Below are 115343 nucleotides of genomic sequence, written 5' to 3'. Positions count from 1 at the left end.
CATCTGGCAGTCGAGACAGTAATGACATTCGTTGGCATTGATCCGGCCATCGGGATGAATCGCCTGGATCTCGCATTCGTTGGCACAGAGCTGACAGGGGTTGCCGCACTCCTTGCGACGTTTGAGCCAGTCGAACAGCCGCAATCGGGTCGGCATAGCCAGGGCGGCGCCCAGCGGGCAGACGTAGCGGCAGTACACTTTGCGGGTGAACAGGTTGATCAACAGCAAGCCTGCCGCATACGCCACGAACCACCATTGGCGATCGAACCGCAGGGTGATGGCGGTCTTGAACGGTTCGACTTCGGCCAGGCGTTCGGCGGTGGCCATCGACTCCAGCGAGACGCCGAACAGCACCAGCAAGATGATGTACTTGATCGCCCACAGCCGTTCGTGGACGGCGAAGGGCAGCTCGTATTGAGGCACCTTGAGCTTGCGCGCCAATTCGTTGATCAGTTCCTGCAGGGCACCGAACGGGCACAGCCAGCCGCAGAACACCCCGCGGCCCCAGAGCAGGATACTGGCGGCGGTGAACACCCAGAGAATGAAAATCAGCGGATCAGTGAGGAACAGCTCCCAGCGAAAGCCTTCGAACAAGGAGTGGACGAAGGTGAGCACATTGACCACCGACAGCTGGGCCAGGGCGAAGCCTCCGAGAAACACCACCGTAAACACCAGGTAACCGCGCCGGACCCAATGCAACAGCGTCGGCCGACGGGCCAGTGCGTCCTGGAAGAACAGGATGGTGGTGAGCACTAGAAGGGCCAGTCCCAGTACAACGATTTCGAAGCCTTTCTGATACCAGAGTGTCAGCCCCAGGGGCCGACTGGCTTCTTCGGCCGCCGCCAGTTGCTCGGCCGTAGGCAGCGGACGCTCAAGGTAGGGTTCGGGCAACTGATAAGGCAGTTCGAAGCTGCTGAAGATGCCGCTGACCGGACCGGTTTGACGGCGTACCAGCAGTTCCAGGCTCCAGGGCGAACCGGGGTCGAAGCGGTGTGAAGCGCGGACGATGAAAATCGCCATTTCATCAAACGCCGGCATGTCGGCGGCGGCCACGTCATCCAGGCGCTGGAAGTCCAGGTCGCGGAAGCTGATGGTGTCGCCGAACTGGCGCAACGACACCCGATCGAAAATACCGCCGCGCACATAGCCCGAGCCCTTGAAGGAGTAGCGTCCGCTGCCCATCACGGCGATGGCCTGCTCGCCAGGCTTGAGCTCGGCCATCAGCGTGCGGTACTGCGCATCGCCCAGCAGGTTGCGGCCGATGGTAGGCGGGTTCAGGTGAGTGACGTACAGATCGATGAAGGTATCGTCAGCCTGTCCGACACCGGCGGCCTCGACCTGCTCGGCCTCGGTCCCCTTGAAGGAAGCGTCTACCTGGGCACGGGTCAAATGCAGCCGGCGCACTGCGCCATTGCCGGCCAGGGTGCTCCAGTCTGCCGGCTCGTAGAGGTTGTCACGGACGCGGGCCGGCGCCACGGCCAAACCGGCGTCACCTTTGACCAGGCCCAGGGAAACCGCGACATCATGGGCGGCGCGCATGATGATCTCGTTGACCACCATTGCCGTCACGGTGGCGCCGGCAATCGCGTCAACCGTTACCGCATTCGGATCGTTGGAACGCCCTACCACTACACGCTGATTGACCTTGACGCCGCTGTAACGCGCACTGAAAGCGTGGAGTTTTGCCTCGGCAATTCCGATCAGCAGGATCGGCTCATGGTGCTCCAGTACATAGGCATCGAGAATCACACCCGCAGGATCGAGGATCACCTGGACGTTGATCGGCTTGCCCGAGTAAGCCGGGATGTCCACCACATCCAGGCTCTGGAACACGTAGCCCAGGACCTTGTTCGCAGCGGACAGCGTACGCACCTTGAAAGGACCTTCAGGCTCGGAAATCGAGTCGGTCCGATCCAGTACATGGTGGATGCGCTGCAGCTGGATATCACCGTAATCCCTGGCCTGGGCGATACCCATGGTCATGCAGAGGAAAAGCAGGAGGAATGTTCCAGGGAGCCAGACGCGGCGAGGGTACAGCCTGACAAAAAGGGGGGTCATGGACGCCAAGGCTCGAAGGCAGGATCTTGGCGACGATGGTAAGGGCCTGTCCTATCCTCGGCCCTTGATTGAAATCAACTTGGCCCGCTGGGACAGACCTGAGCTGGAAAACATCCACAAACCCATGGCGAAAGAACCTGCTCCTTCGCCACAAGTGCGGTGTTCAGGCCTCAACGCAAACCATAGGAATAAATGCCCTCATCTCTACTGTCATACCAATTGCCTTTGGCCCAGATCACGCGATCCTCGGTCGGTTGGAAACCAAGGATACCCAGATAACCGTCGATGGCGAGGCGTTGCCAGGAACGTCCCCAATCCTTGGAATAAAACACCCCATCCGCGGAAATGCTCGCGTCGGACCACCAGTAGAGCCAACGCGGTGGCCGGTGTTCGCTGCTGGTGTTGATCAGCAGACTGTTCTGCCCCAGATGGAAATGCCCCTCTCGCAGCCGGGTATCCGATGCCAGCGGTCCGAATACGCTGGGAAGATCACCCAAGGGATGCCAGGTCAGTGCACTGGTATCCAGTTCGGCGACTGCATCCTGCCCATGGTCGCTCTGGTCGATAAGACCCACCACCCGCCCCGAGCTGTTGTGCGCCAGCGCATCGATGAACAGGTTGTCGTCACGCTGCACATCCACGACTTGCCAGCGTCCCGCCTTGCGTAGCAACTGGGCCCGGGTCGTGACGTTGAACGCAATATTGTCGCCTTCACCGTCGGGATCGCTTCCCCAGAAACGTTGGGACACCCAGATGTACGCCCGCTGCGCATCCATTTGGATGACATGGGTGCGCGTCTCGCCATAAGTGCCGTCGCCAGTGCGCCATTGCGTAACGTCGGGGCGCTTGACCTGCACGTACTCGGCGCTCACCAGCAACGACTCCGCCGCGACGATCGGCGTGCTGCTCATACCCCGGTCTGCAGAATAGAAAACTCCGGTGGAAATAGCCCCGGGGGTATCTTCGCCGCTCTCGTTGTCGATGCCGCTCGGCTTGCCCCAGGCCCAGACTTCATCGGCGCCATGGAAATAGGGCTCAAGATTCCAGGCCAGTTGATCGGCCCCGGGAAACCAGCCGTTGACCAGCCAGGTCCAGCGTTTGCCCTGATCATCACTGCGAAAAACCACCGTCTGGCCCACGCCATCGGGGGCAGCGGTTTCCGGCCGGTCGAGCCCGGTGAGCAGGAACACGCTGGCCCCGTCCGGACTGGCGACCAGGCAGGCCGCGGCGCTGACATGGGCCACGAGCTGGAACCGCCCCTGGGCATCAAGTCGCGAGATGAATGACGTCTCCTTCCCTCCGCCGGAAAGAAGGCTGGCGAAGGCACCGGAATCTTCCGGCTCCAGGTCTTCATCCCGCTTGCCATAGGCCACTGTATCCAGGTTTACGCTATCGGCAGAGCCTTCGAGTTGCCCGGCCTCCCCTTCCATGCGTGCCACCAGCCAAGTCCCTTGCGGAGTCACGACCACTCCCGTGCAATACTGGGTTGCTGCCCGTTGCCGGGTGTCCTGCACGGTACCTATCTGCTGTTGATCGGGACTGGCACCGCCCCACTCCAGCTTGGCACGGGCAATCATCCACATGTACCACAGACCGGCGCCGACTATCAGCGCGACAAACAGCGTAGAGAGAAGCTTTGATCGAGGCATGAAAGATCCATATCCATGGGAAAACTGAGAAGCTTTTCTCATTTCTTTCAGCGCTAGTAAATTTTTATTGCACCAAAACGGCTGAATCAGGTCGCATGATTTTTATTGCTGTGAATCAAGTGGCATTCTTTCGAGCGCACCCTCAAAAGTCAGGGTGCGCACTGAACCACAAGGGATTGAACACCTGATGCCCCCACGCACCAGCCTGGCTAACTCTGCCCCGCGACTCGAGAACAGTGGTTTCGTCCGGGTGCGTGGTGCCCGCGAACACAACCTCAAGAACGTTGACGTCGACATTCCGCGCGATGCCCTGGTGGTGTTTACCGGTGTGTCGGGGTCTGGAAAATCGTCGCTGGCCTTCTCGACACTCTACGCCGAGGCCCAGCGTCGCTACTTCGAATCGGTCGCGCCGTATGCGCGGCGCCTGATCGATCAGGTCGGCGTGCCGGACGTGGGCAGCATCGAAGGGCTGCCGCCGGCGGTGGCTTTGCAGCAGCAACGCGGTACGCCCAGCGCGCGATCCTCGGTGGGCAGCGTCACCACCTTGTCGAGTCTGATCCGCATGCTGTACTCCCGCGCCGGCAGCTACCCGGCGGACCAGCCGATGCTCTATGCCGAGGACTTCTCGCCCAATACGCCACAAGGCGCGTGTACGCAGTGCCATGGCCTGGGGCGGGTCTACGAAGTGACCGAGGACTCCATGGTGCCGGACCCTTCGCTGACCATCCGCGAGCGCGCCGTCGCGGCCTGGCCGATGGCCTGGCAGGGCCAGAACCTGCGGGATATCCTGGTGACGCTGGGCTATGACGTTGATATCCCGTGGCGCGACCTGCCGAAACAGCAGCGCGACTGGATCCTCTTCACCGACGAAACCCCCACCGTCCCTGTGTACGCCGGGCTCACGCCGGCCCAGACCCGCGCCGCCCTCAAGCGCAAACTCGAACCCAGTTACCAGGGCACCTTCAGTGGCGCCCGGCGCTACCTGCTGCATACCTTCATGCATTCGCAAAGCGCGCAGATGCGCAAACGCGTGGCGCAGTACATGCGCGCCAGCGCCTGCCCCGAATGCGCAGGCAAACGCCTCAAGCGCCAGGCGCTGACCGTGACGTTTGCCGGTCTGGACATCGCCGAGCTGTCGCACCTTACCTTGCTGGAACTGGCCGATGTGCTCAAGGACGTCACAGCTGCGGATTATCTGAAGCAACCCGAAGAATCGACCGAAGTCCTCACCCACCGGCAAACCAGAGAGGCCCGCGAGCAACGTGCCGCCAGGGGCGACAATCCCCACGCGGGCGGGCCGGATGCGCGCCATACGCCCAACCTGTCCCTGGAAAAGCGCTTGGCCGCGCAGCGCATTGCCGCCGAGTTGCTGGAGCGGATCGTCACCCTGATCGACCTCGGCCTGGGTTACCTGGCCCTGGAGCGCAGCACGCCGACGCTGTCCTCTGGCGAGTTGCAACGCTTGCGCCTGGCAACCCAGCTCAACTCCCAGCTGTTCGGGGTGATCTATGTGCTGGACGAGCCCTCCGCCGGCCTGCACCCTGCCGACAGCGAAGCCCTGTTCGACGCCCTGCAACGCCTCAAGGCCGCAGGCAATTCGGTGTTCGTGGTCGAGCACGACCTGGACACCATGCGCCGCGCCGACTGGCTGATCGACGTAGGCCCGGAGGCCGGTGAACAGGGTGGCCAGATTCTCTACAGCGGCCCGCCTGGCGGTCTGGCCCAGGTGCCGGAATCGCGAACGCGCACTTATCTCTTTGCCGAACAGACCCTTGCCCCGCGCAGTCCGCGAACGCCAACCGGCTGGCTGCGCCTGGAAGGCATCACCCGCAACAATCTCGACAATCTGAGCGCGGCCTTTCCCCTCGGTTGCTTCACAGCCGTGACCGGCATCTCCGGCTCCGGTAAATCCAGCCTGGTCAGCCAAGCCCTGCTGGACCTGGTGGGCACCCACCTGGGCCTGGCCAGCCACGACATCGAACCGGATGAGACAAGCCTGGAAGACGAACCCGAGCAAACCAGCGGCGGACGTGTCACCGCCGGGCTCGACGCCATCAAGCGCCTGGTCCGGGTGGACCAGAAACCCATCGGTCGCACGCCGCGCTCCAACCTCGCCACCTACACCGGATTGTTCGACCACGTGCGCAAGTTGTTTGCCGCCACGGAACAGGCCCGTGAACTGGGATTCGATGCCGGGAGGTTCTCTTTCAACGTCGCCAAGGGCCGCTGCGAAACCTGTGAAGGCGAAGGCTTCGTCAGTGTCGAGTTGTTGTTCATGCCCAGCGTGTATGCCCCCTGCCCGACCTGCCACGGCGCTCGCTACAACCCGCAGACGCTGACCGTGAACTGGCAGGGATTGAACATCGCGCAGGTGTTGCAATTGACTGTCAACCAGGCACTCGAAGCATTTGCCGGGCAAGCCGCGCCAAGGCGCGCGCTACAGGTGCTGCAGGATATCGGCCTCGGCTATCTGCGCCTGGGTCAACCCGCCACGGAGCTATCCGGCGGTGAGGCACAACGCATCAAGCTGGCAACGGAACTGCAGCGTAAAGCCAGAGGAGCCACGTTGTACGTACTGGATGAACCGACCAATGGCTTGCACCCCCAGGATGTGGATCGACTGCTCGTGCAATTGAATCGCCTGGTGGATGACGGTCACACGGTAGTTGTGGTGGAGCACGATATGCGGGTAGCGGCGCAGAGCGACTGGGTCATCGATATCGGCCCGGGAGCGGGCTCCCAGGGGGGAAAAGTGGTGGTTTGCGGAACGCCAGGCCACGTGGCCGACTGTGCGCAGAGTCGAACTGCAGGGTTCCTGAAAAGCGCGTTTCAGCCTCAATGGTAAAGCTTTCTCAATGTCACTGGCCGGATCGGAAAAGTTGTCTATACTGCCTTCCAGTTAATCGTTTCAGTACGTGTAGTTTAACTAGCGGTCTCGCAGCTCATGTTGTGAGGCCGTATCTGCCAGGAGGCACAATGACATTAATCCGCGGTTCAAAACAGCAACATCCCGGGGTGCCGGAACAGCATGATCACCCCTTGGCAATCCCTCTGATGAGCGCGGAGATCCTTCTCGCCCCGAGCGCCTTCATAGCGCCGAACACCCTCCAAAGCCAGCTCACTTCCATTTGGCGACTCTAAAGGTATAGCGCCTGACCAAGTCAAAGTCTTACATTCAAATTGTCGAGCTCGCTCATTATGCTCAAGCCCATTTCAAGCCATCTGTTCAATTTGATCCAAGAGGTGGAAAACAATATCTCAGGCGTGAGCGAAGAGGAGTACACCGAGATACTCGGCTGGATATTCTCCAGACTGGGAATCGAAAAATTCGCCTACGTCCATCTTGAGCCCACACCGTTCAACAACTCGAAGATTTCCATCTACAGCAACTACCCATCCGAATGGGTGGACACCTACCGCAAGAACTCACTCTACAAATCAGACCCGGTCATGGCCAACACCGCCATCACCGCGACTCCTTTTTTCTGGAATGAAATACCGGCGGAAATCGACAACAATCCCGAGATATTCGACCAGTCAGCCTCCTATGGCATCAAACAGGGTTACACCGTCCCCATCCATGAGCCCGGTCGAGCATTCGGTTCCCTTCACCTGTCTTCAGAAGAGAATGACCCCGACTTTCCCATCATCGTCCGCTCGAATCTGTTCATCATCAAAACCCTCAGCGTCATCGCCAATCAATATCGCCCCATGGAAACCACCATTGAAAGCAACTTGAAACTATCCCCCAGAGAAATAGAATTCCTGCGCTGGCTCGCGTTGGGAAAAAACTATAAGGAGATAGGCTTGATCATGAATATTACCGAACGAACGGTAAAGTTTCACGCCAAGCAGATGACCGAAAAGATGGACTGCACCAATGTCAAGCAAGCAATGATCAAGGCAGTACAGTTAAACTTCGTTTGACCCCTTCCCTTCATCTACTCGCGATTGCAGGCGACGGTCCTATGGGGACCCGACGCCATGCCCGACGTTACCGCAAATGCCCGCATTCAGGCGAATACAACCTGCGAGGCGATGTTGAAAAGCATGCCGCATGCGAATAAGCCAATCACCAACGAAATGGCCCGACTCAAAAACCGGCCGGAAACAATAGTGTGGAGTTTACGTCCACAGAATGCCCCGATGGCGATCCAGGCCAGCCCGACCGGAAATATTACAGCTGTGAACAGCATCATGAATGGCAGGTAGTTGCTCAGCGATAAAAACGTTCCGGGTGGCGCAACAAAGGAAACGAAGAACAATCCTTTCGGATTGGTCAGCGTCGCCACAAACAGGTCAGGCACACTGATACCCGCCGAGTTACCAGGGAGATGGTCTTTTACCGAGAACCATAGCTTCAGGGAAATATAAAATAAAAAGCACACGGCAAAAAACTTGGTCACAATGACTACCCAGGAATGTTCAGTCATCAGAAGATCAATGGATACTCCCCACATCGTCATCTGAATGACATAAGCCAGCCACTCTGCCACGACATACCTCATGGAGCGAGCATTCAGCCCTCTCTTTATTCCGGTTTGCAGCAGCAGTGAGTTTGTCGGTCCCGGAACCAGCAGCACAGTCATCAGTGAAAGCGCAATATAAGACATAAGGTCATCCATGCCAGGAGCCACGATGGCTCATCTTTTCAGGTTCGGACTGGTCTGCTCGTACAACATCAACTTTTTAGTTGTATGACATCAGACCAACTCTTCCACAGTTAGAGCAGTTACACTAAAGCCACGACGACACTCTCGGTGCTTTTCGCCCCCGGCTCATACAGTCGTTTAAACTTCCACGCCTGGGCTCACCCCTGCTTTTCTAAAAAACTTCCACACCTTTATTACAGCCAGGTTACTTACCTCGACCCAGGTGTCAATTTTTCGACCCACCCATTATCAGGACGTTATCGCCGCTTAAGCCGGCCGTCAAAAAACACGCAGTCGTCGACTATCAGAAACCGCCATACTTTTACCTGTAAGCGCCATCTACCGCCGACTTCAAGTCGGTACTTTTTTGGACTCCAGACGATACTAAAACACCCTCCTGGCGCACTCTCCACGAATACGATTCAGCGCACTGATCGGGCAACTAATTAGACTATACACTCTACTAAACCCCACCCTGTACTTTAGGACAGTTGAAATGATTTAGTGCAAAGTTAACAGTAGCCTCATCCACAACCAAGAAACGTCATTCATGAACTACTCCTCCTGTATTCATCACTTTTTCGGCGTATCTACCTGCATTGCATCTTACTCGAAAATCCCAACCCAAACGTTGCAACAGATACTTGCAATTCGGAAAACAGCCTTCATCGATAGAAAGAAATGGGACATTGCAAGTTATCAAGGCAGCGATTACGAACGGGATGAATATGACGATCCTGATGCAGTTTACATTTATGCTCAGACCCAAGGGCGGGTCTCCGGTTGTGTGCGTTTACGCGCCTCCAACAAACCAACCCTCATGAGCGGCGCTTTAAGTTTCATCCTTCCCGCCGACAACATCAGGCCTCACTCTCACACTTGTTGGGAAGCTACCAGATTTGCACTTTCGGCAGATAAGACCTTAGCCGGAGAAGTCACCCAGGCCAACATAGACGCTCGCACGGCGGCACTTTTCCTGTCAATGATAAAGTTTGCCCAACTGCAAAATATAGACACCTATGAAATCGTCGTTGACACCATGATGGAGAAAATCCTCAAACGATCCGGGTGGACAGTCGACAGACACAACACCGCGCTGGGTTCAAAGGGAGAAACCATCATCTACGGCACACTCCCATGCACGCCTGACACTTACAACGAAGTGCTCAACAAGAATGCCGTCCAGACCATCACCGCCTACGAACAATTCTTTATGACCAACCGTTCGTCAGACATATCCCATCAACCCTTTGATATCGACCAAACACACATCGACCGAAATATTCCAGCAAGAAAACAGATGCACACTGAGTTGCATCTATAACACCAAGACTCTGGCATGAAATTGGAGAAAGGATGAACCTACAACGACTATTCCCACATGTTGGCAAAGTGATTGCCAGTACTGGAAGCCGCAACTTTCCTCGTTTGTTGCACGACCTGATACTTACCGAAATACCTGTCGATGCAACGCATATTACCGAGCAAAGAATAGGATCGAGCCAACTCTCTGAACCCAGCACTTCCAGCATCGGTGGTGTTGGTATGGACAGTGCCTGCATCGACGCTGTCATGGATGCGCATACCGCAAAGCCTTTTTTCCTCGCCGAGGATATTTTTTTCGAGGATTCGACCCCACAAAAGGTCCCCAATTTTTCCCGCTGCCTGCTCAATCGCGAACAATCGGAAAGCCCCTCCAGTCACAACACCACCACTCAATTGCACCTGGCCACACGTAAAAACGGCATTCGTTATGTCCTTTCCGTATACCGCTCACCTTTTTCCAGCGGATTCACGGCACAGGAACATGCCCTGCTGAAAGATTTTTCCTGCCTTCTTTTACCCATGGTCGAAGAGCATGTTGCCGCCATGGTGCCAGCGGAGGTCAGCCGACAGGACGCTTGCCTGCCGTTGGAAGGCTCGGAAAACGGCGGGATGGAGGCATTGCGCCAGAGATTTGCCGACCGGCTGGCTTTATCCGGGTTGAGCTTGTCCTCCCGTGAAACCGAAGTGTGTGTAGGCTTGCTGGCCGGACGCACGGCCCCGGAACTGGCCGAGCAACTCAACCTGAAAGTCAACACCGTCGAAAGTTATCTGAAGCGTGCTGCCATAAAAATGGGCATTGGTGGACGCCGCTCGCTCATCCGCTGGATGCACTCGATGGATGCCACACCATCGGCCATCGAGTGGAATGGTATTTCCGCAATTCGCCAAGCCGTATAGAACGTTCCCCCCAACCTTTGCTCGGTCATCTCAATCGAGCGGGTGTTGGGGGATGATTCATGCCCGGGTATTCTGACCCTCCATTCTTTCCCCGGTCGATCTGCGCGTGCGCAGCTTCAGCCACTCCAATACATCGTCGACATACGTAAAAATCACCGGCACCACCAACAGACTCAGCAGGGTTGAAGTCAGCAAGCCTCCCATGACCACCACGGCCATCGGCTGCCTGAAGCTGGGGTCTTCACCCATGCCCAAGGCAGTGGGCAACATGCCTGCACCCATTGCGATGGTGGTCATCAGAATGGGGCGGGCACGCTTGTGACAGGCATCCACCAACGCGTCATATCGACCCAGGCCATAATCGCGGCGAGCCATGATGGCGTACTCCACCAACAGGATGGAGTTCTTGGTCACGATGCCCATCAACATCAGCAAACCGATGACCGATGGCAGGGAAAAGCTGAAATTGCACACCAACAACGCCACCAGCGCTCCGCCCAAGGAAAGCGGGAGCGCCGAAAGAATCGTGGCCGGCTGCAGGAAATCGTGGAACAGCAACACCAGGACCGAGTAGATACAGAACACACCGATGGCCATGGCCAGGCTGAAGCTGCCGAACAATTCAGTCATCAGCTGCAACTCGCCTTGCTCCACCCTTTTTACCTCAGGTGGAAGATTGCGCATTGCCGGTAGCTGGCTGGCCTCGGCCATGACTTCACCCAGGTTGCGTCCGTTGAGTTCAATGGACAGGGTGATATTGCGCAAGCGATCGAGCCGACTGATCTGCGCCGGCCCGCTGCCCATGCTGATGTCTCCCAACGAGGACAAGGTGACCTGACCATCGCGGCCGGTCACCCGTAGCTGGTTGATGCTCTGCAGATCATCGCGCAGCAGCGAATCCATCCGCACCCGCACATCGACCTGGCGCTGCGACAAATTGATTTTCCCCAGCTGCGAGGAATATTCGCCGTAGGTCGCCATGCGCAACGTATCGGCGATCTCCTGGCTGGTGATCCCCAGCTCCGCCGCGCGGGCGAAGTCCGGGCGCATCTGGATTTCCGGGCGTTGCAGGGCGCTGCTGGAGGTGACGTTGCCGATCCCGTGCAGCTCGCGCAGTTGCGGTTCCAGCGCACTTGCCGTGCGCTCCAACAGGTCGCCGTCGTCGCTGGCCAGGACGATATTGAGTTTCTCGCCGCTCCCGTCGCCCCCGACATTGATACGCACCCCGGGCAGTGTACGCAGCGCCTCGCGCATCTGGGCTTCGACTTGCACCAGTTTGAGGTCGCGCTGGTTCCGATCCACCAGATCCACGGTCAGGATGGCATCGCCGGCGCCGGTTATATCGGCCGGCCCGGCCCCCGAGCTGCTGGCCGTCCCCACCGAAATGAACACATGCTTGACCTGGGGCATCTCGCTCAGCCTTTCGCTGGCCTGCAATGCCATCCCGGTGGTCTGCTCCAGCGTCGTGCCGGGAGGCAATTCCAGGGTTATCCGGCTGCGACCGACGTCCTGGGCCGGCAGGAAACTCGTGGGCAACAAAGGCACCAGTGCGAGGGCTCCGATGAAAAACAGGCTGGCCAGGACCATCGTGGTTTTGCGGCGGGACAGGCTGGCATGGATCCAGCCCAGGTAGCGAGTCATCAACGGGCCGTCGTGTGCGGTATCGGTCTTGGCCTTGAGGAAATAGGCCGCCATCATCGGGGTCAGTACCCGGGCCACCAGCAACGAAAACAGCAACGCCACCGAAGCAGTCACGCCGAACTGGCGAAACAGTTTTCCAGCCACGCCGCCCATGAACGCCGTGGGCAGAAAGACCGCGACCAGGGTGGCCGTCGTGGCGAGCACCGCCAGGCCGATCTCATCCGCTGCTTCGGTAGCCGCCTGAAGCGGCGTCTTGCCCATGCGCAAGTGCCGGGCAATGTTCTCGATTTCGACGATGGCATCGTCCACCAACACACCGATGACCAACGCCAGGGCCAGCAGGGAAACGGCGTTGAGCGTGAACCCGGCCAGGTACATCACGCCAAAGGTGGGGATGATCGACAACGGCAGCGCCGTGGCGACGATCAGCGTGGCGCGCCAGTCCCGCAGGAACCACCAGACCACCAGCACCGCCAGCAGCATGCCTTCGTACAGCAGGTTCATCGAGTCGTGGTAATTGGCAAGCACGGCCTTGACCGTATCGCTGGCCTCGTCGATACGCACATTGGGATGCTGCTGCACAAACTCGGTCATGCGCTTGCGCACGTCGTTGGCCACACCGATATCGGAGAACCCCAGTGACCGGGTGATCTGGAAGCCGATCACCGGCTTGCCATCGCGAAAAGCCCGGCTGCTGCGCTCGGCGTGGGTGTCGCGAATGTCCGCCAGTTGGTTCAATGCCAGCAGGCGCCCATCGCCACTGGGAATATCGATGGTGCCAAGGACAGCCGGATCATCGATGGCTCCCAGGGTGCGCACGGCCTGCTGGCCGCTACCCAGATTGCCCTGACCGCCGGAATTGTCTTTCTGCATTGCCCGCAGTTGCGCAGCGACATCCGCGACACGGATGCCCAACCCGGCCATCAAGGCCGGATCGAGATTGACCTGGACCTCCCGATCAACCCCGCCGATACGTGAGATCAGCGCCACGCCGGGCACCGACAGCAACTGTTTGCTCAGCTCGTTATCGACAAACCACGACAGTGCTTCCTCATCCAGGGCATCAGAAGCGATGACATAGGTCAGCAGCGGCGATGCACTGGTGGTCAACCGCGACACCGAGGGCGTATCCAGGCTGGCCGGCAGTTGCGGCATGGCGCTGTCGACCGCATTGCGCACTTCGTTAAGCGCCTCGTTGCCGTCCTTGTCGATGTCGAAACTGACACTGATGCTGACGGCGCCGTCGGTGATCACCGTCGTCACATGCTTGAGCAAGCGCAGGGACGTGAGCTTGTCCTCGATCTTGCGCGCCACCTCGGTTTCCAGCTGTTCGGGAGCGGCACCCTCCAGTGACGCGCTGATCACCACCACCGGCAGGTCCATGTCCGGGAAATCCTGGATGGCAAGCTTGCCGAAACCCAGCAGGCCGAAGAGCGTGAGCAGAATGAACAGCATCACCGCCGGGACCGGATAACGAATCGACAACGCCGAAATATTCATGGCTGGGCGACCTGGGATTGTACGAGGGTCACACTCGCACCGTCATTGAGGAAGGCGCCACCGGCGCGCACGATACGGGCCCCCTGATCATCCAGGCCGCTGAGGATCTCCACCGCCTCATGCATCCGCCGGCCCACCAGCACCGGTCGCTGGACCACGTGCATGTCGTCGTTGAGGGTAAACACATAAGAGCGGCCATCACGCAGGATCACCGCCGTGTCCGGTACCGTGAGCGCTTCGCGGGGCGCCAGTTCGATCTGGCCACTGGCATACATGCCGGCCTGGGCGGGGCTGCCGGTAGGCAGGGAGATATACACCAGGGCCCGGCTGGTCTTGGTATTCAATGTGGGCGACACCAGCCGCACCCGCCCTTCCAGGCTCTGCCCGCCAGGCAACGTCAGTCGGGCAACCTGGCCGACCTGGACCTGGGCCAGCTGACGGGCGTCCAGCTCGGCCTGCCATTCGATGCGACCGTCGCGCACCAGGCGAAACAGCTCGTCGCCGGCGGACAGCACTTTGCCGAGCAGCGCCGTGCGCGCGGAGATGATGCCGTCATCCACCGCCACGATTCGGGTCTGCCGAAGCCTGATCCGGGTGCTCTGCAATTCCGCCCGGGCTCCGGCCAGGTCGGCCTCGGCCAACGCGACCTTGATGCGATAGTCTTCGCGCTGCTGCTCCGACAAGGCGCCGCCCTGGCCGACAACCCGGGCACGACGGTCGTTGGAACGGGCCTGTTCCAGGTTGGCCACCGCTTGGGCGACCAGAGCCTTTTGCTTGCTTTCCTCGGCGAGCACCGTGTCAGAGGCCAGCGTCGCCAGCAGTTGCCCCTTCTTTACCCGACTGCCCACGTCGACTTCCAGGCTGGCAATGCGCAGGCCGCTGGTTTCGGCATTGATGACCGCTTCCTGCCAGGGTGCAAGTGCACCGTTGGCGAACAACAGTTGCGGCCAGAGCTGGGGCCGGGCCTGGACAACCTCCACGCTCAGGCTGCTGATACTGGAAGCAGCCGCGACCGGCTCAGCGCCACGACGAAACGTCATCAGGATCGCCACGACCGCGACCACCGCGATGGTCAGCAGGATTTTTCGCAACGTCGGCCTCACACGCCCTCTCCATTCGATGTCGGGTGCCGAGCCAGCGGCTGGCCGGTTTGCCATCCGCCGCCCAATGCCTTGTACAGGGCGATCCAGTAGCGAACCTGATCCTGTTGCAAGGTGATCAATTCGATTTCCGCCGTCAGCGCCTGGCGGCGGGCGGTTTCCCGGTCCAGCAGACTGACGCTGCCAGCCTGCCAATTGCGGTCGATGGCCTCGAACGACTCACGAAAGCCAGCGGTGGAACGCTCGACATCGGACTCCCGTCGCCGTGCCGCATCAAGGCGCACCAAGGCCTGTTCGACCTCCATGACACTGGTGCGCAGCGTCTGGCGATAAACCGCGAGGGCCGCATCGTAGGAAGCCTTGGCACCGTCCACCGCCGCGCGACGTTTGCCGCCGTCAAACAGCGGGACCGACAACACCGGGCCCAGTGACCAAGAGCGATTGTGCTGCCCTACCGTATTGCCTACCGAAAATGTGCCGGACAGGCTCAGACTCGGCAGCCGGTCGGCCTGGGCCACGCCGATCTCGGCATTCGCCGCCGCCAGCTCCCGTTCGCTGGAGGCTACATCCGGGCGCTGGCGCAGCATGTCGGCAGGAATCTGCTGCACGTTGAGTCCGGCAGGCTCCGGCAGTTGCGCCGGGGTCTTGCCGAGCACGCCGATCAATCGCTCTTCGTCGCCCCCGGTCAACGCCACCAGACTCTTGAGCAGGACCTCGCATTCACTTTGCTGCTGGACCAGAGCTGCCGCGCTGCTGGCGGCGCTGGCATCGGCCAGGGCGGCGTCGGCGGACGATGTGAAGCCGGCACCGAACGACTGGCGCGTGATACGCGCCGTGTCCTGCTGCGATTGGGCCTGATCCCGGTAAGCCAGCACCAGTTTCTGGCAGCCACGGTACTGCACGTAGTAGTCGCCCACCTGTGCCGCCAGGGAAACTCGCGCGTCATGCCAGTCATCCACTCGCGCCTCGACCCGTGAACGGGCCGCTTCGTTATTGCGACGCAGCTTGCCGAACAGGTCGATCTCCCACGCCGCGTCCAGCGCAGCGGAAGAACCTGAGCCGCCCAGGCGCTGGCTCCCTGTCTGTTGGCCGCCACGCCCCTTGGATAACTGGCCGTCGATCCTGGGCATGGCATCGGCTGCATCGCTGTCTGCAGTTGCCCGTGCCAATGCGATATTGGCCCACGCCTGATCCATCGACGGACTGTCGGCTTCGGCCAGGCGCAGCAGCTCGGCCAACGCCGGGTCGTCGAACTGCTGCCACCAGTCGGCCAAGGCGGCCACCGACGCACCATGGGGCAAGGGAGCCTGCCACTTGGCCGCTACCGGGACGGCCGGTACCCGATAGTCCGGCCCCAACACGCAACCGCTCAGGACCGCACACAGTGTCGCCAGCAGTAGGTTTGCCCGGGGCTTGAAGACATGCATAGGTTTTTTTGGAGGCCTGGCAAAGGTGAACGAACCGTTCGGAGACGCGGCAGATTTGATTCGGTTATTTAACCTCGGAGCCGGTTTTGTGTCTGGCGTGGGAAACGGGGACAGGTGCCGGCAAGAAAGTTCGCGATAAGTGCGGAGGCCTGCTGAAATGGCCCGGACTTGCGAATACCACCCCCTGTGGGAGCGAGCCTGCTCGCGATAGCGGCGGTACATGCACCCTCGATGCGACTGCCCTACCGCTATCGCGAGCAGGCTCGCTCCCACAGGGTCTTGCGCAGAACCTACGGGTGTCCTGCGCCCCTCCCTTTCCATAGCCAACGGATGATCGAACATGGAAGCACTCAGTTATCTCGAAAATGTCGAGTCGAATGCGCGAACCTATGCGCAGACTTTCCAGCGGCTATTTGTCAGCGGCAAGGGGATGCGGATCAAGGACGCCAGCGGCCAGGAGTTTCTCGATTGCCTGTCTAACGCCGGGACCCTGGCCCTGGGACACAATCCGCCGGAAGTCCGGGATGCGGTGATGACGTTTCTCGCTGGCGATCATCTGCAGCAGGCCCTCGACCTGGCGACACCGGCCAAGCATGCCTTCGTCCAGGAGCTGTTCTCCACGCTGCCGGCGAACATGCGCGAGACCAGCAAGGTCCTGTTCTGCGGGCCCAGCGGCTCGGATGCGGTCGAGGCCGCCATCAAGCTGGCGCGCCACTACACCCGGCGCTCGCCGCTGATGGCTTTTCACGGTGGCTATCACGGAATGACCGCCGGGGCGCTGTCGGCGATGGGTAAGCTATCGCCGAAGACCGGTGACGGTCTTATCGCCCAGGGCACGCACTTCCTGCCGTTCCCCTATCGCTTCCGTTGCCCCTTCGGCACCGATGGCGAACACACCGATCAGTTGTCCATCGACTATATCCGTACCGTGCTGTCGGACCCTGAGGGAGGCGTTGCCAAACCGGCGGCGGTGATCGTCGAGGTGGTGCAAGGCGAAGGCGGTTGCATCCCGGCCTCGGCCAACTGGCTGCGGGCACTGCGGGAAATCACCCTGGAGCAGGAGATCCTGTTGATCGTCGACGAAGTCCAGACCGGCCTGGGTCGCACCGGCAGTACCTTTGCCATCGAACACGCGGGTATCGTGCCGGACATCCTGGTGCTGTCAAAAGCCATCGGCGGCGGCTATCCCCTGGCGGTCGTTGTCTATGCCGAACACCTGGACACCTGGGGGCCGGGGATGCATGCAGGGACTTTCCGCGGCAACCAGGTGGCGATGGTCGCCGGGGCTGCGACCATGCGTCAGATCAGGAAAGACAACCTGGTTGCCAACGCCGCCCGGATGGGCGAACGACTGGAAAACGGCCTGCAGGATATCGCGCAGCGGTTTTCTTTCATCGGCGATATCCGCGGACGCGGCTTGATGATCGGGGTGGAAATCACCCAACCGACCACCACCCAACGCGCTGGCCAGGCCGACGGCGCCCTGGCGCACGCCATCAAGCTCAAGTGCTTCGACAATGGCCTGATGATGGAGACCGGCGGACGCCACGGCGCGGTACTCAGGTTCCTGCCGCCCCTGACCATCACCGAGGGTGAAGTCGACATGGTCCTTGACCGGTTTGAACAGTCACTCGGAAAAATCGTCGAAACATGCCCCTATGCGGCACGCGAAACAGTCTGAAAAACCACCCTTTGCAGCACGCTAGCACCCGCCCCCCTTTGTGGGAGCGGGCTTGCTCGCGAAGGCGTCGGCATATCCAACATCAGTGCACGCTGACCCACCGCTATCGCGAGCAGGCTCGCTCCCACACTTGATCTGTGTCGACCGCCATATCCGCAACACCCCATTCCCCTCTGTGGGAGCGAGCCTGCTCGCGATGGCGTCAGGTCAGTCAGCATCGAAGTTGGATGCACCACCGCTATCGCGAGCAGGCTCGCTCCCACAGAGGACAGTGATGCTGGCCCCGAATACCTCAATCACGCGCCAAGGCATTGATCGGATCAAGCCGTGCCGCATTGCGTGCAGGTACGAAACCGAACACGATGCCTATGAGTGTCGAACAGACGACCGCGGTGATGATCGATCCCATCGAGAACACCATTTGCCATTCCTTGACGAAGATCGAAAAGACATAGCCGATGCTGAACGACAATCCGATGCCAATCGTGCCCCCCAGCAGGCAGACCATCACCGCCTCCACGAGAAACTGCTGGCGTATATCGGACTGACGCGCGCCCACTGCCATGCGGATGCCGATTTCACGGGTTCGTTCGGTCACCGAAACCAGCATGATATTCATCACGCCGATCCCCCCGACTACCAGTGAGATGACCGCGATGAGCGAGAGCAGCAGTGCCAGCGACTGACTGGTCTTCTGCACCGTCTGCATCACGCTGTCGAGGTTGTAGGTGAAGAAGTCCTTGATGCCATGACGCTGCGTCAGCAGCTTGACCACGTTGTCCTCCACCAGTTTGCTCGGTTGCCCGTCCTTTATCCGCACTGTGATGCTGTCCAGGAAACGCTGGCCCAGCAAGCGTCCCGCCGCCGTTTCATAGGGCATCCAGATGTTCAGGTTCTTGCTGGCATTGAACACGCTCTTGCGGTCCTCGGTCACGCCGATGACAGTGCAAGGCAGGTTGTCGACAAGAATCACCTTGCCCAGCGGGTCCGTGTGCGAACCGAACAGTCGCTGGCTGGTGTTATGGTCGATCACCACCACTTGCGACTGCCGCCGGGAGTCGTCCTTGTTGAACGCTACGCCCGAGCCGATCTTGATCCCGCGAACCTGGAAGTAACTCTCGCTCACACCATTGACGGTCGCATTGACGTCGATGTTCTGGTAACGCAACAGCAGGTTGCGCCCCAGGTTCGGGGTGGCACTGTCGATGTAGTACAGGTCGCTCAGGGCCGTGACGTCGGAGAGCACCAACGTTTCGATTGCCGTCGAGCGGCTGTCGCCCCAGTCGGCCCCGGGCATGATCTCGATGGTATTGCTGCCGATCGCTTCGATGTCTTTCAAGACATATTGCTTGACCCCTTCACCGATGGCGACGATCGATACCACCGAAGTGATGCCGATAATGATGCCCAGCATCGTCAGCAGCGTTCGCATCCGGTGCGAGATCAGCGCGACCCAGGCCATGTTGAACGCTTCGCTGAACAGCCCGAAACTGGCGAGCAGTCGGTTCGACGGCTTGACCTTGGCCGGTGGAGTGCCCTGTGGCGGCTGATCTTCCATTGATCGCCGTGGATTGGCCCTGTCGCTGACAATCTCGCCGTCGCGGATCTCGATGATGCGTTGGGCGTAGGCCGCCACTTTCTCATCGTGGGTCACGATGATCACCGTGTGCCCCGCCGCGTTGAGCTCCAGCAGGATCTTCATCACCTCTTTGCCGCTGGCGGTGTCCAGCGCACCGGTGGGTTCGTCGGCGAGGATGATCTCGCCTCCGTTCATCAAGGCCCGGGCAATACTCACCCGCTGTTGCTGCCCGCCGGAGAGCTGGCTGGGTCGATTGGCCAGGTGCCCGGTCAGCCCCAGGCGACCCAGCAACTCCCCGGCACGGTTGTGCCGTTGCGACTCGGCGGCGCCGGCATAGATAGCCGGCATCTCGACGTTGTGCAAGGCACTCAAGTGGGGCAACAGGTGATAGCGCTGAAAAATGAAACCAAAGTGATCGCGACGCAGCTCCGCCAACTCATGGTCGTCCATCGAGCCGGTTTCGCGCCCATCCACTTTGTAGCTGCCGGAACTCGGATGATCGAGGCAACCGAGCACATTCATCAGGGTGGATTTGCCGGAGCCGGACGCTCCCGTGATCGCCACGATTTCCCCGGCATTGATCGTCAGGTTGATGTCCTTGAGCGCGATGAACGCCTTTTCGCCCGCTTGAAAACTACGGGTGATCCCTTCGAGTTCCAACAGTGGTCGCGTCATGGTCAGGCTCCTGCCACGGCTGGGGTCGGCTCACCGATGACGACCTTGTCACCTTCTGCCAGGCCATCCTTGATTTCAGCCCTGACGTTGTTGTTGATACCCGTCTGGACGTTGCGCGGCTGGGCCTTGCCTTCCGCGTCCAGTACACGGACCACGTAGCTGCCATCCTGGTTCTTCGCACCCAGGGCCGCGACCGGAACGGTCAGCACCGCTTTGGCCTTGTCCAGGACGATACGGACCTGGGCCGTCATCGAGATACGCAGGCGATGATCGGGGTTCGGCACGTCGAACAGGCTGTTGTAGAACACCGCGGTGTTCTGCTTGGGCGTCCCGGCGTTCTGCGTCTCCAGGAAGTTCTGCGGTGCCGGCTCAGTGCCGCGCAGCGTGGCGTAGTAGCGCTTTTCCGCCTCACCGAGGATGGTGAAATACACTTCTTGCCCGGGCACGATGTGAATCACGTCGGCCTCGGATACCTGGGCCTTGACGGTCATGGTGTCCAGGTCGGCCAGTTTCAGCAGCACCGGCGCCAGTTGTTCGGCGATCACGGTCTGGCCTTCCTGGGTCACGATCCCCACCACATAGCCGTCGATAGGCGCGACGATGTGGGTATAGGCCAGGTTGACCCGGGCCGTTTCCACCTGGATCTGCGCGTCCTTGATCTGTGCATCGAGGGACAGCAGGTTGGCAGCCTCCACCTTGTAGTTCGATTCGGCGGTCTCGAATTCCTGCTTGGAAATCGCGTCGTCCGGTTGCAGCACCTTGTAGCGATCGTAGGTGGCTTTCGCGTCCTTGAGTTGTGCCGCGGTGGCTTGCCGCTTTGCCTTCAGGTTTTCTTCGTTGACCAGGGCCTGGCGCAAGGCGTTCTGCGCCAGCAGCGGGTCGATTTCCGCCAGCCACTGGCCCTTCTTCACCTTGTCGCCCAACTTGACCTTGAGCGACTTCAATTGCCCGGACACCTGGGCACCGACATCAACCTGCTTGACGCCCTGGAGCGTCCCGGTGGCCAGCACCGCGTTTTCGATGTCTGTGCGCTCGACCGTAGCGGTCAGGTACTCCGGCGGTTTCCCCGGCGACTGAGCGCTGTAGAAAACCAGGCCGGTCACTACGACCAGGACAAGCACGATAGCGATTTTGCGAAACTTAGACTTTTCCATAAATAACCATGAGTGCGTTGAGTTCAGGCCCGGCCAACGTAGCGCCGGGTTCCATGGGTGTGCCCAAAGGCAGGGCGGCTAGACGTAGTCACTGGCCTCCTCCTCATCGAGCATGGGAAGGCCGTCCTGCCACCAGGCAGCCAGGTTATGTACGTGAGGCGCCTTGAGAATCGTGAAGTGGTTGCCCGGGCCGTACCAAATGCTCAGGTCCGGTACATGCTTGCGCCACCCTTCGATCATTTCCTGTTGCTCGCGCTTGTTGCCGGCGGTATCCAGGGTTGGATCATTCGCCAGCACCAGCCGCACCGGCCCGGTGTATTGATGTTGCGGTTGATAAACCGTACGCAGGGCCGTACCAAAGGCCCGCGCCGGACCACGCATCGAATCCACCGCCGAACGCTGTGGCAACATGCCGGCGCGGACCATGCCGGCATGCAGCAGGCGCATCTGCGCCGAATCGTCCTGGGCGCCGAACACCGTGGCATCGATCCCCAGGGATTTACCCGAGGCCAGTTGCATCGCCTCGATCAACCGGTTCAACACTCCAGTCCCGGTATAAGGCCTGCCCACCACGCCGTTGCCGCCGGGCGATTCGCTGTCGATCAGCGTCAACGAGGCTACTTTGCGACCACGGGCGTGCAGACGTGCCGCCATTTCGAAGACAATCCAGCCACCGAAGGAATGCCCCAGCAGATGCACCGGCCCCTCCGGTTGCACCTTGTCGATGGCTTCGAGGTACGCCTGGGCGGCGGTTTCCACCAGGCTGAAAGGCTCTGTGCTGCCGTCCAGCCCCCGATGTTGCAACCCATGGATAGGCCAGTCCGGGCCGAAGGCGTCGGTCAGGCCGATGAAACCGGTGACGCTGTCGCCGGCACCCGGTACGCAGAAGATCGGCGCCCGGTCGGCCCGTCCGCCCTGGATCGTCAGCAGCGGCTGGTAACCGCTCTTCGGTAAGGGTGCCGGACGCGATGCGGCGGTGTGAAGCTCGGTGCTGAGGGCCTGGCCCAACGCCTGGACATGGGGCGCCTGCATCATGCTCTGGTGGTTACCCGGTACCTTGACGCAATGCAGCTGCGACGTGGGCAGGACAGCGTCCCAGCCCAGATAACCGGAGTGCTCGGGAGCGTCGTCCTGGCGTTCTTCGGCCACCAGCAGATGCACGGGTACGGAAATCGGATACACCATGTAATGGGCCAACGCATGACCGTGGGCCACTTCGCGATCGAGGTACTGCCAGAGCTGCTCCGCACTGTAGACGGCCAGCTCGGCCGGCAGCACCGCCTCGTCGCGGCAATGCTGCACCAGGCCTTCGAAATCGAATCGATCCAGTTGCCCCTGCAGATCGGCCAGTTGCGCCAGGATCGCTGCTAGTACCTCTTCGCCAGGCAACGCAGCCCTCCAGAACACATCGCAACGGTCCAGCAGATGCAGCTTGTGGGCTTCGTCCAACGCCCAGCGCGACCGCCCCTGATCCACCAGCCGAGGCAGATAGCTGTCGATGAGGCCGACGAACTCGACCTCCTCGTCCAGGCCGATCAGCTGGATCGCGGTCTCGTAGGCCAGCACACCACCGAACGACCAGCCGGCCAGGCGATAAGGCCCTTGGGGTTGTACCGAACGAATGATCCCCACCAGCCGCGAGGCCATGCATTCCATTGTCTGCAACTGCGGCTCGCCCCACTCGACGGCAGGCAGGCCATACACCGGGATATCCGGGTCGATGTGCTTGCCCAGCGTCGGGAAGTACAGGTCCAGGCCACTGAACTCGTGCACCAGGAACAGCGGATTCTGCTGGCCGGTGGTGCGCACAGGTACGATGGCCTCCTTGACCTGGGCATCCTCGGTACGGGTCTGCAGCATCGATGCCATCGACGCGACACTTTCGTGCTGGAACAGCTCGGCCAGCGAGACGGTCAGGTTGGCCTGTGCCAACAATCCGACCAGCCGGATCGCCAGCAATGAATGACCGCCCAGTTCAAAGAAGTTGTCGTGACGACCGACCTGCTCCAGCTTCAGGACGTCGGCCCACAAGCCTGCCAGCATGACTTCCAGGTCGCCTTGCGGCGCCTCGTAGCCCTGGCTCCCATAAGCGTGCAGTTCCGGTACCGGCAGCGCCCCGGTGTTGACCTTGCCGTTCAGCGTCAGCGGCAACGCCGTCAATTTCACATAGGCGGCCGGGATCATGTATTCCGGCAGCACGGAGCGCAGTTGGGCGCGCAGGACATCCGCATCGAGGCCTCCAGCGTTCTCGTGCTCGGTGTAGTACGCGATCAGGCGCTTGTCGCCCGGACTGTCTTCACGCGCGACCACCAGGGCTTCGCGTACCCCGTGGCACTCGTGCAAACGGGCCTCGATCTCACCGAGCTCAATACGGAAACCACGTATTTTGACCTGCCCGTCGTTGCGATCCAGATATTCGATGGTGCCGTCGGGCAGCCAGCGGCCAAGATCGCCACTGCGGTACAGACGCGCGGTGCCCGAATCGCTGAACGGATCGGCAATGAAGCGTTCCTCGGTCAGGTCCGGCCGGTTCAGGTAACCGAGGGCCACCCCGACACCACCGATATGGATTTCCCCCGCGACACCCACAGGTACCGGTTGGCGCGCAGCATCGAGGATATATACCCGGGTGTTGGCGATAGGACGGCCGATCGGAACACTCGTTGCGCCATGCGGCACGGCAGTGACCACATGGGTCGTCGCAAAGGTGGTGGTCTCGGTGGGACCATAGCAATGCACCAGCCGCAGCGAAGGAGCATGGGCCAACAGCCGCCGGAAGGATGCCGGATCACCGCGCTCGCCACCGCACAACAGGATCCGCAGGCCTGCCAGGGCATCCGGGATCAGTACCAGGTATTGATTGAACATGGCGGTGGTGACGAACAGTACCGAGACCTCGGCATCTGTCAGCGCCTGGGCGAATTGCGTCGGGCTGAGCAAGGTTTCGTGATCAATGATCACAACGCGCCCGCCATTGAGCAATGCCCCCCACACCTCCATCGTACTGGCGTCGAACGCCGGGTTCGAGGCGAAAGCCACGTGATCCTGTACACCGAAATCCGCGTAGCCGTTATTGATCGCCAATCGGCCTATGGCCAGGTGCGGCACGATCACCCCTTTCGGGTGGCCCGTGGAGCCGGAGGTGTACATGATGTACGCCGGTGTATCGCTGGTTTGACCGGGGAATACCGCCGGCCTTGCAGCCTGGATCACCTGCAGCGTGTCCAGGTCCAATCGCGGCATGTCTTCCGGCAAGCCCCTGTCACTGGTCGTCAGCACCAGCACTGCGGCACTGTCTTGCAACATGAAGCGCTGCCGCTCCTCGGGCGCATGGTGATCCAGCGGTACGTAGACGGCGGCGCACTTGAGGATCGCCAGTTCGCTGATGACGAGCTCGAACGAACGGTTCAGCATGATCGCGACCCGCGACCCTGGCTGGACGCCCCGTTCAAGCAAGCAATGCGCCAGGTGATTGGCCCGCTCGTGCAGCTCCCGGTAGGTGAGTTGCTGCGCCCCATGCTGGAGTGCAATCCCTTCAGGCCGGGCTTTGACCTGGGCTTCGAACAAGCCGTGGACCGTCTCTTCGCGGGGATAGACCGTGTCGGTTGCATTGAAGTCGACCAGCAGTTGCCGACGTTCCGCCGCCGGCAATATCGCCAGCTCGCGCAAGGGTACCTCGGGCGTGTGCTCAAGCGCATCGACCAGGCTCTCCAGCGCCGTGTGCATGTAGCCGCAGATGCGTTCCGCCCCGATGCGCGACTCCGCCAGGGCGGTCAGCACGAAGGCCTCACCGAGATCGTCGACGTTCAGCGACAGTGGATAGTTGCTCCACTCCTCACCGCCGAGCCCCTCGATCCCGTTCCAGGCCGACTGCGCCTCCTGGGTGACCTGCGTTGCAGTGTGCCGGTAATTCAGCAGTGCACTGAACAATGGCGTCGGCGTGGCGACACCGCTGCAACGCTGTGCCAGCGCCAGCGACGCATGTTCGTGTCCCAGCAGCTCGGTGAGACGCGCATGCGTCGTCTTGACGCCTGCCCGGGCCCCGTCGACGCCGACGTCAACCCGCAGCGGCAAGGTGTTGATGAACAACCCCAGCGCCCGGTCGGCCCCCTCACCGCCCTGCATCCGGCCCATCAGCACGGTACCGAACACCACGTCTTCGCGCCCGGACACAGCGCCTACCACCCGCGCCCAGGCCAAGTGATGCAGGCTCGCGGCGCTGACGCCAAGCAGTCGCGATTGTGTCCGCAGACGACGATTCAAACTGTCGTCCACACCCAACCGGGCCTGTTCGATGACATGGCTGTCGCCCTGCACGTCCTGCAGGCCGAATGGCAGGGTCGGCTCCTGGATATCCTGGAGCATGTCCCTGAAGAACGCCTCGTGGGCGCTTTGCGTCACGCCAAGCCGCGCCTGGGCCACGTAGTTGCGATACGGCACGGCATCGCCCAACTGGGCCTGCTGCCCGAGCAAGTACGCTTGCATATCGTGCTGAATCACCTCCAGCGCGGTGTGATCGAGTGCAATGTGATGGAACAGCAGTAGCGCAACCCAACGCTGGTGTTCGTCGTCATAGGCACAGGCAAGCCGCATCATGGGTGCCTGGCGCACATCGAGCCGATAGTGCCGAGGGTCGAAACGCTCACGAAGCTGCGCGCCCACGTCCTGGCCCGGCTCGACCATACAGGTCTGCACCGCCAATGGTGCTTGGCGCAGCACCACCTGCACCGGCTCGCGCAAGCCCTCCCAAAGCACAGCCGTGCGCAGGATATCGTGGCGGTCGATCACGCCTTGCAGGGCATTGACGAAGTCATCCAGCCGGGCACGATCCTTGAAGTTGAACATGGCCTGCTGCACATAGAGATCGCCCTGCTGCGAAGCCAGGTGGTGATACAGAATCCCTTCCTGCAACGGCGCCAGGGCGTAGATGTCCTGGACATTGCTCACGCCGCCGGGCACGCCGGCGACGACGGCGTCGATTTCCCGCTGGCTCAGATCGGCGAGCGGCAACATCTGCGGGGTGATCTGCTCACAGTCCGGCACGATGCCGTTGTCCGGCACCACGATTTCCGTCGCGCCGCCCACGGCCGCCGCCAACGCGGCCAGGGTCGGTTGGCCGAACAGCACCCGCACATCGGCGCTCAAACCGGACTGGCGCATGCGTTCGATCAGCGTGACCGCCAACAACGAGTGCCCACCCAACTCGAAGAAGTGGTCATGACGCCCTACCCTCTCAACCTTGAGCAGCTCGGCCCACAGTTGTGCCAGCGTCGTTTCCACCGCGCCCTGTGGCGCTTCGTATTCACGGGTAATTACCGAGGCCTGGTCCGGCGCCGGCAGTGCCTTGCGATTCAGCTTGCCATTCGGCGTCAGCGGCAATGCATCAAGCCGCACATAGGCCGCCGGCACCATGTATTCCGGCAGTTGGGCTTGCAACTGGGCACGCAGGCTTTCGATCTCGATGTTGAACTCGTCACCGTGCACGGTGAAGTACGCCACCAGACGCTTGGCCCCCGGCACGTCTTCGCGAGCCAGCACCACGGCTTCCTTGATCGCCTCGTGCCGGGCAAGCTTGGCCTCGATCTCGCCCAGCTCGATACGGAACCCGCGGATCTTCACCTGATCGTCGTTACGGCCCAGGTAGTCGATATTGCCATCCGCCAGGTAACGACCCAGGTCGCCGGTGCGGTACATCCGGGCATTCGGCCGCTCACTGAACGGGTCGTCGAGGAAACGCTCCGCCGTCAGTTCCGCGCGGTGCAGGTACCCCCGCGCCACCTGGACGCCACCAATGTAGATCTCCCCGGCCACGCCCATGGGCACCGGTTGCTGGTGGGCGTCGAGCAGGTAGATCCGAGTATTGGCGATCGGTTTGCCGATCGGCGTGCTGTCCGGTGTCTCGGCGCCGGAGCAGTCCCACGCCGTCACGTCGACGGCCGCTTCGGTCGGGCCATACAGGTTGTGCAAAGACGTTCGTGGCAATTGCGCCTTGAAGCGCCGCACCAGATGGCCCGGCAAGGCTTCGCCGCTGCACATCACCTGACGCAACCCCTCGCACTCGCCAGCCTCGCCATGGGCCAGGAACACATCCAGCATCGACGGCACGAAGTGCAGCGTGGTGATACCTTGGGTCTGGATCACTTCGCACAGGTACGCCGGATCGCGATGCCCGCCCGGACGCGCCATCACCAGCCGGGCGCCGGTGAACAGCGGCCAGAAGAACTCCCACACAGAGACGTCGAAGCTGAACGGGGTCTTCTGCAGCACCGCGTCCGTGGCGCTCAGTGTGTAGGCGTCCTGCATCCACAGCAGGCGGTTGACCACCGCGCCATGCTCGTTCATCACGCCCTTGGGCAGGCCGGTCGAACCGGAGGTGTAGATGACGTAGGCCAAATGGCTGGCGTGCAGGCCCGAGGCCTGCGGATTGCCGGTCGGCTGCGTGGCGAAGTCTTCGTCTTCAAGCACCATCACCCTGGCGTCGGTCGCGGGCAGGCTCGCCTGCAAGGCGCGTTGGATCAGCACCACGGCCGGGGCGCTGTTTTCCAGCATGTAGGCCAAACGGTCAGCCGGATAATCCGGGTCGAGCGGCACGTAGGCAGCGCCCGCTTTCAGGATTCCCAGCAGCGCCGCGACCATTTCCACGCTGCGGTCCATGCAGATCGCCACGCGGTCATCCGGGCGAATGCCCAGGGCGAGCAACCGGTGGGCGATCTGGTTGGCTCGCTGGTTCAGTTGGGCGTAGCTCAGTTGTTGCGCTTCGAACACCACGGCGACGGCATCCGGACAGGTCGTGACCCGTGCCTCGAACAGGCCATGCAGGGTCAGGCCTTGCGGATAGTCGACGGCTGTTGCATTGAACGCTTCCAGCAGATGCCGGCGCTCAGCGTCTTCCAACAGCGGGATCTGCGCCACCAGGGCCTGCTCATCGGCAACCATGGCGCGCAAGATGCATTCGAGATAACCGAGGTAGCGCTCCATCGTGGCCTGGTCGAACAGCGCCGTGGCGTACTCCAGCGAACCGAACAGGCGACCATCGATCAGGGCCATGTCCAGCAACACATCGAACTTGGCGGTACGGCTGCTGACCCCCAGCCCTTGCAGTGACAGCTCGGACAATTCCATCCCGCCGGTTTCGCTGTTCTGCCATGACAACATGGCCTGGAACACCGGGCTGTGGGACAGGCTGCGCAATGGCCGGACCACTTCCACCACCTGTTCGAACGGCAAGTCCTGATGCGCCTGGGCGCCCAGGGTCTGGGCCTTGACCCGTTGCAGCAAGGCCTCGACGGTCAGCTCGGTCGAAACCTCGACGCGTACCGCCAGGGTGTTGACGAACAAGCCGATCAGGTCTTCGACTTCCGCATGCATGCGGTTCGCCGTCGGCGTGCCGACGACGATATCGTCCTGCCCGGACATCCGGCTCAGCAGCGCGGCCCATGCGGCCATCACCGTCATGAACAACGTGGCGCCATGGCGCTGGCTCAAGGCCTTGAGGCCTTCGGTCAGTGCTTCATCGAAGGCGATCCCTACCGCATGACCGGAATGATCCTGCTGGGCCGGCCGTGGCCGGTCCGTCGGCAAGGTCAGCAATGCCGGTGCACCGGCCAGGGTGTCCTGCCAGTAGCGTTCCTGGCGGCTCAACACCTCGCCGGAGAGCCAGCGCCGCTGCCAGACGGCGTAATCGGCGTATTGCACCGGCAAGGCCGGCAGCGGGTCGTCCTGCCCTTGGCTGAATGCCGCGTACAGCACGCCCAGCTCACGAGTCAGAACATCGGCGGACCAGCCGTCCGAGACGATGTGGTGCAGGGTCACCAGCAACACATGGTCGGCATCGCCCATGCGCACCAGGCGACCACGGGCCAGCGGGCCACGGCTCAGATCAAACACCTGCCGCGCTTCCTCCCCGGCCATGTGCGACAGCTCGGCTTCGGCATCCGGGTGGGCGGACAGGTCATGCCGTTGCAAGGCGAAACCGATGTCGGCCGGGGCAATGCGTTGCTCCACCTCCTGGCCCTGGACAAAGGTCGTGCGCAAGGCTTCGTGACGGGCGACGATGCGATCCAGGGCACGGCCCAGGGCGGCGGTGTCCAACGCACCACGCAGACGCAAGCCGGTGGGGATGTGATACGCCGCGCTGGCATTGTCCAACTGCGCGAGGAACCACAGGCGTTGTTGGGCAAACGACAACGGCAGTGCCTGCTCACGGGACACCGGCATGATATCCGGCCGGGTGCTGCGGGCCGCTCGGGACAGCACCTTGGCCAACGCGCTCAGCTCGGGTTGGGCGAACACCTCGTTCAGGCTCAGTTCCACCCCCAATTGCTCGCGCACCTGGGCAATCAAGCGCATCACCAGCAACGAATGCCCACCCAGTTCAAAGAAGTGGTCGTGACGCCCCACCGCTTCGACGTTGAGCATGCTTTGCCAGATCTGCGCCAGGGCGACCTCCGTGGCGCCTTGCGGCGCTACGTGCATACGGCTGGCGAAGGCCTCGGCATCCGGCTCCGGCAGCGCCTGGCGGTCGAGTTTGCGGTTCGGTGTCAGCGGCAGCGCGGCCAGGCTGACGAATGCACTCGGGACCATATACTCGGCCAGCAGGGTCGACAGTTCCGAGCGCAAGGCGGCTGCGCTCAGAGTGAGGCCGGCCTGCGGCACGACGTAGGCCACCAGACGCTTGTCTCCAGGCGTGTCCTCGCGCACGATCACCGCCGCTTCCTTGACCCCGGTGCAGTGGCTGAGCCTGGTTTCGATTTCACCCAGCTCGATACGGAATCCCCGCACCTTGACCTGGAAGTCATTGCGCCCCAGGTACTCGATGCGTCCGTCCGGACGATAACGGGCCAGATCGCCGGTCTTGTACATGCGGGCATCGGACAGGTCGCTGAATGGATCGACGAGGAAGCGCTCGGCATTGATCGCGTCGAGGTTCAGATAACCCCGGGCGACGCCATCGCCACCGATGTAGATCTCCCCCGCCACGCCGAATGGCACCGGCTGGCGGTGCCCGTCGAGCAGGTAGATACGGGTGTTGGCCATCGGCGTGCCGATGGTGGCGTTGCCGCCCGCGCCGTCGGCGTCGTAGCGCATGTAGGCGGCGGTGCACGACACGGTCGCCTCGGTCGGGCCATAGGTATTGATCAGTCGGGTATGGGCCGGGCGTACCGCGTCCCACATCTGCAGCTTTTGCATCGACAGGGCATCGCCGGTGACGTTGACCAGGCGCACATCACGCAGATGATCGCGGGCCTGCGCCGGCGTGTTGTGCCATTCGGCCGCCAGGGTGTGCCAATGCGCCGCGGTCAAGTGCAGGAAGGTCGGCCGGATCTCAACGTCCTGCTGCAACTCGATGCTGCCAAACAGCGCGCGGGTCGGCGCCAGAGTGGCACCGGCGACCAGCGCCGGGAAAATTTCTTCCACCGACAGGTCGAAGTTCAACGTGTTTTGCTGCAGCACCGTGTCGGCCGGCGTCAGTTCGAACAGGCGCACGGCATCCACGCAGTAGTTGACCAGGCCCCGGTGTTCGATCATCACGCCCTTGGGCGCGCCGGTCGAACCCGAGGTGTAGATCACGTAGGCCAGGTGACGCACGCCGAGGCTCGCCACCACCGGGTTGTCTTCGCGGCCTGTGGCAATGCCGCTGCGCACCCGTTCGACGTAGTCGAGCAGCACCACCGGCGTAGCCAGTGGCGGCAAGCGGTCTTGCAGTGCGCGTTGGGTCAGCAGCGCTACCGGGGCACTGTCGGCAATCATGTAAGCCAATCGTTCGGCGGGATATGCCGGATCCAACGGCACGTAACCGCCGCCGGCCTTGAGTACCGCCAACAGGCCCACCAGCATCTCGGCGCTGCGCTCGACACAGATCGCTACGCGGTCGTCCGGACGGATGCCCAGCCCGATCAGGTGATGGGCCAATTGGTTGGCCTGGCGATTCAGTTCGGCGTAGCTCAGGCGCTCACCTTCGAACACCACGGCAATGGCCTGCGGCCGGGCCGCGACCTGGGCCTCGAAGAGTTGATGGATGGTCTGTTCACGGGGGTACGGTGCCTGGTTCGCGTTGAGCCCGACCAGCAGACGCTGGCGTTCGGCGTCATCCACCAGCGCGATCTGTTCGATCAACGTCTGGTCACTTGCCACCATGGCACGCACCACCCGTTCGAAATAACCGAGGTAACGCTGCACCGTGGCCTCGTCGAACAACGCCGTGGCGTACTCCAGAGCACCGAAGATCTGCCCCTGGGCCTCGCCCAGTTCCAGGGACAGGTCGAACTTGGCGACATTGTTCGCCACACCGAGGCCTTCGAGCGTCAGGTCGCCAAGCACCAGTTCGCTGTTGTCGAGGGTCTGCCAGGACAACATGGCCTGGAACAGCGGGCTGTGGGACAGGCTGCGTACCGGATTGAGCACTTCCACCACCTGCTCGAACGGCAGGTCCTGATGCGCCTGGGCGCCTAGGGTCTGGCTCCTGACGCGTGCCAGCAAGTCCTCGACCGTCGGTGCGCCGGAGACATCGATGCGCACGGCCAGGGTGTTGACGAAGAAACCGATGAGTCCTTCGACTTCCGACCGTGTGCGGTTGGCCACCGGCGAACCGATCACCACATCGTCCTGACCACAAAGACGACTCAACAATGCCGCCCAGGCCGCCATCAACGTCATATACAGAGTGACGCCGTGACGCTGGCTCAAGGTTTTGAGATTGGCCGTCAGCTCAGCGTCGAACGCCAGCGGCAGGGCCGCCCCGCTGTAGTCCTGCTGCGCCGGGCGCGCACGGTCCGTCGGCAACATCAACAGCGCCGGCGCATCGACCAGGGTTTGCCGCCAGTAGCTGCTCTGGGCTTGCAAGACTTCGCCGCTCAACCAGCGGCGTTGCCACAGGGCATAGTCGCCGTATTGCACGGCCAGCGCCGGCAGCGGATCGTCCAGGTCATGCCGGAACGCTTCGTAGAGCGCTGCCAGCTCCTTGACCAACACCCCCATGGACCAGGCATCCGAAACGATGTGGTGCATGGTCACCAGCAGCACATGCTCCTCGTCACTCAGGCGGATCAATCGGCCACGGACCAGCGGGCCGTGTTCCAGGTCGAAGGCGTCGACGGCTTCCCGCGCCGCCAAGGCGTGTACTTCGGTTTCGCCATCGATCCGCTCGGAAAAGTCATGCTGCAGCAAGGCGAAACCGCTATCGGCCGCGGCGATACACTGCCAAGGCTCCTCGCCCTGGGCCTGTACGAAAGTCGTGCGCAACGCCTCATGGCGGGCAACGATGCGATCCAGTGCCCGCTGCAGGGCGACGTGGTCCAGCGTGCCGCGCAGACGCAGGCCGGCCGGCATATGGTAGGCCGAGCTGGCCCCTTCCATCTGCGCCAGGAACCACAAGCGCTGTTGAGCGAATGACAGCGGCAAGGGTTCGTCGCGGGAGGCCCTGATGATCTCTGGCAATGTGCTGCGCCCGGCCTGAGACACGGCCTGCGCCAGCTCCATGAGTCCGGGATGAGCGAACAGAGCGGTGAGGCTCAGCTCCACGCCCAGGCGCAAACGGACCTGGGAGATCAGTTGCATTGCCAGCAATGAATGGCCACCCAATTCGAAGAATTGGTCGCGACGGCCGACCTGTTGCAGGCCCAGCAGGTCCTGCCAGATCTGCGCCAGGGTCGTTTCGATTTCGCCTCGGGGGGCTTCGTAGCCGCGGGTGATGACCGAATCCAGGTCTGGGGCCGGCAAGGCCTTGCGGTCGAGCTTGCCGTTGGGGGTCAGCGGCAGTGTGGCGAGAAGTACGTAGGCCACGGGAACCATGTATTCCGGTAGCTGCCCTTGCAGATGAATGCGCAGAGCCTCGATGTCCACCACTTCCGACTGAGTGAAATAGGCAACCAGGCGCTTGTCGCCGGGCACGTCCTCGCGGGCCAGCACCACCGCCTCCTTCACGGCCTCGTGCTGAGCGAGCTTGGCTTCGATCTCGCCCAGTTCGATGCGGAAACCACGGATCTTCACCTGGTCGTCGTTACGACCCAGGTATTCGATGTTGCCGTCCGGGAGATAACGGCCGAGGTCGCCGGTCTTGTACATCCGGGCGTTCGGTTCGCTGCTGAACGGATCCCTGAGGAAACGCTCGGCCGTCAGGTCATCACGATTGAGATAACCCCGCGCAACACCGGCACCACCGATGTAGATTTCACCCGGCACGCCCAGCGGCACCGGTTGCTTGTGTTCATCCAACAAGTAGAACTGGGTATTCGCGACCGGTTTGCCGATGTGGGCAGCAAAGCCGTCTTCACGGGCCATCGACACCCAACTCGAATAGGTCGTGGTTTCCGAAGGCCCGTAGAGGTTGCACAGGCGCTTGACGGAAGTCTGCTCGAACAGTGTTTCCACCAGACTACGCTTGAGCGCTTCGCCGGCCACGTTGACCGTATCGACGCCATCGCTCAAACCACCGGATTCCAACAGCGCCTTGAGCGCCGACGGCACGGTGTTGATCAGGGTGATGTCGTGCTCGCCCTGTTGCAGTTCCAGCACATTAGTGACCACCTCGATGCTGCCGCCGCTAGTCAACGGCGCGAAGCACTCGTAGACCGCCAGGTCGAAGTTCAGCGAGGTCGAGAACAGGGTTTTTGACAGGGTTTGGGCATCGAACGACCGATGGGCCCAGGTCAGGAAGTTCACCGTGTTGCGGTGTTCGATCATCACGCCTTTCGGCAAACCGGTCGAACCGGAGGTGTAGATCACATAGGCCAGATGCGACGAGGTCAGCCCTGCAATCTCTGGATTCGAGACGGATTCGTCCTGCCAGCGCCCGCTACCGAGATCGATCACCGGCATCGTTGCATCGGCCAGCAACCCAAGGGTCGCCGTCTGAGCCAGCACCACCGCCGGCGCGCTGTCTTCCAGCATGTAGGCAATCCGATCCGCCGGGTAAGCCGGATCCAGCGGTACATAACCACCGCCCGCCTTGAGGATCGCCAGCAACCCGATCACCATGTCGAGGCCACGCTCGACGCAGATCGCCACCCGCGAATCCGGCCGCACACCCTGCCCGCGCAGATAATGCGCCAACTGGTTGGCCCGCTCGTTCAACTCGGCATAGCTCAGGCGTTGCTCGCCATGCAGCACCGCCAGCGCATCCGGCGTGCGCTGCACCTGTTCCTCGAACAATCCGTGAACGGTCTGTTCCAGAGGGAAATGGGCTGCGGTGTTGTTGAATTCCTGCAATACCTGCCTGCGCTCGTTTTCCGACAGGATCTCCAGATCGTTGATCGCGGATTCAGGCGCACACTCCAGTGCCTCCACCAGGCTCGCCAGGGCCGTCTGCATGTAGGCACCGACCTGACGCGCATCAACCCCACCGGCCGTCTGCACGCTCAGCAGGAAGCCTTCGCCCTGATCGTCCACCGACAACATGCACGGATAGTTGGTCCGCTCCATGACCTCCAACACCTGCGTACCCGCCCAGCGGTCGACACTGTCGCCGTCCTGGAGCGGGCTGTGCCGATAGTTCAGCAACGCACTGAACAGCGGTAGCGAAGCCGGCACGCCACTGCAACGCTGGGCCAAGGCCAGCGAGGCGTGTTCGTGGCCCAACAGGGCCGTCAGGCGGGCGTGGGTCGCCTTGACCCCGGCACGCACGTCCTGCCCGCCCACGTTGACCCGCAACGGCAGGGTATTGATGAACATGCCCAGGGCGCGATCCGCACCCTCGCCGCTCTGCATGCGCCCCAGCAACACGGTGCCGAAGACCACGTCCTCGCGACCGGACACACGCCCCAGTACCCTTGCCCACGCCAGGTGATGCAAGGCTGCCGCGCTCACGCCGAGTTGGCGCGCCTGCTGCCGCAGACGCCGGCAAAGATCCGGGTCGAGATTCAGCTTGACCTCTTCTACGCCCCGGCCGTCCCCCTGGACTTCCCGCAGGCCGAACGGCAGCGTCGGCTCCTCGACATCAGCGAGCATGTCGCGAAAGAAGCGCTCATGCTGCTCACGCGGCACGCCCAACAGCGTTTGCGCCACGTAATTACGGTAAGGCATGGCCGCTTCCAGGCGGTCGCCCTCGCCATTGAGGAACGCCAGCATTTCCTCCTGCATCACGTCCAGGGCGGTATGGTCCAGGGCGATATGGTGGAACAGCAGAACCGCGACCCAGCGCTGGTGCACACTGTCCCAGGCGCAGGCCAGACGCATCAGTGGCGCCTTGCCGAGGTCCAGCCGGCAATGGCGAGGATCGAACAACCCTTGCAACTGCGCCGCGATATCGCCCCTGGCCGGATCGAGGGCCTGCTCATCGAGCGTCAACCGGCACTGGCGCAGAACCACCTGTAACGGCGCCTCCAGGCCTTCGCGCAGCAGCGCGGTCCGGAGGATATCGTGCCGGTCGATCACGGCCTGCAAGGCCGCGACGAAGCCGTCGAGTTGAGCGCGGCTGTCCATCGCGAAGGTGGCTTGCAGCAGGTAGGGGTCGCCTTCTTCGGCGGCAATATGGTGATAGAGAATGCCCTCCTGCAACGGCGCCAGGGGGTAGATGTCCTGGACGTTGCCGACGCCGCCCGGCACAGCGGCGACGATCCGATCGAGGGTTGCCTGGTCCAGCGTCACCAGCGGCAGCATCGACGGAGTGATCCGCTCGCACCCCGCAGCAATACCGTTGGCCGGCACGCTCACCTCGGTACGACCGCCCACTGCCGCCGCCAGGGCAGCCAAGGTAGGTTGACCGAACAGCACCCGCACATCGGCGCTCAGCCCAGCCTTGCGCATCAGTTCGATCAGTTTTACAGCCAGCAGCGAATGGCCGCCCAGCTCGAAGAAATGATCGTGTCGCCCCACCTGCCCGACACCGAGCACATCAGCCCACAACCCTGCCAGCGTGGTTTCCACCTCGCCCAGTGGCGCTTCATAGGCACGGCTGGCGAAGGCGTCCGCTTCCGGGGCCGGCAGCGCGCGGCGGTCGAGTTTGCCGTTGGGCGACAAGGGCAGCGTATCCAGGCGCACGTAGGCCGCAGGAACCATGTAGTCCGGCAGCAGCGCCTGCAAGTGCGCGCGCAGTGCATCGGCCTCCGGCGCCGCATCCGCCACCTGGGCGGTGATGTAGGCCACCAGGCGTTTCTCGCCGGGTTGGTCTTCACGGGCGACGACAACCGCCTCCTTTACTTCGCCGTGTTGGCAGAGCCGGGACTCGATCTCACCCAGCTCGACACGGAAGCCTCGGATCTTGATCTGATCGTCGTTGCGTCCCAGGTACTCGATATGACCATCGGGCAAGTAGCGGCCCAGGTCACCGGTCTTGTACAGGCGCGCCTGCCCGTCGGTGGCAAACGGGTCACGGATGAACCGTTGTGCAGTCAGGTCTTCGCGGTTCAGATAACCATGGGCGACGCAAACGCCACCGATGTGGATCTCGCCGGCCACGCCGACCGGCACCGGTTGCTGCTGTTCGTCCAACAGGTAGATACGGGTATTGGCTACCGGCTGTCCGATGGCAGGCAGCGTCGGCCACGCCGCGACATCGTCCGGTAGCGTCAACGCGGTGGTGACGTGGGATTCGGTCGGCCCGTAGTGGTTGTGCAGGCGACAACCGTCCAGGCGCTCGAACAAGGCACGGATCTGTGGCGTGATGCGTAACTGTTCGCCAGCGGTAATGACGTCTTTCAAGTCGCAGGTCAGCGGCGTGCCGTCACGCTCGTCGGCGACCGCTTCGGCCAGGGCCTGCAGGGCGATGCACGGCAGATACAGGCGTTCGATGCGCTGCTGGCAGATGTGTTCGAACAGGCGGTGGAAATTCAGGCGGATGTCGGCATGGATCAGCGACAGCTCGCCGCCGGCACACAAGGTGCTGAAGACTTCCTGGAACGCCACGTCGAAGCCGAGTGCGGCAAACTGCAAGGTGCGCGCAGCGGCCCGCCCCTGCTGCGCCGCTTGCGCGATCTGCCACTGCATCAGGTTGACCAGGGCACGGTGCGGCATCGCCACACCCTTGGGCTGGCCGGTGGAGCCCGAGGTGTAGATGACATACGCCAGGCTGTCGGGGGTAAGGCCGCTCACCTGTGCGTCCGGGTTGCTGGACGGTTGCCGGTCGATGCCCGCGGCAGCGCGGTCCTCACCGTCGAGCAGCAAGGCCGGCACGCCCGCCGCTGGGAAGCGTTCCTGCAGGCTGCGCTGGGTCAGCAGCACCTTCGGTGCGCTGTCCTCCAGCATGTAGACCAAGCGCTCGGCCGGGTAAGCCGGATCCAGCGGCACATAGCCGGCCCCGGCCTTGAGGATCCCCACCAGCCCCGCAACCATTTCCAGGCCGCGCTCCATGCAGATCGCCACTCGGTCGTCGGCACGGACACCCCACTCGATCAAGTGATGGGCGATCTGGTTGGACAGCCGATTCAGTTCGCCGTAGCTCAGGCTCTGCCCCTGATACGTCAGCGCAACGGCCTCAGGCTGAGCTTCAGCATGGGCCTCGAACAGTTGATGGATCAGCAGTCCCGACGGGTACACCGCATCGAACGCATTGAAGTCGTGCAACAACTGCTGACGTTCACTGGCGGGAACAAAGGCCAGTGTGTGCAACGGGGTATCCCCATCCCGGTCGAGGACATCGACCATAGCTTCAAGCACGGTGTGCACGTAGCCGCATACCCGTTGTGCACCAATCCCGGCAACGGCTTGCACGGTCAGTCCAAACGAATCACCGAGATCATCCACCGATAGCGACAGTGGGTAGTTGGTCCGTTCCTCGCCGCCGAGAATTTCCGCACCGGCCCAGATTCTTGCCTGGCCCGCATCCTCGCTTGCCTGTGCCGCCACGGCGGTTTGCCGGTAATTCATCAACGCACTAAACAACGGCGTCGGCGCCGCAACACCACTACACCGCTGTGCCAGCGACAACGGCGCGTGTTCATGGCCCAGCAGCGTCGCCAGGCGGCCATGGGTCGCCTGCAACGCGGCCAGCACCCCCTGGTCTCCCGCCTCGACCCGCAATGGCAGGGTGTTGACGAACATGCCCAGGGCGTGTCCGGCCTCCTGTCCACTGTGCAACCGGCCCATCAACACGGTGCCGAACACCACGTCCTGACGACCGGACAAGCGCCCCACCACCTGACCCCAGGCCAAATGATGCAGACTGGCGGTGCTCACCCCCAGGCGCCGGGCCTGGGCACGCAGACGCCGGGCCAGCCCGACCTCCAGCGACAGCGTCGCCTCTTCGATACCGCTGCCGTCGCCCTGCACATCCTGCAGGCCGAGCGGCAACGTCGGCTCGTCGACGTCGCCGAGCATCTCGCTGAAGAACGCCTCATGTTGCTCGGGATGACTGTCCAGGCGGACCTGGGCCACGTAGTTGCGATAAGGCACCGACACCGGCAGCTCCGCCGAACGACCTTGCAGGTGCGCATCGATTTCCTTGCCGAGCATGCCGAGGGAGGTCGCGTCATCGATCAGGTGATGGAACAGCAATACCGCCACCCAACTGCCATTGACGGTATCCTCGGCAAAGTGAATACGCATCATCGGTGCCTGGCGCAGATCGAAGCGGGTATGGCGCGGATCGAAACGGGCCTGCAACTGGTCAGCGATGTCGCCTTCGATCGGGTCCAGGGCCAGTTCTTCGACCCTCAGGCGCGCCTCGCGCCAGACCACCTGCACCGGCTCGCCCAGCCCTTCCCACGCCACCGAGGTGCGCAGGATGTCGTGCCGGGCGATGACCGCCTGCAAGGCGTGCCCGAATGCTTCCAACTGTTCCCGAGTGCCGAAGCGCAACAGGGCCTGCAGCAGGTACGGATCACCTTCGCTGGTAGCCAGATGGTGATAGAGAATGCCTTCCTGCAACGGCACCAGGCCGTAGATATCCTGCACATTGTCCACACCGCCCGGCACGGTTGCGACAATACGATCGATTTCGTCCTGGGTCAGGGTCGCCAGGGGCAACATGTCCGGGGTGATGCGCTCGACGTCCCGGGGAATCCGATTCTCCGGCACCCGCACGCCGCGGCTGCTGCTGGTCGCGGCAGCCAGGGTCTGCAGCGTCGGTTGGCCGAACAGCACCCCGACGTCGGCGTTCAGGTCGAACTGGCGCATGCGCTCGATCAGCTTGACCGCCAACAGCGAGTGGCCGCCCAGTTCGAAGAAACGGTCGTGGCGGCTCACCTGCTCGACGCCAAGCAGCTCGGCCCACAGCGCAGCCAGGGTGATTTCCACCTGGCCCATCGGCGCTTCATAGCTGCGCCGGGCAAGGGCCTGCGAGTCGGGAGCCGGCAGTGCCTTGCGGTCGAGCTTGCCGTTGGTGGTCAGCGGAAACGCTTCGAGCATCACAAAGGCACTCGGTACCATGTAGTCCGCCAACGAGCCCAGCAGCTCGCTGCGCAACTCGCCCGCAGACACGCAGGCGCCATCTTCGGCAAGCACATAGGCCACCAGCCGCTTGTCGCCCGGCTCGTCTTCCCGGGCGACCACCACCGCTTCGCGCACTTTTGCGCAAGCCGTCAGCTTCGCCTCGATTTCACCCAGTTCGATACGAAAACCGCGGATCTTCACCTGTTCATCGTTGCGACCCAGGTACTGCAGCTCGCCGTTGTGCAGCCAGCGACCGAGGTCGCCGGTACGATACATCCGCGCGTTCGCATCGGCATCGAACGGATCGGGCAGGAACCGCGTTTCGTTGAGCTCCGGCCGGTTCAGGTAGCCTCGCGCCACACCGGCGCCACCGACGTACAGCTCGCCCTCCACGCCCTTGGGCACCGGCTTGCCGTACTTGTCCAGCAGGTATAGGCGCAAATCGGGAATCCGCTTGCCGATCGGGCTGACACCGATCAACTGGGCATCGGCCGCTTGCAGCGCACGATAGGTCACGTGCACCGTGGTTTCGGTGATGCCGTACATGTTCACCAGTTGCGTGCCGGCATTGATTGCCCGGGCGTACCATGGCTTGAGGATGCCGGTTTCCAAGGCCTCGCCACCGAAGATCACCTGGCGCAGGCTGTGGCTCAGGTCGCTCTCACCCTGGGCCGCAATCAACTGGCGGAACGCCGTCGGCGTCTGGTTCAGCACCGTGACGCCGGCCTCGCACAACAGCGCGTAGCAGTCCTGCGGCGAACGGCTGACCAGTTGCGGCACCACCAGCAGGCGGCCGCCGTGGGTCAATGCGCCCCAGATTTCCCAGACCGAGAAATCGAACGCGAAAGAATGGAACAGCGCCCAGACGTCTTGCGGACCGAAGTCGAACCACGGCTGCGTGGCCGAGAACAGCCGCGCGACGTTGCGGTGCTCGACCATCACGCCCTTGGGCAAGCCGGTCGAGCCCGAGGTATAGATCACGTAGGCCAGGTGATGGGGCGCCAGTGTGCCGATATTCGGATCATGCTGTGGCTGCCCGACGAACCCCGCGGCTTCAGGCTGATCGAGCAGCAACACCGGGACAGCCGGCGCAGGCACTCGGTCTAGCAACGCAGCTTGGGTGAGCAACGCCACCGGCGAGCTGTCCTCGAGCATGAAGGTCAGGCGGTCCAGGGGGTAGGCCGGATCCAGCGGTACATAGCCAGCGCCGGACTTCAGGATACCCAACAGGCCAACGATCATGTCCAGGCCACGCTCGACGCAGATTGCCACCCGATCATCCGGGAACACCCCCAAGGCCAGCAGGCGATGGGCGACCTGGTTCGCCCGGATATTCAGCTCGCCGTAGGTCAGGCTCTGGCCTTCATGGACCACCGCCACTGCTCTCGGCTGCGCGGCAGCCCGCGCTTCGAACAGACTGTGAATGGTGCGGTCGTGCTCATACCGCTGCGCATCGCTCGTGTTCCAGGCCTGGAGCAGACGGGCTTCAGCCGGTGTCGGCAGGACAAAGTCACGGATCGGCAACGTATCGTCACTCAGTCCTTGCTCCAGAACGTGGACGAAGCGCTCGGCCATTGCCTCGATTTCATCGGCCTGCAAGAACGCCTGGTTGTAGATCCAGTGCACCCAGGCATTTTTCTCGTTGGGGTTGGTCCGGAAATGAATCGCCAGGGGCATCTGCTCCTGACCGTTGGAACTCTTCACCGAATAGGCCGTGGCGTCGCCGAACCGGTACAGGTAGTTCTCTTCCTCATAGGAGAACGACACATCGAACAGCTGGGCACGATTGTCACGTCGCAGCTCCAAGGAGCGGTGAATGTCGCTTAACGGAAACCGCTGGTAGCGATAGTCCTGCTTGAGCGCGCGCGCCACCTCTTGGATCAGCTCGCCGAACGACAGGTCATCGGCGAATCTCAAGCGCATGGCACTGACCTGGGTGAACAATCCCACGGTTTGCTTGAAGGTCGGATTGGAGCGATTGAGGATCGGCAGGCCCACCACCAGCTCGTCGCGCTGGGTCGTACGGACAAAGTACACGTACAACGTCGCCAGCAGCACCGGGAAACGCGAGACCTGATGGGTCAGCGCCAGGGCGTCGATCCGCTCGTTCAGCGTCTGAGGGAAAGACGTCATGGCATGAGCGCTGGGCACCACGGGCTCGACAAAGCGATCACGGTAACGGGCAGTGAACAATGGATCCGGCACATCCCGGTATTTATCGAGCCAGTAGGCCTGGTCCCGCTGGAAACGGTCCGATTCGTGGTAACGGGCGTCATCCTCGATGAATCCGGCATAGGACGGTGCCGACAGGTCAGGCTCGCGGTTCTCCCCAAGCGCGTTGTACAGGTCACTGAGGGACGCGAGCATCAGGTTGATGCCCCAGCCGTCCTGGATAATGTGGTGCAGGTTGACGACGAAATAGAACGAAGCCTCATCGAGCTTGACCAGGTAGAAGCGGAACAGTGGTCCCTTATCGAGAGCAAATGCCACTTCCAGCCCCTGTTGTACCCAGGTCTGGGCCGCGGTCTGCGGTTCGGGACGATTGGAAAAATCGATCAGCGGGACCCGCACCTCCAACGACTCGACCAGGGTCTGCATGGGCACGCCGTCGCCGCCGACGTCGCAGTGCAGGACCGTGCGCAAGGCATCGTGCTTGCGGACCAGCAGTTCGACCGCTTGCTCCATGCGGTCAGGGTCGACAGCACCCTGGATATGGAGGTAACCACCCATGGTGTACAAGGGAGAATCGCCCTTGGTCATCTGGTCCAGCCAGATGTCCCGCTGGGACGCCGTCAGCGGATAAGTTGCCGCAAGCTCCAGAGACTGGTTCATACGCTGCCCCCGGTCACTCGCACACCGGCAGGTTCTGGATGACGGTCGGCCAAGAGGCCCACTGCGATAACAACGCCCACAGCAAAGAAAAATGTCATACGTTCCTTCTCAGATATTTGTCAGTGCTGCCCGGGGCAAACGCAACAGGGCACGCCTGGAGTTGATGATGCAGATCCGCGCGGACAGCCGGCGCCACCCGGCAGGAGTTCCACTGCTGTCGGGCGGGTTGGATGTCAGGCGTCTTTCACGGGTTGGCGGGGATGTTGTCGCGACAACATCGCCAGCCGGACGGTGCAGTCAGAACAGCCATTCAGGCGCGCTTGTCGCGAATGGCACAGTTGATATCGGAGACGATGTGCCCGTCGGCCAGCTTGATGATCCGGTCGGCCAGCTGGAAGTACTGGTCGTCATGGGTAATGATCAGCACCGTCTTGCCGCGCCGCTTGAGGTCGGGCAGCAGTTCTTCGTAGAAGAACTTCTTGAACGGCGGGTCCTGGTCGGCTGCCCACTCATCAAGCACGTACACCGGCCGGTCTTCCATGTAGGCGCATACCAGGGCCAGGCGCTTCTGCTGTCCGTAGGACAACGCCTTGAGGGTCGAATAACCCAGCCCTTCGATCTTGATCTTGTCGGCCAACCCGAGGGTTTCCAGGTATTTGCTCGCCAGCTCCGGGTTGCCATCCTCTTCGTCGGGACCGATGAGGCGATTGAACAGATGGAAGTCCGAGAACACCGCGGAAAACAGATCGCGGTATTCACTGCGGCTCTCGTCAGAGATCGCCACGCCGTCGAGCAGCACCTCGCCGCCCTGAGGGATGTAGAGCCCGCACAGCACCTTGGCCAGAGTGCTTTTGCCGCAACCGTTGCCACCAACGATGTAGATCAGTTCACCCGCCTGTACCGTCAGGTCGATGGGTCCCAGGGAGAAACCACTTCCGGCATGCGGGTCCTGGTAATGCATCCGCACGCCCTTCAACTCGATGCTGCCCCAGGTCTTTTTGTGCTCGAGCAGATGCACTTTCGGTGCTTCGACCGCAACGGGTTCGGGGTGCGGATCGTTGATCGCGAAACCGAACTCTGCGAGCCGCGTACAGGCAACCCTGCCCGCCGCCAGCACCGGCATTGCCCCCACCAACAGCGACAGCGGCCCCATGATGTAGAGCACCGCCAGCACACTGGCGGTCATCACTTTGGGATCGACCGTGCTGACCAGCGGCGCGGCGAACAGCAGGCAACCGATCAGCAACGACAGGGTGAACTGGCCCACGTTGTCGGCAGCGGTGTACCACAGGCGCTCGACGAAGTTGTAGCGCGCCACCCGGGTCGAGGACGCCTCGATGGCGGAGCGGCCGAACCAGCGACGGCGAATGCCGTTGAGCTTCAATTCCTTGAGACCGAACACCAGGGCATGGGTGTATTCGTTGAACGCGGTGAACTCGTCCCGAACCCGATTGGTGGACCTCACGCCGCTGGCGAAGAAGAACAGGTACAAACCCACACCCAGGACCATCAGCGAAACCGTCAAGGCCAGGACTACCCACGACAGGTACGCCAGGTAGGCAATACCGAACAGAAAGACCGTCGCCTCCACCAGCACAGTGGGCATGACGATCAGTGTCGTGTTCAGTTGCGGGATGTCGTTGGTCAGCATGGTCAGCACGTTGGGCGGGCCGCGCCGGTCCACCTCTTCCAGCGGCGTGGCAAGGATCTTGCGGCACAGTGCGATGCGCAACCGGGTCATGATCCGCATGCTGGCGTAGGCCGGGAACAGCGCAGCACCGTTGCGCAGGATCAGCGCTATGGCACTGAGCCCGGCAAACCAGTACAGCGCCTGCATGCGATCACCGTCATTGTGGATCGCCTGATTGATCACACTCACCACCGCGATGGATGCGACCCCGCTGATGACACCACAAATCAAGGTGAAAAACGTCAGCCAGGGGTGGTTGCGCCACAGCAGGTGCATGACCGACCCCGGCTTGGGTTTCTTCTCTTTCTGGTTTTTCATGGGTTGCTATCCTCGAATGAACTCGCGATATGGCTCAGGCCGGCTGCCAGACGTCGCCCCGGGCGGTCATCTCGCCCATCGCCACGACAATGAGGCGCGGCTCCTCGTAAGGATCACGGGCATGGGCGGCCAGCATGTTGTCGAGCATGACCACATCGCCCTTGCGCCAGTCGAACCTGACGGCGCAGGCCTCATAGGCGTCGCCCACCAGGGCCATGACCTCATCTTCAATCGGTGTTCCATCGCCGTAGCTGACCATGCGCGGCAAACGGTCGGCGCCGAACATGTCGAGCAGGTCTTCACGCATTTCCTCGCCAAGGCAGAATGGATGGTGCAACTGCACCTGGTTGAAGAACGCCGCCTCGCCGGTCTGCGGATGACGGATCACCGCCGGGCAGAGGGTGCGTACTTGCAGGGTGTCGCCGTCGAGCCATTCGAAATCGGTGCCCTGCTCCCGACAACGCCGTTCGACTTCACCCCGGTCAGTGGTGCCGAAGAACGATTCCCAGCCCGGCTCGACCCCGGCGGTGAAGGTGCGGCTGTACATCAGCCCCTTTTGTTCGAAGCGTGCCACTACCTCAGCGGGCAGTTGCCGTAGCACTTGCCGGATGTCCGCCAGCGGTGTCGCACCGCCGACCCGTGAAGGCTGCTCGCAATAGAACCACTGCTTGCGCGGCCAGCTTTCCAGGTGGGAGCTCTCGTTGTGGTAGAGGATCATTTCCCGTTCGGGATAAGGCGTTGAGCGATAGACGTTCCGTCCGCCCTCCTTCTTCGGCAGGTCACCGTAACTGCCATGCAACCCGGGGGACAAGGCTTCGGCAAACGCTTCGAAGGCCGGCACCGAGGCGAGCTCGAAACCGCGAAACAGCACCGCGCCGTGGCGGCACAGCAACGCCTCAACGGCCTGGCGATGGGTGCCGGCCCACGCCGACGGGTCCAAACCTGGTGCGATCGCTTCGATCACCACGGGCAAGTTCAGGCCATCGGCGAGCAGCGACAATCGGACCTGCCCATCGACTGGCTGACCTGGCCAGGAAAGCGAATCCGCCATCCCGTCATCGCTCAACACGGGCGAAGCGTTAGTTTGAAGATTCATGCATCACTCCTGAACCACGGACCCTCGGATCCACGTCGTACGGGGCAAAACCAATGCGCCCCACTGTCGGGCAAGGATAAAAACACTGATCCACGGTGATGTCTGGCACCGCAAACCGGGACAGACCCGACACACCCGGTTACACCGTCGCTGCCGACGTTCATCCCAAAGCGGCTTGTCCCCATTTCCCGCGACAGACGCCGGCACGAAGTCGGTGCTGAAATGCGACAGCTGCGAATCGCACAGGCGCATTAAACGATCCCGTGGGCCGCAGTGACGTCTCGAGTGCAACGGTTTTCGCAAACGCGCAAATACGCTGCACCTGGCAACCAACAGGAGCGTTAGTCATGCCGATTAAGAACACTGGCGGATCGGTCAACCCCGCGCCAGCCCCTCTCACGCCCGGTGCATTCCTGCATGAAATCTTCACTGCCCGGGCCCGTGAATTTCCCGAGCGAACGGCCGTCTCCGACGCCACTCGCGCGTTGAGTTACGCGCAGCTCGATGCGGCCTCTTCGCAACTGGCAGCCCGTCTTCGCCAGGAAGGCGTCAAGGACGGCATGCTGGTCGGGATGTGCCTGACGCGCAGCGTCGACCTGGTCATCAGCCTGCTGGGCATCCTCAAGGCCGGCGGCGCCTACGTCCCGGTCGACCCGCAGTACCCCGGCAAGCGCGTGGAACACATCGTGCGCGACAGCGGCCTGAACCTGATGATCGGCGAGCCCGCCAATCTGGCGCAGAGCCCGTCCGTGCGCGTCCTGCCCCTGGCCGATCTGCTGGCCGGCCCGGCACTGGAGCCGATTGGCGATGTCGACCGCCGCGCCCCCGACCAGGCACCGGCCTACGTCATCTACACCTCCGGCTCCACCGGCGAACCCAAGGGTGTGCTGGTGGCCCACGCCAACGTCAGTCGCCTATTGGAAAGCACCCAGCGCGAGTACGCTTTCAACGAACATGACGTCTGGTCGATGTTCCACTCCATCGGCTTCGACTTTTCGGTCTGGGAGATCTGGGGCGCACTGGCCCATGGCGGCCACGTCGCCGTGGTGCCTTACGATGTGTCACGTTCGCCAACCGCAACCCGTCAATGGCTGCTCGACCAGGGCGTGACCGTCCTCAGCCAGACCCCGTCGGCCTTCCGCGGCCTCGACGAGGCAGACCGCCAGGCCAAGACGCCGCTGGCGCTGCGCTACGTGGTATTCGGCGGCGAGGCTCTGCCAGCCACGGTGCTGCGCCCCTGGGTCGAACGCCATGGTGACCAGAAGCCTGCGCTGATCAACATGTACGGCATCACCGAAGCCACAGTGCACACCACCTTCAAGCGCGTGCTGGGCCAGGACCTGGAAAGCGCCGCCATGGTATCGATTGGTGCCCCGCTGGATGGCTGGCGCCTGAATCTGCTCGATGCCGATCAACAACCCGTGCCCCAGGGCACCGCCGGTGAGCTGTACATCGAAGGCGCCGGCGTAGCGCTGGGTTACCTGAACCGCCCGGCGCTGAACAGCGAGCGCTTCGTGCAACTGCCAGGAACTTCAACTCGCGCCTATCGCACTGGCGATCTGGTGGTGCTGGGCGATGACGGCGAGTACCGCTACGCCGGTCGTTGCGACGAGCAACTGAAAATCCGCGGTTTCCGCATCGAGCCCGGCGAAGTCGAAGCCTGCCTGCAGAGCAGTCCCGCCGTGGCCGCGGCCCATGTGACCGGTCACGATTACGGCGACGGCGACTGGCGACTGCTCACCTACGTGGTACCGGCCCAGGGCGTGAATGCCTGGACCGAACAGGTCCGCAGCGAAGTCGCCGCGCTGGTGGCCGCCAACCTGCCGGACTACATGCGCCCTTCAGCCTACATCGCCCTGGCACAACTGCCGGTTACCGACCACGGCAAGATCGACAAGAAGCGCCTGCCCTCGCCCGACTCCATCGAAGCCACCGTCCACCACACGGCCGACAACCTCACCGAGCAAGAGCAGTTCGTGCTCAAGGTCTGGTCCCAGGACATCGGCCTGAAGAACATCGGTCTGAACGATGACTTCTTCGACTTTGGCGGCACCTCCCTGGCACTGATCCGCTCCCTGAGCACTTTCAAGGCCCATTACCAGGTCAACCTGGACCCCGGCGTACTGGCCAACGGTGCAACCGCCAAGGTATTGGCCGACTGCATCCAGCGCTCCCTTGTCCAAGCCCATTGACCGAAAAGGAACAGCCCATGAGCAAGAAATTCGCCTTGACCCCGGAAGAACGCGCGTCCTTTGAGAAGAATGGCTTCATCGGTCCTTTCGACGCCTATACCCCGGAAGAAATGAAAGAAACCTGGAAACGCACCCGCCTGCGCCTGCTCGACCGCAGCGCCGCGGCGTACCAGGACCTGGATGCGATTTCCGCCGGCACCAACATCGCCAACTATGATCGCCACCTGGACGACGAATTCCTCGCCAGCCACATCTGCCGTCCACAGATCTGCGACCGCGTCGAAAGCATCCTCGGTCCGGACGTACTGTGCTGGCGTACCGAGTTCTTCCCCAAATATCCGGGCGACGAAGGCACCGACTGGCACCAGGCCGACACCTTCGCCAACGCCTCGGGCAAGCCGCAGATCCTGTGGCCGGAGAACGAAGACTTCGGTGGCACCATCACCGTCTGGACCGCGTTCACCGACGCCAACATCGCCAATGGTTGCCTGCAATTCATTCCCGGCACCCAGAACAGCATGAACTACGACGAAACCAAGCGCATGGCCTACGATCCGGATGCCAACAACAGCTCGGTGGTCAAGGATGGCGTGCGCCGCGGTTTCTTCGGCTACGACTATCGCCAGCTGCAGATCGACGAGAACTTCAAGCCTGACGAATCCTCCGCCGTGCCCATGCAGATGAAGGCCGGCCAGTTCATCATTTTCTGGTCGACCCTGATGCACGCCTCCTACCCTCATAGCGGCGAGTCCCAGGACATGCGCATGGGCTTCGCCTCACGCTATGTTCCGTCCTTCGTAAAAATCTACCCGGACTCCGAGCACATCGAGGAGTACGGCGGTCGCATCAGCCTTGAGAAATACGGCGCGGTCCAGGTGATCGGGGACAGGACCCCGGAATACAACCGCCTTGTCACCCATACCACCCGAGGCAAGAAATTCGAAGCGGTCTGATTTTTCAGTGCCATAAGACAGTGGCATGCGCAACGTGCCTGACAGGAGTCCCCCAATCCATGACTATTTCCACCGACGCAGCAACGCGCCTGTGCGAGACCGTGAGGATGCTTAGGCACCTTGCCATCCATCTGCCCGATCCCATTTGCCTGAGCTTTCTCGCCCAGGCAAATGAGCCGCCACCCGACCAGGCTTCTCCGAGCGTGAGAGCGACGGAACGGGCGGTCAGTGCTACCTTCGCACGCATCGGCGTCAAAGCCGTGCAGTATGTGCACGATGGTGAGGCGCAGCTGTCGTCCTTCGAAATGTTTATCAGCAAGAAAATCTGCCAGGCGCTGGATTTTTCCTATGACCACTTCGACGAGTTCGAAAGTGTCAGGGAGTTCGGGCGCCTGGTCAGACACTTCGATTTCAGTGGTTCGGTGCCCGAGGTTGAAACGGTGCACCTGATCACCCGCGACAACGTCGCGTTGTCAGTGCATGCCAGCACGGATCAGAACCGCCCGGCGATCGTCCTGGCACTGCCCTGCGGCATGCCGTTCGACCTGTGTCGCGACTGGTTCAATGCCCTGAGCGAGCGATTCTTCGTGGTCACCTGGGAGACCCGGGGGCTGTTCGGTTCCTGTACCTCATTCGACCAGCTCTCCGTGGACACCGATGCCCAGGTCGGCGACCTGATCAACGTGATGAACCATTACGAGCTGCCCAGCGCGCACTTGATGGGCATCTGCGGTGGTGCGGTGATCGCGTTGAGCGCCGCCGCCATCCACCCCGAGCGGGTGAACTCCCTGAGCCTGTGGCACGGCGACTACAATCTGGGCGACAACAGCCTGCGCACCGCCCATCAGCAGAACTTCGAATGGCTAATGGAGTCGGCCGCCGTCGACCGCAACGAAGCCAGCGACTTGCAGGCGTTGTTCCTGGACCAGGCGACACTGGCGACCATCCCGGACTCGATCGCCCATGCGGCGCTCTACCCCTATGTCAACGAAGAGTTGTTCTACCGCTATGCGCGGCTCAACGATGCGCTGAACAAGACTGAGCTGCAATCGCGGTTGGGGCAGATCAGCGTGCCGACGCTGGTGGTTGCCGGCGACGCCGACGAAACCACCCACATCGGCGGCTCACAGCGTATTGCCGAGTCCATCAGCGACGCACTGCTGCACGTGGAGAGCAACGGCAGTCACCTGGCGTTCTTCGAATCGACCCACCACTCTAAACAGACGGCCTTCCGCTTCCTTGAATCGACCCTGGAATCGGTCGCCGTCTGAGCTGCAAGACGGAGGCCTGTCCTGATGCCAGTCAGTTAAGCCACAAACCTGTGGGAGCAAAGCTTGCTCGCGACTACGGTACGTCAGTCAGCAACCATGTTGAATGGTCTGCCGCTATCGCGAGCAAGCGTTGCTCCCACAGGTTTTGCGCCGCTAGCTGGCATCAGGCTCTGCCCGCCTCTGGACTCATGACCTGAGCACCGTGCCAACCATTGAGGTCGGCACCCTGTGGTTGAACAGGCGCATCCTGTTCAAGGCGGGCTGATGCCAGTGAGTAAGCCACAAACCTGTGGGAGCAAAGCTTGCTCGCGACTACGGTACGTCAGTCAGCAACCATGTTGAATGGTCTGCCGCTATCGCGAGCAAGCTTTGCTCCCACAGGTTTTGCGCCGCTAGCTGGCATCAGGCTCTGCCCGCCTCTGGACTCATGACCTGAGCACCGTGCCAACCATTGAGGTCGGCACCCTGTGGTTGAACAGGCGCATCCTGTTCAAGGCGGGCTGATGCCAGTGAGTAAGCCACAAACCTGTGGGAGCAAAGCTTGCTCGCGACTACGGTACGTCAGTCAGCAACAATGTGGGTAGTCTCCATTGTCAGTGAGTTCACCGTCTCATCGTAATGGATTACCGACCGCGATACGTCGGGGGTAAACCCGAAGATCCTGCTGGCAACAAAAAGCCCCGATACCGCATGGTACCGAGGCCAGATCTGCATCGGCAGGCTCTATTTTTTCAGCGAGTCGTACGCTTCCAACGTGCGCAACGAATAGATGTAAGCTGCGCCGGCGTTGAGCGAAATGGCGGTTGCCAATGTGGCCGCCACTTCTTCGCGGCTGGCTCCAGCCTTGATCGCCGCGTCCGCGTGGACGGCAATACATCCGTCACAACGGGTGGTGACAGCGACGGCAATTGAAATCAACTCTCGGGTTTTCCCATCCAGTACATCGTTTTCGGCGGAAGCTTCGCCAAGGGCCATGTAAGCCTTGACCATTTTCGGGTTGCTCTTTCCGAGCGAGCCGAAAGCCTTCTGAATGGTGGGTAGCAGTTCGGACCAGTTGTTGAACATCGCATGACTCCTGAGCAAGTTGGTGTACTGTTTCGACAGGCTCAGTCTCCCCCCAGGGCGAGATTCGAGTTTGTCCGATCCGCTCAAATTTTTATGCGAAGCGCTCAAATGAATTCGATCGATAAACTCATCAGCTTGGCCAACGTGCGAGGCAGTGTGGATCTACGGTGTCAGTTTCAAGGAGATTGGGCACTCGATCACGCGCAGGAAGCCTTGGGAAAAGCGCCCTATCACATTGTGTTGGCGGGAGAGTGCCGCGTCGAACTTCCGGACGGACAGCGCCTGCCAATGCGTGCAGGAGACATTCTGCTTCTGCCTCGCGGGGCACCGCACCTCCTGCATGGCATCGGGAAAACGGCTGAGCCGCGAACCCCGAAGCTGGTGTCCGGTGGCACACTGCCGCTTTACCGCATTGGCCGCGGGAGCACTGACCTGGACATGCTTTGCGGAAATTTTCACTACAATCGTGCCTCCCTGTTGTTCTCTGCCCTCCCTGAACATCTCGTGATTCCCAGTGCAGCCCTCCCTGCAAGTGCCCCCTTGCCGGCCCTGGTCGACATGTTGCGAGGTGAAGCCGATAGCGATCAGGTCGGCGCGCACTTCTTACTCGATGCCTTGTCCCAAGCATTGTTCACCCTGATCCTGCGCGCTCACCTCGCGAGCCACGGCCAACACACTGGCACCCTGGCCTTGTTGTCCGAAAAGCAGCTGGGCCGCGCCTGGCAATCGATGCTGGCGGACCCGGGCTACGAATGGACAGTGGATGCGCTTGCCGAGATTGCGAGCATGTCCCGTGCAACGTTCATGCGAGCTTTCGTACGGGTCGCCGGCGTTTCGCCGTGGGTCTTGTTGACGCAGGTTCGAATGGAACTGGCCTTCAGCCTGCTGAGCCATTCGCACTTGGGACTGACTGACATCGCATCCCAGGTGGGCTATCAATCCCAGGCGGCTTTCAGTAAGAAATTCAAGGAGATATATGGTGAGACGCCGGGGCGGGTGCGGCGTGGATTGAATGGATCAGGTGTCTTGTAGGCCGCGCCCGCCCGCTCACATATGCAAGGAAATGAAATCCACGAAACAGCGCAGCTTGGGCGTGATGAAGCGATTCGGCGGCCACAGCACGCTAAAGTGGATGGTGCGGGTTACTTCTTGGGTCAGCACGGCCTTCAACGCTCCGGACTCAAGGGCCTCCTTGACGGCGAATTCCGGCAGACAGGCGATGCCCCGCCCCTCGATCGCGGCGTTGAAAAGCATATCGATGTTGTTGCAGACCAGCACGGCCCGCAGATCCTGCGCGCCGTTATGAGCTTTATCCGGTAGCGGCCAGCGCTCAAGCTTGCCGGTGGAAGGCACCCGATATAACAAGCAGTCATGGTTGCTCAAGTCGCTGGCATTCAAGGGGGTGCCCTGGACCTGGAAATAGCCCGGAGCCCCCACCAGCAAGAAACGAAAAGCACCCAATCGCCGCGCCACCAAGCGAGAGTCGTTCAACTCACCGGTTCTGACCACCGCATCAAAGCCCTCCTCCACGACATCCACCAGACGATCGCTGAAGTCCAGTTCCAGATGGATATCCGGGTATCGCTTGGCAAAGCTGGACAACAACGTGAACAGGAACTGCCCGGCCAAGGGCAGGCTCACGCGCAGCTTGCCCCGAGGTTCGCTGCTGGTGCTCGACAGCTCAAGTTCCGCCGCTTCCAGTTCATTGAGCACACGCTGGCAGCGGTTCAGGAAAAGCAGGCCCTCCGCTGTCAGGTTGATGCTTCGGGTGCTGCGATGAAACAGCCTGACGCCCAGGCGCTGCTCCAGGCGCGCGACGCTTTTGCCAATCGCCGATGAGGACACGCCCAGTTGCCGTCCGGCCGCGACAAAACTGCGAGTTTCGGCAACTTGAACGAAAACCGAGATTCCGCTGAGGTTGTCCACGCTCTCTCCTTGAGTTTTGCGTCTTGGATTGCGGAACGAAACGTCCGATGTGTCCGGAATTCTAGCCTCTGTTTCCCCTGCCGTCTGCGACCTAGCATGGCGACGTCCATTACAGCAGGGAATCGTAATCATGACCGCCAAAGAATCCATCCAATTAGCCAGCGCTTTCGCCACTGACCCCATGCAGGCGAAAATCGACGCGGCCCTGAACAGCGCTATCGAAGAAAAGCGCCTGGTGGGAGCCGTGGTACTGGTTGCCCGTCGCGGCGAAATCACTTATCGCAACGCGGTGGGCCTGGCCGACCGGGAGGCTGGCCTGCCGATGCGCACCGATGCCTTGTTCCGGCTCTCTTCGGTTACCAAGCCAATCACCTCGACTGCGGCCCTGGCCTTGGTAGCCCAGGGCCGCATTGGCCTGGATGACCCTATCGCTCGCTGGCTACCGGAGTTCCAGCCAACCCTGGCGGACGGCACCCGCGTGTCCATCAGCGTACGCCAATTGCTCAGCCATACCGCCGGCCTGAATTACGGTTTTCTCGAAGCCAAGGGCGGCGGCGCTTATGCGCAGGCTGGTGTGTGTGACGGGCTGGAAAGCGCGCCGCTGACTCTGGAGGAAAACATCCGGCGGCTGGCTACCGCGCCGCTACTGTATCGCCCTGGCACCCATTGGGGGTATTCGATCGCGACCGACGTGTTGGGCGCGCTGATCGCAAGGGTGTGTGAAACCAGTCTGTCCGACGCGATCGAGCAACTGGTGTGCAAGCCTCTCGGCCTGTCCGATACCCGTTTCAACGTCGTCGACACTTCCCGTCTGACGGCCGCCTATCTCAATGCCGATCCCGCACCACGCCGCATGAACGGCGTCGAAGTGATCGAGGTTTTCGAGGACACCGCAGGCATCCGCATGGATGCGGATCGTGCCCTCGACAGCACTGCCTACCATTCGGGAGGTTCCGGGATGATCGGCTCCGCCGAAGAGTTCCTGATCCTGCTCGAGACCTTGCGCCAGGGCGGCGGCGCGCTCATGCCAGCGAGCCTTTCGAAGGAGATGGGAACGGTCCAGACCGGCGATCTTGAACTTGCCAACTGGCCTGGTCGTGGGTTCGGCCTGGGCTTCACCGTGCTGACTGACCCACAAGCGGCACAGGTGCCGGAGTCTGTCGGTACCTGGCGCCTGGGCGGGGCTTTTGGTCATTCCTGGTTTGTCGATCCGGCCCAGCAGATCTCCGTGGTGGCATTCACCAACACCGCCTTCGAAGGGATGTTCGGGCAGTTCACTGTCGATCTGTGCAACGCCGTATACGGCGCTTAAAAGACGCCTGCCTTGCGTTGCGATAAGGAGTCCATCATGAAAAGACCGGCTTGAGAGCCGGCCTTCATGCGAATGCAATTTGAGTTGCCCAGCTTTGTTTTGGCTACCTGCCCCACGGAATCGACCAGGCACCTGGGCCTCCGCCAGTGCCGCGGATCTTTATTGAGAGGTATCGACTCATGACGCATTCACGCCTGTACCACAACCATGCCAACGTGCGACTGGACTCCCTGACGGGGTTTCGATTTGTCGCGGCAGCCTTGGTGTTCTTCTTTCACGCCTCACTGACGAAAATCATCGGATTCAATCCGTTTACAGACCAGCATATCGTCTCCGGCTTCCAGCGCTTGTTCAGTGTGGGTGGCTGGATTGGGGTCTCGTTTTTTTTCGTGCTCAGTGGTTTCGTCATTACCTGGTCCGCCCGCAGGAACGATACGCTCGGGGCGTTCTGGCGCCGACGCCTGGTAAAAATCTACCCCAACCACCTGATCACCTTCATCCTGGCGATGATCTTGTTCGCCGTACCACTGACCGCCCTCAGCGCCTGGTTGCCCAACTTGCTATTGGTTCACGCCTGGGTGCCGGATATGTCGGTGTTCCTGAGTGTCAACGGACCGTCCTGGTCACTGTGTTGCGAATTGGTTTTCTACCTGGCGTTCCCGTTTCTGTTGCGCGCATTGTGGAAGGTCCCTGAGGACCGACTCTGGCTGACCGTCGGCGTGACAGTCTGCGCCATGGCCGCAACTCACTGGCTCATTGCCGAAGTTGTCAACGATGAACCGCAGATCGCCGAATACCCGATCTCCCTGAATCAGTGGTGGTTGGCTTACTTCTTTCCGCCACTACGGCTGTTCGAGTTCGTTCTCGGCATGCTGATGGCGAGGATTCTGATGACGGGGCGCTGGATTGCCATCCCGCTGGCACCGGCCCTGGCATTGGCGGCGATGGCTTACTTCCTCGCAGGAGAAGTGCCCTTTATCTACAGCCTGTCACTCACCACCGTTATCCCGATTGCCTTACTGATCACTAGCCTGGCTGCCGCCGATGTGGCGCAACGCAAGTCTTGGTTTCGATATCCGTTGATGGTCTGGCTGGGGGAGATCTCGTTCGGCTTCTACATGATCCATCTGCTGATCATGACGTGTGTGACCTCGCTATTGGACGGCCAACGTTTTGCCGCTGTACCGGCGTCTCTCATTCTTGCCACCACGTTCTGTCTGTCGCTCCTGGGTGGCTGGCTGCTATTCACCTTCGTTGAGCGGCCCGCCATGCGGCGCTGGGGAAAGGCCAAGCCGATCGAGCGGCCACTGAGTGTCCCGCAAATCTGATTTTCTCCATTTAGAAAGGATGCTTGCCATGTCATCGTTTACTCGCAGGTTGAGCGGCGTGCCCGCCTGGGCACTGGGCGCACTGGTGCTGGCGGCGCTTGCCGGCTTCGCAATCAGCATGAAGTCGCCGGTTGCCCAGGCTAACCCCGCCCCCGCACCGCTGCCCCAGGTGCAAGTGATGGCCGCCGTCACGCGTGATGTCGTCGACTGGCAGAGCTATACCGGTCGCCTGGTCGCCACCGACACCGTGGTTATCAAGCCTCTAGTCGCCGGCACGCTCATCAGCGTGCACTTCAAGGACGGCGCGATGCTGCGCAAAGGTGACCTGATGTTCGAGATCGATCCACGGCCTTATGCCGCGGCGCTGCAACAAGCTCAAGCTGCGCTTGTGGCTGCCAGGTCGATGAGTGTGTTTGCCCAGAAAGAACTGCAGCGCTACGAGCATCTGATTTCCAGCAACGCCATCGCAAAAACCGACCTGGACAAGCGCATACAGAGCGCCAACGAAGCCCAGGCCAGGGTCAATGAAGCCCAGGCCAGGGTCGAGCTGGCAAGGCTTGATCTTGAGCACACCCGCATTCTCGCACCGTTCGACGGTCGAGCTTCACGAGTAGAAGTGACACCGGGCAATATCGTCGACGTGGGCGAACGCTCCACGGCCTTGACAAACCTGGTGTCGATCTCGCCGATCTACGCAGACTTCGACGTGGATGAAAAGACCTTCCTGCGCTACTTGGGCAACCGCCCGACAGCCGATCCGGTACCGGTCATGCTCGGGTTAGCCAATGAAGAGGGTTATCCCCGAAAAGGCAAGCTGAGCTCCCTGGACAATCGGCTGGATACCCGGTCGGCCACTATCCGGGTCAGGGCCAGTTTCGACAACAGCAACGGGGAACTGCGCCCGGGCCTGTTTGCCAGGGTGCTGCTGCCAGGCAGTGCCAGTCGCCCCGCGACCCTGGTTGACGACAGCGCCATCGGCACCGACCAGGACAAAAAGTATGTGCTGGTAGTCGATGCCGAAGGCCGCGTCCAGTACCGGCAGGTCAAGCCAGGGATCCGCCAGGGCGCCCTTCGTGTCATTGACCAGGGTATCGAACCCGAGGAACAGGTTGTCGTGAGTTCCTTGCATCTGGCGACGCCGGGCACCCAGGTTGCTCCGGTACGCGCACCGTCACAGCCACAGGCGCAACAGTGATGAATATTTCCGGATTCTTCATCGACCGTCCGATTTTTTCCGGTGTCCTCAGCGCCCTTGTGTTGTTGGCCGGCCTCCTCTCATTGGCGCGACTGCCGGTGTCGGAGTACCCCGATGTCGTTCCGCCGCTGATCGTCGTGAACGCCCAATACCCAGGCGCCAACCCCAAGGTGGTGGCTGAAAGCGTTGCCGCGCCCCTTGAAGAGCGCATCAACGGCGTGGAAGGCATGCTGTATATGCAATCCCAGGCCAACAGCGATGGAACGTTGGCGATCAACGTGACATTCGCCTTGGGTACCGATCCCGACAAGGCCCAGCAGCTGGTGCAGAACCGCGTCTCAGAAGCCCTGCCGCGTCTCCCGGCCGACGTGTTGAACCTGGGCGTCACCACCAGCAAATCGTCATCGACCCAGACCCTGGCGATCCATCTGGTGTCGCCCAACAATGAATACGACGCCAACTACCTGCGCAACTACGGCATCCTGAACATCAAGAGCCAGCTTGAGCGCATACCTGGCGTCGGCGAAGTGCGCATCTGGGGCGGCGGCGATTACGCCATGCGCATCTGGATCGACCCCGACAGCGTGGTGCAGCGAGGCCTCACCGCCGGCGAGGTAGTCCAGGCCATCCGCGAGCAGAACATTCAGGTCGCGGCCGGCGTCATAGGCGCTTCGCCTATGCGCGCCGGCGTCCAGCTGCAGCTCTCGGTCAATGCCCAGGGGCGCCTGAAAACCGAAGAGGAATTCGGCAACATCGTCATCAAGACGGTGCCGGATGGGGGCGTGACATATTTACGCGATGTGGCCCGGATCGAGCTGGCGGCTTCTACCTACGCGCTTCGCTCGCTGGTGGACGGGCAGCCGGCGGTGGGCTTCGGGGTTTTCCAGATGGCGGGCGGCAACGCCCTGGATATCTCTGCCCGTGCCCGGGAAATCATGGCTGAAGCCAAGGCCGATATGCCGGCGGGCGTCGATTACAAAATCGTCTTCGACCCGACCCAATTCGTTCGTTCCAGCATCGATGCGGTCATCAGCACCCTGTTCGAAGCCATCGTGCTGGTCGTGCTGGTCGTCATCGTGTTCCTGCAGACCTGGCGTGCATCAGTCATCCCACTGCTGGCCGTGCCGATATCCATCGTCGGCACGCTGGCGTTCCTGCTGGCGTTCGGGTTCTCCATCAATGCCCTGTCGCTGTTTGGCCTGGTATTGGCGATCGGCATCGTTGTCGACGACGCAATCGTGGTAGTGGAAAACGTCGAACGCAATATCGCACAAGGATTGGCGCCTCACCCAGCAACTCACAAAGCCATGGCAGAAGTCAGCAAACCGATCATAGCCATCACCCTGACGCTGGTTTGCGTGTTCATTCCGTTGGCGTTCATGCCCGGTCTTTCCGGCGGCTTCTACCGCCAGTTCGCCTTGACCATTGCGATCTCCACGGTGATCTCGGCGTTCAATTCGCTGACACTTTCCCCAGCCCTCTGCGCCCTGCTGCTCAAGCCCCACGGCGCACCTAAGGATCCACTGGAGCGTGGGATCGACAAAGTCATGGGGCGGTTCTTCAAGGGTTTCAATCGTCTATTCAAGCAAGCCGAGGACCGCTATGGCGCCGGCGTGCGCGGAGTCCTGGCACACAAAGGCAGGACGTTCGCATTATTCGGCGTTCTGCTGTGTGCCTGCGCATGGCTCAGCCACACGCTGCCGACGGGGTTCGTTCCGGCCCAGGACAAGGAATTTCTGGTGGGTTTCGCCCAATTGCCCGCCGGCGCCTCGCTGGATCGCACCGAGCAGGTCATCCAGCAAATGAATGACATCGCGCTCAAGCATCCTGGCGTTGCCCATACCCTCGAGTTTCCCGGCATGTCCGTCAACGGCCTGATGAACTCGTCAAGCTCCGGGATCATTTTCGTGATCCTCAAGCCATTTGCCGAACGCTCCGGCGAGTCGCTGGGGGCGAACCGGATAGCGGCAGACCTCAATGGCGAATTCAAGAGGATCACGCAGTCCTTCACGGCAGTCTTCCCCCCGCCCCCCGTCCTGGGCCTGGGAACGCTTGGCGGATTCAAATTGCAGATCGAGGACCGGGCGAGCCTGGGGTATGTCGCCCTCGACAGCGCGGTCAAAGCGTTCATGACCGAGGCTGCCAAAGCACCGGAGCTGGGACCACTGTTCTCCAGTTACCAGATAAACGTGCCTCAACTGGATGTCGATCTCGACCGGGTCAAAGCCAAGCAGCTCGGCGTCTCGGTGACAGACGTATTCGAGACCCTGCAAATTTACCTGGGTTCTCTGTACGTCAACGATTTCAACCTTTTCGGGCGTGTCTACCAGGTTCGGGCGCAGGCAGATGCGCCCTTCAGGGCCAATCCCGAAGACATCACGCGTTTGAAGGTACGCAATGCATACGGCGACATGGTGCCCCTATCGACGTTGTTGTCGGTCAAGCCCGATTACGGGCCGGAAATGGTCGTGCATTACAACGCTTTTACAGCGGCGGACGTCAATGGCGCGCCTGCCCCTGGCTACTCCTCGGGCCAGGCGGAAGCGGCCATCGAGCGCATCGCCCGGCAAACACTGCCCCAGGGCATACGCATGGAATGGACCGACCTGACCTACCAGCAGCGGTTGGCCGGTGACGCAACCGGCTGGGTGCTTGCGGTCAGCACGCTACTGGTTTTCATGGTACTGGCGGCACTGTACGAAAGCCTTTTGTTGCCGCTGGCGGTGATCCTGATCGTGCCAATGGGCGTGTTCTCGGCCCTCGCGGGCGTCTGGCTGACAGGAGGAGATAACAATATCTTCACCCAGATCGGCCTGATGGTGCTGGTGGGCCTGGCGTCCAAGAACGCCATCCTGATCGTTGAATTTGCAAGGGATCTGGAACGCCAGGGGCGTACCCCTCTGAGCGCCGCCTGGGAAGCCAGCAAGCTGAGGCTTCGACCGATCCTGATGACTTCGATTGCCTTCGTGATGGGCGTCGTTCCCCTGGTGATTTCTACCGGTGCCGGTTCGGAAATGCGCCAGGCCATGGGCGTCGCGGTGTTCTTCGGCATGCTGGGCGTGACCGCTTTCGGCCTGCTCTTCACCCCGCTCTTCTACGTGCTGGTTCGCAGCGTCGGCCGCCGGCTACCTCAGCGCCAATCGATTTCCATTACGGACACATACATCCGTTAACACCGGAACTCCAGCGCGTTTTTCTGCATTGGACACGCCCCTAGACTGAAAACGTTCCTAACCCTTGCGAGAAATACCATGACACGTGTCGTTCGATTTTATGAGTACGGTGATCCAGAGGTCCTGCGGATAGAGGACCTACCGGTCACCCAGCCCGGCCCCGATGAGGTCAGCATCCGCGTCAGGGCCATCGGTCTCAACCGCGCCGAGTCGATGTTCAGGCGCGGCCAGTACCTGGAACAAGCTGAGTTCCCCAGCCGACTGGGATACGAAGCCGCAGGTTTTGTCGAAGCCGTGGGCGACGCCGTACGCGACTTTGAAATAGGTGATCCGGTCAGCCTGGTTCCCCCTTCGAGCATCGCTCAATGGGGAACCTATGCCGAGCGAGCGGTCGTCCCGGCGGCGATGCTGGTCCGGCATCCCGACTCGCTCAGCATGGAGCAGGCCGCTGGAGTCTGGATGCAATATCTCACGGCCTGGGGCGCCTTGTTACCCGTGGCAAAGCTGGATGCGGGAGATTTCGTGCTGATAACCGCGGCGTCGAGCAGCGTAGGCCTGGCCGCCATCCAGATTGCGAACCGGGTTGGGGCGATTCCTATCGCAGTAACCCGTGGTGAGGAGAAGGTGCGCAAACTGCTGGCGGCCGGTGCCGTCCATGTGATCGTCAGCGACGTGGAAGACCTGGCAGCACGTGTCGAGCACATCACCGCCGGTAATGGCGTGCGGGTTGTCTTCGATCCTGTGGGCGGTCCGGCTATCGAGCAACTGGCGGACGCCACCCGTCGCGGCGGCATCATCATCGAATACGGCGCCCTGAGCAGCGAACCTTCGCCCTTTCCGCTGTTCACCGTGCTGGGAAAAAGCCTGACGTTGCGGGGATACCTGCTGCATGAAGTCGTCAACGATCCCGTCCTGTTTGCCCAAGGCAAGAGGTTCGTATCCAGCGGCCTGGTCGATGGCAGCCTGTCCCCGGTGATCGCCAAGACCTTTGCCTTCGAAGAAATCGTCGAAGCCCATCGATATCTGGAAGCCGGAGAGCAGTTCGGTAAAGTCATCGTGACCCTGGAGGACCGGCCATGAAAATGTTCAACCCGTTGTTCTTCATTGCCCTGGGTTTGTTCGGGGTCTACACCATCGAGTTCGGCGTGGTCGGCATTTTGCCCGTGATCATCGAACGCTACAGCGTAAGCGCCTCCGAGGCAGGTTATCTGGTAGGCCTGTTCGCCCTGATCATCGCGGTGTTCGGTCCCTTCATGGTGCTTTTGCTCTCGCGTTACAACCGCAAGCGGGTCCTGACCTTGTCACTGTTCATTTTCGCCGGCTCCAGCGCCTTGTCGGCTTATGCGCCCAATTACGGATCACTGGCGGTCCTGCGGATCATTCCGGCGTTCTTCCATCCGGTGTATTTCTCACTGGCGTTCGTCGCGGTGGCCTCTCTCTATCCCAAGGAACAGGCTACACAGGCGACGGCAAAGGCATTTGTCGGCACCAGCATGGGCATGGTTCTGGGCGTGCCTATCACCACCTGGATCGCCGCACGCTTCTCCTACGAAGCGGCCTTTCTGTTCTGCACCTTGGTCAATGTGATTGCCGGGCTGGGCATCATCGCCCGGTTACCCGATACCTTTGCCGGACAGCGCACGCCTTACGGGGAACAGTTGGCTATCCTGCGCAAACCGACGTTGTGGCTCAATATCCTGGCCTCCACCCTGATCTTCGGTGCGATGTTTTCAGTGTATTCCTATAGCGCCGAGTACCTGTCTCGTGAAGCCGGCATGAGCGGTGAGGTGATCAGCGCCCTGTTGATCCTGTTCGGCGTGGGCGGTGTGGCCGGTAATCTGCTGGCGGGCCGCTTGCTGTCCAGGAACAAAGTGGGTACTACCCTGATGCACCCGATCATGCTGGGCGCGTCGTACCTGATTCTTCATTTCTTTGCCAGTCCAGCGATTTTGCCGATGGTCTTGATTGTCGTGCTTTGGGGGGCCACCCATACCAGTGGCCTGATCGTGACCCAGGTATGGCTGACCTCCGAAGCCCCGGAGGCTCCTGAATTTGTTACCGGCCTGTATATCTCGTTCATCAACCTTGGCGTGACGCTCGGCGCAACTGCCGGTGGCTGGTTCCTGGCACGCATGGGCATGGAAGGAACCATCATCAGCGGCCTTGTTTTCTGCGCGCTGGCAGCCGCGACAATCGCGACCAAGGTGCTTGTGTACGGGGCGCGACAGCCTGGTCTTGCGCCGGAAACCCAAGCGGTTTTGCACTAAAGTCATTCATTGAAGACCGTGGCAAGCCACGGTCTTTTTCGAACTCAGCGGAGTTTCTATCGGTCAGAACCACTCGGACGGAGTCACGATATGGATGTTAGCAGCACCCCACTCACAGCCACGCAAACCGTCGATTTCCCTGTGGACAGCACCCAGTTCGACTGGGAAAACCTTCGATACTTCATTGCCTTTGCGAGGATACGGTCCCTGGCGGCTGCGGCACGATCGTTGAACGTCGAGCACGCCACCGTCTCACGACGGATAGCCGCCCTCGAAACGGCCCTGAAGATACGCTTGGTGGACCGACGCAGCCACCGATACGAGTTGACCGAAAACGGCGAACGAATCGCCCAATTGGGTAACCGCATGCAGGAAACGGCTTGTGCCTTGAGTCGCGCGGTCTGCGCGATTCGCACCGATAAAGTCGCGGACATTACCCTTAGCGCGCCTCCCCACCTGACGACACACTTCATTGCGCCCCATCTCGGTCGGTTAAGGGAACAATGTCCTGACGTCAACGTGCGGATCCTGTCCAACCCGCGCATGGCTTCCATGGCCAGACGCGAAGCGGATATCGCAATCAGCGTCGGACGCCCGACCGAGACGGATCTGGTCGTGCGCAAGATCGGCACCCTGGACTTCGGCTTCTTCGCTGCACCTTCCTATCTTCAGGACCGAGCGGCCTCAGCCTATGAATTCATTGCCCATGACGATGAGCAGGAGCCTTCTCCTCAGCGCATCTGGCTGGAGAATGCCGCAGGCCAACGGCCTGTGGTGCTAAGGGTAAAATCCTTCGATGTACAGGCCGAAGCGGCCAGGGCGGGGGCTGGTATCGCGTTGCTGCCTGTGTTCATGGCCGATGCCCCAGGCGGTTTGCAAAGAGTCCCAGTCGAAGAACAGCCGTTACATGCTGAACTATGGCTGGTGGTCCATCGCGACATGCGAACTGCTCCCGGAATACGGGCAATGATGGACTTCGTCATTCATTGTTTTGCCCAGCAACATCGCTAATAAATGGTTCGATTCGATTGGGAAATTTTTAACAGCGGCTGTTAAAAACAACCTGTTTACAACTCATGGGATATTGTCCAGTATCGAACCAGGTCAGGCAAATGAGCTGCCGCTTGAAGCATGACCTTGGATAAAGCTGTATCGCTGTACTCCTACAATAATAAATCCCCCTGCCCGTACGATGAATAACGCTGCCGCTGCCGGCAGAACGTTATACGTATTCGGCTGCGCAAGACATTGTTACTCCTGGTTGCCTCTGTTTATTCGAAGTAAAAACGGCACACTTGCGTGCCTTCGAAACATGATAAAGGGACTGTATTCATGAGCCAGATAAAGATTATCGATGTCACGCTGCGAGATGGTGGGTACCGTAATGATTTCAACTTTACTGTTGATTACGCCCAAACCGCAATTTCTCAAATGATCGGAGCCGGCATTCCTTATTGCGAAATCGGTTACCGCAACGGTTCGTTCGTACGCAAGCACGAGCATGGGCTCACCAGTGCTGTCGATGCGCGGTACCTGAGCGCGGTCCATGCCGCCGCGGCGGGCAGGATCGACTTGTGCGTCATGGTGCATCCGCACAACGTTGATGCCAGCGACTTTCAGTTGCTTCAGGAGCATGGCGTGTCAATGATCAGGGTTTGCCTGCGCCGCGACCGTCTGGAAGATGGGTTGGCCACTGTGCGGTTAGCCAAGTCCTACGGTTTTCAGGTAAGCGCGAATATCACTCACGTCACGACGCTGGGGCCAGCGGAAATTTCCGACATGAGCCTGCGCGCGGAAAACGCCGGGGCAGACCTGCTGGTGTTTGCGGACTCCAACGGCAACATGATTCCGGCCGATGTCGACCGGCTGATCACGCGAATATCCAGCCGAGTCCTGATTCCCCTGGGCTTTCATGCCCACAACAATCTCTCCCTGGCGCTTTCCAACTCAATCGCCGCCATGGATGCCGGGGCCGAATACATCGATGCATCCATTTGCGGCATGGGCAAAGGAGCCGGCAACCTGCACCTGGGTGTATTTGTCGCGTACCTGCAGCGTGCCGGGATTCGCAATGACTATGATCTGGTAAGTGCCCTGCACTTATCCCAGCTCACCGCCGACACTGTACCGGCCAGCAGCCTTCCGTTGTCGTTGACGGATGTCATGATGGGCACTTACAACATGCCCTTCGATGTTCAGTATCGCCTGGATGAGGTAGTAAAGACGCATCGCCCCGCTTCAACTTTCCACGCCTTGCAAATATTGCACGAACAAGGCAATCGCAAATCGGAAAAGCCTATAAAGCCGTTGACGACAACTCTGTCGCCTTCGCTTGCAAGTGGAGGTATTCGCTAATGAGCCAGCGCCAACAAGTATGTGTATTGGCAGGCGACGGCATTGGCGTCGAAGTTACCGAAGCGGTACTGCCGTTATTTGAAGCGCTTGAGTTGCCCATCGACCTGAAGTTTGGAGATATCGGTTGGAGCTGCTGGCAGAAAGAGGGAAATTGCATTCCGGATAGAACCTGGAATCTGATCAACGAAAGTAATGCAACGCTGTTGGGCGCCATCACCAGCAAGCCTCTTCGAGAGGCAGAAGCAGAACTTTCATCAGCGCTCAGGGGGACCGGACGGGTTTATGTTTCGCCCGTAATCCAGCTTCGCCAAAAACTCGGGTTGTTTGCCAACGTACGGCCTGTTACCGATGTGCTGGGCAATAACCGCTATCGTTTTTCGGTGATTCGAGAGAACACCGAAGGCCTGTACGCCGGGCTGGATTTTGCCAGCATTCCGCAAGCCTTCGAGCCGATACTGGCTGAGCGCGAACGCAACGGAGCGCCGTGGACGCGCGAGAGCTGCAGCGACGCCACGATGACGGTGCGCCTGCAAACCCGCGCAGGGCTTTTGCGCCTGTTCCGCTTTGCGTTCGAACACGCGCGCCAGCAAGGCTATGACCGCGTCACGCTGGCGGATAAACCCAACGTTCTGCGATACAGCGGCGCGTTCGCCCGAGAGATCCTGGAATCGGTTGCCGCGGACTTCCCCGACATCCAATGCAGTATCGACAACGTCGACGCCGTTGCGTTGTGGATGGTCCGACGGCCAGAACGCTTCGGGGTGATCGTGGCGGAAAACATGTTCGGAGACATTCTTTCCGACCTCGGGGCCGGCGTCATGGGTGGCCTGGGCCTGGCTCCCAGCGCCAATATCGGGGCCCAGGGCGCCTACTTCGAACCCGTGCACGGCAGCGCGCCCGCCTATGCAGGCCAGCACCGGGCCAACCCGAGCGCAATGTTCCTGTCAGTCGCGCTGATGCTTGAACACCTTGGACATGCCCACGCCGCCCAAGCGACTCGAAACGCGGTTGCCCAGGTGGCACGCAGTGATTGCCGCACCTACGACCTGGGCGGAACGGCCAGCACCTTCGAAGTCGCGACGGCCATCGTCAAGCAAACCCTCGAAGGGGCGGCACTGCTTGACGGGGTGACATCCCGGCAGTCCAGAAACCAGGACAAGCACGACCTGAAAAAAGGAGCCCACGCATGAACGCGATCATTTCTCCCGTCGTGAAAGACAACGATGCGCTGCTCAAAGCCTGCGAGGCACTCGACACCGCCAGCCTGTCGGATGCACTCGACAGCCTGGGACTGGCCGGGGGCCTGGCAGGTCTCAATCAGCAGGTGCCGGGAACCCGCTGCGTGGGCTTCGCCTACACGGTGTTGTATGAGCCCGTGCATCAACGAAGCGGCTTCAGGACCGCTGCCAACTACATCGATGAGGTGCCGTCCGACGCAGTCATTGTGTCCAGCAACCCTGGGCGCACCGACTGCACGACATGGGGCGACATCCTGACCCACGTCGCGAAAAGCCGGGGCATTCGCGGCACGCTGATCGACGGGGCCGCGCGGGATATCGATACGGTCCAACGCCTGAACTACCCACTGTTCAGTCGCGCCCGCTTCATGCAATCGGCGAAGAACCGAGTGCAGCTCAAGGCGACCCAGGTTCCCGTGCAGATATCCGGCGTCACGGTCAATCCGGGCGACCTGGTGATCTGCGACAGCAGCGGCTGCCTCGCCATACCTGCCGACAAGGCCGAACAGGTCATCCAACGCGCCCAGGCCGTCGAGCAGACCGAGAAAGACATCATCCAGAGCGTGAGCGATGGCTCCACCCTGGAACAAGCCCGCGCCCTGCACCGCTACGACCAGCCCTGGCTGTCACCCAAGGAAAAGCAAGCCAACGTTTGAGTTACGACTTATTCCATTCATTTGAAAGAGTACTCACGACATGACCACTGCAAACGTTTCCATTCGCAAGCCGAACCCGGTGCGCGACAGCCAGAACAAAATCAAACTCGGCGTGTTCGGCTTCAACATTGAAGGCGGCTGCACGCTGACCACCGCTCCGGAGCGCCACCGCGCGGCTGACTGGCAAAGCAACCTGGCAATCGCCACCCTGGCCGATCGAGCAGGCCTTGAGCTTTTGCTGCCCGTGGGTCGTTGGCGCGGCTGGGAAGGCGCCAGCAATCCGATGGGCGTCTCCTACGAAACCTACACCTGGGCCGCCGGCCTCGCATCGGTCACCGAGCAGATCGCACTGTTCACCACGTCGCACTTGTCCACGGTCCACCCATTGTTTGCCGCCAAACAGGCGGCGACCATCGACCACATCAGTGGCGGCCGCTTCGGGTTGAACATGATCTGCGGTTGGTTCGGCCAGGAAATGGGCATGTTCAATGGTCACCAGCGTGACCACGACAAACGCTACGACCATGCCGATGAATGGATAGAGATCGCCAGAAAAGCATGGGAGGCCAACGGGTACTTTGACTACGAGGGCGCATTCTTCAACGTCAAGCAAGGCTATGCCGAACCCAAGCCGATCAACCGACCGTTCCTGATGAACGCAGGCGGCTCTCCAAGGGGTCGCCAATTCTGTGCCAAGCACTGCGACGCAGCGTTCCTGATCCTCAAGCACGAAGATGACGACGACACCATCCGCGAGCAGATCAAGGCCTACCGCGATCTGGCTCGCCTGGAACATGGCCGGGAACTGCAAATCTGGGTGTATGCCTACGTCGTTCACGAAGACACTCTGGACCAGGCGCACCAGAAGCTCGACTACTACGTGACTCAGCATGGAGACGATGCCGCGCTGGATAACGTGACCCGCGAGATCGGTGTGCAAAGCGGCATGTTCAAGGATGCCGCCGATGCCGAGCGTTTCCGTTTCCATTTCAAGGCGGGTTTCGCTGGCGTGCCGTTGGTGGGTACCTCGCAGATGATCGTCGACCAGATGCAGCGCTGGTCCGACCTGGGCGTGGACGGCATCAACCTGACCTGGCTGGACTACCAGAGCGGGCTTGAGCGCTTCGTCAAGGAAGTGTTGCCGTTGATGGAACAAGCCGGCCAACGCGCGCCGCACAAACCTGTCAGGATCATGGAGGCCGTGGCATGAGCAGATATTCTCGAGCCCGCAGTGTTTCGGGCAATGTCGCGATCTTGCCGATGCCTGCCGACGTCGATCCTGGCGAATTGACAGATCAGTTCAAGAACGCCATGCGCAGGTTGACCTCCAGCGTGGCAATCATTGCCAGCCGTGACGGCGATGATCCGGTGGGCATGGTCGCGACTGCGGTGATCTCGGTGAGCACCTCGCCCCCCGCGCTGCTGATTTGCGTCAACCGCTCCGCCAGCCTCCACAGCCCGCTCACGCTGTCCGGGCGTTTCAGCGTCAATCTGCTGAGCGCGGCCCATAGCGCTCTGGTGCCGGTGTTCGCCGGACAGGTCAAAGGCCCCGAACGTTTCGCCCACGGACAATGGCAAGACGTCCAGGGCCTGCCCTGCCTGGCGGATGCGCAATCGAGCCTTATCTGCACCTTGGACAAACGCCTCAGCTACGGCTCCCACGATGTGATCATCGGCCGCGTCGACGCAGTCCAGTTCGCCGAGCCTATCAATCCACTGCTTTGGGAAAACGGCAGCCCGGCGATATCCGCGCGGCTGACGCAATGACCCGCCCCCATCTCAAGGAGAATGACTCATGACTCAGATCGAACAATTCCAGGCGCCACAATCGGGCGAAGACCAAGCCATTTTTTTGGTGAACGTCGTCCATGTGAATCCAGGCCAGCAAGATGCCGCCCTGGCCGTCCTCCGCGATACCGTTCAGTACGTGGCGCAGACCTACCCGGCTTTCCAGTGGAGCCGACTGTACAAAAGCCTCGATGGGAAAACCGTCATCAACCAGGCGCAATGGACCAGCAAGGATGCCTTCGACTCGTTGTTTCAGGACGAGTCATTCATGTCACGTTATTCAGGCCTCAAGGACACCGGGACCTGGGAGTTTCACCTTTACCAGGTGAGCGATTTCATCCCCCAGGCGCTGACCGCGGCCCTCATCACTGAGTGAATCAAAAAGCCGGAATGGGCAGGCCTTACTGGCCTGCCCGCACGAGAACAGGAGTATCGATATGGCTGACCTCAACACGCGCCTCACACAAAGCTTGAACATCACCCACCCAATCGTCCTGGCGCCCATGGGGGGAGCCTCGGGGGCGAAACTGGCCACGGCGGTATCCAGGGCCGGAGGGTTGGGGCTGGTCGGCGCCAGCTATGGCGACGAGCAATGGATGCGCACCGAGCTGGCGCCGATGCGGGAATTGAAGCAACCATGGGGTGTCGGCCTGGTGATGTTCACCGTGGCCCGAAACATGGCTCTGCTGGACCTGGCACTGGAACACGGACCCAGCGCCGTCGCATTGTCATTTGGCGATCCTGCGGCATTCGTGCCGATCATCCATCGGGCCGGCGCGAAGGCTATCGTGCAGATCCACGAGTTGGACCAGGCCATTGCGGCCCTGGACGCCGGGGCGGATACATTGATTGTCCAAGGGGCCGAGGCTGGCGGGCACAGCCTGCGCCGTGGCCTGATGCCATTGCTGCCCGCCGTGCAGGATCGAGTCGGAGACAAAATCCCACTGATCGCCGCTGGCGGTATCGCAGATGGGCGTGGCGTGGCGGCAGCGCTGATGCTGGGAGCCGATGGGGTCATGCTGGGCACGCGTTTCCTCGCCTCCGAGGAAGCCTTACCCTCGGCCGCGTTCAAGAAGCGCCTGATCGAATCCAGTACCTCGGACACGGTGCGCACGCGGATTTTCGATCTGGTGCGTGGCATTGAATGGCCAGAACACTACAGCGGCCGGGCCATTGCCAACCGCTTTTCGCAAACCTGGCTAGGCCGTGATGAGGCACTACGAGAAGCACCGGACTCGGTCCGCCAGGACTACGCCAGGGCGGTCCTCGCTGACGACCTCGATAATCGGGCGATCTGGGCAGGTGAGGTTCTGGACCTGATAGGCGACATCAAGCCAGCGCGCCAGATCGTCCATGATCTGTTGAGCGAAACCACGCGGATCTTGCGCAACAGTCAGCAACTATTGGCTCTAGACAAAATTGCCTGATCAGCCGGGAGAAGCATTATGCAAACGTCCAATGCAGTCAGCAGCCAATGGGGCAATGGCAATCAACTGGCAGTGGTCATGTCGCCGGTCATGCCCGTTTGGGATGAAGGCCTGTTCTTCCAACCGATGATCGCCCCATTGGTTGATGCTGGTTACCGGGTGATCATATTCGACACGCTATCGCTATTGACCGACGAAAACGAATCGCTTGAGGATTTTTCGCAGCGCTGGCAGCAAGTATTGTCGGCGCTGGGCCAGATCGATTTGCTGGTAGGCTCGGCCCTGGGTGGCGCAGTTGTCCAGGCGCTACTCGGCACCTGCCTTGCGACCCACGTCAGCAATGTGCTGTTGCTGTCCTCCCCTGCCCTGGCGGATGGAATTCTCGATGGTCGACTGGGGAAAATGGCCGATCTGGCCCTGCTTGGCGATCTTGAACAAGCGCTCCAACTGCTCGATCAACTCGTACAACCAGCGACGCGGATACGCCCCAGTGGGCCAATCGACATCGACCAGACCAGTGCGGCACTCCAGGCCAGACGCCTGCACCTGGGTTTCCGGCTGCTCAATCGCCTCGACCTGCGTCAAGCCAGTCACAGCTATCGCGGTGCGTTATTGACAGTCTATGGCGAACAGTCACAGCTGGTGCGCGGTATCAATGTGCATATCAACGAGCAGGCCCGGCATTGCCGGTTACCCATCCCCGATGGCGGCATGCGCCCGTTGCTCGATGCGCCGGCATTGGTTATGCGCACCGTGCGCGAACACTTGGGCATCGATCTGGAGGTGGTTGCATGAGTTATCCACGCCGTTTGTTCGAGGCTGATTTTATCGACGTGCATTATCACGCGGGTCCGGACGCCTACCTACGGCGCCATGGCGTGATGGAGGCTGGCCGTCGCTACAGCTCGTTGAACGGCTGGGTGGTGCTGAAGAACCACCTGGGCTGCACCGCATCCCAAGCCTGGGAGGCCCGGCAGGAAGGGCTTCCGGTGTCCGGCTCGGTGGTGCTCAACGAAGTCGCCGGCGGTATCGATTTCAGGGTGGTACAACGTTCGCTGTGCCATCACGGGGACAGTGACGCCCGGCTTATCGTGCACCTTCCCACCGTCACGGGCCGCCCCCATCAGTCCCGTCTCAAGCGCAACAGCGGCCATTGGATCCTGGATAAATACCCCATCCGGCCGCTGACCGTCAGCCATGAGGGGAAGCTGAACGCGCAGACTCTGGACGTGCTGCGGATGGCCCGAGACTATCCAATCGTCATCTCCACCGGGCATGCCGACGCTGATGAAGTGCGTCTGTTGATAGACGCGGCGGTGCGCTTGGATGTGCCCAGACTGATGCTCAACCAGCCGGCCAATCCCTTGACCGGCTTGAACGCCAGAGCCCTGCTCGCATTGGCGCAAGCGCCCATGGTCTACACCGAACAGACCGCTCTGACCTACCTGCTTGGCTACCAACCATGGGAAGACTTTACCCAGGTCCTGCGCGACGTACCCCGGGCACTCTATAGTTCAGACTTGGGCCAGACCTCTCAGCCTGATATCGAACAATGGCAGGTAGACAGTTTGCTGTGGTTTGAACGGATAGGATTAGGCAGCGAGCGAGCGCAGCAGGTCTGGCAGGGAAATGCGCGGAAGCTGTTACAGCTGGAGCCGTAGCGCAGATAGGCCGGTGCTCGTTCGCCCAAGGAATTGGATACCGCACCTCAATCGACGTATCGCCTTGCCTTGCAAACGTTCCGTGATGCCATGAGCAAAGCGATAGCGAGCGCCTGAACGACGGCAACAGCGTCAGCGCATTGCAGGCAGAACCCGAAGAACCGTGATCTGTTTCGCCCAGTCTGCTCCCGTGAAATGTCGTAGCGGCCATGATCCAGGTCGTATCTGGATGCACCACAATCTTACCGGTCAGTATAGTCGGCTCAGTTGCCATGCCGGAGTGCCTGAAATTGGACGATACCCGTGAACGCTTGATTGACTCAGCGCTCAAGCTGTTTCTGTCACAAGGTATATACATTACTGGTGTGATGGCCATCGCCTCGATGGCGGGTGTTACCAAGATGACCCTCTACAGTCATTTTCCCTCCAAGGATGCGCTAATAGTGGCTTGCCTTGAGGAGCGTGACCGACGCTGGCGTGAAGAGGTAGCATGCACCTTGGCAGAGCATCCTGACCCGGTCAGTGGCATGCTCGCGTTTTTCGATTTATATCAACGCTTTCTTTTGCAAGATAGCGAGCGCGGGTGTCTGTTCGTCAACAGTGCAGCTGAATTTCCCCAGTTCAGCCATCCTGTCCATTTGGCAGTGAACAGGCATAAGCAAGGGATACGCGAAAATCTTGCTGCCTTGGCCATAAGCGCCGGCATAAGCAATCCTGAGGTAGTTGCCGAGGGACTGTTTATCTTGCTGGAGGGCAGTTTTGTCAGCGGCGCCATGGCCCAGGATGTGCGGGTATTCGACACCGCCCGGCACGTTGCTCATTGCTGGATCCGGAAGCAGAGCCAGCAGGTGCAGAGCGTATGACCATAGGTTTATTAGCGGCCATTGCCGCCACTTTTTCATGGTCGCTGCTCTATATCTTTCCGGGGCTGGTCGGAGATTACAGCCTTTTTGATCTGGCTGTGGTGAGCTATGCCTTTGCCGGTTCAGGTAGCCTGCTCGTGCTGTTTGCTTACCGTAGCGAAGTACGGCAATTGCGACTGAGTGACTGGGCCTGTGCCGCACTGCTGGGCTTCCTGGGATACATCGGCTACTTTTTCCTGATCACCACTGCGGTCTTGGCAGCTGGGCCAGTGATCCCTCCAGTGATGATGGGTTCGGTACCGATCGTACTCGCGATTGCCGGCAACATGCGAAGCTCCAGCGTGCCCTGGCGCGCCATTGCCGGGCCCCTGTTGGTGGCGGCCTTGGGCATAAGTTTGGTCAATCTGAGCGTGTTTGATTTTAGCCGTGCGACGGCAGTGCTCCCGACCGCTTCGTTACTGCTTGGACTACTCGCATCGTTGCTGGCAATCGGGTTCTGGACAGGTTTTGGCCTATTGAATGAAAGTGCTTTGGCTCGACGCCCAGGCCTGTCTCCCATGTTGTGGTCAGCCATGCTGATCTTCATGTGCAGCGTCGAGATGCTGGCCTTCATCCCAGTCGGGCTGTACTTGAAACTGTCTCACTTCGCTAGTCATCCGAGCGGATTGGCAGGTACTCAGGCGCTAATAGTCTGTGGCTTAATTCAGGGGTTAGGGGCGACCCTTGCAGGTGCCTGGGCATGGTCGATCGCAACTCGGCGTCTACCTCTGGCTCTGAGCGGGCAATTGATCGCCAGCGGAACCATTTATGCAACCACGATGGGCCTGCTCATCAACCAACGCTGGCCCTCACCGATGGAAGCGCTTGGGACAGGATTGCTATTCGTAGGTGTGGTGTGGGCTATTCACGCCTTTTATCGCAGACAAACATGCCTCGCGACGCGCAGCGGATAACTGACGTCAGGAGGCTGAGTACGAAGCAGCGACAAAGCTTGGCCTGGATCTGCATAGCGCCAGAACGGCCGGTTTTGATGCGACCGACGTGAGAAATGGCTGCCCTGTACGTATCCAGATCAAAGGGCGATGCGTGGTGAGCCCGGCGAAGATACAAGGCCGCTCGGGCTCCATTGATTTGGCGCAACCGCTCGACGTTGTGCCGTTGGTGCTGCTTGATTCCGATTTCAACGCCTTTGCTATGTACGAGACCGATCGTGTTACGGCCCTGACAAAACTGGGATCAAAGGTCCGCAATGAGCATGGTTCGTTGGGGATCAGGCTATGTTCGAAGTAACGAGAGACCCAATGGGCACCCCTTGGAAGCTGAGATTTTTAGAGTTTCCAGCTATCTACGGAAAGGAATTCTGTGACGGCAAAGCGTTACGAACCCTCGGATGAGGCCTGGACTGTGGTTCGCTCCAGCGCTGCTCGGCTGAATCTCGGGCCATCTCATCATTCTCAAAAAAACCACAAACAGCTCACAGAATTTTCATCTGATTTGGCCAACCCTGTAGTAGCTGGCAAAGAGCCAGCTCTCGAAAGGCGTTACGTGGTACGCCACCGGAGCCAACATGAATCTGAGATCGCTCAATATCGCGCGCAGAGCTGCATTCTGCTTCGGTGTCATCACTTTGCTTTTGATCGGACTTGGGGGATTCTCCTACGTTCAAGTCAGCCAATTGCGCGCCGCAGAACAAGACATAGAAGAAAAATCACTGCCTAGCATTCAAGTGGTCGATGACATTCAAATTGCACTTCTACACGCTCGCCTCGAGAGCATCAGAGTGCTGGCCAGCACCGATCCCTCAGTCAAAAGCGCGTCGCAAGCCAAAGTACGACAAGCCATGGAGACCCTGCAGTCGCGCAGCGAATACTATCGGCAGAATCTGATTACAGGAAATAAGGACCGCGCGCAGCTCGATGACGCTCAAACCGCGATGAACACCTACATCGATGGATTGAAGCAAGTCCTTGCATTGGATTCTTCCGACCATGACAAGGCCGTTGCCTTAGCCAACTCCGAGCAGGCAAACCGCGCCACGGCCTATCAAGAAAAACTCACGCTCATGCGCGAGCTGAACGCAAAAGAGACGGAGCAGTCAGGCGCTATTGCAACGGCAGTGTATAGCCATAGCGTCAACGTCCTGATGATTGTCGTAGTCGTCGCACTGATTCTCACGGTCTTGCTCGCTATCGCCTTGACCCGCAGCATTGTCGACCCGATCAATACATCGCTGAAACTGGCTGAAGACATTGCCGAAGGGGATCTGACCCGGCAGCTTGAGGTCACCGGGAAAGATGAAGCATCCCGCCTGATGCAGGCGCTCAACATCATGTCGCAGAAGCTGCGGCGAACTGTTCTGGAGATTTCCGGCGCGTCTACTCAACTGAGCACTGCCGCCGTCGAAATGACGTCCATCACTGAAAGCGCTGACCGGACATTGCAGCAACAGAACAGCGAAATCGAGCAAGCCGCTACCGCAGTCAACGAGATGAGTGCGGCCGTTGAAGAAGTGGCTCGCAATGCTACGTCAACCTCTCAGGCAGCCCAACAGTCGAGCCTGTCGGCAGACTTGGGCAATGAACGTGTCACTGAAACCCTGGCGGCCATGCGCAACCTGACGAGCCTGGTGGAAGGCTCATCCGCGCAAGTGCTGGCTCTGGCCGGCCAAGCCCAAGACATCAGCAAAGTGTTGAGCGTCATCAGGGGCATTGCCGAGCAGACCAATCTCCTGGCATTGAACGCCGCGATCGAAGCGGCTCGAGCAGGCGAGCAAGGTCGAGGCTTTGCAGTGGTTGCCGACGAAGTTCGCGCCTTGGCACATCGTACGCAAACCTCCACCCAGGAAATCGAACAGATGATCGCGGCGATCCAGGCAGGTTCTTCTGCCACGGTGGAGTCGATGCACAAAAGCACCCAGGAGGTGCGTAGCACCCGGAAAACTGCAGAAGACGCCGGGCAGTCCTTGCAACAAATCACCCATGCCGTACTGGAGATAAACGAACGCAACCTGCAAATCGCAACGGCGTCCGAGCAACAGGCGCATGTGGCACGTGATGTGGATCGAAGCCTGGTCAGTATTCGCGATCTGGCGGTGCAAAGCAGCGAGGGAACCCGTCAAACCCTCATTGCCAGCAACGAACTGTCGCAACTGGCGGTGAACCTGAACAATCTGGTGCTGCGGTTCAAGACGTGACTGCCTCGCTGTCTTTCTGGAAGGTACGAGCAGGGCCTTCCAGGGAGAGTCAAATCACCGACTGGTTCCATTTCCGCACATGCAAATCACCCCTCACCTCGTACCCCGTCCAACTCATCCGGACGCAACGTCAGTACCAAAACACCCGATGCAGTCACCGCGACGGTGTGTTCGAATTGCGCGGAAAGCGTCCCGTCCCGGGTCACCACCGTCCAGCCATCAGCCTGAGTCCTGACGTGGCTGGTGCCTTGGTTGAGCATGGGCTCGATGGTGAACACCATCCCCTCGCGCAGCACCAGGCCGGTGCCGGGCTTGCCGAAATGCAGCACCTGGGGTTCTTCATGCATTTGCTGGCCGATGCCATGGCCGCAGTATTCACGTACCACAGAGTAACCATAGCGCTTGGCATGGTGCTCGATGGCCGCACCAACGTCCCCCAGCCGCGCGCCTGGGCGTACCGCGCGGATGCCCCGCCACATCGCATCGTATGTAACCTGGACCAGGTGCCGGGCAGCGGCGCTGACGTTACCGATAAGGTAGGTCTTGCTGGAGTCGGCGATATAGCCATTCTTTTCTAGGGTGATATCGAAATTGACGATATCGCCATCACGCAGAATCCTGGAGGACGATGGCACGCCATGGCAAACCTCCTCGTTTACCGAGCAGTTGAGCACGAATGCAAAACCATACTGGCCCTTGCTCGCCGGTCGGGCCTTGAGCTCATCGACGATGAACCGCTCCACCATGGCATCGACCTGGAGGGTCGACATCCCCGCGAGCGTGGTTTGGTCCAGCAGCTCGAACACGGACGCCAGGAGTCGGCCGGATTCCGCCAGCAGCGCGACCTGTTCCGGGCTCTTGACCATGCTCAACTCATCACCAGTGGCTGGGCGCGCACGCCCGCGCTGTCGAGCTCACGACGGATGACTTCGTTGAAGGTCAGTTCCGGGTTCATCTCGCACAACATGCCGACCTTGATCCAGAAAGCGGCCTGCGCGTTGATGGAGCGGCAGGACACCTTGGTGGCCCGGCGCAGTTGATCATGCAGTTCGTCGTCGATGTTCACGATGCCCATGGGGTCGCCCTCTATACGTTTCGTATATTGCAAGCATATGCTTCGTATCGACAAAAACCAAGATCAATTATTGAACGCCTGTGCTGGCAGCCCTGACGAATCAGTGCTGCCGGCGATGATCAGCTTGCCGAAGAAGCTTCTCCTTTCCCGGCTGCAGGTGCCCTGGCCCCTGAGTCATGCCCGCCCGCCGGGCACGTCTGCTCCTGTTTGAAGGCCTGCTGCCGGCGCTCCAGCGCATCAGCGCCGTCCGAGGCCTGTGCGACCCACGGAACAGACATGATCAAGCCGAACAGTATCCGAATAAGAAGTGGCTTCATTTCATTTCACCTTGGTTGTGTTAACGAAAACGTTTGCGGATATCCGCGCTCGCAACGCTTGCGTAGCTTTCGAGCAGCCTTGCCAACTCCAGATAACCAGCCGCCAAGTCATGGGCGCCGAGGCGGGTCAGTGACTTTGACGTTCGACGGGCCTGGGCCGCGCTGATCGCTAGATGGGAGGCGTGGGTCGAAATCCGTCGATCGCCCCGTCGCGCGCACGTGCCCACCAATGATTCAGGCTCCAGGTCGCGGGTTTGGCGTTGCAGTCGAATCAACTGTCGGCTCAGTTGCAGGGCCGTCGAACCGGTCTGGGCAGCTTGTCGTTCATCGGCGCCGGACAGCGTCTGCAAGGCCACCCATCGGTGCTGTTGTCTTGCCTGCCACTTGAGAACGTCCATCCGGTGTCCATGACGAAGCAGTCGCCGGATGTCCTTATGAATCGCCTTCCTCAGGACATGCGGGTGGCTGTGGGTTTTTCCCGGCAACAGCTGGAAGGCCAACAGGCATATGGCAAGGGCCACGATCCAGGCGAGAGCCTGGTTGGCGAAGTCGACGAAGTCGTACTGGGCGGCCAGGCCTGTGCTGACGAGCGTGTTGAAGCCAATCAGGTAGGCGATGCCTTGCAGGGCATGACGCGGGCGGGTCGTGGCATGAATCCCGGCGGCCCAGAACGCAATCATCACGACCGTGAGCAATGCAAGCCCGCTGATGTGTGGCAACACCAGGAACTTGCACGTGGCTGCCGCCACTATTGCGTAGACGGTGCCCTCGAAGAAGCGAGCCAGGCCTTGAACGGGCGCCGGGCTGGTGGCCAGCAAGGTGCAGCACGGCCCCGATACCGCCAGCAACGTTGGCCCTTGGTCCCAGGCGGACAGGTACCAGAAAGCCGCGATTGCCAGCGTCGCCAACAGAGCTCGCAAGCCGTTACGCAGCGCGTCGCCATAATGTCGGTGGAAACCCACCGCGCGGACAGGCGTCTGGCGCCCATGCTCAAGGCTGGCGAAGCTCAGCAAGGCGCTGGATAGGTCTGCCAATTGTTCCTTCAAGCGCTGCTGGCTCGTGTTGTTTTCAGGCGCTTGCGCAAGGCGGTGTTGCATCTCCAGGACTTCGTCGGCCGCCACGCAAAAGCCAGGCAACGCGTCTGCCAGCTGGTGCAGGTCCATGCCCGTTCGGGCGAGCGAAGGCGAAACACGCCGTTCGGTCTCGCACTCGTCCAGAACAACGGCATGCAGATACGCCAGCCCTGCCTGCAAGGTCGCAAGCCTGGAGCGGATCAGCAAGGACTCACCTCGGCCGATCCCGAGCAGTTCGTCCACCTTGCTGATGTCGATGGCGAGCGGGCGTTGCGCAATCGCCGGATCCGCACTGTGTTCCCCCTTGAATCGCGTGGCCAGCAACCGCACGGTGCGGGAGCAGACGTCCTGGAGGGCCCGGTTCAGTTTGGGCTCGACGGTCTTGCGGCTGAACAAGGTGGCCACCAGGCTCAGGCTCAACACCCCCAGTACGACCGCCGTGCAACGCGCCACGATATGATCGAAACCCAACTGTGGGGCGACGATAGCGGGGCCCAGGGCGAGGCAAACGGTGTAGCCTGCAACGACGGCCGCCGTGGCGTGATAGTGCCGAAGCAGGGTCATGGCCCCCACACAGAGTCCGAGCCATACCCCGATCCCGAGGATGAACAGCAGCATTTTCTGAGCGAACATGCCGGTCAGCAGCAGCGCAACGGCCAGCCCCACCAAGGTTCCCAGCACCCGATTGAAACCCTTGCCGACCACTGCACCTTGAAGCGGATGGATCAGCAGCAGCACCGTCGAAGCCGCCGAAAATGGCGCCTCCAGGTGTAACTGGAAGCCCAGCCATAACGCCAGAGAGGCGGCCGCAAGACTGCGCAACATGTAGCCCGATGCCTGGGGACTCCATGATCCGGCCCGTGCGCCGAGCATTCGCCACGCGCGGCCCTTCACAGGAACGCCTGAAGCCACTGCGTCAGCCTCCAACGTGGCTCTGCCCCCGCCTCGGCGACCTCGATACTGGCGGTCATCCCGGCCGCCAGCTCCACGTCCGGCGGCACGCGGTCCAGTTCGATCCGTACAGGCACCCGTTGGGCCAGGCGTATCCAGCTGAACGTCGGCGCCACTTGAGGCAAACCATTGTTACCGCGCTGCTCGTTGCCGTCGGCGATGCCCCTGCCCATGCTTGCGACGTGCCCTTCGAGCAGCGCGGCAAAGCCCATGAGCTTGATCGATGCCGTAGCGCCCACTCGAATACCCGACAACTTGGTTTCTTCGAAATAGCCGGTGACCCAGAAGCTATGGCTATCGACCACAAAGATATTGGTTTCGCCCGCCGAGGCGTAGTCACCCGGCTGAAGGCGCAGTTGGGTCACGTATCCATCGACCGGTGAGCGAATGGTCGTGCGGTCCAGGTCAAGCCGCGCCTGGGCCAGCTGGCTCTGGGCGGCGTCCAGACGCGCCTTGGCCACCGCCAGGTCCCGGGCGGCATTGTCGATCTCCTCCCGCGCAATGGCATCGCCGAGCCGATTGCGACGCTTGAGCTGTGCGCTGCGCTGCTCGAAGACACTGCGCGCTTCGGCAAGCTCGGCCGTGCGCTGTTGCTGGGCAAGCAGATAGGCGCTGCGATCGATCTGATACAGCGAAGCGCCCTTGGCGACCCATTGGTTGTCTCCCACGAGCAGTCGTTCAACCTGGCCAGACACCTCGGGGGCGATACGAATGACGTGCGCACTGACCCGCCCGTCCCGCGTCCAGGGTGCCAGCTCATAGGCGCGCCACAACTGCATGCAGAACAGCAGTGCAATCAGGCCGAGCCCAAGGGTTACGAGCATCTTGAGGAAATGATTGATGGTCATCGCGCCGCCCTCAACACTTCAGGACCAGGATCGAGAGGACAATCAGCGACACGAAGAAGCGCGCCATGCTCGGGTGCCAGGTCCAATCCAGCCAATGCCGCATGCTCCGTTCCAGCACGCCGTACACCAGCACTGCGATGCCCAGGTAGAGCAGCAAGGGTGGAAGGTAGAGGTGGGCAATCGTGATTTCGCTCAGCATCGTTGAGTCTCACCGTAGGCAATCACCTTGATGGCCTTGATGACGATGGTAGGGACTGCGAGAACGTGCCGATATTGAGTATGCTGCCAACCTATAATCAAATTCGGACAATTCGGGTGGTGCGCCATGGACGAGACGATTCGCTATGCGGTTGATCAATTCGAACTGGATAGCTTCGAGCAGCCCGCCGTCGCTCTGATGCTGGAGAGCCAGCGAAACGACACCGAATTTCCCGTGCACACCCATCGCAAGGGTCAACTGGTGGTGGCTTATCACGGGGGCATCGTATGCACCGTAGAGGATGGCGTCTGGATGGTGCCGTCGGGTTTTGGCGTATGGATTCCGGGCGGTATCGCCCATAGCAACCGGGTGACTGCCAACGGCAAGATCGGCTACTTGTTCGTCGAGCCCGGCGCCGCCGCTCTACCGGAGAAATGCTGCACGCTGGTGCTTTCCCCGTTGGTCCTTGAGTTGATCCTGCACCTGAGTGCCCAGGCCCAGGACTATACGCCCGCCTCTGTCAACGCACGCGTGGCAAGCGTACTCCTCGAACAATTGGCGCTTGCCCCCTCGGAACAGCTGTACCTGCCGCTTCCCGCCGCCACGCAATTGCGTTTCATCGCCCGCGGCTTGGCCCAGGACCCGTCGAATCGGTGCACCATGGCCCAGTGGGCACGCCAGGTCGCCATGAGCGAGCGGTCCCTGGCGCGCCTGGTCAAGAGCGAAACAGGGCTGACCTTTGGCCAATGGCGCAAGCAATGGCAAATCATCGTGGCATTGCAGAGTCTTGCCGAGGGTGAGTCGGTGCAACGAACCGCAGAAGCGCTCGGGTACGAGTCGGTCAGTTCGTTCATCAGCATGTTCCGCAAGACACTGGGCTCATCGCCGGCTCGTTACATCCGCAGCACCGCGATGCGTTAGCCGGAACCGCGCAAGCCAAGTGCGAACAAAGATGCGCCGTGATGCCAGGACGACGTTCCCCTTTCAAGGGAGAGTCCGCTCGCGATGACGTCGGTCCAGCCGGCGGTGATACCGGCTGGCACACCCTCTACGAGCAGACTTGGCCCCACTCAACCAGGTGAACCTCACGCCGCCATGTGCTTCTCGCGATAGAACTCAAGATAAAGCACAGTACGGTGAGCCCGGGAAGCGTTGACGGCGAAGTGATCGAGGGAGCCGTCGAAGATCACCAGGTTGCCGTTGGTGCTCTGGTTGAAGTTGCCATTGACGTTGAGGTAGGCATAGTTCTGGGTGGTCGGCGCATCGATGGTCAGTTGCATGTGCAACAGGCCTTCTTCCCAAGTGCCGGTGTGGGAGTGGGTGCCGAGAAAAACGTTGGGTTCCATGCGCAGCAAGGCACAGAGCTTGATGCCGGGGATCTTGCTCAGCAGGTCGATGGTCCCGGGCATGGCGGCGCGGGCATAGGGGATCGGGGTGTCATAGGCGACCAGGCCGTATTGGGTCCATTCCGGCATGACATCCATGTCATCACCCCAGCCCCAGAGCCAGCCATACTCACCGCCGGCCTCCATGTGCGCGGCCACTTCATCGACGATCTCGGTGATCGACTTGCCTACGCGGTTGATGGTCAGGGTCGGCGCATCGAGGGCCAGGAACTCCTCGCGGATCACTTCCCAGTTGTCGGCGAGGTTCTTGAGATGCGGAAAACGGCTGGAATCATAAAACGACGGGCGCATAGGAGCTCCTTTTGTTGAGGGTTGTCGATTCCGGTGGCGACGAGGGGCACAGCGGACCAGTCTGGGAAGGTTGACCCAGTGGGCCCGGCCTGTCTGTCACGGGAATCCGGTACAGCGTCACAGCGGGTCGACCTGCGGGCCGTCGGCCATCCGCACCACGGCCATTGGCGTGGGCGCCTCGTCCAGGCGACGCATCGGTGCGTAGAGCAGGACGCTCAGCGGCAGCAGCGCAAACAGCGCCCCGGCGACCACGAACAGCATCCCCACGCCACGTCCCGGCCCTGTTCCCAACCAGCGTCCAATCGAATCGGCGTACAGTCCGCCGGGCATCAGCGCCGGCTGGAACCAATGATCGACCAGGAAACCGCCGACGATGACGGCCAGGCTGGTGGCGGCAATGGTCAACATACTGATCAAGGCAAACACACTGGCGCGGCTGCCGGCGGGAATCCTGCGCATCCACAGCGCGTTCACGCTGGCATCGGCGATGCTCGCCATGGTGATCGCCACGAATGCCAAGGCGCAGTAGGCCACGGCCTGCGAGACCATCCCCAAGGCAACGACGCACCCCGCCAGCAACAGGTCGGCCACCGCCACCATCGCCATCAATCGGCGCGGATTGCCCATGGAAATCAACAACCCCGCACCGGCCAAACCGCCCAAGGCCGCCCAGGTATAGGCCATGCCCAGGACCTGGCTGCCCAGGGTCGACAACAGCAACGGCGTCATCATCAACGTCGCCAGGGCCAACAGCGCGCTGCGCATCATGGTGTACACCAGCAGCCCCGCCATCAGGCGTTCGGCGACGAAGAACTTCAGTGCCGCGGCGACGTTGCCCAGGGCACCGCCGAAGACCGTGCCCTTGGCCATCGCGTCGTGATGGGCCGCCGGCCGCCGCACGTGGGAAAACGCCTTGATCACCAACAGCGTGCCGGAGCAGAACGTCACCAGGTCTACCGCCAGGATCGTCACCAGTCCGGCCTTCGCCATGATCGCCCCCGCCAGCAGCGGCGCCACCAGGGCCGAAGCGTTCTTGCTGATGCTGATCAGTCCCGAGGCCCGGGTGAATTTATCCGGGGCGACAATCGTGCTGACAGCCGCCTGATACGCCGGCTTGCGGAAGGCGCTGACAATCGACGCCAGGCAATTGAAGATGTACAGGTGCAACGGCTCCAGGCGCTCGAACCAGAGCAACGCCATGACGCCCAACAGCAGCACCGCCAGGCTGACATCGCAACAGACAATGATGACCCGGTGGCTGATCCGGTCGGCCAGCCCTCCCGCCAGTGGCAGGAACAGCACCGCCGGCAAGGTGGCCGCCAGTACCACGTTGGCGAACGCCACCGCCGAACCGGTGTGGGTGTACACCCAGACGCCGAGGGCGAACTCCATCAGCGCCGTACCGATGACCGCCAGGGATTCGCCACACCAGAGGAAATAGAAACCCCGCCCCAGGTCGAAGCCCCTGCGATCGTTCACCAGGCTCATGTGCGCACATCGCGGGACGTGGCGACATCGATCAGCTTGCTCATCAGCCGATAGACCATGGAGTACGCCACCGCACCCACCACCAGGGGCGCATAGCGGGAAAACAGGTAGTTGCGCAACACGCGCCTGGCGATGGGCGAACTGATGTTGCCACTGACATGCAAAGGCGTCGGGAACGTGGCCGCGACCGTGGCGCCGAATGCGTCGTCCATGGACTGGACCGCATGCCACCAGTAGACCGGGATGTACAGCGCATCGCCCGGCTCCACCACCGTACGCAGGGCACGCAGGTCCCGCGTCCCGGGAAAACGCCCGGTATCGATGTCGTAAAGGTAGCCCGCTTCCTCGATTACCGGCCGCAACGCTCGCCAACTGGCTTCGTCCGGCGGCAGCAGCAGGACTTCCTTGGCCCCGACCACCTGGGCCATGAACGTTTCGTCGGTGACATGGAAATGCCAATCGGTGTAGGAGTTGCGGTACAGGAAACTGCGATGGGGAGGATAGGCCCGGGTCTTGCCCAGCTGAGGCATGAACGGCAGGCCACCGACGTCCTCCTTCAGCCGCTCGATGGCCGAACCTTCGGAGAAACGGCAACTGTCGGCCACCAGCGGCGAATCGCCCTCGCCCAGGCTGTCGAGGAACTCATGGAACGGCATGTCCCGGTAGACCGTGTTCGCATACTCGGTCAGCTCGGCCTTGACCTTGGGATTGGACCAGCCGATGACCTCCGAGACGATCTGCGAACGGACCACCACGGCACTGTTGTGGGAGTGGGTCTTGAGGTAGTCCAGGCGATTCCACTTGTGGAAGGCCGGCCAGTGCCGCACGGCATTCTTGATCAGGCAGGGCCGGTTGCGATTGACGTAGCGCCGGGTGAACTCCTCTTTGGAAATCGCCAGCGCGTCGATCACTTCGACCGCCCCTGCCTGCGGGTGATTGGGAAAACGGGACAGGCTCCAGAACTTGGAGACCGGACGCTCCGATTCGGCGATCAGTGGCATGTTCAACCCTCGCAAACTCACTCAGGTCGTTGGTATAACAGACTCGCGCGACCACGCCCAAGCGCCGCAAAGCCGCGTTTCCCGTCGTTGTCCCTGCTTCCCATGACAGACATCGGGAAGCGGATCCTCTAATTTTTTCCCACATTGTGAAGGGACATCAGGCGTGACCGGACGGCAGGACGGCCCATCGACAGCCGCACCACAGCCCCCCGACGCCCCCCTCGCATCAGGCGCCTGCCAACGGCCCCGATGTCCCTCTCCACGACTATTTGCATCCGCCGATTGGCAGTCGCCCAGGCCTTCATGCACCGCCATTCGAACGGAGACAAACCTCAATTGATTCTGCCTGCAGGTGCTCCGAAATGGATTCGTCGACCGAAATGCTGCCCACGCAAGACTGCGCCACCCACGAATTGGCCTCCGTCCAGCAGGGCATTTGGCTCGACCAGATCGCGCACCCGGACCTGCCCTACTACAACATTGGCATGTCTCTGGAGATCAAGGGCGAAATCGACATCCCGCTGTTCGAGAAAGCCATCGAGCTGGTCGCCAACAACCATGACGCCCTGCGACTGAGCTTCAGCCATGAGGGCGGCATCGGCCGCCAGCGGGTCCTGCCCGAGGTCAAGGTCAAGCTGGACATCGTCGAGTTTACCGAGGCCGAAGCCGATGCCGGATTGGCGATGGAGTACCTGCGTAACGCTTTCCGCCAGCCGTTCCCGGAGCTGACTGGTCAGCTTTGGGAAGCGCGCATGGTGCGTTGTGGCCCGAACCGTCACTATTGGCTCAACCGTTACCACCACCTGGTCACCGACGGTATCGGTGTGGCGCTGATCGGTCATGCCGTGGGCGCTGCCTACAACGGCTTGCTCGCCGGCAATGAGAAAGTCGCCGAAGGGCACTCCTATCTGTCGTTCCTGGAGGACGACCGCGCCTACCTGCAATCGTCACGCTACGAGCGCGACCGCGAGTTCTGGCAGGAAACCTACGCCCAGCTGCCACCGTCGCTGCTGCAACGCAGGGCCGACTTCAAGACCGGCCAGGCCAATGAACTGGCCCCCAGCGCCCAGGTCCAGGCGATGCTGCCACGGGCGCTCTACAATGCCCTGACGGAATTCGCCAGCGAGCGCAGTTTGTCGGTGGCCCATGTGCTGATCAGCGTGGTCGCCACGTATTTCTGCCGTACCGTGGGCGTCGATGAGATGGTCATCGGCATGCCCGTGCACAACCGCACCAACGCCCGCACCAAGGAAACCGCAGGAATGTTTTCCTCGGTGAGCCCGATTCGCCTGCCCGTCGACCTCGACGCCTCGCTGCTGGACCTGATGCACGCCGCCGGTGGCCAACTGCGCCGCTGCTACCGCCACCAGCGCTTCCCGATTGCCGAACTCAACCGCATCCTGCGCCTCGCGCAGGCCGGGCGCCGGCAGCTGTTCGACGTTTCACTGTCATTCGAAAGTCTGGATGGTGACGACCAGTTCGGCGGCACCTCATCCACCGTCATCACCATGGACAACGGCTACGAACAGACGCCGATGGCGATCTTCGTGCGTGATTACCACCCGTTCGAAGATGTGCATCTGGACTTCAACTTCAACACTGCCTACTACAGCGTGGAAGAAGCCCGTCTCCTGCAACAGCGCGTCGTCTCGATGCTCGAAGCGGTACTTGAGCAGCACGACACGCCAGTGGGCGACTACCCGCTGATGAGCGCGGCCGAACGTCAGCGCCTGCAAGTAGAGTTCAATGCCACTGCGCGAGAGTATCCGCGGGATGTGTTGATCCACACCCTGTTCGAACAGCAGGTCGAGCAACGTCCTCATGACTGTGCCGTGCGCGGCGACAGCGGGCCGCTACTCAGCTATGAACAGCTCAACCACCAGGCCAACCAACTCGCCCATCGCCTGATCGAACTCGGCGTGAAGCCGGATGCAAGAGTGGCTGTGTGCCTCAAGCGCAGCCCGGAGATGGTCGTCGCCCTGCTGGGCGTGCTCAAGGCCGGCGGCGCCTATGTGCCCATCGACCCGGACCTGCCGAGTGCGCGTCAGGCCTATATGCTCGAAGACAGTGCCCCCCGCGCTGTACTGAGCAGCCACGCCTTGCTGAACCCGTTGCCGCCATTGAATATCCCGGCGTTGGCGCTCGATGACGATGACCTCCTGAGCGCCCTTCCCACACACAATCCGGATTCGCAGGCGCTTGGCCTGACGCCGCAACACCTGGCCTACGTGCTCTACACCTCGGGCTCCACCGGTACCCCGAAAGGGGTGATGAACGAACACCTGGGCGTGGTCAATCGCTTGCTGTGGGCCCGGGACGAGTACGGTGTCGACGCCAGCGACCGGATCCTGCAAAAGACCCCGTTCGGTTTCGACGTGTCGGTCTGGGAATTCTTCCTGCCCTTGCTGGCCGGTGCCGAGCTGGTCATGGCCCGTCCCGGCGGCCATCAGGAACCGGCCTACCTGGCCCAGGTGATGCGCGAGGCGGGCATCACCATGCTGCACTTCGTGCCGTCGATGCTCGACCTGTTCCTGGAGCACCCCGACAACCGCGACTTCCCCGAACTGCGTCGGGTGCTATGCAGTGGCGAAGCCCTGCCCCGTGCCCTGCAACGGCGTTTCGAACGGCAACTGGCGGACGTTGAACTGCATAACCTCTACGGTCCGACCGAGGCGGCCATCGACGTGACCGCCTGGCACTGCCGCCCCAGCGATCCCGGCGAGAGCGTGCCCATCGGCAAACCGATTGCCAACATCCAGATGCACGTACTCGACGCCCGTGGCAGACCGCAACCGTTGGGTATCGCCGGGGAAATCCATATCGGCGGCATCGGCGTGGCGCGCGGTTACCTGAACCTGCCGCAACTGAGCGCCAAGAGCTTTATCGCCGACCCGTTCAGTAAGGCCCCGAACGCGCGCCTGTACAAGACCGGCGACCTCGGTCGCTGGCTCGCCAACGGCGCGCTGGAGTACCTGGGCCGCAATGACTTCCAGGTAAAGATCCGCGGCTTGCGCATCGAGATCGGCGAAGTCGAAGCCGCCCTGGCGCTGTGCCCCGGTGTCCGCGAGGTGGTGGTGATTGCCCGCGAAGACCATCCCGGCCAACCCGAGAGCAAGCGCCTGGTAGCCTATGTCTGCGGCGAACCGGTCCCTGCCGAACAGCTGCGCAACGCCCTGCTCAAGCATCTGCCCGAATACATGGTGCCCAGCGCGTTCGTGCACCTGGACGCCCTACCCCTCACCGCCAACGGCAAGCTCGATCGCCGCGCCCTGCCCGAGCCCGGCCTGGAAGCCCTCGCCAGCAAGGCCTACGAAGCGCCGCAAGGTGACACCGAAGTCGCCATCGCCGAGATCTGGAAAAACCTGCTGCACCTGGATCAGGTCGGCCGTCACGACGGCTTCCTCGAACTGGGCGGCCACTCCTTGCTCACCGTGCAGCTGCAAGCCCGCCTGCACCAGGACCTCGGTGCCGAGATCGACCTGCGCACCCTGTTCGCCCAGACCTCCCTGAGCGAACTGGCCCAACATGTCGAACAGGCCGGCCAATCGCGGCTCCAGGCGATTGCCGTGGTCTCTCGCGAACAGCCGCTGCCGCTGTCCCTGGCCCAGCAGCGCTTGTGGTTCCTCGATCAACTGGACCATGCCGCCAGCGTCGCCTACCACATGCCCGCCGCCCTGCACCTGGGCGGCAGCCTGGACCGCAACGCCTTGCAACGGGCCCTGGACCGCATCGTCGCCCGCCACGAAAGCCTGCGCACCACCTTCGAGCGCCAGGACGGCGAAGTGCGCCAACGCTTCGCCCCGGCCGACATCGGCTTCTCCCTGGTCGAGCACGACCTGCAAACCCTGGCCCCTGAGGCACGGCAACCGGCCGTCGAGCGACTGTCCCAGGAAGAAGCCCGCGCCGCATTCGACCTGAGCAGCGGCCCGCTGATTCGCGGACGTCTACTGCGCCTGGCAGAGGACGAGCACATCCTGCTGGTGACCCAGCATCACATCGTCTCCGACGGCTGGTCGGTGGCGGTGTTGATCGGTGAGTTCAATGCGCTGTACGCCGCGTTCAGCCAGGACCGCGAAGATCCGCTGCCGCCCCTGTCCCTGCAATACGCCGATTACGCCGCCTGGCAACAGCAGCATCTGCAAGGCGAACGCCTGCAAGCCCAGACACAATTCTGGAAGGAGCACCTCACCGGCGCCCCGGCACTGCTGGAACTGCCGGCCGACCATCCACGGCCCCAGGTGCAGAGCTACCAGGGCGCCGCACTGGCGCTGCAACTGCCCGCACCGCTGAGCGCGCGCCTGCGACGCTTCAGCCAGCAGCGCGGCCTGACCCCGTTCATGACCTTACTGGGGGCCTGGTCGATCCTGCTGTCGCGCCTGAGCAATCAGTCGGAGGTGGTGGTCGGCACGCCCGTCGCCAACCGTCCACGGCGTGAAACCGAAGCGCTGATCGGCTTCTTCGTCAACACCCTGGCCCTGCGCATCGACGTGCAGGCCGACAGCCCGGTCGAGCAGTTGCTCGAACGCATCAAGGCCACCACCCTCGACGCCTACGGCCATCAGGACCTGCCGTTCGAACAAGTGGTCGAAGCCCTGCAACCGGAGCGCAGCCTCGGTCATAGCCCGCTGTTCCAGGCCATGCTGGTGCTCGGCAACACGCCACAAGACCAGGCTTTGGAATTGCCGGGGTTGAGCCTGAGCCCACTGGCCCAGCCGACCGGCACTACCCAGTTCGATGTGAGCCTGTCCCTCAACGACGACGGCGAAACCATCAGCGGCCAGTTCGAATACGCCACCGACCTGTTCGACGAAAGCACCATCGCCCGTTGGGGCCAGCACCTGCTGCACTTGCTCGATGGGATGCTGGAGGACGCCACGCAGCCGGTGGCAACCCTGCCCTTGCTGGATAACCAACAACGCCGGCAACTGCTCGGCGGTTTCAACCAGACCCACGCGCCGTTTGCCGAAGGCCGACTGCTACAGGAATGGTTCGAGCAGCATGTACAGGCACGCCCCCAGGCCATCGCTGTGCAGGCCGACGAGGTCAGTCTCAGCTATGCCGAACTCAACACCCGGGCCAACCGCATCGCCCATCGCCTGATCGCCGCAGGCTTGCGCCCCGATGAGCGGGTCGCCTTGCTGGTGGAGCGCAGCCCGGAAATGATCATCGGCATCCTGGCCATTCTCAAGGCCGGCGGCGCCTACGTGCCGCTGGACCCGAACTATCCGCAGGACCGCTTGCAGCACATGCTCGACGACAGCACGCCGCGGGTCCTGCTCACCCAGGGTTACCTGATCGAAACCATGGCCGAACAACTGCCGGCGCTGCACATGCCGCAGCTGTTGCTCGACGATCCGGCTGACGGGGACGACAGCAACCCAAGGGTCGAGGGCCTGACCTCCCGGCACTTGGCCTACGTCATGTACACCTCCGGCTCCACCGGCAAGCCGAAAGGCGTGATGCTCGAACACCGCTCGGTGTGCAACCAGATCGGTGCCTTGCAGGAACGCTACGGCCTCAACCGCCAGGATCGCATCCTGCAATTCGCCACCATGACCTTCGACATGTCGGTGGAAGAGATCTTTGGCGCCTTGCTGTCCGGCGCCACCCTGGTACTGCGCAGCGATGCCTGGATCGCCGGCACCGCTGCCTTCGCCGCGCTTTGCGAGCAGCATGCAATCAGCGTCGCCAACCTGCCGACCGTGTTCTGGCAACAGGTCGCCCGAGACGCCCATGTCGCCCTGCCCGTTTGCCTGCGTCAGTTCATGATCGGTGGCGAAGCGGTGGGCAAGCAGGCCGTGAGCCAGTGGTTCGCCCGCGCCGGCCATCGCCCGGCGCTGTTCAATGCCTACGGCCCGACCGAAGCCACGGTCAACGCCTCGATCCGCCGCATGGAAAGCGAGCACGACGATTTCCGTTCCATCGGCAAGCCGCTGCGCAACACTCAACTGCACGTGCTGGATGCGCTCGGCAACCTGGTCCCCATGGGCGTCGCCGGGGAAATTCACATCGGCGGCGTCGGTGTCGCTCGCGGCTACCTCAATCGCCACGAGCTGACCGCCGAGCGTTTCATCGCCGACCCGTTCAGCACCGATCCGGACGCACGCCTGTACAAGACCGGCGACCTTGGCCGCTGGTGCGCCGACGGCACCCTGCAGTACCTGGGACGCAACGACGATCAGGTGAAGATCCGCGGTTTCCGCGTGGAACTGGGGGAGATCGAAGCCGTGCTTGCCGGGTGCGCCGGTGTCCGCGAAGCGGTGGTGGTCGCCCAGGAAAGCAAACCGGGTCAATCCGACAGCAAGCGCCTGATCGCCTACCTGTGCGGTGAGCCGGTACCGGTGGAGCAACTGCGTGCCGCGCTGCTGGCGGCGCTGCCGGAGTACATGGTGCCGAGCGCCTTCGTCCAGCTTGAAGCGTTGCCGCTGACCCCCAACGGCAAACTCGACCGCCGCGCCCTGCCCGCGCCGGGCATTGAGGCATTCGCCAGCCGAGCCTACGAGGCACCACGAGGCGAGATCGAACAGATCGTTGCGAACATCTGGCAAGACCTGCTGGACATCGACAAGGTAGGTCGTCATGACCGCTTCTTCGAACTCGGCGGGCATTCGCTGCTGGCCGTGAGCCTGATCGACCGCTTGCGCCAGCATGGCCTGAGCGCCAGCGTGCGCACCGTGTTCACCGCTCCCAGCGTGCGGGAAATGGCCCAGGCCTTGAGCCGCAGCAATGAAACGCCGTTCCTCGCCCCAGCCAATCGGATTCCGGACGGCTGCACTGCCCTGACCCCCGACATGTTGCCCCTGGTGGAACTGACCGAGGCCCAGCTTCAACGCATCGTCGCCGCCGTACCGGGCGGGGCCGCCAATATCCAGGACATCTACCCGCTGGCCCCGTTGCAGCAAGGCATCCTGTTCCATCATCTGCTGGGACACGAAGGCGATGCGTACCTGGTCCGCTCGCTGATCGAATTCGACAGCCACGCGCGTCTCGAAGCCTTTATCGGTGCCTTGCAGCAGGTGATCGACCGCCACGACATCCTGCGCAGCGCCGTGCATTGGGTCGGCCAGCCGCAGCCGGTACAGGTGGTGCAACGCCAGGCCACGCTGCCGCTGCAGCACATCGCCCTGGCCGCCGATGAAGACCCGCGCGCTCAACTGGAGCGTTTGAGCGACCCCCGGCATCTGCGCCTGGACTTGCAGCAAGCACCGCTGATGCGCGCCTGCGTCGCCCGGGTTCCGCACTCCGAACGCTGCTTGCTGGCCCTGCTCGACCACCACATGATCAGCGATCATGTGTCCCTGGGCATCGTCCTCGAAGAAGTCCAAACCCTGTTGCAAGGCCAGGGCGACAGCCTGCCGCCGCCGATGCCTTATCGGGAATTCGTCGCACAGGTCCTCGCAACATCGCCTCAGACCCATGAAGCCTATTTCAGCCAACGCCTGGGCGCTGTCGACGAACCCACCGCACCGTTCGGTGTGCTGGATGTCCAGGGTGACGGCAGCCAAGTCGCAGAAACCAGCGTGCGCCTCGATCCGGCCCTGAGCCAGCGGATACGCGCCCAATCCCGTGCGGCCAGCGTCACGCCAGCCGTGCTGTTCCACATCGCCTGGGCCCAGGTGCTCGGACGCTGCACCGACCGTGACGATGTGGTGTTCGGCACCGTGGTCGCCGGCCGCCTGCAAGGCTCGGTGGGCGCCGACCGGGCGCTGGGGGTGTTCATCAATACCTTGCCGGTGCGGGTCCGACTGGCCGGGTTCGGGGTGGCCGCGCTGGTGGACGAAACCTACCGCGACCTCAGCGAACTGCTGAACCATGAACAGGCCTCCCTGGCCCTGGCTCAACGTTGCAGTGGCGTCGGCCCCGGCCTGCCGCTGTTCACCACACTGCTCAACTACCGCCATCAGACCGACGGCGGTTCGCTGGCCAATGCCGATCAGGTCCTGGCCTGGGACGGTGTGCGCTTCCTGAGCAACGAAGCCCGCACCAATTATCCGATCGAAGTGGCCGTGGCAGATGAAGGCGATGACTTCTCCGTGACCGCCCAGTCCATCACCGGCATCGATCCGCAACACATCGCCGCCTACCTGGGCCAGGCCGTGGCCGCCCTGGTGGACGCTCTGGAGCAATCCCCCGGACGCCTCGCCAGCAGCCTCGACGTGGTGCCCGCCAGCGAACGCCAATTGCTGCTCGAAGACTTCAACCGCACCGCCAGCGATTTCGGCGCGGCGCAACCAATCCACCAGTTGTTCGAAGCCCAGGTGCACGCCAATCCCGACGCCGTGGCCCTGGTCTGCGAAGAGCGCCAGCTGAGCTATCGCCAGCTCAATCGTCGCGCCAACCACCTGGCCCGGCAGTTGCTCGCCCTCGGCGTGCAACCCGATCAGCGCGTGGCCATCTGCGCCGAGCGCAGCCTGGAGATGATCGTTGGCCTCTTGGGCGTGCTCAAGGCCGGTGCCGCCTACGTGCCCATCGACCCGGCGCACCCGGCCGAGCGCATGGCCTTCATGCTCCAGGACAGCCAACCCCAGGCGTTGTTGACCCAGTCGGCGCTGTCCCTGCCGTCCGGGGAACTGCCGGTGTTGTTGCTGGACATCGTGGAGTCGTTGCAAGCAGCGGACGATTCAGCTTTCGACAGCAACCCACAAGTACCGGGCCTGACTGCGGAACACCTGGCCTACGTGATCTACACCTCCGGTTCCACCGGCCAGTCCAAGGGCGTAATGGTCGAGCACCGTTCGGTGTTCAACTTCTGGCACGTGCTGACCCGCACCACCCATCAGCACTGCCCGACCCCAGCCACCGTGGCCCTGAACGCCGGGTTCTTCTTCGACATGTCGATCAAGGGCATCTCGCAGTTGTTCTCCGGCCATCGCCTGGTGATCATCCCGCAACTGATCCGCGCCAGCGGCAGCGAGTTGCTGGACTTCCTCGAACAGCATCAGGTGCATGCCTTCGACTCCACGCCATCGCAGCTCGACACCCTGCTCGCCGCCGGCCTGCTGGAGCGCCAGAGCTACCAGCCGGTGAGCGTGCTGCTCGGTGGCGAAGCGATCAACGCCGCCACCTGGGAGAAATTGCGTAACTGCCAGAGCATTCGTTTCTACAACATGTACGGCCCCACCGAGTGCACGGTGGACGCCACCATCGACCTGATCCGCGACCTGGGTGAGCGCCCGAGCATCGGCCGACCGTTCGCCAACGTCCAGGTCCACGTGCTGGATGCGCGGGGTGAGCCGGCACCGTTGGGGGTGGCCGGGGAAATCCATATCGGCGGTGTCGGTGTGGCCCGGGGTTACCTGAACCGGCCGGAGCTGAGCGCCGAGCGTTTCATCGCCGATCCGTTCAGCAGTGAGCCGAGCGCCCGCCTGTACAAGACCGGCGACCTCGGTCGTTGGATGGCCGATGGCACGCTCGAATACCTGGGCCGCAACGACTTCCAGGTGAAGATCCGCGGCTTCCGTATCGAGTTGGGTGAGATCGAGAACGTGCTGCTCAGTTGTGCCGGGGTCACCGAAGCCGTGGTCATTGCCCGAGACGACAATCGCCTGGTGGCCTACCTGTGTGGCGAACCGACCAGTGCCGAGCACCTGCGCAGCACCTTGCTCAAGCACTTGCCCGAATACATGGTGCCCAGCGCCTTCGTGCACCTGGACGCCCTACCCCTCACCGCCAACGGCAAGCTCGATCGCCGCGCCCTGCCCGAGCCCGGCCTGGAAGCCCTCGCCAGCAAGGCCTACGAAGCGCCGCAAGGTGACACCGAAGTCGCCATTGCCGAGATCTGGAAAAACCTGCTGCACCTGGATCAGGTCGGCCGTCACGACGGCTTCCTCGAACTGGGCGGCCACTCCCTGCTCACCGTGCAGTTGCAAGCCCGCCTGCACCAGGACCTCGGCGCCGAGATCGACCTGCGCACCCTGTTCGCCCAAACCTCCCTGAGCGAACTGGCCCAACACGTCGAACAGGCCGGCCAGTCCCGGCTCCAGGCGATTGCCGTGGTCTCTCGCGAGCAACCGCTGCCGCTGTCCCTGGCCCAGCAGCGCTTGTGGTTCCTCGATCAACTGGACCATGCCGCCAGCGTCGCCTACCACATGCCTGCCGCCCTGCACCTGCGTGGCAGCCTGGACCGCCAGGTCTTGCAGCGGGCCCTGGACCGCATCGTCGCCCGCCACGAAAGCCTGCGCACCACCTTCGAGCGCCAGGACGGCGAAGTGCGCCAGCGTTTCGCCCCGGCGGACATCGGCTTCGCCCTGGTCGAGCACGACCTGCAAACCCTGGCCCCTGAGGCACGGCAACCGGCCGTCGAGCGACTGTCCCAGGAAGAAGCCCGCGCCGCATTCGACCTGAGCAGCGGCCCGCTGATTCGCGGACGTCTACTGCGCCTGGCCGAGGACGAGCACATCCTGCTGGTGACCCAGCATCACATCGTCTCCGACGGCTGGTCGGTGGCGGTGTTGATCGGTGAGTTCAATGCGCTGTACGCCGCGTTCAGCCAGGACCGCGAAGATCCGCTGCCGCCCCTGTCCCTGCAATACGCCGATTACGCCGCCTGGCAACAGCAGCATCTGCAAGGCGAACGCCTGCAAGCCCAGACACAATTCTGGAAGGAGCACCTCACCGGCGCCCCGGCACTGCTGGAACTGCCGGCCGACCATCCACGGCCCCAGGTGCAGAGCTACCAGGGCGCCGCACTGGCGCTGCAACTGCCCGCACCATTGAGCGCGCGCCTGCGGCGCTTCAGCCAGGAGCGCGGCCTGACCCCGTTCATGACCCTGCTGGGAGCCTGGTCGATCCTGCTGTCGCGCCTGAGCAATCAGTCGGAGGTGGTGGTCGGCACGCCCGTCGCCAACCGTCCACGGCGTGAAACCGAAGCGCTGATCGGCTTCTTCGTCAACACCCTGGCCCTGCGCATCGACGTGCAGGCCGATAGCCCGGTCGAGCAGTTGCTCGAACGCATCAAAGCCACCACCCTCGACGCCTACGGCCATCAGGACCTGCCGTTCGAACAAGTGGTCGAAGCCTTGCAACCGGAGCGCAGCCTCGGTCATAGCCCGCTGTTCCAGGCCATGCTGGTGCTCGGCAACACGCCACAGGACCAGGCCCTGGCACTGCCGGGCTTGAACCTGAGCCCGTTGCCGCAACCGACCGGCACCACCCAGTTCGATGTGAGCCTGTCCCTCAACGACGACGGCGAAACCATCAGCGGCCAGTTCGAATACGCCACCGACCTGTTCGACGAAAGCACCATCGCCCGTTGGGGCCAGCACCTGCTGCACCTGCTCGACGGGATGCTGGAGGACGCCACGCAGCCGGTGGCAACGCTGCCGTTGCTGGATGACGCGCAACGCCGGCAACTGCTGGAGACGTTCAACCCTGCCCCCGTCAGCCTGGATGAAAGCCCGAGTCGCTTCCCCCACGCCGTGTTCGCCGCACAGGCAAGTCGGACGCCGGATGCAGTGGCGCTGGTCGGTGCCGGGCAAACCCTGAGCTACGCCGAACTCAATGCCCAGGCCAATCGCGTGGCCCACGGTTTGATCGCCCTGGGCGTGCGGCCCGACGACACCGTCGGCCTCTGTGCACGTCGCAGCCCGGAGATGGTCATCGGCCTGCTGGGTATCCTCAAGGCCGGGGCGGCCTATGTGCCGCTGGACCCGCAATACCCGGCGCAACGCCTGAGCCACATGCTCGCCGACAGCGCACCGCGGGCCCTGGTGCGCCAGCAAGGCCTGGACGAACTACCGGTGCCCCAGGGCCTGGCCACCCTCGAACTGGGCAGCCCGGCGCTGCTGGAGCAACCGGCCCATGATCCGCAAGTGAGCGAACTGAATGTGGGCCACCTGGCCTACGTGATCTACACCTCCGGCTCCACCGGTTTGCCCAAGGGCGTTATGGTCGAACATCGCGGCCTGCGCAACCTGCTGGACTGGTACCTCGACGACCTGGCCTTCCATGCCGGCGATGCGGTGCTGCTGGCCTCGTCCTATAACTTCGACCTGACCCAGAAGAACATCCTCGCCCCGCTGATGGTCGGCGCCTCGTTGCACCTGGCCGAAGAACCGTTCAACCCGGGCGCCATCGTCGCCCAGGTCGCCGAGGCCGGGATTACCCACCTCAACATGTCCCCCAGCGCCTTCCACGCCCTGGTGGATGCCGACCGGCACGCGGCACTGGCCTGTCTGAAACGGGTGGTGCTGGGCGGCGAGCCGATCCAGGTCGCCATGCTGGAAAAACTGCCGCTGCCACGGCCGGCGATCATCAACAGCTACGGGCCGACCGAATGCAGCGACGTAGTCGCCTGGTACACCGCCGACACCGACCTCGCCACCTACCGGACCCGCCCGATCCCCATCGGCCGACCGATCCGCAACATGCAATTGCATGTGCTCGACAACCACGGCCAGTTGCTGCCCCTGGGCGTGCCCGGCGAGATCCACATCGGCGGTGTCGGTGTGGCGCGGGGTTACCTCAACCTGCCGCAACTCAGCGCCGAACGCTTCATTGACGACCCGTTCAGCGAGCGCGCCGGTGCCCGCCTGTACAAGACCGGCGACATTGGCCGCTGGTTGCCCGACGGCACCCTGCAATACCTGGGACGTAACGACGATCAGGTGAAAATCCGTGGTCTGCGGGTCGAGTTGGGCGAAATCGAAGCTGCCCTCGCCGCCCTTGCCGGGGTCCGCGAAGCGGCCGTCATCGCCCGTGACCACCAGAGCGGCAAACGCCTGGTGGCCTACCTGTGCGGCGAACCGGCGGCCGCCACGCAATTGCGTGCCGAACTCCTGGGCCGCCTGCCCGAGCACATGGTGCCCAGCGCCTTCGTGGTGCTCGACGCCCTGCCACTCACCCCCAACGGCAAGCTGGACCGTCGCGCCCTGCCCGAACCGGATCAGGACGCCTACGCCAGCCAGGCCTACGAGGCACCGCAAGGCACGGTGGAGCGGACCATCGCCGATATCTGGCAACAGCTGCTGGGCCTTGAGCAGGTCGGCCGCCACGACGGGTTCTTCGAACTGGGCGGCCATTCGCTGATGGCGGTCAGCCTGATCGAACGCCTGCGCGAACATGGCCTGAACGCCGACGTGCGCAGCGTCTTCGGCGCACCGACCCTGCGGGACCTTGCCTCGGCCCTGACCGACACCACCAATACGGCCTTCCAGGCCCCGGCCAACCGGATTCCGGCCGATTGCACCAGCCTGACGCCGGACATGTTGCCCCTGGTGGATCTGACGGTGGACCAGCTCGAACGCATCGTCGCTGCGGTCCCTGGCGGCGCCGCGAACATCCAGGACATCTATCCTCTGGCCCCGTTGCAGCAAGGCATCCTGTTCCATCACTTGCTCGGACACGAAGGCGACGCCTATCTGGTCCGCTCGCTGCTCGAGTTCGACGACCGCCAGCGCCTCGATGCCTTTATCGGCGCCTTGCAGCAGGTGATCGATCGCCATGACATCCTGCGCACCTGCGTGCAGTGGGACGGCTTGCCCCAGGCGGTGCAAGTGGTGCAACGCCAGGCCCGCCTGCCGGTGCACAGCGTCACCCTGGACAGTCACCAGGACCCGCTCAGTCAACTCCAAGCCCTGAGCGACCCACGGCAACTGCGCCTGGATCTTCGCCAGGCACCGCTGATGCGGGCCTGCATCGCCCGGGCTCCGCGCTCCGAACGCTGGGTGCTGGCGCTGCTCAATCACCACATGGCGAGCGACCACGTCACCCTGGAAATCGTCCTGGAAGAAATCCACGCCATCCTCCACGGACAAGGCGACAGCCTGGGCACACCGCAGCCTTATCGCGACTTCATCGCCCAGACCCAGGCCACGCCGGCCCAGGTCCACGAGGCCTACTTCAGCCGCCGGCTGGCGGATGTCGATGCGCCCACCGCGCCCTTCGACCTGCTCGAAGTACAAGGGGATGGCAATCACATCGAAGAGGCCAGCGTACAACTGAGCCTTGAACTCAACCTGCGCCTGCGGGCCCAGGCCAGGGAACGGGGCATCACCCCGGCGGCGCTGTTCCATGTGGCCTGGGCGCAAGTGCTGGCCCGCTGCACCGGGCGCGACGACGTGGTGTTCGGCACCGTGGTCGCCGGTCGTCTGCAAGGCTCGGCGGGGGCCGAACGGGCCCTGGGGGTGTTCATCAACACCTTGCCGGTGCGGGTGCAACTGGCCGGCGCTGGCGCCAACGACAAGGTCCTGGCGACCCATCGCGACCTGATCGAACTGCTGGCCCACGAACAGGCCTCCCTGGCCCTGGCCCAACGTTGCAGCGACGTGCCCAGCGCTTTGCCGCTGTTCACCACCCTGCTCAACTATCGACACCAGCGCGACGACAGCCAACTGCAATGGCCGGGCATGCGCATCCTCAACAGCGCCGAGCGCACCAACTACCCGCTGACCCTGTCGGTCAACGACTATGGCGATGCCCTGGGGCTGACGGTACAGAGCGTCCGGGCAGTGGACCCACAACGCATCTGTGCGCTGATGCAACGGGCCCTGGAACAACTGACCCAGGCCTTGATGTACACGCCACGGATTCCACTCACGCAACTGGACGTGCTGCCGCCCCAGGAACGCAGCCTGCTGCTGGAGACCTTCAACCAGACCCGCGAGGACTACCCGACACACCTGTGCATCCAGCATCTGTTCGAAGAGCAGGTGCTCCGCACACCGGACGCCTGTGCCCTGGTCGACGCTCGGCAAGCCTTCACTTATGCCGAGCTCAATGCCCAAGCCAATCGCCTGGCCCATCACTTGATCGCCACCGGGGTTCAACCGGGGGATCTGGTGGCGATCTGCGTTGAACGCAGCGCGGCGATGATCAGCGGCCTGCTGGGCATTCTCAAGGCCGGCGGCGCCTACGTGCCACTGGACCCGAGCTACCCGGCCGACCGCCTGGCGTCAATTGTCGAGGATGCTCGGCCGCGCCTGCTGCTGGCCGATCCGGTCGGTCGCGCAGCCGTCGGCACACTGCAGGAAGGCACCCGCTACCTGGCCATCGAACAGGCCCTGACGGCGCAGACGAGTACCCGCGATCCGCGCTGGGATGCCACCGGCCTGACCCCGGCGCACCTGGCTTATGTGATCTACACCTCCGGCTCCACCGGCAAACCCAAGGGGGTGATGATCGAACATCGCAACCTGGTTGCTTCGACGCTGGCCAGGCGCACGGTGTATGGGCCATCGATCGACAAGCGCTTCCTGTTGCTCTCGTCGATTGCCTTCGACAGCTCCGTGGCAGGGATCTTCGGCACGTTGATCAGCGGCGGCACCTTGTGCGTTCCGGCGGCCGAAGCCGCTCGCGATCCGCAAGCCATTGCCCGCTTCATCGGCGAACAGGCCATCACTTCACTGCTGTGCGTGCCGTCCCTGGGCCGTCTGGTGTTGGCGAGTCTTGCCAGCGAAAACGGACACGGCTGCCTGCGGGAGATGATCGTCGCCGGCGAAGCCTGCCCGGCGCAATTGGTACAGGAATGTGCGGGCCTGGAACCGGCCATCGCCTTGTACAACGAGTACGGTCCCACCGAAGCCACCGTCTGGGCCACGGTGCATCGCTGCAGCGCCCAGGACCAGGGCACGGTGCCAATCGGTCGTGCCATCCCGAACAGCCGCCTGTACGTGCTCGACGAACAGGGCCGGCCGGCACCACTCGGCGTGCCGGGTGAACTGTACGTGGGGGGCGCGGGCGTCGCCCGGGGCTACCTGGACCGTGCGCAACTGAACGCCGAACACTTCCTCGCCGACCCGTTCAGCCCGGACGAGGAGGCGCGGATGTACCGCACCGGCGACCTGGTGCGCATGCGCGCCGATGGCGTACTCGACTTCCTCGGACGCAACGACCAGCAGGTCAAGATCCGCGGTTTCCGCATCGAGCCCGGCGAAATCGAAGCCCTGATGCTGACCCTGCCGGGGGTGCGCGAGGCGGCCGTCATCGCTCGCGAAGACAGCCCCGGGGCCCTGCGCCTGGTGGCCTACCTGAGCGTCGAGCCGCACCTGGCCGGCCGCAATGCCAGCAGCACCTTGCGCCCGTACCTGACCTCGCAGTTGCCGGACTACATGGTCCCGGCGGCGTTCGTGGTGGTCGAACAACTGCCGTTGAGCCCCAACGGCAAGCTCGACCGCCGCGCCCTGCCCGCGCCTCGCAGCGAGGACTTCGCCTACCGCGAGTACGAAGCCCCCAACGGCGAAACCGAAGAACTGCTGGCGCAGATCTGGGCCGAGCTGCTGGGCCTGGAGCGGATCGGTCGGCACGACGATTTCTTCGAGCTTGGCGGCCATTCGCTGCTGGCGGTGCAAGTCACCCTGCGGGCACGAGAAACCTTCGCCGTCGAAGTGCCCCTCAGGAGCCTGTTCGAACACCCGTCGCTGCTGGCACTGGCCGACCTGATCAACACCCTGCAACTGGCCCAGTACGAGTCGGATGAATTGATGGACCTGCAACAAGAAATGGCTTCGCTGTCTGAAAGCGAACTGCTCGCTATCGTCTCCAAGGATGCTTAACAATTGAACGAACATAACGATAGTCTCGACCAGTTGAAACGTGCCGCACTGCTGCGCCTGCTCAAGCAGCGCGGCGCCACACGGGTCATCGAAACAGCTCCCGACGACATCACCGGCGCGGATCGCGAAGGTCCGCTGGCACTGTCGTTCGCCCAGCAACGACTGTGGTTCCTCGATCAGTTGGACCCGACGGCCAGCGCCGCCTATCACATCCCCGCTTCGCTGGTGCTGCGCGGCGCCCTCGACCGTACCGCGCTGAAGAACGCCCTCGATGGTCTGGTGGCGCGACATGAAAGCCTGCGCACCACCTTCCGCCGCGACGGCGAACATCCGCTGCAAGTGATCGCCCCGGCCGATTGTGGCTTCAACCTGCAGGAACAGGACCTGCGCCACCTGCCTCGGGACGAGGCCGGGCGGCAAGCCACCCGACTGGCGGAAGAGGAAGCGGCCCGAGCGTTCGACCTGCTGCACGGTCCGCTGATTCGCGGCACGTTGCTGTGCCTGGCCGACGATGAGCATCGGCTGTTGATCACCCAGCACCACATCATCTCCGACGGTTGGTCCATTGGCCTGCTGGTCAAGGAGTTCGCCGCGCTGTACCAGGCATTCAGTACCGGACAAGCCGATCCGCTGCCGCCACTGCCCCTGCAGTACGCCGACTACGCCGCCTGGCAGCGCCGTCATCTGCAGGGCGAGCGCCTCGACCAGCAAGTGGAATTCTGGCGCGCTCACCTGGCCGGCGCCCCGGCGGTGCTCACGCTGCCTACCGACCGGCCGCGCCCGGCGGTACAAAGCTACCGGGGTGAAACCCTGGGCTTCGACCTGCCCGCCCCGCTGTCCGCTGCCATCGCCCGGTTCGCCCAGTCCCGCGCCGCAACCCCGTTCATGACCCTGATGGCGGCCTGGGCGGTGCTGCTGGCACGGATCAGCGGCCAGCAGGACTTGGTGATCGGCACCGTTGCCGCCAACCGCGACCGCCAGGATGTGCAGTCGCTGATCGGTTTCTTCGTCAACACCCTGGCCCTGCGCATCCGCCTGGAAGCCAACCCGACCCTCGAGCAGGTGCTGCAACAGGTCAAGGACCTCATGCTGGAGTCTTCCAGCCGCCAGGACACCCCGTTCGAGCTGGTGGTCGAAGCCCTCAAGCCGCCGCGCAGCGCCAGTTACAGTCCGGTGTTCCAGACCATGCTCTACACCAACGCCGGGGGGGCCGGCGGCCAGTTGCACCTGCCGGGACTGGACCTGGAGTTCCTGCCGTCGCGCAAGGACAACACCCAGCACGACCTGTCCTTGCACATCGACGAAGGTGGCCCGAACCTGTCTTGCAGCCTGTCGTATTCCACGGCACTGTTCGATGCCGCTACCGTCGAGCGCCTCGCGGCGCGCTTCGAACGCCTGCTGCAGTGTTTCACCGAAGCACCGGACACCCGTATCGGTGCATTGGAACTGGACCCGACCCTGGTCCTGCCGGCCATCACCGCGCTGACGCCGGTGCCGGAGCGCATGCCACTGTCCTATCACCAGGAACGGCTCTGGTTTGTCGACACCTTCGAGACCGGTTACCTGTACGACGCCAACCCGGTCTATCACAACATCCCGTTGCTGCTGGAACTGACCGGCGAGATCAATCAACCAGCCCTGCAAACCGCCCTTGACGGCCTGCTGGCCCGTCACGACATCCTGCGTTGCCGGATCCAGAGCGACGGCGCGAATGCCTGGCAATGCTTCGACGGACCGGCCACCCTGGCCCTTGAACGGATCCAGGGCAACCCGGACACCCTCGCCGCCCAGGCCCTGGCCGAAACCCGTCGGCCGCTGGCCATGAACGGTGGCAGCCTGGTGCGCGCCAGCCTGGTGCAAGCGGACGAACGCACCGCCGTGCTGGCGATTGCCGTGCATCATTTGCTGGCCGACCGCACCTCCATGCAATTGCTCAAGCGCGACCTGCTGGCCCTCTATGCTGCCGCTTGCGCCGAGCGCAACGCCGAGCTGCCGGCCCTGCCGCTGGGCTATGGCGACTTTGCCGCCTGGCAACGCCAGCTCCCGGCTGCGGTGCTGGAAAACCTGCGGGCTTATTGGAGCTACCAGTTGCGCGGCAAGCTGCAAGCCCTGGAGCTGCCGCTCAATCGCCCGCGCATGGCCGTGCATGTGTTCGCCGAAGCGACCCACGCCTTCACCCTCGAAGCACCGCTGGTCCGCCGCCTTGACGCTCTGGCCAGGGAAGTCGGCGTGAGTACCGACAGCCTCGCCCTCAGCGCCTTCACTGCATTGCTGCGCCGCTATGCCGGCCACAATGAACTGGTGATCGGTACCACGGCCGCCTGCCGCGAGCCCGGCCTGAACGACGTTGTCGGGCCGCTGGACAACCTGCTGGTCATGCGTGGGTTCTGCGACAGCGACACCACCTTGCAGCAGCTCTGGGAACAAACCAGCCACAACCTGACCCAGGCCCTGCGCCATCGTCACATGCAGTTCGACCAACTGGTGCTGGCGCTGAATCCGGCCAAGGACATGAGCCGCACCGCGCTGTTCGACGTACTGTTCAACTTCCAGCGCGACACCGACGCCAGCACGCTGGTCGCGGGGCTGGCGGTCAGTACCCTGGAAAGCAACCTGGGCTACGGCAAGAACGATCTGCACCTGCTGATCAGCGCTGGCGAACAGCGCTGGGCCGGGCATGTGGTGTACAACGCGGAGTTCTTCGACGCCGGGTTCATCCAGCAGTTGATGCGTCACTACGCGCGCCTGCTGGAAGCCTTTGTCGAGGATGCCCGGCAGCGCGTCGACGATGTTCCCCTGCTGGACAGCGCCGAGCGGCAGCGGCAGATCATCGACTTCAACGACAGCGAAGCGGCCTGGCCCGACACCCTGACCCTGCAGCAGATTTTCGAGGAGCAGGCCCGCCGGACACCGGACCGTATTGCCGTCAACCTCGGCGAGGAACAGCTGAGCTATCGCCAGCTCAACGAACAGGCCAACCGCCTCGCCCACCGTTTGCGCGCCGCAGGTGTGCGGCCCCAGGAACTGGTGGCCATCACGCTGGAGCGCTCGGTGCAAATGATCGTCGCCACCCTGGCGGTGCTCAAGGCCGGCGGCGCCTATGTGCCCATCGACCCGGCCTCGCCCCAGGAACGCACTGCCTACGTGCTGCGCGACAGTGGTGCCGGCAAGGCCATTGCGCGCCAGGGCATGGCGCCGACGCTGCGGGCACTGGGTATCGAGGTCCTCGATCCGACCCTCGGCAACATTGACGCCAGCGTCGCCAACCCGACCCACGTCAACACCCCGGACCACCTCTGCTACGTGATCTATACCTCGGGCTCCACAGGTGAACCCAAGGGCGCGCTGCTCGAACACCGCAACGTCGTGCGCTTGCTGCACAACAATCGCCCGGACTTCCAGTTCAATGCCGAGGATGTCTGGTCGCTGTTCCACTCCAACGCTTTCGACTTCTCGGTCTGGGAAATCTTTGGCGCGTTGCTCCATGGCGCACGCCTGACCCTGGTGCCCGAGGCCCTGCGGCGTGATCCGGTAGAGCTGCTGGGTTTCCTCGAACGCGAACAGGTGACGGTGTTGAACCAGACCCCCTCGGCGTTCCATCAGCTCAGTGCCGCCGCGCTGACGACGCCGGATGTGCGCCTGGCGCATTTGCGCTACGTGATTTTCGGTGGGGAAAGCCTGGAGCTGGGCAAGCTCGATGCCTTCCACCGTGCCTTCGGGCATGTGGCCCTGGTGAACATGTACGGCATCACCGAAACCTGCGTCCACGTCACCTACAAAGCCATTGGCGCGGCCGACATCGCCGCCGGCATCTCCAATGTCGGCCGGCCGATTCCGACCACCGTGGCCTACGTGCTCGACGCCCAGCAGCGGCTGCTGCCCGTCGGCGTGGCCGGTGAGATCTGCGTCGGCGGCCTGGGGGTCGGCCGGGGCTACCTGAACCGTCCGGCCTTGAGCGCCGAACGTTTCATTGCCGACCCGTTCCGTCCCGGCGAGCGGCTGTATCGCTCCGGGGACCTGGGCAAGTTGCTGGACAACGGCGAGATCGTGCACCTGGGCCGGATGGACGCTCAGGTGAAGATCCGCGGTTTCCGCATCGAGCTGGGGGAAATCGAAGCCAAGCTGCTGGCCTGCGAGGGCGTGCGGGAAGCCAAGGTGCTGGCCCGTGATGATGCGAACCAGGGCAAGCGTCTGATCGCCTATCTGATTCCCCGTGCGGGCGCGGTGCTGGAAGTGGCCGCCTTGCGTAAGCAATTGGGCGCGACCCTGCCCGACTACATGATCCCGACGGCCTTCGTCAGTCTGCATGCCTACCCGCTCACGGCCAACGGCAAACTCGACCAGGAGGCCTTGCCCGAGCCGGACCTGGGCGCCATGTCCGAGCGCGGCTACACCGCCCCCGAGGGCGCCACCGAAACCGCCCTGGCGCAGATTTTCCAGGAGCTGCTGGGCCTGGAGCGCGTGGGTCGTTGTGACAGTTTCTTCGAACTGGGTGGGCATTCGCTGCTGGCCGCGCAACTGGTTTCCCGGGTACGGCAACAGTTGGGCTGCGAGCTGATGCTGCGCGAGCTGTTCAGCCACCCCACCGTGGAAGAACTGGCACGAGTGGTGGGCGCCCCGCACACCGCCGAGGCCGAGACCATCGGCCTGGTCGACCGCAACGGGCCGCTGGCGTTGTCGTTCGCCCAGCAACGCTTGTGGTTCCTCGACCAGCTCGATTCCGGCGCCGGCAGCGCCTATCACATGCCGGCCGCCTTGCTGCTGCGTGGCGATCTCGACCGTGCGGCCCTCAAGGCCGCGCTGGATCGCCTGGTGGCCCGGCATGAAAGCCTGCGCACCACCTTCGAACGCCATGGCGAGCAGCCGGTGCAGGTCATCGCCCCCGCGGACTGTGGCTTCGCCCTGGCCGAACAGGACCTGCGCGCACTGCCCTACGAACAAGCCAGCGTCAGTGCATCGCGCATCGGCAACAACGAGGCCCTGGCGCCGTTCGACCTGAGCCGTGGACCGCTGATCCGCGGGCGCCTGCTGAGCCTGGCCGATGACGAACACATCCTGCTGATCACCCAGCACCACATCATCTCCGACGGCTGGTCGGTGGGTGTGCTGGTCAAGGAATTCGCCGCCCTCTACCGGGCCTTCAGCCAGCAGCAACCCGATCCTCTGCCGGCGTTGCCGATCCAATATGCCGACTACGCCGCCTGGCAGCACCAGGCCCTCGACGGTGAACGGCTCAATCGCCAGGCCGAGTTCTGGCGCGACCACCTGGAAGGCGCGCCGGCCTTGCTGTCCCTGCCCACCGACCGCCCACGTCCGGCGATGCAGAGCTATCGAGGCGGCGATGTCGCAGTGACCATCGCCCCGGCATTGCGCGAACGCCTGGAGCACTTCTGCCAGGCCCACAACGTGACCCTGTTCATGGCGCTGCTCGGTGCCTGGTCGGTGCTCATGGCGCGCCTGGGCAACGAACGGGACGTGGTCATCGGCGTACCGACGGCCAACCGCAGCCGCACCGAGACCGAAAACCTGATCGGTTTCTTCGTCAACACCCTCGCCCTGCGCGTAGACCTCTCGCAGAACCCGAGCGTGACGCAACTGCTGGAGCAGATCAAACAGACCACCCTGGCGGCCCACGAGCACCAGGACATTCCTTTCGAGCAAGTCATCGAAGCCGTACAGCCGCCGCGCTCTCTGAGCCACAACCCGCTGTGCCAGGTCGCCCTGTCGCTGGACAACACCCCGGGCGGTGGCGAATTGAGCCTGCCCGGCCTGACCCTGGTGCCTGTGGCCCAGGCCCATGAAACCTCGCAGTTCGACCTGATGCTGACCCTGGGCAATGACGGCGGCACGTTGTCCGGCGTGATCGAATACGCCAGCGACTTGTTCGACCGTGCCACCGTGGAGCGTTTCGCCCAGCATTTCCAAACCCTGCTCGAAGCCATGGTGACGGACGTCGAACAACCCGTGCTCGGCTTGCCGTTGCTCAGCCCCGCACAACGCCAGGCCTCGCCAGCGGTGTTACCGCCCAAGGCCGTGTTTACCCCCGAACCGTTGATTCATCAGCGCTTCGAACAACTCGCCGCCGCCCAGCCCGAGGCCATTGCCCTGGTCTTTGGCGACACGGCGTTGAGTTACCAGGCCCTCAATCGCCGGGCCAACCGCATCGCCCAGGCGCTGCTGGCCCAGGGCGTGCGCCCTGACGACCGGGTGGCAATCCTGGCTCAACGCGGCGTGGAAATGGTCTGCGCGGTACTGGCGGTGCTCAAGGCCGGTGCGGCCTATGTGCCGCTGGACCCGGCCTACCCCGCCGAACGACTCGGCTACTTGTTGGACGACAGCACACCGGTCGTACTGCTGGCACAACCGACGTGCCTCGCCGCGCTGCCCGAGCATGCCGTGCCGCTGGTGAATCTCGACGATGCCCCCACGGCAGATGACCTGGCGGAACTGGACCGCAATCCGGACGCCCAAGCGCTCGGCCTGACATCGCGGCACCTGGCCTATGTCATCTACACCTCGGGTTCCACCGGTTTGCCCAAAGGGGTATTGGTGGAGCACGGCAACGTGGCGCGCCTGTTCGACGCCACTGCCGAACTGTTCGACTTCGGTCGCAACGACGTCTGGACGCTGTTCCACTCCTTTGCGTTCGACTTCTCGGTCTGGGAAATCTGGGGCGCGCTGAGCTACGGCGGCAAGCTGGTGGTGGTGCCGAGCGAAGTGGCCCGTTCACCCGACGATTTCTATGCGCTGGTCTGCCAGCAACAAGTGACCGTGCTGAACCAGACGCCGAGCGCCTTCCGCCAGTTCATCGAGGCCCGTGAGCGCAGCGACCTGGAACACGGCCTGCGGGAAGTGATTTTCGGCGGCGAGGCCCTGGATTTCCGCAGCCTGCGGCCATGGACCGCACGCACGGCCCTGTCCCGCACGCGCCTGGTGAACATGTACGGCATCACCGAAATCACCGTGCACGCCACCTACTACCCCGTCAGTCAGGATGAAATCGACGCGGGCGCGCCGAGCCTGATCGGCCCACCATTGCCCGACCTGTGCCTGCGGATTCTCGACGACTACGGGCAACCGGTACCGGTGGGGGTCAATGGCGAGATCTACATCGGTGGCGCCGGTGTGGCCCGGCATTACCTCAATCGCGACAAACTGAGTGCCGAGCGCTTCATTCCCGATCCGTTCGCGACGCAAACCGAGGCCCGGCTGTACCGCACCGGCGATATCGCCCGCTACCGCGCCGACGGCGGGGTGGTCTACGTGGGCCGCAACGACTCGCAGATCAAGATCCGCGGTTTTCGGATCGAGCTGGGCGAAATCGAAGCCCAACTGCTGGCCTGCGCTGAAGTCCGTGAAGCCCTGGTGACCGTGCGCGAAGACCAGCCCGGCGACAAACGCCTGGTGGCGTACCTGATCGCCCATGAAGGGGTCGTGGTGGAGTCGTCGGCCTTGCGCAGCCAACTGGCGAGCGTGCTGGCCGAGCACATGGTGCCCAGCGCCTTCGTGACCCTGGCGGCCTGGCCGTTGACCACCAACGGCAAGCTGGACCGCAACGCCTTGCCGACACCGGACGCCTCCGCCGCCGCAAGCCAGCGGTATGAGGCACCGCTGGGGACTATCGAAATCACCCTGGCCAATGCCTGGCAGGAGTTGCTCGGGGTAGAACGGGTGGGTCGCCAGGACCACTTCTTCGAACTCGGCGGCCATTCCTTCCTGGTCATCAGCCTGATCGAGCGTCTGCGCCAGGCCGACCTGCAACTGGACGTGCGCACGGTGTTCTCGGCGCCAACCCTCAAGGCCATGGCCGCGGTCCTGGCCGGCGGCAACAACACGCAGCGGGTCGTACCGGCGAACCTGATCCCCGCCGACTGCACCGCCATCGAGCCGCAAATGCTGCCGCTGGTAACCCTCAGCCAGCAGGAAATCGAGCAGATTGTCGCCGATGTTCCCGGCGGCGCCGCCAATGTGCAGGACATCTACCCACTGTCGTCGTTGCAGGAAGGCATCCTGTTCCACCACCTGTTGCAGTCCGAGGGTGACGCCTACCTGATGCGCACGGTGGTAACGTTCAACCGGCGCCAGTTGCTCGATGACTTCCTCGCTGCGGTGCAGGTAGTGATCGACCGCCACGATATCCTGCGCACCGCCCTGCGCTGGCAGGGCCTGCCGCAACCGGTGCAGGTCGTCCATCGCCAGGCGCAATTGCCGGTGGTGACCCTGGATTGCTTCCCCGGCGAAGACGCCTTGCAGATCCTGCGTGACACGACCGACACCCATCATCTGCGCCTCGACCTGCAGCGGGCGCCGTTGATTGCCGCGTACATCATCTACGACGAACCTCGTGGACAATGGCTGCTCGCGCTGCTCGACCATCACCTGGTCAGCGACAACGTGACGTTGCGCTTGATCATGCTGGAGATCCAGGCGGTCCTGGCCGGCCAGGCCGACAGCCTGCCGTCGTCCCAGCCTTACCGTAACTTCATCGCCCAGGCCGCCACCGTGTCCCAGGCCGACCACGAAGCCTACTTCCGGCGCTTGCTGGCGGATGTCGATTCCACCACCGCGCCTTATGGTGTGCTGGATGTGCGTGGCAACGGCGCCGGGATCAAGCGCGCGGTCGAGCACCTGGGCGATGAGCTCAGTGCCCGGGTGCACCGCACGGCGCGCCAGCAAGGGGTGCCAACCTCGGTGCTGTTCCATGCGGCCTGGGGCCTGGTGGTCGCCGCGACCAGCGGCCGCGACGACGGGATTTTCGGCACGGTGCTGTCGGGTCGCTCCCAAGGCACCGCCGGTGCCGACCATGCGCTGGGGATGTTCATCAACACCTTGCCGATGCGCATCCGCTTGCAGCAGCACAGCGTCAGCGACATTGTCCATGACGCCTACCAGCAACTGAGCGAACTGCTGACCCACGAACAGGCCTCCCTGGCCCTGGCCCAGCGTTGCAGTGCGGTGGACGCTTCGTTGCCGCTGTTCACGGTGATCCTCAACTGCCGTCATGGCGACCTGGTGAACGCCTCCGGGGAAAACGTCGAGGACATGGGCGAGCACGAAGGCATGCACTTCGTCGCCTCGGAAACCCGCACCAACTACCCCATCGAAATCGCCGTGGCGAATGTGGCTGACGGCTTCTCCCTGACGGCCCAGTCCATCACCGGCATCGATCCGCAACGCATCGCCGCCTACCTGGGCCAGGCCGTGGCCGCCCTGGTGGACGCCCTGGAGCAATCCCCCGGACGCCTCGCCAGCAGCCTCGACGTGGTGCCCGCCAGCGAACGTCAGTTGCTGCTCGAAGACTTCAACCGCACCGCCAGCGATTTCGGTGCGGCGCAACCAATCCACCAGTTGTTCGAAGCCCAGGTGCACGCCAATCCCGACGCCGTGGCCCTGGTCTGCGAAGAGCGCCAGCTGAGCTATCGCCAGCTCAATCGTCGCGCCAACCACCTGGCCCGGCAGTTGCTCGCCCTCGGCGTGCAACCCGATCAGCGCGTGGCCATCTGCGCCGAGCGCAGCCTGGAGATGATCGTTGGCCTCTTGGGCGTGCTCAAGGCCGGTGCCGCCTACGTGCCCATCGACCCGGCCCACCCGGCCGAGCGCATGGCCTTCATGCTCCAGGACAGCCAACCCCAGGCGTTGTTGACCCAGTCGGCGCTGTCCCTGCCGTCCGGGGAACTGCCGGTGTTGTTGCTGGACATCGTGGAGTCGTTGCAAGCAGCGGACGATTCAGCTTTCGACAGCAACCCACAAGTACCGAGCCTGACTGCGGAACACCTGGCCTACGTGATCTACACCTCCGGTTCCACCGGCCAGTCCAAGGGCGTGATGGTCGAGCACCGTTCGGTATTCAACTTCTGGCACGTGTTGACCCGCACCACCCACCAGCACTGCCCGACCCCGGCCACCGTAGCCCTGAACGCCGGGTTCTTCTTCGACATGTCGATCAAGGGCATTGCCCAGCTGTTCTCCGGCCATCGCCTGGTGATCATCCCGCAACTGATCCGCGCCAGCGGCAGCGAGTTGCTGGACTTCCTCGAACAGCACCAGGCACATGCCTTCGACTCCACGCCATCGCAGCTCGACACCCTGCTCGCCGCCGGCCTGCTGGAGCGCCAGAGCTACCAGCCGGTGAGCGTGCTGCTCGGTGGCGAGGCGATCAACGCCGCCACCTGGGACAAGCTGCGTAACTGCCAGAGCATCCGCTTCTACAACATGTACGGCCCCACCGAGTGCACGGTGGACGCCACCATCGACCTGATCCGCGACCTGGGTGAGCGGCCGAGCATCGGTCGCCCCTTCGCCAACGTCCAGGTCCACGTGCTGGATGCACGGGGCGAACCGGCACCGTTGGGGGTGGCCGGGGAAATCCATATCGGCGGTGTCGGTGTGGCCCGGGGTTACCTGAACCGGCCGGAGCTGAGCGCCGAGCGCTTCATCGCCGATCCGTTCAGCGGTGAGCCGAGCGCCCGCCTGTACAAGACCGGCGACCTCGGTCGCTGGTTGGCCGATGGCACGCTGGAGTACCTGGGTCGCAATGACTTCCAGGTGAAGATCCGCGGTTTCCGCATCGAGTTGGGTGAGATCGAGAATGCCCTGGTGGCTTGCCCGGGTATCCGCGAAGCCGTGGTGATCGCCCGTGAGGACAGCCAGGGCGACGCGGAGAGCAAACGCCTGGTGGCCTATGTCTGCGGCGAACCGGTTCCGGCTGAGCAACTGCGCAGTGCGCTGTTGAGCGGACTGCCCGAGTACATGGTGCCCAGCGCCTTCGTGCACCTGGACGCCCTGCCCCTCACCGCCAACGGCAAGCTCGACCGCCGTGCCCTGCCCGAACCCGGTCAGGACGCCCTCGCCAGCAAAGCCTACGAGGCGCCGCTGGGTGACACCGAGATCGCCATCGCCGAGATCTGGAAAGGCCTGCTGCACCTGGATCAGGTTGGCCGTCACGACGGCTTCCTCGAACTGGGCGGTCACTCGCTGCTCGCCGTGCAGTTGCTGTCCAGGCTGCGCCGCAAACTGGGCGCGCGGATTACCTTGCGCGAACTGTTCGACGCACCGACGGTGCGTGGCCTTGCCGCGCTGGTCCACAGCGCGTCGCCCAATGAAACGGCATCGATTCCACTGGCGAATCGCTCGGGACGGCTGCCGTTGTCCTTCTCCCAACAACGGCTGTGGTTCCTCGATCACCTGGACCATGCCGCCGGCGCCGCCTACCACTTGCCCCTGGCCCTGCGCCTGACAGGCTCGCTGGATAAGGCCGCCTTACTAGCCACGCTCGACCGCCTGGTGGCGCGCCATGAAACCTTGCGTACCCGTTTCGAGTTGGTGGACGGCGAGCCGGTGCAAAAAATCGCCCCGGCCGACTGCCGCTTCCAGCTGGAACAGCAGGACCTGCGCCAGATGCCGGCCGACGAACGCACGGCCACGCTGGAGCGCCTCAGTCACCTCAACACCACGCAGTTGTTCGACCTGAACCAGGGACCGCTGATGCGCGGCCATCTGGTGCAAGTGGCGGACGACGAACATGTGCTGTTCATGACCTTGCACCACATCGTCTCCGATGGCTGGTCCAACAGCGTCCTGGCCCGGGAAGTGAGCGTGCTCTACAGCGCATTCGCCCAAGGCCAGAAAGACCCGTTGCCACCGCTGGCGCTGCAATACGTCGACTATGCCGCCTGGCAGCGCAAATCCCTCGAAGGGCCGGCGTTGCAGGCGCAGATCGACTTCTGGCGGCAACACCTGGAAGGCGCGCCCGCACTGTTGAACCTGCCGCTGGATCGCCCGCGTCCGGCGATACAGAGCTATGCCGGCGGCATCGTCGACTGTGCTTTCTCTGCATCCCTCAGTGCCGAACTGCGTGCCTTCAGCCAGGCCCAGGGCACCACGTTGTTCATGGTACTGCTGGCCGGCTGGTCGGTGTTGATGAGCCACCTGAGCGGACAGCACGACGTGGTGGTCGGCACGCCGGTGGCCAACCGTCAGCGGCCGGAGCTGGAGGCGCTGATCGGTTTCTTCGCCAACACCCTGGCGTTGAGGATCGATACCGGGCGCGACAGCCGCGTCGACGGGTTGCTGACGCGGATCAAGGACCAGACACTGGCGGCCTACAGTCACCAGGACCTGCCCTTCGAACAGGTGGTCAGTGCATTGCAGCCGACTCGCAGCATGAGCCACAGCCCGTTGTTCCAGGTGATGTTGAGCCTGGACAACACGCCACCGGCGCCGCTGCAACTGCCGGGGCTTGCGGTGCAAACCCTGGAAAGCCCGCACAACACCACCCAGTTCGACCTGTCGCTGTCACTGGTCGACAATGGCGAGCGCATCAGCGGTAGCCTGCAATACGCCAATGATCTGTTCGACCGAGAGACCGTGCAGAACATCGCCGGACTGTTCGCCAAGGTGCTGGAAAACCTGGTTGCCGATTCACGGCAATCCATCGGCCAAGTGCTGGAAAACACGCCGCCGCTGGAACGCTCGGCCGCCGCCGTGGCCTCGCCGACCGGAGCAGAAGACACTCCGATCCCAGCCTTGCCTTACGAAGCCCCACGGGGCGAGACCGAAATCGCCATCGCGGCGCTCTGGCGGGACCTGTTCAAACAGGAGCGCATCAGCCGTCACGATGACTTCTTCAGCCTCGGCGGAATTTCGTTGATGGCGGTGCAGATGGCTTCGCGCTTGCGCAAGGTCCTCGGCAAGCCGATTGCCGTGCGTGATCTGTTCGTCGAGCCGACCATTGCCGGCTTCGCCAGGACCCTCGATGGCCAAGCCCGACCGGGGGCCAACAGCAACCTGGTACCGATCCGTCGCAGCGGTTCCCAGCGGCCGCTGTACCTGGTGCATCCACTTGGTGGCGAGGTGCAATACGCACGGGACCTGGCGCCGTCGCTGGATCCCCAGGTTCCGGTCTACGGCCTGGCCGCCAGTGGCCTGGTGGCAGGAGAAGCGCCGCTGTCGGATGTCCCGTCCATGGCAGCGCGTTACCTGGCGGGCATCCGTCAGGTTCAGCCGCAGGGTCCGTACCGGATTGCCGGGTGGTCGGCCGGTGGTCTGATCGCCTATGAAATGGCCCGCCAACTGCTGGCCGGCGGTGAGGTGGTGGAGTTCCTCGGCATCATCGACGCGTCGGCACGCCCTGAACCGGTGCCGATGCAAGCGATGAGTGAAGCGCAATTCCTGATGGCCTGGCTCCCCGAACAGATCGCCCCCGACCTGCTCGGACAACTGACGGAACTGGCGCAACACTCGGCCATCGAGGCGATGCTGACGCTGTGTATCACCCACCGCCTGCTACCGGAGGAACTGCCCCTTGATATCGACGCTGCCCTGCTGCGCACCCACCTGGGGGTGGCCTATGCAATGCGACAGGCCATCGGCACCTACGTCAGCCCACCGAGCCCGCTCGAGGTATCGCTGTTCACCGCAAGTGAACAGCAGCGCAACGACCCGACCCTGGGCTGGCGCGGGCTGCTCAATGACCAGGTGAACGTGACCGCCCTTCCCGGCACCCACAACACGGTGGTCAAAGCCCCCAATGTGGCCAGGTTGGGCGAGGCGATGTCCCGGGCCTTGAAAGCTCGAGCCATGTCATAGGATCGGGTTTGCGCAAGTCAGTCAGCATGGACGCTGGCTGACCTACCGCTATCGCGAGCAGGCTCGCTCCCACATTCGACTTGAGGTGTACGCAGCCTTTGCACACACCACCAGCCCCTGTGGGAGCCGGGCTTGCCCGCGAAGACGGCGGCACATTCAACATCTCTGTGGCAGACACTCCGCTATCGCGAGCAGGCTCGCTCCCACATTGGACTTGAGGTGTACGCAGTCTTTGCACACACCACCAGACCCTGTGGGAGCCGGGCTTGCCCGCGATGGCGGCGGCACATTCAACATCTGCATGACAGACACTCCGCTATCGCGAGCAGGCTCGCTCCCACATTGGACTTGAGGTGTACGCAGCCTTTGCACACACCACCAGACCCTGTGGGAGCCGGGCTTGCCCGCGAAGACGGCGGCACATTCAACATCTGCATGACAGACACTCCGCTATCGCGAGCAGGCTCGCTCCCACATTGGACTTGAGGTGTACGCAGCTTTTGCACACACCACCAGACCCTGTGGGAGCCGGGCTTGCCCGCGAAGACGGCGGCACATTCAACATCTCTGTGGCAAACACTCCGCTATCGCGAGCAGGCTCGCTCCCACATTGGACTTGAGGTGTACGCAGCTTTTGCACACACCACCAGACCCTGTGGGAGCCGGGCTTGCCCGCGAAGACGGCGGCACATTCAACATCTACATAACAGGCACTCCGCTTTCGCGAGCAGGCTCGCTCCCACAGGAGATTTGGGGTGTACGCAGCTTTTGCATACACCACCAGACCCTGTGGGAGCCGGGCTTGCCCGCGATGGCGGCGGCACAGTCAACATCTCCGTGGCAGACACTCCGCTTTCGCGAGCAAGCCCGCTCCCACAGAGGATTGGCGATTGGACGCTGTATTTGTGCACCTCGCAGGAATCCGAGGCGCACGCCTACCAACCGTCGAGTGTCCCCATTTTCCGCCACAGACTTTTGCTCCCCGCCAATGCTTAATGCCCCCCGACAGGCTGAACCGTTTTAGTGGACGGAGTCCACGGACGGTCTCTGATCGCTGCAGATCAGGGTGGCCTACAACCGCAAGATCACTCTGGAGGGAACCTTATGCATGTGATCATTACGGCCGTCGGCTCAGCCGGTGACGTTCATCCATTTGTCGGCATCGGCCGCACGCTG

The 115343-nt window shown here is 62.4% G+C and carries 52 protein-coding genes and 1 pseudogene (2 of these 53 cut by a window edge); 32 read left to right on the top strand and 21 right to left on the bottom strand.

Features of this window, described 5'->3' with window-relative positions:
- Together nosR and AD665_RS04930 are read right to left on the bottom strand one after the other, a co-directional pair.
- On the bottom strand, window positions 1-2058 hold the 5' portion of the coding sequence (gene nosR / locus AD665_RS04935; RefSeq protein ID WP_053191175.1) for a transcriptional regulator NosR. The gene continues 117 nt to the left of window position 1, outside the view; the window shows 2058 of its 2175 coding nt (coding positions 1-2058); its start codon is at window positions 2056-2058; its stop codon lies beyond the left edge, outside the window.
- Between the two features lie 170 nt (window positions 2059-2228).
- Complete coding sequence (locus tag AD665_RS04930; RefSeq protein ID WP_053191173.1) at window positions 2229-3707, bottom strand: hypothetical protein; 1479 nt, start codon at window positions 3705-3707, stop codon at window positions 2229-2231.
- 187 nt (window positions 3708-3894) lie between these two features.
- Here AD665_RS04930 and AD665_RS04925 point away from each other — a divergent pair, with 187 nt between their 5' ends.
- Together AD665_RS04925 and AD665_RS04920 are read left to right on the top strand one after the other, a co-directional pair.
- Window positions 3895-6552: an excinuclease ABC subunit UvrA gene (locus tag AD665_RS04925; protein WP_053191170.1), complete on the top strand. Its 2658-nt coding sequence runs from the start codon at window positions 3895-3897 to the stop codon at window positions 6550-6552.
- A gap of 353 nt (window positions 6553-6905) precedes the next feature.
- The gene (locus tag AD665_RS04920; protein WP_024779118.1) at window positions 6906-7634 is read left to right on the top strand and encodes a LuxR family transcriptional regulator; all 729 of its coding nucleotides are present in this window, start codon (window positions 6906-6908) and stop codon (window positions 7632-7634) included.
- 86 nt (window positions 7635-7720) lie between these two features.
- Here AD665_RS04920 and AD665_RS04915 read toward each other — a convergent pair whose 3' ends face one another.
- Window positions 7721-8320 carry a LysE family translocator gene (locus tag AD665_RS04915; RefSeq protein ID WP_053191168.1) on the bottom strand — a complete coding sequence of 200 codons (600 nt, stop codon included), beginning with the start codon at window positions 8318-8320 and terminating at the stop codon, window positions 7721-7723.
- A gap of 589 nt (window positions 8321-8909) precedes the next feature.
- On the opposite strand from AD665_RS04915, the gene AD665_RS04910 reads away from it, so the two are divergent.
- Window positions 8910-9683 (top strand): acyl-homoserine-lactone synthase, encoded by a 774-nt coding sequence (locus AD665_RS04910; protein ID WP_024779116.1) that lies wholly within the window; start codon window positions 8910-8912, stop codon window positions 9681-9683.
- Between the two features lie 32 nt (window positions 9684-9715).
- Window positions 9716-10582 carry a helix-turn-helix domain-containing protein gene (locus tag AD665_RS04905; RefSeq protein WP_024779115.1) on the top strand — a complete coding sequence of 289 codons (867 nt, stop codon included), beginning with the start codon at window positions 9716-9718 and terminating at the stop codon, window positions 10580-10582.
- 57 nt (window positions 10583-10639) lie between these two features.
- On the opposite strand, the gene AD665_RS04900 is transcribed toward AD665_RS04905, so the two are convergent.
- The 3 genes from AD665_RS04900 to AD665_RS04890 are packed head-to-tail and all read right to left on the bottom strand — an operon-like array spanning window position 10640 to window position 16250.
- Window positions 10640-13723: an efflux RND transporter permease subunit gene (locus AD665_RS04900; RefSeq protein ID WP_053191166.1), complete on the bottom strand. Its 3084-nt coding sequence runs from the start codon at window positions 13721-13723 to the stop codon at window positions 10640-10642.
- The gene (locus AD665_RS04895; protein WP_122319464.1) at window positions 13720-14814 is read right to left on the bottom strand and encodes an efflux RND transporter periplasmic adaptor subunit; all 1095 of its coding nucleotides are present in this window, start codon (window positions 14812-14814) and stop codon (window positions 13720-13722) included. The genes AD665_RS04900 and AD665_RS04895 overlap by 4 nt, the downstream gene beginning before the upstream one ends.
- Before the next feature lie 8 nt (window positions 14815-14822).
- Window positions 14823-16250 (bottom strand): efflux transporter outer membrane subunit, encoded by a 1428-nt coding sequence (locus tag AD665_RS04890; protein WP_024779112.1) that lies wholly within the window; start codon window positions 16248-16250, stop codon window positions 14823-14825.
- A gap of 340 nt (window positions 16251-16590) precedes the next feature.
- On the opposite strand from AD665_RS04890, the gene AD665_RS04885 reads away from it, so the two are divergent.
- Complete coding sequence (locus AD665_RS04885; RefSeq protein ID WP_053191164.1) at window positions 16591-17931, top strand: diaminobutyrate--2-oxoglutarate transaminase family protein; 1341 nt, start codon at window positions 16591-16593, stop codon at window positions 17929-17931.
- Window positions 17932-18223: 292 nt separating this feature from the next.
- Here the strand turns inward: AD665_RS04885 and AD665_RS04880 are convergent, their stop codons facing one another.
- The 5 genes from AD665_RS04880 to AD665_RS04860 form a co-directional block, all read right to left on the bottom strand.
- Window positions 18224-20185 carry a MacB family efflux pump subunit gene (locus tag AD665_RS04880; protein WP_053191162.1) on the bottom strand — a complete coding sequence of 654 codons (1962 nt, stop codon included), beginning with the start codon at window positions 20183-20185 and terminating at the stop codon, window positions 18224-18226.
- A gap of 2 nt (window positions 20186-20187) precedes the next feature.
- Entirely contained in the window at window positions 20188-21339 is a 1152-nt protein-coding gene (gene macA, locus AD665_RS04875) for a macrolide transporter subunit MacA (RefSeq protein WP_024779109.1), read from the bottom strand.
- A gap of 78 nt (window positions 21340-21417) precedes the next feature.
- Window positions 21418-42474 carry a non-ribosomal peptide synthase/polyketide synthase gene (locus AD665_RS04870; protein ID WP_053191160.1) on the bottom strand — a complete coding sequence of 7019 codons (21057 nt, stop codon included), beginning with the start codon at window positions 42472-42474 and terminating at the stop codon, window positions 21418-21420.
- Between the two features lie 310 nt (window positions 42475-42784).
- Entirely contained in the window at window positions 42785-44482 is a 1698-nt protein-coding gene (locus AD665_RS04865; RefSeq protein ID WP_053191158.1) for a cyclic peptide export ABC transporter, read from the bottom strand.
- Window positions 44483-44516: 34 nt separating this feature from the next.
- Window positions 44517-45578, bottom strand: coding sequence for a TauD/TfdA family dioxygenase (locus AD665_RS04860; protein WP_024780706.1), 1062 nt, complete (start codon window positions 45576-45578; stop codon window positions 44517-44519).
- 347 nt (window positions 45579-45925) lie between these two features.
- Between AD665_RS04860 and syrB1 the strand changes: the two genes are divergently transcribed.
- Genes syrB1 through AD665_RS04845 form a run of 3 tightly spaced genes read left to right on the top strand, consistent with a single transcriptional unit; the run spans window position 45926 to window position 49994 of the window.
- Complete coding sequence (syrB1, locus tag AD665_RS04855; protein WP_053191156.1) at window positions 45926-47770, top strand: syringomycin E biosynthesis L-threonine--[L-threonyl-carrier protein] ligase SyrB1; 1845 nt, start codon at window positions 45926-45928, stop codon at window positions 47768-47770.
- A gap of 17 nt (window positions 47771-47787) precedes the next feature.
- Window positions 47788-48723 carry a syringomycin E biosynthesis L-threonyl-[L-threonyl-carrier protein] 4-chlorinase SyrB2 gene (gene syrB2, locus AD665_RS04850; RefSeq protein ID WP_024780708.1) on the top strand — a complete coding sequence of 312 codons (936 nt, stop codon included), beginning with the start codon at window positions 47788-47790 and terminating at the stop codon, window positions 48721-48723.
- A gap of 59 nt (window positions 48724-48782) precedes the next feature.
- Window positions 48783-49994: an alpha/beta fold hydrolase gene (locus AD665_RS04845; protein WP_024780709.1), complete on the top strand. Its 1212-nt coding sequence runs from the start codon at window positions 48783-48785 to the stop codon at window positions 49992-49994.
- 723 nt (window positions 49995-50717) lie between these two features.
- On the opposite strand, the gene AD665_RS04840 is transcribed toward AD665_RS04845, so the two are convergent.
- Entirely contained in the window at window positions 50718-51059 is a 342-nt protein-coding gene (locus tag AD665_RS04840) for a carboxymuconolactone decarboxylase family protein (protein WP_024780206.1), read from the bottom strand.
- Window positions 51060-51167: 108 nt separating this feature from the next.
- On the opposite strand from AD665_RS04840, the gene AD665_RS04835 reads away from it, so the two are divergent.
- Window positions 51168-52091, top strand: coding sequence for an AraC family transcriptional regulator (locus AD665_RS04835; RefSeq protein ID WP_024780207.1), 924 nt, complete (start codon window positions 51168-51170; stop codon window positions 52089-52091).
- 15 nt (window positions 52092-52106) lie between these two features.
- Here AD665_RS04835 and AD665_RS04830 read toward each other — a convergent pair whose 3' ends face one another.
- Entirely contained in the window at window positions 52107-52985 is an 879-nt protein-coding gene (locus AD665_RS04830; RefSeq protein WP_024780208.1) for a LysR family transcriptional regulator, read from the bottom strand.
- A gap of 130 nt (window positions 52986-53115) precedes the next feature.
- Between AD665_RS04830 and AD665_RS04825 the strand changes: the two genes are divergently transcribed.
- From AD665_RS04825 to AD665_RS04735, 19 genes are all read left to right on the top strand, one after another.
- Window positions 53116-54297 (top strand): serine hydrolase domain-containing protein, encoded by a 1182-nt coding sequence (locus tag AD665_RS04825; protein ID WP_053191154.1) that lies wholly within the window; start codon window positions 53116-53118, stop codon window positions 54295-54297.
- A 179-nt stretch (window positions 54298-54476) separates the two neighbouring features.
- Window positions 54477-55625, top strand: coding sequence for an acyltransferase family protein (locus AD665_RS04820; protein ID WP_053191152.1), 1149 nt, complete (start codon window positions 54477-54479; stop codon window positions 55623-55625).
- A gap of 28 nt (window positions 55626-55653) precedes the next feature.
- Window positions 55654-56820, top strand: a complete 1167-nt coding sequence (locus tag AD665_RS04815) for an efflux RND transporter periplasmic adaptor subunit (RefSeq protein ID WP_024780211.1) — start codon at window positions 55654-55656, stop codon at window positions 56818-56820.
- Window positions 56820-59993, top strand: a complete 3174-nt coding sequence (locus AD665_RS04810; RefSeq protein ID WP_053191150.1) for an efflux RND transporter permease subunit — start codon at window positions 56820-56822, stop codon at window positions 59991-59993. The genes AD665_RS04815 and AD665_RS04810 overlap by 1 nt, the downstream gene beginning before the upstream one ends.
- Before the next feature lie 78 nt (window positions 59994-60071).
- On the top strand, window positions 60072-61073 hold the full coding sequence (locus AD665_RS04805) for a zinc-dependent alcohol dehydrogenase family protein (RefSeq protein WP_053191147.1): 1002 nt from the start codon (window positions 60072-60074) through the stop codon (window positions 61071-61073).
- A complete protein-coding gene (locus tag AD665_RS04800; RefSeq protein WP_053191145.1) occupies window positions 61070-62260 on the top strand; it encodes an MFS transporter in 1191 nt (396 codons plus the stop codon). The genes AD665_RS04805 and AD665_RS04800 overlap by 4 nt, the downstream gene beginning before the upstream one ends.
- A 90-nt stretch (window positions 62261-62350) precedes the next feature.
- A complete protein-coding gene (locus AD665_RS04795) occupies window positions 62351-63271 on the top strand; it encodes a LysR family transcriptional regulator (RefSeq protein ID WP_024780215.1) in 921 nt (306 codons plus the stop codon).
- A 321-nt stretch (window positions 63272-63592) separates the two neighbouring features.
- Window positions 63593-64615, top strand: a complete 1023-nt coding sequence (locus AD665_RS04790; RefSeq protein ID WP_053191143.1) for an aldolase catalytic domain-containing protein — start codon at window positions 63593-63595, stop codon at window positions 64613-64615.
- Window positions 64615-65805 carry an isocitrate/isopropylmalate dehydrogenase family protein gene (locus AD665_RS04785; RefSeq protein ID WP_053191142.1) on the top strand — a complete coding sequence of 397 codons (1191 nt, stop codon included), beginning with the start codon at window positions 64615-64617 and terminating at the stop codon, window positions 65803-65805. Before AD665_RS04790 ends, AD665_RS04785 begins: the two co-directional genes overlap by 1 nt.
- Window positions 65802-66509 (top strand): RraA family protein, encoded by a 708-nt coding sequence (locus AD665_RS04780; RefSeq protein WP_053191140.1) that lies wholly within the window; start codon window positions 65802-65804, stop codon window positions 66507-66509. The genes AD665_RS04785 and AD665_RS04780 overlap by 4 nt, the downstream gene beginning before the upstream one ends.
- 40 nt (window positions 66510-66549) lie before the next feature.
- On the top strand, window positions 66550-67719 hold the full coding sequence (locus AD665_RS04775; RefSeq protein ID WP_024780219.1) for an LLM class flavin-dependent oxidoreductase: 1170 nt from the start codon (window positions 66550-66552) through the stop codon (window positions 67717-67719).
- Window positions 67716-68276, top strand: coding sequence for a flavin reductase family protein (locus AD665_RS04770; protein WP_024780220.1), 561 nt, complete (start codon window positions 67716-67718; stop codon window positions 68274-68276). Before AD665_RS04775 ends, AD665_RS04770 begins: the two co-directional genes overlap by 4 nt.
- 28 nt (window positions 68277-68304) lie before the next feature.
- Window positions 68305-68673 (top strand): antibiotic biosynthesis monooxygenase family protein, encoded by a 369-nt coding sequence (locus AD665_RS04765; RefSeq protein WP_024780221.1) that lies wholly within the window; start codon window positions 68305-68307, stop codon window positions 68671-68673.
- A gap of 61 nt (window positions 68674-68734) precedes the next feature.
- Window positions 68735-69724, top strand: coding sequence for an NAD(P)H-dependent flavin oxidoreductase (locus AD665_RS04760; RefSeq protein ID WP_053191139.1), 990 nt, complete (start codon window positions 68735-68737; stop codon window positions 69722-69724).
- 18 nt (window positions 69725-69742) lie between these two features.
- A complete protein-coding gene (locus tag AD665_RS04755; RefSeq protein WP_053191137.1) occupies window positions 69743-70519 on the top strand; it encodes an alpha/beta fold hydrolase in 777 nt (258 codons plus the stop codon).
- A complete protein-coding gene (locus AD665_RS04750; protein ID WP_053191135.1) occupies window positions 70516-71385 on the top strand; it encodes a DUF6282 family protein in 870 nt (289 codons plus the stop codon). Before AD665_RS04755 ends, AD665_RS04750 begins: the two co-directional genes overlap by 4 nt.
- Before the next feature lie 290 nt (window positions 71386-71675).
- Window positions 71676-72248, top strand: a complete 573-nt coding sequence (locus tag AD665_RS04745; RefSeq protein ID WP_024780225.1) for a TetR/AcrR family transcriptional regulator — start codon at window positions 71676-71678, stop codon at window positions 72246-72248.
- On the top strand, window positions 72245-73201 hold the full coding sequence (locus AD665_RS04740; RefSeq protein ID WP_024780226.1) for a DMT family transporter: 957 nt from the start codon (window positions 72245-72247) through the stop codon (window positions 73199-73201). The genes AD665_RS04745 and AD665_RS04740 overlap by 4 nt, the downstream gene beginning before the upstream one ends.
- A 614-nt stretch (window positions 73202-73815) precedes the next feature.
- Window positions 73816-75441: a methyl-accepting chemotaxis protein gene (locus AD665_RS04735; protein ID WP_053191133.1), complete on the top strand. Its 1626-nt coding sequence runs from the start codon at window positions 73816-73818 to the stop codon at window positions 75439-75441.
- Window positions 75442-75527: 86 nt separating this feature from the next.
- Here AD665_RS04735 and map read toward each other — a convergent pair whose 3' ends face one another.
- The 5 genes from map to AD665_RS04705 form a co-directional block, all read right to left on the bottom strand.
- On the bottom strand, window positions 75528-76307 hold the full coding sequence (gene map, locus AD665_RS04730; RefSeq protein ID WP_024780228.1) for a type I methionyl aminopeptidase: 780 nt from the start codon (window positions 76305-76307) through the stop codon (window positions 75528-75530).
- Between the two features lie 2 nt (window positions 76308-76309).
- A complete protein-coding gene (locus AD665_RS04725; protein ID WP_041024143.1) occupies window positions 76310-76516 on the bottom strand; it encodes a ParD-like family protein in 207 nt (68 codons plus the stop codon).
- Window positions 76517-76853: 337 nt separating this feature from the next.
- On the bottom strand, window positions 76854-78731 hold the full coding sequence (locus AD665_RS04715) for an FUSC family protein (RefSeq protein ID WP_414860482.1): 1878 nt from the start codon (window positions 78729-78731) through the stop codon (window positions 76854-76856).
- Window positions 78732-78796: 65 nt separating this feature from the next.
- Window positions 78797-79705: an efflux RND transporter periplasmic adaptor subunit gene (locus tag AD665_RS04710; protein ID WP_053191123.1), complete on the bottom strand. Its 909-nt coding sequence runs from the start codon at window positions 79703-79705 to the stop codon at window positions 78797-78799.
- 10 nt (window positions 79706-79715) lie between these two features.
- Complete coding sequence (locus AD665_RS04705; RefSeq protein WP_024780233.1) at window positions 79716-79904, bottom strand: DUF1656 domain-containing protein; 189 nt, start codon at window positions 79902-79904, stop codon at window positions 79716-79718.
- A 126-nt stretch (window positions 79905-80030) separates the two neighbouring features.
- Between AD665_RS04705 and AD665_RS04700 the strand changes: the two genes are divergently transcribed.
- Window positions 80031-80825: an AraC family transcriptional regulator gene (locus AD665_RS04700; protein WP_024780234.1), complete on the top strand. Its 795-nt coding sequence runs from the start codon at window positions 80031-80033 to the stop codon at window positions 80823-80825.
- A gap of 164 nt (window positions 80826-80989) precedes the next feature.
- Here AD665_RS04700 and AD665_RS04695 read toward each other — a convergent pair whose 3' ends face one another.
- The 3 genes from AD665_RS04695 to AD665_RS04685 all read right to left on the bottom strand — a co-directional run bounded on the left by AD665_RS04695 (window position 80990) and on the right by AD665_RS04685 (window position 84090).
- Complete coding sequence (locus AD665_RS04695) at window positions 80990-81601, bottom strand: aspartyl/asparaginyl beta-hydroxylase domain-containing protein (protein ID WP_024780235.1); 612 nt, start codon at window positions 81599-81601, stop codon at window positions 80990-80992.
- A 117-nt stretch (window positions 81602-81718) separates the two neighbouring features.
- On the bottom strand, window positions 81719-83089 hold the full coding sequence (locus AD665_RS04690; protein ID WP_024780236.1) for an MFS transporter: 1371 nt from the start codon (window positions 83087-83089) through the stop codon (window positions 81719-81721).
- Complete coding sequence (locus tag AD665_RS04685) at window positions 83086-84090, bottom strand: cupin-like domain-containing protein (RefSeq protein ID WP_024780237.1); 1005 nt, start codon at window positions 84088-84090, stop codon at window positions 83086-83088. Before AD665_RS04685 ends, AD665_RS04690 begins: the two co-directional genes overlap by 4 nt.
- Window positions 84091-84452: 362 nt before the next feature.
- Between AD665_RS04685 and AD665_RS04680 the strand changes: the two genes are divergently transcribed.
- The 3 genes and pseudogenes from AD665_RS04680 to AD665_RS04670 form a co-directional block, all read left to right on the top strand.
- On the top strand, window positions 84453-100580 hold the full coding sequence (locus AD665_RS04680) for a non-ribosomal peptide synthetase (RefSeq protein ID WP_053191121.1): 16128 nt from the start codon (window positions 84453-84455) through the stop codon (window positions 100578-100580).
- A gap of 3 nt (window positions 100581-100583) precedes the next feature.
- Window positions 100584-114167 (top strand): annotated as a pseudogene (locus tag AD665_RS04675) (amino acid adenylation domain-containing protein); the annotation flags it as partial.
- A 1104-nt stretch (window positions 114168-115271) separates the two neighbouring features.
- Window positions 115272-115343, top strand: partial view of a glycosyltransferase gene (locus AD665_RS04670; protein ID WP_053191119.1) — the beginning only. 1191 nt of this gene lie beyond the right edge of the window; the window shows 72 of its 1263 coding nt (coding positions 1-72); its start codon is at window positions 115272-115274; the stop codon falls past the right edge of the window.

Origin of the sequence: Pseudomonas corrugata (assembly GCF_001269905.1) — a bacterium.
Lineage (GTDB): Bacteria > Pseudomonadota > Gammaproteobacteria > Pseudomonadales > Pseudomonadaceae > Aquipseudomonas > Aquipseudomonas corrugata.
This window is presented reverse-complemented; position numbering and strand designations above follow the sequence as displayed.

Excerpts from the sequence above, each read along its gene's own strand:
- AD665_RS04930 (WP_053191173.1), bottom strand. The coding sequence starts at position 3,707 with ATGCCTCGATCAAAGCTTCTCTCTACGCTGTTTGTCGCGCTGATAGTC.
- AD665_RS04925 (WP_053191170.1), top strand. The coding sequence starts at position 3,895 with ATGCCCCCACGCACCAGCCTGGCTAACTCTGCCCCGCGACTCGAGAAC.
- AD665_RS04920 (WP_024779118.1), top strand. The coding sequence starts at position 6,906 with ATGCTCAAGCCCATTTCAAGCCATCTGTTCAATTTGATCCAAGAGGTG.
- AD665_RS04915 (WP_053191168.1), bottom strand. The coding sequence starts at position 8,320 with ATGTCTTATATTGCGCTTTCACTGATGACTGTGCTGCTGGTTCCGGGA.
- AD665_RS04910 (WP_024779116.1), top strand. The coding sequence starts at position 8,910 with ATGAACTACTCCTCCTGTATTCATCACTTTTTCGGCGTATCTACCTGC.
- AD665_RS04905 (WP_024779115.1), top strand. The coding sequence starts at position 9,716 with ATGAACCTACAACGACTATTCCCACATGTTGGCAAAGTGATTGCCAGT.
- AD665_RS04900 (WP_053191166.1), bottom strand. The coding sequence starts at position 13,723 with ATGAATATTTCGGCGTTGTCGATTCGTTATCCGGTCCCGGCGGTGATG.
- AD665_RS04890 (WP_024779112.1), bottom strand. The coding sequence starts at position 16,250 with ATGCATGTCTTCAAGCCCCGGGCAAACCTACTGCTGGCGACACTGTGT.
- AD665_RS04885 (WP_053191164.1), top strand. The coding sequence starts at position 16,591 with ATGGAAGCACTCAGTTATCTCGAAAATGTCGAGTCGAATGCGCGAACC.
- AD665_RS04880 (WP_053191162.1), bottom strand. The coding sequence starts at position 20,185 with ATGACGCGACCACTGTTGGAACTCGAAGGGATCACCCGTAGTTTTCAA.
- macA (WP_024779109.1), bottom strand. The coding sequence starts at position 21,339 with ATGGAAAAGTCTAAGTTTCGCAAAATCGCTATCGTGCTTGTCCTGGTC.
- AD665_RS04870 (WP_053191160.1), bottom strand. The coding sequence starts at position 42,474 with ATGAACCAGTCTCTGGAGCTTGCGGCAACTTATCCGCTGACGGCGTCC.
- AD665_RS04865 (WP_053191158.1), bottom strand. The coding sequence starts at position 44,482 with ATGAAAAACCAGAAAGAGAAGAAACCCAAGCCGGGGTCGGTCATGCAC.
- AD665_RS04860 (WP_024780706.1), bottom strand. The coding sequence starts at position 45,578 with ATGAATCTTCAAACTAACGCTTCGCCCGTGTTGAGCGATGACGGGATG.
- syrB1 (WP_053191156.1), top strand. The coding sequence starts at position 45,926 with ATGCCGATTAAGAACACTGGCGGATCGGTCAACCCCGCGCCAGCCCCT.
- syrB2 (WP_024780708.1), top strand. The coding sequence starts at position 47,788 with ATGAGCAAGAAATTCGCCTTGACCCCGGAAGAACGCGCGTCCTTTGAG.
- AD665_RS04845 (WP_024780709.1), top strand. The coding sequence starts at position 48,783 with ATGACTATTTCCACCGACGCAGCAACGCGCCTGTGCGAGACCGTGAGG.
- AD665_RS04840 (WP_024780206.1), bottom strand. The coding sequence starts at position 51,059 with ATGTTCAACAACTGGTCCGAACTGCTACCCACCATTCAGAAGGCTTTC.
- AD665_RS04835 (WP_024780207.1), top strand. The coding sequence starts at position 51,168 with ATGAATTCGATCGATAAACTCATCAGCTTGGCCAACGTGCGAGGCAGT.
- AD665_RS04825 (WP_053191154.1), top strand. The coding sequence starts at position 53,116 with ATGACCGCCAAAGAATCCATCCAATTAGCCAGCGCTTTCGCCACTGAC.
- AD665_RS04820 (WP_053191152.1), top strand. The coding sequence starts at position 54,477 with ATGACGCATTCACGCCTGTACCACAACCATGCCAACGTGCGACTGGAC.
- AD665_RS04815 (WP_024780211.1), top strand. The coding sequence starts at position 55,654 with ATGTCATCGTTTACTCGCAGGTTGAGCGGCGTGCCCGCCTGGGCACTG.
- AD665_RS04810 (WP_053191150.1), top strand. The coding sequence starts at position 56,820 with ATGAATATTTCCGGATTCTTCATCGACCGTCCGATTTTTTCCGGTGTC.
- AD665_RS04805 (WP_053191147.1), top strand. The coding sequence starts at position 60,072 with ATGACACGTGTCGTTCGATTTTATGAGTACGGTGATCCAGAGGTCCTG.
- AD665_RS04800 (WP_053191145.1), top strand. The coding sequence starts at position 61,070 with ATGAAAATGTTCAACCCGTTGTTCTTCATTGCCCTGGGTTTGTTCGGG.
- AD665_RS04795 (WP_024780215.1), top strand. The coding sequence starts at position 62,351 with ATGGATGTTAGCAGCACCCCACTCACAGCCACGCAAACCGTCGATTTC.
- AD665_RS04790 (WP_053191143.1), top strand. The coding sequence starts at position 63,593 with ATGAGCCAGATAAAGATTATCGATGTCACGCTGCGAGATGGTGGGTAC.
- AD665_RS04785 (WP_053191142.1), top strand. The coding sequence starts at position 64,615 with ATGAGCCAGCGCCAACAAGTATGTGTATTGGCAGGCGACGGCATTGGC.
- AD665_RS04780 (WP_053191140.1), top strand. The coding sequence starts at position 65,802 with ATGAACGCGATCATTTCTCCCGTCGTGAAAGACAACGATGCGCTGCTC.
- AD665_RS04775 (WP_024780219.1), top strand. The coding sequence starts at position 66,550 with ATGACCACTGCAAACGTTTCCATTCGCAAGCCGAACCCGGTGCGCGAC.
- AD665_RS04770 (WP_024780220.1), top strand. The coding sequence starts at position 67,716 with ATGAGCAGATATTCTCGAGCCCGCAGTGTTTCGGGCAATGTCGCGATC.
- AD665_RS04765 (WP_024780221.1), top strand. The coding sequence starts at position 68,305 with ATGACTCAGATCGAACAATTCCAGGCGCCACAATCGGGCGAAGACCAA.
- AD665_RS04760 (WP_053191139.1), top strand. The coding sequence starts at position 68,735 with ATGGCTGACCTCAACACGCGCCTCACACAAAGCTTGAACATCACCCAC.
- AD665_RS04755 (WP_053191137.1), top strand. The coding sequence starts at position 69,743 with ATGCAAACGTCCAATGCAGTCAGCAGCCAATGGGGCAATGGCAATCAA.
- AD665_RS04750 (WP_053191135.1), top strand. The coding sequence starts at position 70,516 with ATGAGTTATCCACGCCGTTTGTTCGAGGCTGATTTTATCGACGTGCAT.
- AD665_RS04740 (WP_024780226.1), top strand. The coding sequence starts at position 72,245 with ATGACCATAGGTTTATTAGCGGCCATTGCCGCCACTTTTTCATGGTCG.
- AD665_RS04735 (WP_053191133.1), top strand. The coding sequence starts at position 73,816 with ATGAATCTGAGATCGCTCAATATCGCGCGCAGAGCTGCATTCTGCTTC.
- map (WP_024780228.1), bottom strand. The coding sequence starts at position 76,307 with ATGGTCAAGAGCCCGGAACAGGTCGCGCTGCTGGCGGAATCCGGCCGA.
- AD665_RS04725 (WP_041024143.1), bottom strand. The coding sequence starts at position 76,516 with ATGGGCATCGTGAACATCGACGACGAACTGCATGATCAACTGCGCCGG.
- AD665_RS04715 (WP_414860482.1), bottom strand. The coding sequence starts at position 78,731 with ATGTTGCGCAGTCTTGCGGCCGCCTCTCTGGCGTTATGGCTGGGCTTC.
- AD665_RS04710 (WP_053191123.1), bottom strand. The coding sequence starts at position 79,705 with ATGACCATCAATCATTTCCTCAAGATGCTCGTAACCCTTGGGCTCGGC.
- AD665_RS04705 (WP_024780233.1), bottom strand. The coding sequence starts at position 79,904 with ATGCTGAGCGAAATCACGATTGCCCACCTCTACCTTCCACCCTTGCTG.
- AD665_RS04700 (WP_024780234.1), top strand. The coding sequence starts at position 80,031 with ATGGACGAGACGATTCGCTATGCGGTTGATCAATTCGAACTGGATAGC.
- AD665_RS04695 (WP_024780235.1), bottom strand. The coding sequence starts at position 81,601 with ATGCGCCCGTCGTTTTATGATTCCAGCCGTTTTCCGCATCTCAAGAAC.
- AD665_RS04690 (WP_024780236.1), bottom strand. The coding sequence starts at position 83,089 with ATGAGCCTGGTGAACGATCGCAGGGGCTTCGACCTGGGGCGGGGTTTC.
- AD665_RS04685 (WP_024780237.1), bottom strand. The coding sequence starts at position 84,090 with ATGCCACTGATCGCCGAATCGGAGCGTCCGGTCTCCAAGTTCTGGAGC.
- AD665_RS04680 (WP_053191121.1), top strand. The coding sequence starts at position 84,453 with ATGGATTCGTCGACCGAAATGCTGCCCACGCAAGACTGCGCCACCCAC.